This is a genomic window from Nocardia yamanashiensis (genome assembly GCF_021183565.1).
Classification (GTDB): domain Bacteria; phylum Actinomycetota; class Actinomycetes; order Mycobacteriales; family Mycobacteriaceae; genus Nocardia; species Nocardia yamanashiensis.
The window spans coordinates 1,310,997-1,426,339 of sequence record NZ_CP089226.1; the positions used below are offsets into that span (position 1 = coordinate 1,310,997).

Sequence of the window (115,343 nt, forward strand, 5' to 3'; positions counted from 1 at the left end):
TTCGCCAGCTCGGCACCTTCTCCGCGGGTGGCGGCTCCTCCTCCGGAAGCTAGCCCGTCCGCGAGCCCGATCTAGCGCGGAGCCATCCGGATCGCGCCGTCGAGACGGATGGTCTCGCCGTTCAGCATCGGGTTCTCCACGATGTGGCGGACCAGGGCGCCGTACTCGGACGGATCGCCGAGACGGGCCGGGTGCGGAACCTGCTTGCCCAGCGCCGCGATGGCCTCGTCCGGCAGGGTCGCGAACAGCGGCGTGTGGAACAGGCCGGGCGCGATGGTGCAGACGCGAATCTTGAACGACGCCAGGTCGCGGGCCACCGGCAGGGTCAGGCCCACGATGCCGCCCTTGGAGGCGGAGTAGGCGGCCTGGCCGATCTGACCGTCGAACGCCGCCACCGAGGCGGTGTTGACGATGACGCCGCGCTCGCCGTCGGCCTCCTCGGTCTGGGCGATGCGCTCGGCCGCCAGCCGGATCACGTTGAACGTGCCCACCAAGTTAACGTTGATGATCTTGGTGAACGCGTCCAGCGGGAATGCGCCGGTCTTGCCGACGGTCTTGATCGCATTGCCGATGCCCGCGCAGTTCACCGCGATCCGCAGCGTGCCCAGGGCCTGGGCGGCGTCCAGCGCGGCGGTGACGTCCGCTTCGCTGGTCACGTCGCCGGGCGAGAACACCACGCGCTCACCGAGTTCCTCGGCGATGGCCTTGCCGTCGGACGAGGGCAGGTCGATGATGACGACCTTCGCGCCGGCCGAGTGCAGTTCGCGCACCGTGGCCAGGCCGAGTCCCGAGGCGCCGCCGGTAACCACCGCGACGATGTCTGCTGTCTTCACGAAACCTCCAAATGCTTGGTCTTGTTAATGTAGATTCTGCGCAGATCGGACGAAAAGGCACCCCCCGGCGTGGCGTGCACAGGGCGCTGACCGGGCTGCTATCGCGCGCACGCGCGGATTATTAGGAGAGCCTTCCGGCGCGTCGAGTCGTTGGAATCCTGCTTATGCGAGAGAATTTCCGATCGGGACCGTTCTGCTCACGGCGCACCCGGTGACGGTGGCGACGGCTCCCGGCTCGAACCGCAGACGACCTGACCGTCCGACACAACCGACCGCCGAGAGGGTCCGCACCATGCAGCGCGATGTGCCTGGGGACACGGGTTCCGGAGGAATGTTGAAGTCGTACAAAAAAGTCTCGCGCTGGTATCCGGCCCTGGATCCCGCGGCCGAGCCGGCCGCATCCGGTGCGGTCGAGACCGATACCGGTTCCGGCGACGCCGAATTCGGCGCCGACACCGGCCCGGCCCGCTATCCGCACTACATCCAGGACGACGAACCCGAGCTCGACATCCCGCCCGTGCCGGAGTCGCTGCTGCGCCGCAATCAGCACTTCAGCGGGGCGTGGTCGGACTGGATGACCGGCCGTGAAACCGACTCGTACGCACCGCGAGTGCGCTACCGCGGCGCCACGGTCGTGGAATTCCCCAGTGACACCGGCGAATCCGCCGAACTCACCGCACCTGCCGAACCCGCCGGGGATCGCGCGTCGGCACTGCTGGACGCCGTCGACGACGACCCGGTCCCGCCGCCCGGGAACGCCCGGGGCAGACGGCTTCTCGTGCTCGCCTTCCTGATCTTCGCTGTGCTGTTGCTAGCCGTCGTCGGGGGAGTTGCTCTATATGTGCTGAACTCCCACGGCGGCACCGCGCAATCCATCGGCACCGTCGCGGGGGATGCGCGTTTCGACTCGAGCCACGCCGGAGCGGCGTACAACGAAATGACGGCCACGATGAAGATCGGCGACCATATTCCTGCCGCGCGCATCCCGGCCGGATAAGAGGAGAGCTGAGACGATGGATCAGGACTGGAGCCGCTGGCTCGACGAAGTGCCCGAATCGGGTGAATCGTCGAGTCCCGCCGCGCGTTCCAAGGCTCCGGTGGTACGACTGCGCAAACGCCGCGGCGACTCCGGCGACACCGCGCCGGCGCAACGGCCGATCCTGGTGGTGGGCGGGTGCGGCGGCGCCGGCACCACCACCACCGCGCTGGGCCTGGCGGGCGAGATCGCCGCGGCCGGTATCCAAACGGTTGCCGTGGACGGCACTTTCGCGGGCAGCGACCTCGCGTTGCGCGGCGCGGACGAGCATTTGAGCCCGATCAGCCTGCAATCGTGGCTCTACGGGCGTGGTGACGGCGAACCCGCGCCGCTCAAGGAATGTCTCTCCCGCGCCACCTCCGGCATCGGGTTGTTGTGGCGCGATCCGGCGCCGTTGCGTCGTCGCGCAACCTACCTCACGATCGCGCGCGCCATCGACGAATCCGGATACACGGCCGTGTACGACGGCGGCAACCCGATCGCGAGCCGCCATCTGCGCCCGCTGCTGGAGGACTCCGATATCGCACTGGTGCTGTCGATCCCGGCCCGCGCCGACGCCGCCAACCGGCTGCGCGTCACCCTCGAGTGGCTCGACGACCAGTTCGGCGGGCAGGGCGAGGGTCAGGGCGGCGGAATTGTCGGCGACACCACGATCGTCGTCTCACACCAGTTGCCGGGCAATGATTCTCGGGTCGCTGACCATTTGCGGGAGCACCTCGACGGCTGGGTGGCCGACATTCGCGAGATCCCCTACGACCCGCACCTCGCGCGCGGAGAACTGGTGCGGCACAGCAACCTCGCGGCCGAGACACGCCGCGCGTATCGCCGCCTGCTTGCTGGAGTGGCATCATGACCGCAGCCATGAACGACCACCAGACCAGCAAGGCCGCAACCGCCATGGCGGCCGGAGTCGTGCCGCCCCCCGAAACCCGCCGCGCACCCATCTGGGACCGGCCCGTACCCGGCGGTGGCCGCGCACCCCTGGTGTGGCTGCTCGGCGTGCACGGCGGCGCGGGCGCGACCACCCTCGCGCACGTCCTCGCCCCCGCCGCCGACGCCTACCGGCGCTGGCCGGGCGTCTTCGAACGTGAATCACCCTTCGTAGTCCTGGTCGCCCGCGAGACCATCGCCGGACTGACCCGCGCCCACGACCTGCTGCGCCAGCATCACGCCGGCCTCGCGGGACCGTGCGAGGTGCTGGGCCTGGTGACGGTCGCGGCGCGCCCGGGCCGGATTCCCGCCGAGATCCGCCGCTATCGCGATGTGGTCGGGTCATTGGCGGGTCAGGTGTGGCAGGTCGAGTGGCACGAGGAGTGGACGCTGGTCGAAGCCGACCAGTTGCCCGTCTGGTCGCCCGGCGACGCCGTACCGCAGCAGCGCAAGCGGAAAACCGATGCGCTGGCCGAGATCACCCCGGATATGCGCGAACTGGGCGCGGGCATCGTGGCCGCCGTCCAGGACGCGCTCGACGCGCCCCGGCTCGACGAGCCGGGCCGTCAGGAGTGATCATGTATCCAACTGGAATGCTCTGTGCGCGAACAAGTTCCCGGGTTCCGGGACCGGAAGGACCTTTACCTCTAGGAGTTGTCGGAGCCGGTCGGCCGGTGACCGGCGAATTTGTTACTAGCAGTTCGCTTTTGGAGAAGGACAGACAATGAGCATGCTCCTCGCCGCCGCACACGACGTGTACGGCACCATCCTCGCGCAGGGGGTGGGCAATCCGACCCCCGAAGCTCCGCCCGCATCCGAAAAACTCATGAAGCTAGTGCGCTACTTCACCTGGTTCGTATTGCTGTCGGGAATCTTGGGCATCACCTACGCGGGCGGCCGCTTCGCGTGGGAGAAGTGGACAGGAGGCGGTTTGGAATCCCCGAAGATGGTGGCCGGAGCCATGATCGGTGGGATCGTGGCGACCAGTGCGGGAACCATCATGAATGCCGTGATCACCTAATGCCACCCGCCGTGGTGCTACTCGCCTACAAACAGATGCCGGCCGACGTGCTGCGGCCCATCATGCAGCTGATCGACTGGCTGCTGTGGTGCGTACTGCTGCTGTGCATGGCCTGGATGATCGTGTCGGCCGGGCGGATGTGGTACACGTTCCGCAATGCCGAGTGGGCCGAGAACGACGCAACGCACGGGGTGGTGATGAGCCTGCTGGGCGCGATCATGGCGTCGTCGGCCAGCGGCATCGCGCTCGCCCTGCTGCCCACCTGAGGCGCGGTCGCCGCCCTTGACCCCGGAAGCCCCGTTTTCCGACATGCACATCGAATTTCCTGCTGACACAACACCCTTGGAGGCGCTGCGATGAGCGAGAAGGAGTCGCCCGAGCGCGACCGCGTCTCGTTCGGCGTCATCGCCTCGGCGGCCGTGGTGGTGCTCATCATCATCGTGGGCGTCGTGATGTACATCGGGCGTGACGACAGTAAACCCAAAGCACAGGGCGAAGGGTCGGTTTCGGTATCCGCGGATCCCGGCGCCACCGGATTCGCCTCGCCCGAGGTGGACCTGTTCGGCCGTCGCGTCGATGTTCCCAACAACACCGCCGGGCAGCCGCTGCCACAGGATCCGTCCAGACAGCGCAAGCCGTCCGACGCCGACTGGCTCACCGCCGCCCCCGCCGGGACGACGGACGCGCACGGCTGGCAGCGGGTCTACGGGGCGTCGGTGCCCTTCTCCACCTCCGACGGTCCCACCCGGCTGGAAAACGGTCTGGCCGTGGGCTATTCGCACACCCCGCAGGGGGCGGTGCTGGCCTCGGCGCAGATCACCTACCGGCTCAATGCCAGGCCCGCCGACCGTGAACTGTACGTGCGGCAGGTCCGGGTGTCGGCCCAGCAGGTCACCGCCTACGACCAGGCGCTGGCCGAATCCCGGCTGCCGAAGCAGCAACCCGAGAAGGTGACCCGATACCTGGTGGCCCCGGATGCCTTCCAGGTCGAGAACTACGCCGACGACATGGCCATCGTGCGGCTCGCCGCGCGCGGGCCCGTGGTGGAGAACCGTCAGCTGTGGGCGGCGGTCCGGCTGATCATGGTGTGGGACGCCGGCGATTGGCGGCTCAAGCCCTCGACCTCCAAGTCCTCCCAGACCGACTACGTGGATTCGCTTGCGGGGTGGACGAAATGGTGACAACCGTGATCCGGCGCAACGCAAACCTGAATAACGTGGCATTGCGACCCATCGAGAGGTGGATTTCATGCTGAGGCGCATACTCACGATCTTCGCGGTCGTGTTCACCGTCATGCTCGCTACTCCGACGGTGGCCTACGCGCAGTACGGCTTCGACTCGGCCTGCAACGAATTACACGACTCGCTCGACGGTCTCGGCATCCCGGGCATCTCGCTCGGCGACGCCGCTTCGGCCGCGTGCAAGGCCGGCAATGTGGCCACCCATCCGGGTGACGCCGCGGCCACCGTGCGCGACAAGGCGTGGGACTCCACCTTCGGCAAGGTGGTGGACTCGCTGATGAGCGGTCTGGGCGAGGCGCTGATCCTCGCGCTGACCTTCTGGATGAAGGTGCCCAACGAGAGAATCAGCGATACCGGGGCGCTATTCACCAAGATCAACGACTACACCTATCAAGCGCAGATATTGCTCTTGATGGTGTCGGTCATCATCTCCGGAGCCCGGCTCGCCGAAGCCAGACGCGGCGCCGCGGTCAGTGAGGCCGCCGAATCCTTCCGCATGTTCGCGCGCGTCATCTTCAGCTCCTGGATGCTGGGCGCGGTGGTGGTGGCGGGCACCCAGGCCTCGGACAAGTTCTCCGAATGGGTGATCAACGACGCCACCGACGGCAATGCCAAGGACCTGGCCGAGCTGATGGTGAAAACCTCCAGCCTGCAAGCGTTCTCGCCGGGCCTGGTGCTGATCATCGCCATCGTCGGCCTGCTCGGGGCGCTGGCGCAGATCGTGCTGGCCATCGTGCGGCAGGGGCTGCTGGTCGTCGCGGCGGGCGTATTGCCCTTGGCGGCGGCGGCTTCGGGCACGGCCACCGGTAAACAGTCCTATCCCAAGCTGATCAGCTGGATCATCGCGTTCATGCTGTGGAAGCCGGTGGCGGCCATCGTGTACATGATCGCCTTCACCACCGCCGGGCACGTGGACGACCTGACCACGGCGGGCACGCTGCCCGACGCGGATCAGGCGCAGCGGATGCTGGTGGCGCTGGTGCTGCTGTGCAGCGTGGCGTTCGTGCTGCCCGCGCTCATGCGACTGGCCACCCCCGCGGTCGCCATCGTGGGTAGCGGCGGTTCCGGTTTGACCGCCACCACCGGCACATTGGTGGGTATCGCGGCGCTCGGCGCGGTCGGTACGCGTGCGGTCGCGCCGCGCGCCACGGCCGGAAACGCCGGCTACGTGGGTGGTCCGGGCCGGCGCGGACCCGGCGGGCCCGGCGCTCCCGGACCGCGCGGCGGCGGCGGACGGCCGGTGCCCCCGCCCCGCCCGGGTGGCGGCGGCGGAGGCGCGGGTGCGACACCCGCCGGGAATCCCTCCGGCGGCGGAGGCGGCGCAGTACCGTCGGGCGCGGCGCGCGCGGCGAATCGCGTCGCACAGGTCCGGGCCGCGACCGCGAGCCTGAACCGCGCCGACGAACGCATGGGCGATATCGCCGGAGACCGCTGGGCCAACCGTTCACCCGACCTCGGTAGGAGCACCATCCCGCGATGACCATGACCGACACCTACGAGCGGCGCTCGTACGGCCTGTGGCAGAAGCCCCGCAGCGCAGGACTTTTCGGCCTGCGCTGGGGTGAGACCGTGGTCGGGTTCGCGGTGGTGATCACCGCGCTGCTCACGGCGCTGGTGGCGGGGCCGAAACCGGCCCTGTTCGTCGCGGGCTTCGGTCTGGTCGTGATGGTTCCACTGGTGTGGCGGACCGGGGGACGCTCCGGCTACGAGACGGGATTGATGATGTTCCATTGGTTGCGCGGACGGAACAAGGGCGAGCACGTCTATCGAGGCGGGCGGTTCTCCCGGATTCCCGGCGGCGTCACGCGGCTGCCCGGATTGATGGCGCCGTCGCGGCTGTACGAAGGCGTGGATGCCGGCGGGTATCAGTTCGGCATGATCCATCTGCCCCAATTCGGGCAGTACACCGTGGTTTTGCGGGCCTGGCCGCAGGGGCACGAGGCCGTCGATCAGCCGGTCATCGATCGCTGGGTCGGGGCGTGGGGCAACTTCCTGGCCTCGCTGGGGCAGACCTCCGACATCGTGGCGGTGGTGCCGGTGATCGACACCGTGCCCGAGACCGGCAACCGGTTGCTCACCGAGGTCGCCACCATCACCCGGCCGGAAGCGCCGGATCTGGCGCAGCAGGTCATGTACGAGCTGGCCACCGAATTGCCGCAGGAGCGGGTGCAATTGCTGCCGCGGGTGGCCATCACGTTCAAGGCGACCACGGCCGAGCGGCGCAAGAATCCCGCCGAGGAAGCGGTCGAGATCGGGCGCCGGTTGCCCGGCATCTGCGCCGCTCTCGCCGAGGCCGGTGTGCGGTGCCAGCCGATGTCGGCCGAGGACGTGATCTCGTTCATTCGCCGCAGTTACGATCCGGCGGCGCAGGCCGATCTCGAGGTCGCGGCGGGGGAGCCCGGCGGGCACGGGCTGGATTGGGCCGACGCGGGGCCGGTTTCGCACGAGGAGCGCTGGGACCACTTCATTCACGACGGTGGCCGGTCGGTCACCTGGGAGATGGATACCGCGCCGGAAGGCGCGGTGGACGAGCGCGTGCTGCAGCGTCTGCTGGCGCCGAATCCCGAAGTGCCGCGCAAGCGCATCGCCATCGTCTACCGGCCGCACTCGGCCGGTGACGCCGCGCAGATCGTGGACGACGACTACAAGAACGCTTTGGTGGCACAGCAATCCGAGCGCGGCGTGGTGTCCGCGGCCGCGACCCTCCGGGTCGGCGCCACCCAGCAGGCCCGTGAGGAGCAGGCGCGCGGCCACGGCGTCACCCGTTTCGGCGCCCTGGTGACCATCACCGAGCCGTTGCGCGGCGACCTGCCGCGCATCGAGGCCATCACCCGCGACCTGTCCACCCAGGCGCGCCTGAAGATCCGGCGCTGCTACCGCTACCAGGGCGCGGCCTTCGCCGCCTCCCTCGGCTGCGGCGTCATCCTCCCCGAACACGCCACGATCCCGAAAGCCCTCGCAGGGTGATCCGCCATGCCACGTGACCCCGAACCCCCGGTGCGCGAACGCGATTCGGCCCCGCCGGCCCGCCGCAGCGCCCGCCGCGACATCCCCCCGATCGAGCCCGTCGACCGGTTCCCCGGCGACCCCGAACCCGACCGCCCGGCCCCCTCCCGCCTGGTCCGCGACGAACACCGCCCCCGCAAAGGCACCCTCCCCGACCGCCGCATGCTCCGCCGCGACCCCCTCCCCGAACCGGAGCCGGACCCGGCGGAGCCGGCCGCCCCCGATGCCGCCGGCGCGGCGAAAACCGGTGCCGGCGACACCGATTCGCGTTCGCCGTCCCGCGACCGCGGCCCCTGCACCCCCGGCGACGACTGCGCCCGCCACGGCCACGACGCACCCACCGACGCCGCTCCCGCGGACCGGCCCGGGACCACCCAGCGCGCCTCCGGCGACCGCGCCCGGCAGCGCCCCGGCACGGGTGCCGTCCAGCGCACATCCCGCCCGGAGCCCGCGCTCCCCTACGAGCGCACCCGCTCCCAGTCGGAAGCGTCACCAGCTCAATCGGATCAGACCGCGGTCTCCCGCCCGGCCCGTCGCCCCAGCCTGCCCTCCCTCCCGCCGATACTCCCCGACCCGGCGGTCACCCCGAGCCCCACCGAATCCACCGGAACCGGCTCCATCACAGACGATTCACGTCGGAGCACGCGTCGCCCGGGCGACGACACCGGTCGAGCCGCCACGCGTCGAGCCCAGGCTCCCGAAGCCACCCCACCCGCGGAAATCCGGCGCGGCACCTCCCCGGTGGATGGCCCCGGATCCCTTCGCGAGCGGTCCGTAGAAGCCGCCCGCCGCTCCGAACGCGCCCGCTCGGCAGCAGTCGGCCACCCGGAAACCGACTCCCCGCCCGACAGATTCGCGCCGCGCCCCCCTTCGCTGGAGGCGGCGCGCCCGTCCGTGCGGTTCGTCACGCCGGACTCGACGGCGCCCGAGGGTCCTTCCGACAACGTCACGGATTCGCCGGACGACCCAGCGCCACATCGAGATCCGGCCCGTCGCATGCCCGAACGGCCGCGCGTAGCCGAGGCGTATGAGGCTGGGCCCGGTGACGCAGCACCCACCGTGGAGCCGGTTCAGTCGTCCGGACGTTCTCGCATTCCGGGTTCGCCCGGGCACGATGCTGTGGGAACCGCGCAGCAAGCGGTCGCACAGCGGGCCGTCGCCCCGGACACCACGTCCGGCAATGCCGCCCGGCGTGACTCGGCGACCGATGCGCAAGACGCGGCCGGGCGCACGAGCAGGGAAACGGCAGACGCAACCTCGGATTCGGTGGACGAACGTCGCAACTCGTCGGAGCCGGTAGGTACCCGGCGGCCATCCGCTGGAGCGGATGACGACCCCCGCGACCGGGCGGCCGGACCGACCCGGAATGCCACTGCGGCGGGGGCAGCCGCCCCGACACGCCCGTCCGGCCAGTTCGACTCGTCGGATTCTGCGGCTGAGGGCCCTTCCCGCAAAGTCACGGATTTGCCGGACGACCCAGCGCCACCTCGAGATCAGGCCCGCGGCCTGCCCCAAGGCGCGCATGCCGCAGAGGAACAAGCGGCTGTGCCCGGTGACGCGACATCCACCGTGGAACCGGCTCAGTCGTCCGGACGGTCTCGCATCCCGGACGCGGCCGTGGACGAGGCTGCGGTGTCGGCGCGGCTGCGGAATCCGGACACTCCGGGAGCGGAACAGGCGCGGTCGGCCGGCGTGAGCACGGTGGGCGATGGAAATACATCCGCGGATCAGGCGCAGACGCGGCGTCCGGGTTCCGGGCGCGTGGACGAGAGTTCGCTGTCGGGTGACGGAGCCGAGGCCGAACGGGCTTCGCGGTCGATGAGTGTGGCGGCTGAAGCGCTGGCGGCGCTGGTTGATTCGGCCACGGAAGCTGGGTTGCAGCAGGACGAATCGGAGGAACGCGCGGCGGAACTCTTTGCCGGTGCTCCCGAATCCGAGGTTCAGTCTGTCGAACTGAGTGCCGGCCAGTCGGCTTCGGTGGTGGCGGGTAGGAATTTGGAGCAGCGCGCCGAGCCGGGATCGCCGGAGGCGTCGGTGCAGGACGCGCGAGATCGTGGCGAGCCACGGGCCGGTGGTGACATTGCCGATCACCGGATAGCGCAGGCTCCGGAGGATATGTCGGAAACCGATGCGTCAGTATCGGATTCGGCCGTCGCGGAGCGTGACCACGGTGTGCGGGTAGATGCCGCGCGGGATGCTGAGGTGCTCGACCGGGGTTCGGAGGTTGCCGGCCGGGTGGGTGTGGTCGGTGCGGGTGAATCGGAGCGCGGACTCGCGCGCCGTGTGGAGTCTGGTGGTGACGGGACTTCGCGCGGGTCGGAACTGGCCGAGGGGGATCGGATGGACCGGGAGCTAGGGCGTGGGTCGGATGCTGTGACGGCCGGGCGTGAGCCGGAAGGCGCCGGGGCGGAACGGCGTCGGGCCGGGACTGCCGAGAGTGGTGAGCGGCGGGCCGGGCGGGATCGGGCGCGTTCGGATGACGGCGGTGAAAACGGTGTGGAGGGTCGTGGTGGGCGTGAGCTCGCGCGGCGGACCGCGCCGGGTGAAATCGCTACGCGCGGTGGGGAATCGGGGGTGCGTGGGCGACGGGACGAGCCGGGGGATCGGGTGCGGCGTACGGAGTCGGCGGCTGGGCGGGGGGACGGCGCGGCTTCCGAGACCGACCGGTCGCGACGGGTTGATGACCGTGGGGCACGTGGACGGCGCGCGGAGGAAGTGGGTGCGCGGACCGGTGTGGTGAATCGCGATGGCGCTGACACGACTTCCGTTCGTGACGGACGCGGTGCGGATGGGGCTTCTGTTCGCGATGGACGCGGTGCCGGTGGAGCCTCTGTTCGCGACGGATTTGGTGCGGGTGGGGCTTCTGGTCGTGGCGGGCGCGGTGGCGATGCGGCTTCCGGGCGTGAGGGTGAGGCGGGGCGGGAGCGGCGGCGTGAGGAGCCGGGTGGGCGGGGGACGCGGCGTGGGGACGGCGAGGGCCGGGCTCGGCGGGCGGATTATCAGTCGGAAGGGCGGACGCCGGGGGAGCATGGCGTGCGTGGGCGGGGGGAGCGGACCGGTGGCGTCGAGGGGGAGGTCGGCGGAGAGGGGCAGCGGGGCAGGGGAACCGGGCGCGGGCGGCCGACGGATGCCGACCCGGTGCATTTGGGGGTGCGCGCTGCGCCGGGGCGGACTCGGCGGTCTCGGACCGAGGAGGAGGCGAACGAGGCGGGGCGGAGCCGGGCCGGGCGCAGCGAGCGGAGCGGCCCGGAGGAACGGGCTCGGCGTGCGGATGAGCGCGGGCGGGGCGGGGCGCGAAAGAGCAAGGGGGAGCAGGCTCGGATCGCGAAGGAGCAGGTAGCCGAGGATCGGGCGGCGAAGAAGGCGGCGGCTCAGAAAGCCGCGGCGCGGCGGAAGGCCGAGCGCAAGAAGCAGTCCGGGCCGAAGCTGCTGGACGACGCTACGCGGGCGAAGCTGGAGGTCACGGCGCGGGAGGGGAGCGGGCTCAAGGCGGCTTGGGCTACGTTCCGGATTCATACCGACGACCTGCGGCGCCGGAACTTCGCGGCGCGGGCCGAGCGGCTCGAGTACGGCAGCTTCGACGAATTCGACCGGACCACAGCGCAACTCACCGATCGCGGATACACCGGGGCCGGCGGCGGACGGATGAACGTGGTGGGGCGGCCGGTGGAGTACCGGGCCACCACCGCTCAGGTGGCCGGACTGTGGCCCTGGTCGGTGGGCGCCGGTGCGCCGCTGATCGGTACACCGCTGGGCTCGCACCTGCATACGGGCGCGCCGGTCTGCTTCGACCCGATGAACTGGTTCATGCGCGGCAGCTTCATCACCGCGCCGAGCCTTTTCGTCCTGGGCCTCAACGGTTTCGGCAAGTCCTCGCTGGTGCGCCGCATCGTGCTCGGCGGTGTGGCACAAGGGATCACCCCGCTGGTGCTGGCCGACGTCAAACCCGACTACCGCAAACTGGTGGAGCTGGTCGGCGGCCAGGTCATCGACCTGGGTTACGGCTACGGCAAATTGAATCCGCTGGCCGCCGGCGTGCTCGGCTCCATCGTCCCGCTGCTGGGCGACCACCCGGAACTGCGCACCCAGGTCATGCAGGAACTGCGTGCTCGGCAGGTGACCCTGGTCGCCGGCCTGGTGGAACTGGTGCGCGGGGCGCGCGTGCGCGACTTCGAGGAAACCCTGGTCTCGACCGGCCTGCGCATCCTCTACCGGGACGGCAGCCGGTTCACCCCGGAACACCCGCCCATCCTGGAAGACCTCCTGGAGGTCATCGTGGCGGGCGGCGACGAACTGCAGCTCGACGCCGGCGCCGACAACCCGGACGAATACCAGAACGCCATCAAGGGCCTGCGCCGCTCGCTGCGCGCCCTCACCCAGGGCCCGTTCGGCGCGATCTTCAACGGTCACACCACGACTCCCATCGACACCAATTCGACCGCGGTCTGCATCGACGTCTCGCACATCCCGAACGGCGACAAGAAACTCAAGGCCGCCGTCATGCTGGCCTGCTGGGCCGACGGTTTCGCCTCGGTGGAAGCCGCGCACGTGCTCGCCGACGCCGAACTCGGCCCGCAGCGCTACTTCCAGGTGGTGATGGACGAGCTGTGGCAGGTGCTCGGCCTCGGCGACTTCATGGTCGATCGCGTGGACGAGCTGACCCGTCTGCAGCGCGGTATCGGCACCGCGCTCATCATGATCAGCCACACCATCAAGGACCTCCAGGCCCTGGGCAGCGAAGCCGCCATCGCCAAGGCGCTCGGCTTCCTGGAACGCGCCCGCGCCAAGATCTTCGGCGCGCTCCCGGCCGAGGAGATCTCCCGCTTGGATTCCACGGTTCCCTTCACCAGCGCCGAGGAGGATATGGTGACCAGCTGGTCCGCGCCGCAGGCGCTCACCGGTGAAGCGCTCAAACCCGGCCAGACCCGCCCGCCCGCTCCGGGCACCGGCAAATTCCTGCTCAAGATCGGTGAGGATCGCCGCCCGGGCATCCCGTTCCACATGGAGTTCACGCTCTCGGAGAAGGAGAGCGGAATCCACGACACCAACTCGCGTTTCAGCGAATTCGGCGGTACCGGCGAACCGGAGTACGCCGGCGACGGCGCGGACGAGGGGAGTGGCGCATGATGCCGCATCGGTCCTACCGAAGAGTCTCGCCGGAGGTCCGGCAGGCCGCGGTCGAACAGGTGATCGCGCTGACCGGGAAACTCCGCTCGGAATCGGAGGCATGCCGGGTGGTCGCCGACCAGATCGGCGTGCACACCAATTCGGTGCGCAACTGGGTCCGCGCCGCCGAGAGCCCCGGCCTGGAACGCATGGACGCGATCGCCTTGCGCCGCAAGGTGGCCCTGCTGCAACAGCAGCTCGCGGCCGCCGCGGAAATGAACCGCAGCCTGGTGGAAACCATCAACGAAGCCAGTCGCGGCACATGACCCGACCCGATCGAAACGGACACGCCGACGGGGGAAACCCGCTGGTATGGCCCGGGTGTCGGTCCGGACGACTAGCCTGGAAGGGTGGTCCGGCCGCGCGCCCGGAGCATTCGGGACCGGAGCGACGGCGCGTGCCGGGCGGAGTGAATCCGGCGGTGCAACGCACGAACCTGGTGGTGATGCTGGTGGTGACCCTCGCGGTACTGATCACCGCGTGCGGTGGCGGTGGCAGCGATTCGCCGTCTTCGAAATCGGGTGGCGGGCAGGATGTTCCGACCACCACCCGGTTGCTGGAGAATGCCCCCGCGCCCGATCCGGCCTCCGCCGAAGGCGTCGCGGTGGCGGCCCTGCGCGAGATCTACACCTGGAATCCGCCCACCGAAACCCAGAGCTCGTCGCTGGCGCGGGCGCGGAAATGGCTGGGTCCCACGCTGATCCGTACACTGGATACACCACCCACCGGCGCGGAAACGCCGAAGCCCACCCTGCAGTGGTCCAATTGGAGCAAAGCGGGCGCACACATCGAGGCTTTCGCGTTCGCGTCCGGGGAGAAAGCGCCGGCCGGCGCGGATCCGAACCGCCAGCAGTACAAGATCGGTATCGAGCAGACGGTCGTATACCCCGACGGACGGCGCGAAACCCTGCCGCCGGCCACGGTCGTCGCCACCGTCGTACGCACCACCACCGGCGGCTGGCTGCTGGACGAATTCCGTTGAGTGGCAATGACACCGAGCGGCACTGACACACAGGTCATCCCAGGAGGCTAGAGATGGCGAAGAAGAAGGTGACGGATCCGGCTGATCCCGGTCCCGACACCCAACTCCACATGATCTACGCGGGTTTCGCGATTTTCGGAACCCTGTGGTTCGCCCTGCAAGTGGGCAACCTGTTGTCGACTCCGCGCCAGAAGTTCCCGATCAACCCGATCGCCATCGGCGTGGATCTCGCCAAGGGCAAACTGCACTGGCCGATGGCCTCCACCGTCATCGTGGTGCTGGTGATCCTGGCCGCCGTGACCTGGCGGGTGGTCAAGAAGAAGCAGGCCGCGCGCAAGTCCAAGGGGCGACTGCCGGTCGACGACAAGGCCGACTACATGGGCTCCGGCGGCGCGATCAAGGCGCTGACCGAGGAGGGCGTGCGCCAGAAGGCCAAGGATCTGGGCATGCGGCTGGGCCGCGAGGACAATCCGGGCGTACCGATCGGTATCTCGGTGGCCGACGGCATCCAGCTCTACGGCTCGTACGAGGACCTGCAGATCGATATCTGGGGCCCCGCCAGGGCAAGACCACCTCGCGGGTGATCCCGGCGGTGCTCTCGGCCATCGGCCCGGTGATCGTCACCTCCAACAAGCGGGACGTCGTCGACGCCACCCGGGACGTGCGGGCCAAGAAAGGCAGTCCCATCTACGTCTTCGACCCGCAGGGCGTGGCGGTGGACTCGCACGATCTGATCCAGCAGGAGGAACCCAGCTGGTACTGGGATCCGATGGCCTGGATCGACCCGCATCGCCCCGGCTACGAACTGCGCGCGATGAAACTGGCCGGTCACTTCTCCGATGCCGAGGACGGTCCCGGCGGTGGCGGCCAGGGCAGTGACAGCTACTTCGATCCCGAGGCCGAGGACCTGCTGGCCGGTCTGTTCCTGGCCGCCGCGGCCGGCGGGCGGCCCATCACCCAGGTCTGGGAATGGGTCAACAACTGGCAGGACACCGAACCGGTGGAATTGCTACGCCAGGCCGGAATGCATTACATGGCACCGGGTCTCGCGCAGCAGTACAACCTCGACGAACGCACCCGCAGCGGTATCTTCGGCACCGCCAAGGCCATGGTGCGCTGCCTGAAGATGTCCAATATCCATCCGTGGATCACGCCGGGCAACAATCGCAAACCGCTCGACGAACTCGAATTCATCGAGCGCAACGGCACTTTGTACAGCCTCTCCCTGGAGGGCCGCGGTTCGGCCTCGCCGCTGGTGAGCGCGCTCACCGAAGCGGTGGTCGAGGTGGCCATGCGCAAGGCGTCCCGCTCACCCGGTGGGCGCCTGGCGATTCCGCTGCTCGCGGTGCTGGACGAGGCCGCGAACGTGGTGCGCTGGAAGGATCTGCCCAAGCAGTACAGCCACTTCGGCTCGCGCGGCATCGTGGTCATGACGGTGCTGCAGTCCTGGGCGCAGGGTGCGCGCTGCTGGGGTATGGACGGGATGGACGCGCTCTGGGGCGCGGCCAATATCAAGGTGCTGGGTCCCGGCGTGGACGAGGCCAAGTTCCTGCAGGAGCGGTCCGAGGCCATCGGCGAATACGAGAGCATCTCCTCGTCGGTGTCGGAATCCAAAGGCGGCAAGAGCTATTCGCGTTCGCTCGGCTCGTCCAAGACCTTCAACCTGCACGGCCTGGCGACGCTGCCGCACGGCCGCGCCATCGTGTTCTCCTCCGGCGCGCCCGCGGTGCTGATCCGCACCGTGCCGTGGTGGGAGGGCGAATACGCCGAAGAAGTGAAACAGTCGATCATCAACCATGATCCGTCGCCGCGTCAGAAGACGGAGTTCGTCGATCTCCTCAATGAACGGCAGGCGCTGATCCAGGCCGAACCGGCGCAAGTTGCCGCGACAATCGAGGAGGTCCGGCCGCTGTGAACGAGCAGCAGCAACAACCCATGGTCTACGCGAGCGTGGTCGAGTTCGTGGAGAACTACCTGAGCCTGGTGTACCGGCGGCAGGTGACCGACATCAGCGATACCGTGTGGTGCCCCGAGTGGTGGAAGCATGCCGAGGCGGTTGCGCGGCTCGATGCCATGTGGCGGGCGTGGGAGCACTACCGCCTGGACGGCAAAACCGGCCTGTCCGTTTGGTTTTTGGATCACGCCGACCCGCACATGGCGAAGCTCTTCGATCCGAAGGGGCCGTTCAAATACTGCTCGGTCCGTAACGGGCACAAGGACATGCTGACCCCGTTGCCGCTGAAGTCGCCGCAGCAAGGACTCTTCAGTGATCCTACGGTGGGGGACTTCCGCATCTGAGTGCGGTGGTGGAGAAAGATTTCTGCCCGCGAGCCGGCGCTCGCGGGCAGTTCTTTTCAGTTCGGGGTGCGAACCCGTTCGCGCGCACGGGCTTCCATTTCACGCGCGCGCCGCTGGGCGACCGCCGCTTCCTGTTCGCGAGCTCGTACCGCGTCCTGCGCCGACTGAGCCTGCCCGACTTCCAGCAGCATTCGCACGGCCGCGAGTTCGGGGGAGATGCCCATCCGCGAAAGATGCTGGGCCAGTGCGGCCCGGCGCTCCACCGAGTCGTAGCGTACGAGTGACTTGTTGATCGCGGCCTGGGTGGCCGCCATGCGTCCGGCCTCGGCTTGCGCGGCGAACTTGTCCTTCTCGAGCGACAGACCCTTTTCCAGAGGCGGCTTTTCGAGAATACGCGTGAGCTCGAGATTGCGCGGATCCTTGGCCTTGGCATCCGCGGCCTCGCGCAGCTGACGCTCGCGAGCCTCTTTCTGCCGGGTCTCGGTGACCTTGACGCGGGCTTCCGCTTCCTTCTGGCCACGTTCCCGGGTGCGCAGCGCGACAAGTGTCGCGAGCTGCAACATCTGCCTCATCATCGCCGCGGTTTCGCGGCCGATGTCATCGATATCCTCGGCCATTGCCTGCTCCCCGATGTGCTGCAGTGATCACTATGGATGATTGTGGTGCTTCGTCGTGAACATCGCTATGCGAACGGTGGTTCGGATAGCCCTGTCCCGCCTGCAAACGTGGACACCGGGAGTAGTGGAGGCGTCTGAGCGGGCCCGGTGGGGGTCACCCGTTGGGCTTTACTACGCCGCTTCGTACTCCGTTCTACGAGGTTACCAGCGAAAACTCGGATACCGCCGTACGCGCGCGTCGCGATCCAGCATATATCGCACAATTCCGGCATGGGGTCGAAAACTTCGGATTTTCTTTGGTTAGGAAAGCCTTACACCGGACGTTCACGGGTGGTCTGGACAAGCGTCCGCCGGAAAAGGAACGGGCCCGGCGCAACCGACGCGCCGGGCCCGAAAAACCGTACCGCTCAGTTGATTCCGACCGACTCGATGTTCACAACCGCGTTCGGCGAGCCGTCCGGCGCGCCGCCCCGCGCGCCCTGGCCCGCCACCTTGTCGAGGGTGGCCAGGCCGGCATCGTCGATAGTGCCGAAGATGGTGTACTGCGGCGGCAATTGGGAATCGCCGTAGACCAGGAAGAACTGGCTGCCGTTGGTGCCCTTGCCGTCGATGCCGGTGGAGCCGACGCCGTAGTTGGCGTTCGCCATGGCGATCACGCCGCGCTTGTAGGCGACCGGGGTCTGCATGGCCGGATCCTGCGCCGAGTACTGGTCGGTCGGGTACTCATTGTCGAATTCGTAACCGGGACCGCCGTTTCCGGTGCCCGTCGGGTCCCCGCACTGCAGCACCTTCAGGCCCTCGCCGGTGGTCAGGCGATGGCAGGAGGTGCCGTCGAAGAACTTCTCCTTGGCCAGGGTCTCGAAGCTGTTCACCGTGCACGGCGACGCGGCGGCGTCCATGGTCAGGCCGATGGCGCCCTGGCTGGTCTGCAGGGTGACGTGCTGCGGCTGCGCGGTGGTCGAGACGTTCTCCCCGTTCGGCTTGGCGACCGGCCGGTCCGCGGGCTGCTGGGAGTCGCGGTAACCGCAGTTCACCGCCGCGGGCTTGGCCTTGGCCTTGGGCGGGGCGGAGGCCAGCGAGGCCTCGGGGGTGTCCTTGGCCGCCGTCGTCGAGTTGTCGTCGCTCTTCGCCCAGAAGTAGATGCCGACACCGGCCGCTACGGCGACCACGACGCCCAGTGTGGACGCGGCGATGGTGAGTTGCTTACGCTTGCGCGCCCGCTGGGCCCGGTTGGCCAGTTGACGCTCCAGCTTCCGTTTCGCCGCAGCGCGTCGCTGTTCATTGCTCGGCACTAGCCATTCCCTCCGTATCGGTTGCTTCCGGGGTAAGAGTGTGCCATCACTTCCTGAGACGTTGCCTTATAACCGGCGGTCAATACCGGTTGGACTTGCGGGGCGGGCATCGTGGAAACTGGTTCATCGTGACCAAGACCAGCAGCTTCAGCGCCCCGAGAGGTGTCCCGGACTATCTTCCGCCGACCTCCGCCGAGTTCGTCGCCGTGCGCGACGCGCTCGTACAGACCGCCCGTCTGGCCGGTTACGGGCATGTCGAGCTGCCGGTTTTCGAAGAGACCGCGCTGTTCGCGCGCGGTGTGGGCGAGTCCACCGACGTGGTCTCCAAGGAGATGTGGACCTTCGCGGACCGCAATGGGGAGAGCTTCACGCTGCGGCCCGAGGGCACGGCCGGGGTGATGCGGGCGGTCATCCAGCACGGGCTCGATCGCGGGCAGCTGCCCGTCAAGCTCTGCTACGCCGGACCCTTCTTCCGCTACGAGCGCCCGCAGAAGGGCCGCTACCGGCAGCTGCAGCAGGTCGGCGTGGAGGCCATCGGCATCGATGATCCGGCGCTGGACGCCGAGGTGATCGCCATCGCCGACGCCGGGTTCCGCTCGCTCGGACTGGACGGTTTCCGCCTGGAGATCACCTCGCTCGGCGACGAGACCTGCCGCCCGCAGTATCGAGAACTGTTGCAGGACTTCCTGTTCAAGCTGCCGCTCGACGAGGAGACCCGCCGCCGCGCCGAGATCAATCCGCTGCGCGTGCTCGACGACAAGCGGCCCGAGGTCAAGGAGATGACCGCCGGCGCGCCGCTCATGATCGACCACCTGTCCGAATCCGCCAAGGCGCACTTCGACCTGGTGCTCGGCTACCTCGACGCCCTCGGCGTGCCGTACGTGGTGAATCCGCGCATGGTCCGCGGGCTCGACTACTACACCAAGACCACCTTCGAATTCGTGCACGACGGGCTGGGCGCGCAGTCCGGCATCGGCGGCGGCGGCCGCTACGACGGGCTGATGGCCGAACTCGGCGGGCAGCCGCTGTCGGGCATCGGCTTCGGTATCGGCGTCGACCGCACCGTGCTGGCCCTGGAAGCCGAAGGCAAGTCCGCCACCGACGGCACCCGCGTCGACGTGTTCGGCGTGCCGCTGGGCGATGTCGCCAAGCAGCGCCTGGTCGCGATCTCCGCCGAACTGCGCGCGGCGGGCATTCGCACCGACCTGGCCTACGGCGGGCGCGGCATGAAGGGCGCGATGAAGGCGGCCGACAAGTCCGGGGCGCGCTTCGCGCTCGTGCTCGGCGATCGTGAAGTGGCCGACGGCGAGATCGGTCTCAAGGACCTGAGCAACGGCGAACAGCGCCAGCTGCCCCTGGACGGCATCGTCGCCGAGGTCGCGGCCGCCCTCGCGGGCGAATAGCGAGCGGTCCGGCCCGGGCCGCCGGGTGTGACGGCCCGGACCGAGCCGCTTGCCGGTCGCGAAATCGGTTGCGCGGCAAGCGCTCCGAAAGACCGGACGATCTTCGTGCGGAGATCCTGGTAGCGTCCCCGGCGGTTTGTGGGCCGGTGGTCCACACTGGACTTGCAGCATGCCGACCTGGACGAATGTGTGGCCGTGACTGAACAAGGCAAATCCGAGCCCGTCGCCGAGGTCGGGCTCGACCTGATCGCTCCGGAGATGTACGCGCCCGCGCTGCGGCGGCTGGCGCTGGCCTCGATCGGGGTGGGCATCGGCGTCGGGTTGCTGCTGGCGCTGGTGGTGAGCTGGCCGGTCGCCATCGCGGCCGGTCTCGTGCTCGGGGCGCCGACCGCCCTGTACGCGGTGACGGTGCAGCGGCGGCGAATCCGCTTGGCGGGCACCGAGATCCGGGCGCGCACCTGGAGCGGCGAGCATCGCCTGGATCTGGCGGCGGCGACCGGGATCGAGATCCTGGTGTACCCGGGGCGCCTGAGCCGCGTGGTGCTGCGCGCCACCGCCGGGCCCGATACCCGCATCGTCCCGCTCGCCATGTACACCGATTCCGGCAGCGGTCGCGAACTGCACATCCTCGGCTTGCGCAAACTCGCCGACGCCCTGTCCGCGTGCGCGCTGGTGTCCGCGCTGGCGGTCTCGGAGCTGCTGGTGCGGCAATTGCGGGCGGAAGCGCGGGACGCCGTCGCGGAGGAACGGCCGCTGTATCGGGCAGCGCGGTTGGTGCGGTCGCGCGATGCGGTCTCCTCGGTGGTGCTGAGCGATGCCGATATCGCGGAACTCGTTCGCTAGCGGTGTCTCGTTGCTCACGACGGCTGGGATGCGGCGGTGAGCGGTCGTTAGGGTGGTTGACGGAGTGTTCGACCATCGCCCGACCGCGAGGAGTTCATCGTGAGCAGTGCCGCTCGTCCCGTGACCGTCACCGTGACCGGCGGCGCCGGCCAGATCGCCTACGGACTGCTGTTCCGGATCGCGTCCGGTGCGCTGCTCGGACCCGACACTCCCGTGAAACTGCGGCTGCTCGAAATCCCGGCCGCGGTGTCCTCGCTCGAAGGCGTCGCCATGGAGCTCGAGGACGGGGCCTTCCCGCTGCTGGCGGGAATCGACATCTCCGATGACCCGTGGGTGGGATTCGACGGGGCGAATGTGGCGCTGCTGGTCGGCGCGCGGCCGCGGACGGCGGGGATGGAACGCGCGGACCTGCTGGCCGCCAACGGGCCGATCTTCACCGATCAGGGCGCGGCCATCAACGCCAATGCCGCCGACGACGTCAAGGTGCTCGTGGTGGGCAATCCGGCGAACACCAACGCCTACATCGCCATGAGCAACGCTCCCGACGTGCCCGCCGCGCGCTTCACGGCGCTGACCCGGCTCGACCACAACCGCGCGATCGCGCAGCTGGCCAAGCGAACCGGGGCCGCGGCGGCCGATATCCACCGGATCGCGATCTGGGGCAATCACTCCGCGACGCAGTACCCCGACATCTTCCACGCGACCGTGGCCGGCAAGCCCGCGCTGGACCTGACCGGCGATCGCGCTTGGCTGACAGACGATTTCATTCCGACCGTGCAACAGCGCGGCACCGCCATCATCAAGGCGCGGGGCGCGTCCTCGGCGGCCAGCGCGGCGAGCGCGGCCATCGACCACATTCACGACTGGGTGCTCGGCACCGCGCCGGGGGACTGGGTGTCGATGGCGGTGCCGTCGGACGGGTCCTACGGGGTGCCCGAGGGCATCATCAGCTCGTTCCCGGTCACCTGCGCGAACGGTGAGTACACCATCGTGCCGGAGCTCGAGATCGACGAATTCTCCCGGGCGCGTATCGATCTCAGCGTGGCCGAGCTGGCGGCCGAGCGCGATGCGGTGATCGAGCTCGGCTTCGCCAAGAAGGTCTAGCTCAGCTTGGCGATCACGTTGTCGCCGTACCACTTGATCTTGGTGAGCTTGTCCTCGAGGGATTCGGTGTCCTGCTCCTTGGCGTAGGAGTTGCGGAAACCGACGATGGCGTCGGTGATGCCCTTGTCCTCGAGGCGCTTCACCCCGTCCGGGGTGTAGGCGTCCAGGGAAACCGCGTGGATCTCGAACTCGCCCGGATTGTCGCGCTCGCTGCGCAATTCGTTGATCCGGGCCAGGTACTTCTCCAGATCGTCGGCATTGCCGCCGGCGTGCATCCAGCCGTCGCACAGCCGTACCGCGCGCTTGAGCGCGGCATCGCTGTGCCCGCCGATCAGGATGGGCAGCGGCTCGGTCGGCGCCGGGGTCATCTTGATCTTCGGGATGTCGTAGAACTCGCCGTGGTACTCGAAGTACTCGCCGGTGGAGAGCCCGCGCACGATCTCGATGCACTCGTCCAAGCGCTTGCCGCGCCGTTCGAACGGCACGCCCATGATCTGGAAGTCCTCCGGCCACGGGCTGATGCCCACGCCGAGGGCGAAACGGTTGTTGCTCAGGCGCGCAAGCGAACTCGCCTGCTTGGCCACCAGCACCGGCGGGCGGATGGGCAGCTTGAGCACGAACGGGGTGAGCCGCAGGGTGGTGGTGGCCGCCGCGATGGCCGCCGACAGCACGAAGGTCTCGATGAACGGCTTGCCGTCCAGGAATTCGCGATTGCCGTCGCCGTTGTACGGGTACTTGGAATCCGATTCGGCCGGATAGGCGATGCTGTCGGCGATGGTGATGCTGTGGAACCCGGCGGCCTCGGCAGCCTGAGCCAGCGGAACGTAATAGTCCGGATTGGTCATCGCCTCGGCGTAGGTGAAGCGCATCGATCGTCCTCTCGACAGTGAGCAGTGCGAAAACTAGAACAGATTCTAGTTGTGTTGTCGATGCTAACCCGAGGCTCGCCGACCGGCAGCGGAACCCGGCATCCCGCCGGTGACGACCGCGAACGCACTGCGCTACCCCGACAGTCGTACCGCACACCGAGACTGCCCGGTTGTAACCGTCTCGGTGGCCGAGACCGGCCCGGCCGGGGGTTGCTTCGCGATTCTGGATCTTGTTCCATGTCCTCATGACGATTGCCATCACGGGCTCCGCCTCCGGTATCGGTGCCGCCACCGCCGCCGCCCTGCGCGCCGCGGGACACGACATCGTCGGCATCGATCTGCGCGATGCCGACGTGACCGGTGACCTCACCGACCCCGCCGTGCGCGCGGCCGCCGTCGAAGCGATCCTGGAGAAGTCGGGCGGCGTGCTCGATGGCCTGGTGCTGTGCGCCGGCGTCGGCCCCCAGGTGCCGGACCCGAACTTCGTCGTGGAGATCAACTACCGGGCCACCGTCGCCCTGCTCGACGCCCTGCTGCCCGCCCTGCGGAAGGGCGAAAACCCGGCCGCCGTGGTGGTTTCGTCGGTCGCCTCCACCCACATCAAATGGGAGGAGAACCCGATCGCGCAGGGCACCGAGGCCGAAGCCTTCGCCGCCGCGGGCGATTACGCGGGCTCCTACGCCTACGCCGCCTCCAAGAACGCCGTCACCGTCGCGGTCCGCCAGCGCGCCGTCGAATGGGGTGCGGCGGGCGTGCGCCTGAACACCGTGGCACCGGGTTCGGTCGATACCCCGCTGCTGCGAGCCGGTTTGGACGATCCGCGCTACGGCGAGGCCATCCGCAACTTCACCTCGCCGATCGGCCGCAACGGCGAACCGGCCGAAATCGCTTCGCTCATCACGTATCTGCTCGGCCCCCAGTCCGGTTTCATCCACGGCGCGCAGTTCGTCATCGACGGCGGCACCGACGCCCAGGCCCGCCCGACTGCCGTCTGACCGAAACATTTGCTACAACTGAAGACACAGAGATTCGGCGAGCCCGGCACAACCGGGCCCACGAACGGTGGTCGGTAGCCCGCGGGGTGTACATCCGTCTAGCGACCCCACCCGATGCCGCGGCGGCGGAGCAGCTACTCCGCCCGCCGCGGCATCACTCTTTCCGGGGCACAGCGCTTTTCGCGGGCGGCCGTGCCGCGGTGCGGGACGTCAGGCTTGGCCGGAATCGTAATCGCCGGTGGATTCCTCGTCGGCCTGGCCGATCACGCCCGGGGCCGCCGCACCGAGATTGCCGGTGAGTTCGCTTTCGCCGGAGACGTTCTGGTACGGCTGCACCGAACGCGAGTGTTCGGCGTCGGAGCCGCCGCCGCGGCCCGCGCCCGCCGCGGCGGGGGAGCCCATGAAACCCGAGCCGGCCGCGGCGCCGGCGGCGGCCATGCCGGGCAGGCCCGAGCCGAACGGATTGGCCGGGCCCGCAGCGGCTTTGCCGCCGGGGATGGAGGAGCCGGGGCCGCCGGTGCCTGCCGAGAGGCCGCCGATGCCGCCGCCGAGACCCCCGCCTGCGCCGCCGCCACCCGCGCCGCCGCCTCCGCCGAGGCCCGCGGCCTTGGTGTCGGGGTCGCCGCCGGCGGGTTTGCCGTCGGCGGCGCCGGTTCCGGTTCCGGCGGCGGACTGGAGGCCGGATTCCAGGAGGCCCTTGGCCTGTTCCAGGATGGGCTGGCCGACGTTCTCGGCGAGGGACTTCGCGACCTCGGCCGGATTCGCGCCACCGGATTGGCCCATGAGCTGGCCGATGATGCCGTTGAGTTGCGCGGTGGGAGCCGCGAGTTCGCCGCGGGTGGTGTTCACGACGGTGATGGCCGAGGCCAGATGTTCGGTGGCCGAGGCGATCAGCGCGGTCTGCGCGGGCGGGGTCAGGATGACCGGGGCGAGGGCGGTGGCCTGCGCGACGAACGACTGCGCGATCGCGGTGAGCTCGATATTGCCGCGCTGCACGATGGCGGCGGCCTGCTCGGTGAGGGCGGAGAGGTCGAAACCGCGCTGGGTGGTTTCCTCGCCGTGGCGCTGCGCCTGCTGACCGGCGGACTGGGCGCTCTGCGAGGCCTGGCCCTGCCAGAGGCTTTCGACGGTTTTGAGCGCGCCGGTGCCCACCGACACCGCGGACTCGATGAATTTGGAACCCTGACCGAGCAGGGTCGCCGGGTTGAACGAACCCAGCACGCCGGTGCCGAAGCTGTTGAGCAGCTGCTGGAACGGCTGGAACAGCACGTCCATCCCGGGGATGGCGGGGAGGGCGAGGCCCTTCATGAGGTCGCCGACCGGATCGGCGGGCAGGGCCGGGAGCGCGGGCAGGCTCGCGGCGGCCTGGGTGAGCGCCGTCTGTGCGGCGGCGAGGGCGGCGGGTGCGTTGCCGAGCGCGGACTGGGCGTCGTTCAGCGCCGAGTGCGCGCCGCCGAGCACCCCTTGGGCATCGGTGAGCGCCTGCTGGGCTCCGGTGAGCACGCCGTGCGCGCCATCGAACGCGGGGGAGAGGTCAGCGGAAACCGAGGCCGCGACGGTCTCTTCGCCGCGGCCGCCGCCGGGCAGGCCGTGCGGAATGCCGCCGGAGAGCGGGGCGTGCTGCTCGAATTCCTTGCGGGACAAGGCGAAAGCGGGCGGTTCGAACGCCGCCACGTCATCGGGGAGCTGGCCCAGGGGCAGGTTCGGGAACAGACCCGGGGCATCGAGGACGAGGGTCTGCGCGGGGGCGGGCACGGTCGCCGCCGGGGCCGCGCCGATCACGCCGGAGTCGCCGAGGCTCATGCGAACTCCCCGAGTCCGCCCGCCGCGGCGCCGAGCCCGGCCGCGAAATCGCCGTCGGTGCTCTCGTAGGCCCCGGCCGAGCCGAACGCCGCCTGCCCGATCTTGGCGAAGCGGCCGGAGAGCGCGTTGATGTCCTTGTCGTGCAGCAGCTCGGCCACCGCGAAACTGGCCAGGAAGTCCGCGCCGATCAAACCGAAGACCGGGGTCATGGCCGCCACGTGCGATACCGTGTCCAGGCCGCCCGCGCCCGCGATATCCGCGGCCACGCCGTCCTGTGCGGCGGCGAAGGTGCGGACCGCCGTGGTGTCGACCGACAGATCGGCCATGAGTGCCCCCCAAATCGTCGTGGACATGCGAACAGCGAATATATCCCACTGGGCGTCTACGACGGCGTGCCGAGTGCACCACACTCCGTGGCCGGACCGTTCTTGCAAATTAGAACAAGTTCTATATTCTTCATCACATGAAGGTCGCAGTCACCGGCGCCGCCGGCTTCCTTGGCACCAATTTGCTTCGCCTGCTTACCGATCGGGGCCACGAGGTCACCGCCATCGATCGCGTGCAGGGCGCGGCGCAGCCCGGTGTCACCTGGGTCAGCGGCGATGTGCTGGACCCGCAGTCCATGCGCAAGACCCTGGACGGCGCCGAGGTGGTCTACCACCTGGTCGCGCTGATCACCCTGGCCCACAAGAACGATCTGGCCTGGCGGGTGAACGCCGAGGGCGTGCGCGTGGTCGCCGAGGCCGCCAAGGCGGTCGGCGTACGGCGCATGGTGCACACCAGCTCGATTCACGCGTTCAACCAGTACAGCTGCGGCGGCCGGATCAACGAGCGCTCGCCGCGCTCCATCGATCCGGATCTGCCGGTGTACGACCGTTCCAAGTGGCAGGGCGAGATCGAGCTGCGCAAGGTCATCGAGACCGGACTGGATGCGGTGATCTGCAACCCGACCGGTGTGTACGGACCGGTCGACAACACCGACTCGCGCATCAATGTCACCCTGCGCGACGCCGGTCGCGGCCGGGTGCCGGTCATGATCTCCGGCGGCTTCGACCTGGTCGACGTGCGCGATGTGGCCCAGGGCCTGGTGCTGGCCGGTGAGCGCGGCAAGACCGGCGAGAACTACCTGCTGGGCGGGCATTTCACCGAGATGCTGGCGGCCACCCGCCTGGCCGCGACCATCAACGGCAAGCTCAAGCCCGCCTTCGCGATTCCGGCCAAGGTCATCGACGCGCTCATGCCGGTGCTCGAGCCCGCGGCCAAGGCGCTGGGTTCGGACCGCATCTCCAAGGCGTCCATGGGCGCGCTGCTGTCCGCGCCGATCGTCGAACACGACAAGGCCACCGCCGAACTCGGCTACCGGCCGCGCCCGGCCGAGGAGACCATCCGCGACCTGATGGCCTTCTACAACGGTGCGACCATCACGCCCGACACGCAGAAGATCGCTTGACAGTTCGATAGAACAAATGTTCGACTTGGGCGGTGCGATGGCAAAGCCAGACCCTGGACGCCGATGACGGCGCGCTGCCCGGGCTCGAACGTGCCGGCTTCGTACGCAGCGTACAGACGCCCGAATTCGAGGGCATCACCTTTCACGAGGTGTTGTGCAAGAGCGCGCTGAACAAGATGCCCGACGGGGGTTCACTGCCGTTCAACTGGACCGTGAACCCCATGCGGGGTTGTTCGCACGCCTGCCGCTACTGCTTCGCCCGCCCCTCGCACGAGTATCTGGATCTCGACGCGGGCGCCGACTTCGACTCGCAGATCGTGGTCAAGACCAATGTGGTGCCGATTCTGCGCAAGGAACTGCACAAGCGCTCCTGGCGGCGGGAAACCGTTGCGCTGGGCACGAATACCGATCCCTATCAGCGCGCCGAGGGCCGCTACCGGCTGATGCCGGGGATCATCAGCGCCCTCGCCGAATCCGGCACCGGCTTCTCCATTCTCACCAAGGGCACGCTCATGCGGCGGGACCTCCCGCTGCTCACCCAGGCCGCCCGGCAGGTGCCGGTGCATCTGGCCGTCTCGCTCGCCATGCTCGACCCGGAACTGCAGCGCAGTCTCGAGCCCGGGACGCCGTCGCCGCGCGCTCGCCTGGAGATGATCCGCGCGCTCGCCGACGCCGGTTTCGCGGTGAATGTCATGGTGGCTCCGGTCATTCCGCTGCTCACCGATTCCAGCTCGCAGCTCGACGAACTCTTCGGGGCCATCGCCGAGGCCGGGGCCGCGAGCGTGGTCGCTTTTCCCATGCACCTGCGCGGTTCCACCCGCGGCTGGTTCCTCGATTGGCTCGCCGAAGCCCACCCGGCGCTGCTGCGCCGCTACCGGCAACTGTATGGTCGGGGAACTTCGGTCACCCCGGAGTATTCTGCGTGGCTACGCGGCCGGATCGAGCCGCTGCTGGAGAAACACCGCTTGAACCGCGAACGGCCGAACGAGCCCGAGGTTCGTTCCGCCACATCGCACCCTGACGACCGGCAGCTGGCGCTTTTCGCCTGAAACCGGCCGAGATTCCTGCTCCACCCGCTAACTTCGCAGGCGTGTCGCGAATAAGGCGGAGTAGTTTGGCGTTGGTACCTCACACTGACGAGGAAGTGATGCAGGCGCATGGTTTCGCAGCGTGACCACTCGGTGGCGGCCCACGAAAACGGCGGCCCCACCGAGAAATTGGAAAGGGTCGTAATTCGCTTTGCGGGGGATTCCGGTGACGGCATGCAGCTCACCGGTGACCGCTTCACCCACGAGGCCGCCGCATTCGGCAACGATCTTGCCACCCAACCGAATTTCCCCGCCGAGATCCGAGCGCCCCAGGGCACCCTGCCGGGCGTCTCGTCGTTCCAGATCCAGATCGCCGACTACGACATCCTCACCGCCGGTGACCAGCCCGATGTGCTGGTGGCGATGAATCCCGCGGCGCTCAAGGCGAATCTGGAGGATCTGGCGCGCGGGGCCATGGTGATCGTGAATACCGACGAATTCACCAAACGCAATCTGGCCAAGGTCGGCTATGCCGGTGATCCGCTCACCGATGAGACGCTGACCGATTTCGTGGTGCACCGGGTGCCCATGACCTCGCTGACCCTCGGGGCAACCGAACCGACCGGTGTGGGCAAAAAGGACGGGCAGCGCGCCAAGAATATGTTCGCGCTGGGATTGCTGTCCTGGATGTACGGGCGGCCGATCGGCGGCACCGAACAGTTCATGCGGGAAAAATTCGCCTCGAAACCAGATGTCGCCGAAGCGAATATCCTCGCATTCCGGGCGGGATGGAATTACGGCGAAACCACCGAGGCATTCGCCACCACCTACGAGATCGCGCCGGCGACGCTGCCCGCGGGCACCTATCGGCAGATCACCGGTAATACCGCGCTGGCCTACGGCATTGTGACTGCGGGTCAATTGTCCGGATTGCCGGTCTTTTTGGGGACGTATCCGATCACGCCCGCCTCCGACATCCTGCACGAGCTGAGCAAACACAAGAACTTCGGCGTCACCACCTTCCAGGCCGAGGACGAGATCGCCGGCATCGGCGCGGCGCTGGGCGCTGCGCTGGGCGGTGCGCTCGGCGTGACCAGCACCTCGGGTCCGGGGCTGGCGCTCAAGAGCGAAACCATCGGCCTGGCGGTGATGACCGAACTGCCGCTGCTCATCGTGGACGTGCAGCGCGGCGGCCCGTCCACCGGGCTGCCCACCAAGACCGAACAGGCCGATCTGCTGCAGGCGCTCTACGGGCGCAATGGCGAATCGCCGGTGGCGGTGCTCGCGCCGCGTTCGCCCGCCGACTGTTTCGACACCGCGGTGGAGGCGGCGCGCATCGCGCTCACCTACCGCACCCCGGTGCTGCTGCTGTCGGACGGCTCCATCGCCAATGGTTCGGAGCCGTGGGCGATTCCGCAGGTCGCCGACCTCGCCCCGATCGACCCGGCCTTCGAACCCGATGGCGCGGACACCGATTCGTTCCAGCCCTACGCCCGCGACCCGGAAACCCTGGCCCGGCCGCTCGCCGTACCCGGCACCAAGGGCCGCGCGCACCGCATCGGCGGGCTCGAAAAGGCTGACGGCAGCGGCAATATCTCCTACGAACCGGCCAATCACGAACTCATGGTGCGGCTGCGGCAAGCCAAGATCGACGGCATCGCGGTGCCGGATCTCGAGGTCGAGGATCCGGACGGGCGCGCCGAACTGCTGCTCATCGGGTGGGGCAGCTCCTACGGGCCGATCGGCGAGGCCTGCCGGCGGGCGCGGCGGCGCGGCGTTCCCGTCGCGCAGGCGCACCTGCGGCATCTGAACCCGTTCCCGCCCAATCTCGGTGAGATCCTGGGCCGCTATCGCACCATCGTCTGTCCCGAGATGAACGGCGGCCAGCTCGCCATGCTGCTGCGCGCCCGCTACCTGGTGGACGTGCAGCCGTGGACCAAGGTCGCCGGCACCGCCTTCTCCGCCCAGGAACTGGTCGGCGTCATCGACGCCGCCCTGGACGGCGATATCGCGGAGATGGAACAGACCAAAGCCTTCACCGCTCGTGCGCGGGCCACCTACCGCACCTCAGGGGGTAAGCAGCCATGACCATTCTCGAAAACCCGCTCGTGGGCACCGATCTCGGGCTGACCGGGCTGTCCGGCGTGCCCACCGCCGACCGGCCGCAGAAAGCCAAGGACTACACCTCCGATCAGGAGGTGCGCTGGTGCCCCGGATGCGGTGACTACGTCATTCTCGCCACCGTGCGCGGATTCCTCGCCGAACTCGGCCTGGCCCGCGAGAACCTCATGTTCGTCTCCGGCATCGGATGCTCGAGCCGGTTCCCGTACTACCTGGAGGCGTACGGGATCCACTCGATCCACGGGCGCGCGCCGGCCATCGCGACCGGAATGGCGGTGACGCGACCGGACCTGTCGGTATGGGTGGTGACCGGGGACGGCGACGCGCTGTCCATCGGCGGCAACCACCTCATCCACGCGCTGCGCCGCAATGTGAACATGACGATCCTGTTGTTCAACAACCGGATCTACGGGCTCACCAAGGGCCAGTACTCGCCGACCTCGGAAACCGGCAAGGTCACCAAGTCCACGCCCATGGGTTCGGTGGACCATCCGTTCAATACGCTCTCGATCGCGCTCGGGGCCGAGGCCACCTTCGCGGGGCGCGCCCTGGATTCCGATCGGGCGGGCCTGACCGAGGTGCTGCGCGCCGCCGCCGAACATCGCGGCACCTCGTTCGTGGAGATCCTGCAGGACTGCCCGATCTTCAACGACGGCTCCTTCGACGCGCTGCGCCGCGAGAACGCCGAATCGCATCTCATCCGGCTGCGGCACGGACAGCCCATCCGGTTCGGCGCCGAGCACGAATTCGCGGTGGTGCGCAACGGTTTCGGGCTGCGGGTGGCCCGCGCCGACAGCGTCGCGGACGCCGATATCGTCGTCCACGACGCCTACAGCGACGATCCGGAATACGCCTACGCGCTGTCCCGGCTCTCCGATCAGGACCTCTCGCACGTGGTGACCGGCGTGTTCCGCAGCGTCAGCCGGCCCACCTACGACGACGGCGTACGCGGGCAGCTGGAGGCGGCGGCGGCAGCGAAACCGGTGCACGGGAACTCGCTGCAGGACCTGCTCACCGGCAGCGAAACCTGGACGGTCGGCTGAGTTTTCGGGTTCAGCCGCGGACGAAGGCGTTCACCAGGCGGTCGTAGAGCGCGGTGAAACGCTGGCGGGACGCCTTCTGCCCCTCGGTCAGGCCCTCCGACAGCGCGGGATCGTACATGATCACGTGCACGTCCTCGTCCGGCGGCGCGGGCATGAAATCGATGATCATATTGCCCGCTTCGCCGCTGTTCGGCGTGCCCAGATCCTCCAGCACCAGGGCCCGCACCTCGGTGGCGGCGGCGCTGAGCACGTCGGCGGGGACGGTGCCGCTGAACTCGGTGCCCTCCGGGGTGCGTTTCACCGCCTTGCCGTCGGCCGTCACCTCGAGCACGGGGCGCAGATCGGTGCGGGTCTGCCAGCCGGTGGGCATGGTGGTGAGCGTGAACAGCGTGGTCGCCACGGCGGCGTCGATCGGCGCGGCCCGCACCGGGGCGGGCGCCGGAGCCGGATCGTCGGCGGCGGCGAAACCGCCTGTGCCGGTGAGTATCACGGCCGTCGCCAGCAGTGCCGTGGTGGCGCGGCGCGCCCTGCCGAATCCCGTTGTCCCGCCCAGCTTCAGCATTGCTTCCCTCCGAATCCCTGTGGGGCGTCTGCCCGCCAGGGATTCTGCCCCGAGCCCCTCCGGAGATCACGGGCGGCGCGCCGAACGGGCGGAGGCGGCGCCGGCGATCACGAGCAGGAACACGCCGCACACCGCGACCAGCAGCCAGACCGGATGAGTGGCGCTGGTCAGGCCGGCGGGTGCGGTCCCGGCGACCAGGCCACCGGCGATGGCGATGCCCAATGCCGCGCCGAACTGGCGTGCGGTGGAGGTGACGGCCCCGGCCACGCCCGCCCGAGCCGCTGGGAGCGCGCCCACCGCGGTATTGGTGATGGGCGCGTTGGCGAAACCGACGCCGATACCGAGGGCGAGGTAGGCCAACAGCAGCAGGGCGAAACTGGAATCGGCGTCCAGGGTGATCAGGCACGCACCGCCGAGGGTCAGGAAAATCCCCGCGGCGGTGAGCGGTAGCCGCGGCCCGTGCCGCCCGACCAGGATGCCGGACAGCGGTGCGCAGACCGTCGCGCCCACTGCCATCGGCAGGACCGCGAACCCGGCGGCCAGCGGCGTCAGGCCCCGAACCTGTTGCAGATACAGCGTATTCGCCAGCAGCGCCGCGTTCAGTGCGACGAATACCGCGATCGCGCCCAGCACCGCGCCAGCGAACACGGGACTGCGGAACAGGCGCGGATCCATCAGCGGCTCGGGCCGATTCGTCTCGACGCGCACGAATCCCGCCCCGGCCGCGACGATTCCGGCATATCCGGCGAGCATCCAGGCGGAGGTCCAGCCGGCGTGCGGTCCCTCGATGAGCACGCCCACCGCGAGCCCGGCCGCCACCGTCAGCAGCGCCTGCCCCGGCAGGTCCAGCCGCTGCGGCCGATCCGCCCGCGACTCCGGTACGAACAGCACGCTCAGCGCCAGCGTGACCAGGATGATCGGGACGTTCACCCAGAACAGCGCCCGCCAGTCCGAGACCGCCAGCAGGGCGCCGCCGATCACCGGGCCCGCCGCCATGCTCACCCCGAACACCGCGGCCCACACCCCGATGGCGCGCGCCCGCTGCGCCGGATCCGGTATCGCGTTCACCACGATCGCCAAGGCCACCGGGCTCAGCATCGAAGCGCCCACGCCCTGAAACGCGCGCGCCGCCACCAGCAGCTGCAAGGTCGGCGCCAGCGCGCACAGCAGCGAGGCCGCGCCGAACACCGTCAATCCGATCCGGAAGACCCGCCGCCGCCCGAACCGGTCCGCGAGCGCGCCCGAGGAGATCAGCAGGCTCGCGAACACCAGCGTGTACGCGTCGATCGTCCATTCCAGCCCGCGTGCCCCGGTGCCCAGCCCGGCGCCGATCGCGGGCAATCCCACATTCACGATCGTGGTGTCCAGGCCGACCACGAACATGCTCAGGCAGCACACCCCGAGCACGATCGCGCGCCCGCGCCCGCTCGAGTCCGTCCGAGCCGTCGCCACCGTCTCGCTCATCGACTCCACCTCTCTCCGAAATCCGTTCGAACGAGCGAATTCTCGGAGCCGTGCCGTGCCGGTAGACAGCGAATTTGCGGAAACCGCAAAATGGACCCGTGGACGACGACATCGACGAGATCCTCGGCACCATCGGCCCGCGGCTGCGCGCACTGCGCCGGGATCGCGCCCTGACCCTCGAATCGCTCTCCGCCGCCACGGGAATCTCGGTCAGCACGCTGTCCCGGCTGGAGTCCGGGCTCCGCCGCCCGACCCTCGAACTGCTCATTCCCCTGGCCCGGGCGCATCGCGTGGCCCTCGATCAGCTCATCGCCGCCCCGGCCACCGGCGATCCGCGCGTCCACCTGGAACCCCTGCGCAAACGGCGGGGCAGCGTCTTGATCCCGCTGACCCAGTACCCCGGTCGTGTCCAGGTCTTCAAAGAGGTGCTGTCGCCCCGCACTCCGCAGCTGGTCTCGCATGCCGGTTACGAGTGGCTCTACGTGCTCGCGGGCGAACTGCGCCTGCTGCTCGGGGAGACCGAATTCCATTTGGGCCCGGGCGAAGTCGCCGAATTCGACACCAACGAGCCGCACTGGTTCGGGCCCGCGGGCAAGGCCGGCGTGGAAATCCTGCACATGTTCGGCCCGCGCGGTGAACGCGCCGTCGTTCGCACGCAGGCGGGCCCGGTGGCGGCCGCGAAGTGACTGAACCGGACCGGTCGTTCGGTCACGGTCGCCGGTCGCGGCGCACACTGGAAGCATGGATCCGGTCGTAGCCCTGCGTGAGATCGCGTTCTACAAAGATCGTGCCCGGGAGGAGGCGCGGCGAGTGATGGCCTATCGCAATGCCGCCGATATCGTGGAGCGGCTCGATCCGGCCGAGCGGGAGCGGCTCGGGGCATCGAACGGCTGGCAGTCGCTGCGCGGGATCGGGCCCAAGACCGCGGAGGTCATCGCACAGGCGTGGGCGGGACGGGAACCCGATGTGCTGGTGCAGTTGCGGGCCGCCGCCGGGGACCTGGGCGGCGGGGGCTTGCGGTCGGCGCTGAAGGGCGATCTGCACGTCCATTCGAACTGGTCGGACGGTTCCGCTCCTATTGCCGAGATGATGGGGGCGGCCCGGGAACTGGGGCACGAGTACTGCGCGCTGACCGATCATTCGCCGCGCTTGACCGTCGCCAACGGCTTGTCGCCGGACCGGTTGCGCGAACAGCTCGCGGTCATCGACGGGCTGCGGGAACAGTTCGCGCCCATGCGCATTCTCACCGGCATCGAGGTGGACATCCTCGACGACGGGTCACTCGATCAGGAGCCGGAGCTGCTCGAGCGGCTGGACATCGTGGTGGCCAGCGTGCACTCGAAGCTGAAGATGGATGCGGCGGCCATGACCCGGCGGATGGTCGCGGCGGTATCGAACCCGCAGGTGGATGTGCTCGGGCACTGCACCGGGCGGCTGGTGGAGGGGAACCGCGGAACCCGGCCGGAGTCGCAGTTCGACGCCGAGCAGGTGTTCACCGCCTGCCGCGAGTACGGAACCGCGGTGGAGATCAATTCGCGGCCGGAGCGGCGGGATCCGCCGGCGCGCTTGCTGAAGCTGGCCCTGGAGATCGGGTGCGACTTCGCCATCGACACCGACGCGCACGCTCCCGGCCAGCTCGACTTCCTCGGTTACGGTGCGCAGCGCGCCCTCGACAACGGCGTGCCCGCCGACCGCATCGTCAATACCTGGCCCGTGGACGAGCTGCTGGCCTGGACCATGTCCTGACCGGGATCGCCCGGGCGGCAACGGTTTCCGGCTAGCCGATCGCCTTGGGCAGCAGCCCGATGGTCACCAGGATGCCCGCGATGACGACGGCCCCGTAGTGCCCCGTCGTGCGCGAGTAGTCGAACACCGCGGCGACGACCAGCACCGTGATGACCAGGAACAGCAGGTGCTTGATGGGATAACCCTTGACCACCTACCGATTCTAGATCACCGATTCCCCTGTGCCACAGTCGAACTCGGCCTGTGGCAGGGGAGAGCCGACGGAAGGGCAGGCCAAGGGCCGCGGGGTCAGGAGCGCGGTTTCGGCCGGGCGAAACGGCGCATGATGGGCAGGTCCACCCAGTGATAGAGCGCCGCCGCGATGGCCGTGGCCACGACCAGGCTCAGCGCGGCGAATCCGGCCCAGCCGAGGATGCCGAACTGCCTGCCGCCGATCAGATATCGCGTGATCACCACCATGACCGGGAACTGGATCAGGTAGAAGGCGAAGGACACATTGCCCAGCCACACCATGCGCGGATGCGAATTGAGACCACGGATTCCGGCCAGGTCGCGGGCCGCGAGGGTCGCCACCACCGCCGTCATCGGGACCAGCAGCAGCACCGACATCTTGTAATTGACCGGCACCACCCAGGTCCCCGCGTACGCCAGCACCAGCGCCAGCAGCGGCCAGGCCATATTGGTATTGCGCCAGCGCCCTTCGAGCACCATGCGCGCGGCCAGCACGCCCAGGAAGAACTCCGGCAGCCGCGACAGCGGGAAGGTGTAGCTGAGCCAATACGACAGCGAGACCGGGATATTCGGCTGCACGAACCAGGCCGGGGAGGCGTGCAGTTCGTAGTAGGGCGAGTTGTCGCCCGGAACCAGCCGCGGCGCAAAGGCATTCGCGATGCCCTTCGGGCCGTCCACCCACAGGAAGTACGAGGTGTGCAGGGCGATGATGCCGAGCATGAGCACGCCCATGGCCAGCAGCAGGCGGCGGGTCGGAATCCGCATGACCAGTGGCAGCACCAGCGGGAAGCTCAGGTAGAACAGCATTTCCGCGGCCAGCGACCACGCGGGCACGTTGAGCCCGCCGACCGTCGTGGACTTCGGCCACCAGGTGTGCACCAGCAGCAGGTTCGGCACCCACACCACCAGCCGCGACAGCGGCACGCTCGCCACCACGATGAACGCGGCGGCGGCCAGCAGATGCGTCGGATAGATCTTCAGCACCCGGCGGCGGTAGAAACCGCGCACCGACATGCCCGGCCGGAACGACCAGTAGATGATGAACCCGGACAGCACGAAGAAGAAGGTGACGCCGGCCGCCCCGAGCTGCATCGGAATCCATTGGTGGATATGGCGGAACAGCTCCGACTTCTGGAACGGATACACCGGCAGGAACACCAGGGCGTGCAGCACGAACACCGCGAACGCCGCCCACCAGCGGGCCCCGGTCAGCGACGGCAGCGCCGGGCGGCTCGCGCCGAGCGCGGGAGCGGACGGCTGCGGCGTGGCCGAGCCGATAACGGGGGCGGCCGGAGCGGCCACCTCGGGTGTGAAGGTCATCGGCCGTACCGTTCGTTCAGAGCTTTCGCGATCACCGCGTCACCCGCGGGAGAGGGGTGGAAGGGCAGGCCGTCGATCTTGCCGCCCGGCGAGAACACCCCGTTCACCCACGGTTCCGCGGTGCACAGTCCGTGCCCGGCGGTCAGGGCGCGGGCATCGAGGAATTCGAGGCTCAGGCGCTGCGCCGCGTCGCGCTGCGCGGCGTCGATCCGGTTCAAAGCATCGACGATGGTCCGCCCGCGCGGCTGCACGAACGGGACGAAACCGAAGAAGTCCAGGCACACCGAGTCCGCGTTGGCCGGCACCACCTCGGGGTAGCCGACCAGCACGATGCGCGCATTGGGCGCGTAGTACCGGATGTAGGTCACCACATTGCGGATCCGGTCGGCGTACGCGGCGCCGGAGATGGCGACCGAATCCGGCATGCGCCCGGCGCTGACCGCCTCGACGCCGCACCCGTCCTCCAGGTCGAACACGCAGTCCCGCATGGCATCCCAGAGCCGGATCTGGCTGCCGCCCCAATGGTCGTTGAGCCCGAACTGAATGGTCACCAGTTTGGTGCGCGGCCCGAACGCGCCCGCCTGATCGGCCTCGCGGGCCTCCATGGCGAGGGTGTAACCGGGGCCGGTGTCGATCGACGCGCCCACGCAGGAGCGGTCGGTGACCTGGTCGGTGCCCTGGATGCCCATCAGCCTGCTCAATTGGGCGGGCCAGGCGGTGTCGCCGCGCAGACAGGTCTGCTCGGCGGCCAGCGGATTCCAGTCGTTGGCGGTGAACGAATCACCCAGCACGACAAGTTCTTTGCCCGCGGCGGGATCGGCCGCCGCGCTGACGCCCCCGGACATGCCCCCGGACATGGTGGCCGCGACCGCGACCGCCGCGGCGGCGACGCCGAGCGCCCGTCCGCCTCGGGTGTGGAGCCTCATCTAACCTCGAATCGAATATTGAACGGCGAGCGTTTCACTTCGCGGGGAGTGTACATAGCGCGCACCGGGCGCGGGGGCGGTTCCGCGCAAGCCGCCAATATTCGGGTTTCGGGCGAATCGGGGCCGAAAAAGCAACGGCCCCGATCCGATCGGACCGGGGCCTTGCGGGGTCTGCGGCTCAGCGCAGCGCGGGCGGATTGTTCAGATCGCGCGCATTGTAGGTATCGCAGGATTTGACCTGACCGGTCTTGTATCCGGTGAGGAACCATTTCTGCCGCTGCTCGGACGAACCGTGGGTCCAGCCTTCCGGATTCACCCGCCCGGTCGCCGCCTTCTGGATGCGATCGTCGCCGACCGCCGAGGCCGCGGAGAGGGCATCGCGAATATCGCTCTCCGACAAGGGTTTCAGGAACGGGGTATTGCTGCCCGGGGCCGGGAGCTTGTCCGCGTAGGAGGCCCACACCCCGGCATAGCAATCGGCCTGCAACTCGGTGCGCACCGCGCCGGACTCCGGACCCTGCGGATCCCGCTGGGCGCGATTGATATCGCCGAGCAGATTCTGGATGTGATGGCCGAACTCGTGCGCCACCACGTACTCCTGGGCCAGGGGGCCGCCGCTCGCGCCGAACCGGTCCTTGAGCTCCTGGAAGAAGCTGGTGTCGAAGTAGGCGGTCTGGTCCGCGGGGCAGTAGAACGGCCCCACCGCCGAGGTGGCCCGGCCGCACCCGGTGCTCACCGCGCCGGAGAACAGCACCACCTTCGGGTCCACGTATTTGCGATTGGTCTGCTTGGGCAGCTCGGTCGCCCAGACATTGTCGAGGCTCTGCACGGTCAGGATGACCCGGCAGTCCACGTACTTGTTGGCGTCCGCGCCGGTCTTGCAATGGTCGGGGGTCGTCGTGCCCTGCTGCGACGAATCGCCGTCCGCGCCGGTGAACTGGCCGAGAATCGAACCGGGGTCGCCGCCGAGCAGCAGGGAGACCACGAGTGCCACCAGGCCGAGCGCACCGCCTCCGAGTACCAACCCGCCGCCCATACCCGGTCCGCCGCTGCCGCCACTGACCCGGTCCGGGTCGATCTGCAGGCCCTCGTTGAAGGTCATGGGTACCACTCTGACATGGGGGAGTGGATATCGGTTTCCACTCGGGGAACGTGTCTCACTACGATGGGTTCCGCATCCGCAATCCATCGAAAGGAATACCGTGCTGCGCACCCACTTGGCTGGTTCGCTGCGAAGCGAGCACGCCGGTCAGACCGTCACCCTCACCGGCTGGGTGGCTCGTCGGCGAGACCACGGTGGCGTCATCTTCATCGATTTGCGTGATGCGTCCGGTGTTTCGCAGGCCGTTTTCCGTGAGGGCGTCCCCGCCGAGCAGGCGCACAAGCTGCGCAACGAGTTCGTCGTGAAGGTCACCGGCGTGGTGGAGAACCGCCCGGCCGGTTCCGAGAACCCGAACCTGCCGACCGGCGCCATCGAGGTCAATGTGACCGAGCTCGAGGTGCTCAACGAGGCCGCGCCGCTGCCGTTCCAGCTCGACGACGAGCCGGGTGAGGAAGCGCGCCTGAAGTACCGCTACCTGGACCTGCGCCGCGAGGGCCCCGCGCACGCCATCCGGCTGCGGTCCAAGGTCAACGCCGCCGCCCGCGAGGTGCTGGCCAAGCATGCGTTCGTCGAGGTCGAGACCCCGACCATGACCCGCTCCACCCCGGAAGGCGCGCGCGACTTCCTGGTGCCGGCGCGTCTGCAGCCGGGCAAGTTCTACGCGCTGCCGCAGTCGCCGCAGCTGTTCAAGCAGCTTTTGATGGTCGGCGGCATCGAGCGCTACTACCAGATCGCGCGCTGCTACCGCGACGAGGACTTCCGCGCCGACCGCCAGCCCGAGTTCACCCAGCTCGACATCGAGATGAGCTTCGTCGAGCAGGAAGACGTCATCCTGCTGGCCGAGGACATCCTGGCCGCGCTGTGGAAGCTGGTCGGATACGAGATCTCGACGCCGATCCCGCACATGACCTACGCCGATGCCATGCGGCGCTTCGGTTCCGACAAGCCGGACCTGCGGTTCGGGGTCGAGATCACCGAAATGGCCGAGTACTTCAAGGACACCCCGTTCCGGGTGTTCCAGTCGCCGTACGTCGGCGCGGTAGTCATGCCCGGCGGTGCCTCGCAGCCGCGCCGCCAGCTCGATGCCTGGCAGGAGTGGGCCAAGCAGCGCGGGTCGAAGGGCCTCGCCTACGTCCTCGTGCAGGAGGACGGCACCCTCGGCGGTCCGGTCGCCAAGAACCTGACCGATGCCGAGCGCGACGGACTGGCCAAGTTCGTCGGCGCCGAGCCGGGCGACTGTATCTTCTTCGCCGCCGGTGACGTGAAGTCCAGCCGGGCCATCCTGGGCGCGGCGCGCGGCGAGATCGCCCGCAAGTGCGGCCTCATCGACGAGAACGACTGGGCCTTCGTCTGGATCGTGGACGCGCCCATGTTCGAACCGGCCGCCGACGCCACCGCCAGCGGCGATGTGGCGCTGGGCCATTCGGCCTGGACCGCGGTGCACCACGCGTTCACCTCGCCCAAACCCGAACACCTGGACGACTTCGACACCGATCCGGGCTCGGCGCTGGCCTACGCCTACGACATCGTGTGCAACGGCAATGAGATCGGCGGCGGTTCCATCCGTATCCATCGCCGGGACGTGCAGGAACGCGTGTTCAAGGTGATGGGCATCGGCGAGGAAGAGGCGCAGGACAAGTTCGGCTTCCTGCTCGACGCCTTCTCCTTCGGCGCTCCGCCCATGGGCGGCATCGCCTTCGGCTGGGACCGCATCACCGCGCTGCTGGCCGGAGTGGATTCCATCCGCGAGGTCATCGCCTTCCCGAAGTCCGGCGGCGGCGTCGACCCGCTCACCGACGCGCCCACCCCGATCACCCCGCAGCAGCGCACCGAGGCCGGCCTGAACGCCAAGCTGGACGAGAACGGCGTGCCTCTGCCGGTGGAAAAGAAGTAGCCCGAGCGGTTTTCGACGCGCCCGGTCGCCGCGCTCTCCGGAGTGCCGGTGGCCGGGCGCGTTTCGCGCATCGCGGCGACGCGCAGGCGCCGCGCGCGGATACCGGTCGTCCGGCTCCGCGCGGTTAGGCTGCACCCCGCCGCCGTCGATCGGCAGCGGCGGACCGCCGAGCGCGAGGGGCACAGGTGCTGCACATTCGGGTGATCTGCCCGTCCGATTCGACCGACGCCGTGCTCGCGGCGCTGCGCGCCGAGGCCGGGGCGACGCTGGTGACGGTGCAGCGCGGGGCGGCCGTGGAACCGGCGGGGGATCTCATCGAGGCCGAGATCGCGCGCGAATCCGGCAATGACGTGCTGCGAATGCTCAAGCGCCACAATGTGGAACGCACCGGCGGCATCGTGATCGAACCGCCGGGCACCGTCTTGTCGGCCGCAGCGCAACGCGCGGTGGAGGCCGCGCCCGGCGATCCCTCCGACGCGGTGGTGTGGGAGGGCCTGGTCGCGCAGACGCACGAGGAATCGACGCTCAATCCGACATTCCTGGCGTTCATCACCATCGCGTGCCTGCTGGCCGTGGTCGGCGTGGCCACCGACTCGCCGGTCACCATCGTCGGCGCGATGGTGGTGGGCCCGGAGTTCGGGCCGCTGGCCGCCATCGCGGTCGCCTTGGTACGCAGGAACTTCCGCCTGGTCCGGCGATCCGCGCTGGCGCTGCTGGTGGGCTTCCCCTTCGCCATGGCCGTCGCCGCGCTGGCCTCGCTGCTGTTCGAACGCCTCGGGTGGATCACCGTGAACAGCATCGACGACATCCACAATGTGGATTTCATCTACGAGGTCGGGCCGTTCTCGCTGGTGGTCGCGCTGCTCGCCGGAGCGGCGGGCATGCTGTCGCTGGTCACCGCCAAATCGGCGGCGCTGGTGGGCGTTTTCATCTCCGTGACCACCATTCCCGCGGCCGGGTTCGCGGCGGTGGCGGCCACCATCGGCGAATGGCACAAGGCGTTCATGTCCATCGGGCAGCTGGGGGTGAACATGGCCGGGATCGTGGTCGCGGGCATCATCGTGCTGCAACTGCGGCCCCGGCACGGGAGCGAGGGCGGGCCGCTGATGCGCTTGCGGCGCTGGTGGGTCGACGCCAACGAGTGAGCGCCGCAAGCGGTTCCGTCAGTAGTGCGCGACCAGGCCGCCGGTGAGGGTGCGGTAGGCGTAGGTGATGGCCATGGCCGTCACCGGGCCGGCGACCAGCAGGCCGAGGCCGCACAGTAGCGCGCCGATCGCGGTGATCACCATGACGGCCAGCGCCAGCAGCGCGATCTGGGCCGGATTGCGGATGACCAGCTGTGCGCTGGACTTGATGGCGGTGAGCGGATCCTGGTCCTGATCGATCACGAAATGCAGTGCGAACATGCACAATACGCCGACGATCACCACCGGGAACACGCAAAGCAGCGAGGCGATCAGCGCCGCCACGAAGACGATGAGCGCGGTGATCAGCACATTGCCGGCGTTCACGAAACCGAAGAAGGCCGGAAAATCCGGTGGGGTGCCGTCGGTTTCGTAGAGCGCGCCGCGGATCATGGCGGCCTGCAACAGCCACACCACCAGCGAGGCCACCGCGAACAGCAGCAGCACCGCCGACAGCGACTCCACCTGCACCAGGTTCACCAGCAGCGTGACCACCAGCCAGGCGATCAGGCCGATGAGCACCATGCCGACCCAGGGCAGCGGATTCAGGCGGAAGCGGTTCCAGCCGTAGTAGATCGCGTGACCGACATCGAGGCTGGGGCGTTGCTGGACCGGTGCCGGCGGTGGGGTCGTACCGGGTGCGCCGGGTTGATAACCACCCTGCTGCGGTATGTCCGATTGGTCCGATCCAATCGGGACGGTCGCGGGCGGAACCGTGCCCTGGCCGCCGTATCCGGGCGGCGCCGCACCCGGCGAATGCGAACCGGATGGTTGCTGGGAAACGGGATAACCACCGCTCGCCGCGCCCGAATGCGGGGGCATGGACGGCGGCGGTTCCACCTGCTCGCTGCCGTACTGCGCCGCGCCCGGACCTTCGAACTGCGGGTATCCGGCCAGGCCGGGCATTTCGTGCCGGCCGTGCCCGGGGCCTTGCGCGCCGGCGCCGGAATGCGGTGCGGGCTCGGGGTTTTGGTGCTGCCCCGGAGCGCCCGGATACTGCCTGCCACCGCGCTCTGCGGGCGGTTCGCCGGAGGGATCCCGTGGTGCTGAGGGCGGCGTGCCAGTCATGGTCACAAGCCTTTCACATTTCCCGGTTTACGGTGTGGCGCACGGCAGTTGAAGATGAGACAACTAGACGGTCCTGGTTGTGTCAAGCAACCAGCGCCGCGTGGGCAAACCCTTCACAAAGACACGCCGGACGACGCGCGAAAGGTTGCGCAACCGCTCGCTGAAAGTGACCTGATGCGAGTAACTTGGGATCCGATGACCGCACTATTGGCCGAACGCGCCGCCGAAGTCGTGTCCGCGGCACAACAGTTGCTCACAAAGCGAATGGGTGCTCCGGTAAAGCTGAGCGATCCGATGGAACTCAGCGGCAGTGGTAGGACGACGGTGCTACGCGTCCGCGTTGCAGAGAATGCCTTTTCACTTCCACGCACCTTGATAGTCAAGCAGGTGCGCGGCGCTGCGAAGGATCGACGCACCGGAGGCATGGCACCCGGAGTCGCCAGCATCGACTCCGCTTTCCTCCGGGAAGCGGTGTCCTACCAATTCACCACCGCACTGGGACGTGACCATCGACCCGGCGCCTACCTATTGGGCTACAGCCTGCCCGAACGCCTGCTCATCCTGAGCGACCTCGGTGAGAACACCTCACTCACCGCGGTGCTGCAGGCTGGGATCGAGCCCGCCGGGCGCAATGCCCTGATGGCATTCGCGCAGGCGCTGGGCCGCATGCACGCCGCCACCGTCGGCCGCGAAGCCGACTTCGTCGCCCTGCTACGCCGGGTCGATGTGGTGCACCGCGTCGACGGCATCGCCCAGCAGGCCGAATCCGCCGTGGCCGAAGTGCCGATCATGCTGCAGCGGGAAATGGGCATCGAGGTGCCCGGGGAGATCGCCGAGCGCATCGTGCGCGGCAACCGGCTGTTCTCGGCCGGCCGCTACCGCGCGTTCAGTCCGTCCGACCTGTGCCCCGACAATGTCATCCTCAACGAGGAGGGCGCGCGGTTCCTCGATTACGAGTGGGGCGGCTTCCGGGACGCCACCCTCGATATCGCCTACGCGCTGGTGTCCTTCCCCGGCTGCCTCTGCGATTTCGAGCTCTCCCGCGAACGCGCCCGGCAGATGGTCGAAGCCTGGCGCTCGGAAGTGGTGGCGGTCTGGCCCGCGCTCGCCGACGACGAGGTGCTGGCCGAACGCATTCTGGAAGCCCGGCTCATCTGGGTGTGGCTGTCCACCTTCTGGTTCCTGCCCGCCGATCACACGCGCATCGCCGCGGCTCGCGAACACGGACTGTCGATTCCGCGCTCGGCCGCGCTGATCAATCGCTGGGCCGCGCTCGCCGAGGACGCCCGCTGCACCGGTGACGACACCCTGGGCGATTTCGCCGAGCACGTGTCGGCCACCCTGGAGGAGCACTGGGAGGAGTGATTCCCGCCGCCGGAGTCGTGACCACCGGCGATCGAGACGACGAAGGCCGGGACCACCGCAGCGGTCCCGGCCTTCTTCCATGTTCGATGGTTCAGACCATCGGCGCGGTGCGCGGCTCGATACGGCCGCCGCGCCGGACCGCGAACGAAGCGGCGTGGCGCACACCGGTATTCGGATCGGCGACATCGGTGAGGTAGTACCAGTCCATCTGCGCCTGCTCGGCATCGACGTGCAGCACGCCGTAGCCGTGCGAATCCAGTTCGGCGTAGCGGATGTGGCGATTCACGCCGGTGATGGCGGTTTCCGCGGCCACCGCGCCGGTGCGTGGCGGCACCTTCATCATGTCGCCCATGGACTGCGAGGTCACCGACGGCACCACGAACTCCACGCCCGCGGTCTGCCCGGCCGGATAGACGCCGGCGTCCACCGGCACGTCCGAGGCCCAGGAGGTGTGGATGTCACCGGTCAGGAAGACCACGTCCGCGACATTCGAATCGGTGATGGCGCGCAACAATTTCCGGCGATCGGCGGCGTATCCGTCCCATTGATCGGCATTGGCGATGATGCCCTCGCGCGGCAGCCCCAGCAGCTGGGTCAGCGCCGCGGAAGCGTCCGGATCCAGCGGCGGGAACTCCAGCGGCGCGATCATGACCGGATTGCCGACCAGCTTCCAGGTCACCGGGGCCGAGGTCAAACCGGCGGTGAGCCAATTCATCTGGTCGACGCCGGTAATGGTGCGATCCGGATTGTCGACCTGCGGCCAGCCCGGGCCCGCCTTCACTTCCTGGCTGCGGTAGCTGCGCAGGTCCAGCATCGACAGCTCGGCCAGGGTGCCGAACCGCAGTCGCCGGTAGATGCGCTTGTCCGCGCCCGCGCGGATCGGCATCCACTCCATATAGGCCTGGAGTGCGGCGGCCTTGCGGGTCTGCCAATCGCCCTCGGTGGCGGGCTGATGGTTGTTCGCGCCACCCGACCAGGCGTTATCGGCGGTTTCGTGGTCGTCCCAGGTGCAGATGAAGGGCAGCCGGGTGTGCAGGTCGGCCAGATCCGGGTCGGTCTTGTACTGCGCGTGCCGGATTCGGTAATCGGCGAGGGACACGATTTCGTGCTCGGGTTCGTGCCAGCGCACCGCGCCGTTGCGGCCGCCGTATTCGCCGCGCGGGTATTCGTAGAGGTAGTCGCCCAGATGCACGATGGCGTCCAGATCGCCGCGCGCTGCCAGATGGCGATAGGCGCTGAAGTAACCGGCCTCCCAGTTCGCGCAGGACACCACGCCGAGGCGGACGCGTTCGGGAGTCGCGGAATCGGCGGGCGCGGTATGAGTGCGGCCCACGGGCGAGGTCTGCCCGGCCGCGGTGAATCGGTACCAGTAGTCGGTCCCGGCGCGCAGGCCGGACACGTCCACCTTGACGGTGTGGTCGGAATCGGCGGCGGCCGTGACATTGCCGGAGGCCGCGATATTCGCGAAGGATTCGTCGGCCGCGACCTCCCAGCGCACCGGCACCGCCGCGCCCTGGCCCGAACCCGGCGCGGCGTCCTCCGACGGCGTGACGCGGGTCCAGATGATCACGCTGCCCGGGAGTGGATCGCCCGAGGCGATGCCGTGCCGGAAGACCGGTGGGTTCTCGGCCGCGGCCCGGCCGGAAGTGCTGATCAGGGTCGCTGCGGCAGCCGCGGTTCCGCCTTTGAGGACGGTGCGGCGCGAGGTGACGATCTCACGGAATGGCACGACGACGATCTCAGCCCATCGGCACCCGGTAGGCAAACTGGACAGATGAACAGTTGATAACAAGGCGTGTCGGTGTAAACACGCGGGCGCGGTACGGCGATCTTGGTCATGTGTACGGCTATCGGGAGATGTGCGACCGGTTCGAACGCAGTCACCTCGGGTTGCCCCCGATCCCGGAGCGCTTCGTGCCCGAGCTGCGCCGGCTCGGTGAATGGGCATACGCGACACGGGATATCGACCCGGTGAGCATGTACATGTTCGGGACGTATCTCGACGAGGCGGTCACGGACCGGCCGGGCGACTATGTCGCGGTGTCGCATGCCGGGCACGGCAGCAATTCCTATGCCATCACCTATCAGGCCGTGCTCGGGTCGGTCGCGCTGTACGCGCAGGCCGGATACGGCGGTATCCACAGCAATCCGGTGGGTGACGCTTTCCGGGTGCGCCGCATGTTCAATGCCTGCGCGCAGCTCGTCGACGCGGCCGAAGCCGCGCCGGTCTGTCCCCGATATCGGCTGATCGTCTGTTTCAGCGACTTCCGTGGCCACAGCTGCGAATGGCGGACCGTGCCCGGCGGCGCCGACTGCCCGGCCGTGCCCGCCGCCGACGTGCTCCCGCCTGGCTGGTCGGCGCCCGAAGTCGATCCGATGGTGGTGCTCGGCGCGGCCGCCCGCGCCCTGCGCGCACACCGTCCGTGCGCCGGGAGCGGCCGCGACACCGAATCTGTCGTGCCCGGACGGTAGCGTCGCCCGGGTGAGTGACGGTTTGTTCGATGCACCGGGCGCGGAGGCGGTGCCCGAGGAGTTCGCGGCGAGTGTGCCGAGGGGTGACGACCGGTTCGCGCCGTTGGCGGTGCGCATGCGGCCGCGCACCCTCGACGAAGTGGTCGGCCAGCAGCATCTGCTCGGCCCGACCTCGCCGCTACGCCGTTTGATCGAAGGTTCGGGCGCGGCGTCGGTGCTGCTGTTCGGCCCGCCCGGCACCGGCAAAACCACTCTCGCCTCGCTGCTCTCGCAGGCGACCGGCCGCCGTTTCGAAGCGCTGTCCGCACTCTCGGCCGGCGTGAAAGAGGTGCGCGCGGTCATCGACATCGCGCGTCGCCGCCTCACCCACGGCGAGCAGACCGTGCTGTTCATCGACGAGGTGCACCGCTTCTCCAAGACCCAGCAGGACGCCCTGCTCGCCGCGGTCGAGAACCGCATCGTGCTGCTGGTGGCCGCCACCACCGAGAACCCGTCCTTCTCGGTGGTCTCCCCGCTGCTCTCGCGTTCCCTTGTGCTGCAACTACAGTCGCTCACCGAGTCCGACATCCGCACCGTCCTGACCCGCGCCGCCGCCGACCCGCGCGGCCTGGGCGGCGATTACGAGATCACCGACGAGGCCTACGACCACATCATCCGCATCGCCGGCGGCGACGCCCGCCGCGCCCTCACCGCCCTGGAAGCCTCCGCCGAATCCTCCCTGGACGGCAAGGTCGGCGTCGAGGTCGTCGAGGCCAGCGTCGACAAGGCCGCGGTCCGCTACGACCGCGCCGGCGACCAGCACTACGACGTCATCAGCGCCTTCATCAAATCCCTCCGCGGCTCCGACGTCGACGCCGCCGTCCACTACCTCGCCCGCATGCTCAGCGCCGGCGAAGACCCCCGATTCATCGCCCGCCGCTTGATGATCCAAGCCAGCGAAGAAGTAGGCATGGCCGACCCCATGGCCCTGCAAACCGCCGTAGCCGCCGCCCAAGTAGTCCAACTGGTCGGCCTCCCCGAAGCCCAACTGGCCCTCACCCAAGCCACCATCCACATCGCCACCGCCCCCAAATCCGGCGCGGTAGTCAAAGCCATCGGCGCCGCCACGTCCGACATCTCCGCCGGCAAAGCAGGCGCCGTCCCCCCACACCTCCGCGACGGCCACTACCAAGGCGCCGCCGCCCTCGGTAACGCCCAGGGCTACAAATACCCCCACGACCACCCCGACGGCGTCCTCACCCAGCAATACCCACCCGACGAACTAGTCGGCACCGACTACTACCACCCCACCGACCACGGCTACGAACGCGAAGTAGGCCCCCGAGTCACCAAGCTGCGACGCATCGTTCGCGGTAAGTGACCGCGTTCGCGTGCCGAGCCGGACTCCTCTCGCGGAAGGAACGGACTGCCGGCTCGCGGCCGCGGAGCCGACGAATTCGAGCCTAGGTTCGCGGTGCGGTGAATGTCCGGTTATCTGCGGAGACGGGAGAGGAGTTCGGTGTGCCGCCGCGCGGGTGTTCCCGTTCAGGCGGTGAACAGGCCGTGCTCGCGGGCGATCTTTTCGATCTCGGCTGGGGTGCCGGCCATGATGGCGCGCACGTGTTCGGTGACCAATTCGACTGGCCAGTTCCACCAGGCGGCGGCCAGCAGGCGGGCGATGTCCTCGTCGGAGTAGCGCTGTTTCACCGGGTGGGCCGGGTTGCCGCCGACGATGGTGTAGGGCGGGACGTCGGTGGTGACCACCGCGCCGGTGGCGATGATCGCGCCGTCGCCGATCCGCACGCCGGGCATGATCAGGGTGTTGTAGCCGAACCAGACGTCGTTGCCGATCACGGTGTCGCCCTTGGAGGGGATCGAGGTGATGATGTCCATGGTTTCCTCGGCCCAGGTGCCGCCGAAGATGGTGAAGGGGAAGGTGGAGACGCCGGCGGTGGGGTGGTTGGCGCCGGCCATGATGAAGCGGGTGCCGGTGGCGATCGCGCAGTATTTGCCGATGATCAGCTTCTCGGGGCCGAAGGCGTAGAGGACGTTGTTGGTCTCGAACTCGGTCGGAGCCACCGGGTCGTCGAAGTAGGTGTAGTCGCCGACTTCGATATTCGGCGAGGTGACGTGCGGTTTCAGGAAGACGGTGCGGTGGGCGTGGGGGAGCGGGAAGGGCGCCAGTGGGTCCGGGATCACAGTCACCCCGGCGATGGTAGCCATCGCCCGGTGGTGGGTGGAAAGTCCCTGCACCGGGACCGGTAGGCTGGATACCTGTGCAGACCCACGAGATTCGACGGCGCTTCCTGGAGCATTTCGTACGAGCCGGACACACCGAGGTACCGAGTGCTTCGCTGATCCTGGCCGACCCCAACCTGCTGTTCGTCAATGCGGGCATGGTCCAGTTCGTGCCGTACTTCCTCGGTCAGCAGACCCCGCCCTTCGCGACCGCGACCAGCGTCCAGAAGTGCGTGCGCACCGGCGATATCGAGAATGTCGGCGTCACCACCCGCCACAACACCTTCTTCCAGATGGCGGGCAACTTCAGCTTCGGCGACTACTTCAAGCAGGGCGCCATCGAGCGCGCCTGGTCGTTGCTCACCAATAGCGTCGAGGACGGCGGCTACGGCTTCGACCCCGAACGCCTGTGGGTCACCGTCTACCTGGACGACGACGAGGCCGAGCAGATCTGGCTGAAGCTGGGCGTGCCGCCCGAGCGCATCCAGCGCCGCGGCATGGCCGACAACTACTGGTCCATGGGCATCCCCGGACCGTGCGGCCCCTGCTCGGAGATCTATTTCGACCGCGGCCCGGCCTACGGCAAGGAAGGCGGCCCGGAGGCCGACGAGGACCGCTACCTCGAAATCTGGAACCTCGTGTTCATGCAGAACGAGCGCGGCGAGGGCCGGGGCAAGGACGACTTCGAGATCCTGGGCCCGCTGCCCAAGAAGAACATCGACACCGGCATGGGCGTCGAGCGCGTCGCGTTCCTGCTGCAGGGCGTCGACAACGTGTACGAGACCGACCTGCTGCGCCCCATCATCAGCAAGGCCGAGGAATTGACCGGCCGCAGCTACGGCGTCGAGCACGCCGACGACGTGCGCTTCCGGGTCATCGCCGACCACGCCCGCACCGGCGCGATGCTGATCGCCGACGGCGTGAACCCCGGCAACGACGGCCGCGGCTACGTGCTGCGCCGCCTGCTGCGCCGCATCGTGCGCTCGGCCCGCCTGCTCGGCGCGGACAAGCCGGTCATGGGCGAGTTCATGAAGGTCGTCAGCGATCTCATGGCCCCCTCGTACCCGGAACTGGCCACCGATTTCAAGCGCATCGAAACCGTCGCCGTCGGCGAGGAGAGCGCGTTCCTGCGCACCCTGGCCACCGGTTCCAAGCTGTTCGACGATGCCGTCAACGAGGTGAAGGCGCACGGCGGCAAGACCATCGGCGGCACCGAGGCGTTCGCGCTGCACGACACCTACGGCTTCCCCATCGACCTGACCCTGGAGATGGCCGCCGAAGCGGGCCTCGAGGTCGACGAGTCCGGCTTCCGCGCGCTCATGGCCGAGCAGCGCAGCCGCGCCAAGGAGGACGCGCACGCCCGCAAGCACGCGCACGCCGACCTGACCGTCTACAAGGAATTCGTCGATCGCGGCGCCACCGAGTTCACCGGTTTCGACGAACTGTCCACCGAGGCAACGGTTCTCGCGCTCATCAAGGACGGTGTGCGGGTCCCGGTCGCCGAGGCCGGCACCGATGTCGAGGTCATCCTGGACCGCACCCCGCTCTACGCGGAGTCCGGCGGCCAGATCGCCGACCGCGGCGCCATCACCTCCTCGCACGGCGCGAAACTGCGCGTCAACGACGTGCAGAAGATCGCCAAGACGGTGTGGGTGCACAAGACCACCGTCGAGGCCGGTCAGCTCACCGAGGGCGACACCGTGCTGGCGGGCGTGGATCCGGGCTGGCGTCGCGGCGCCACCCAGGGCCACTCCGGCACCCACATGGTGCACGCCGCGCTGCGACAGGTGCTGGGGCCCAACGCCGTTCAGGCCGGTTCGCTCAACAAGCCCGGCTACCTGCGCTTCGACTTCAACTGGCAGGGCGCGCTCAGCGAGACCCAGAAGAACGAGATCGAAGCCATCTCCAACGACGCGGTGGCCGACGACTTCCAGGTCAACACCTTCATCACCGACCTGCCGTCCGCCAAGAAGATGGGCGCGATGGCCCTGTTCGGCGAGAACTACGGCGACGAGGTCCGCGTGGTGGAGATCGGCGGCCCGTTCTCGATGGAACTCTGCGGCGGCACCCACGTGCAGCACTCCTCGCAGATCGGCCCGATCACCCTGCTGGGCGAATCCTCGGTCGGTTCCGGCATCCGCCGCGTCGAGGCGTTCGTGGGCCTGGACTCCTACAAGTACCTCGCCAAGGAGCGCGCGCTGCTGGCCGGCGTCGCCTCCTCGCTGAAGGTGCCGAGCGAGGACGTCCCGGCGCGGGTCGAGCAACTCGTCGAACGCCTGAAGGTTGCCGAAAAAGAGCTGGAGCGCACCAAGATGGCCGCCGTGCTGTCGAGCGCGGGCACTTTCGTGGAGAACGCGCAGCGCGTCGGCAAGGTGCTGCTGGTCGCCGCCGCCGCGCCGGAGGGCGTGGGCGCGGGCGATCTGCGCACCCTGGTCATGGATATCAAGGGCCGCTTCGGTTCCGAACCCGCCGTGGTGGTGCTGCTCGGCAATGCCGACGGCAAGGTGCCGTTCGTGGTGTCGGTGTCCAAGGCCGCGCAGGATCTCGGCTTCAAGGCCGGTGACCTGGTGGGCGCGTTCGGTCCGTCGATCGCGGGCCGCGGCGGCGGCAAGCCGGAGCTGGCGCAGGGCGCGGGCTCCGATCCGTCGGGCATCGAAGCCGGTCTAGCGGCCGTGCGGGCGCGGGTGGCCGAGCTCGCCGGGTGATGAACCCTTCCGAACCATCGGACAGCGCGGGCGTTTTCGAAGGCGCCCGCAAACCCGCCGAGCCGGACGCGCGGTTCGTCACCGATCGTCCGTCGCCGGCCGAGGATCCCGGTCGCGGCCGGCGCCTCGGCATCGATGTGGGCACCGTGCGCGTCGGTGTCGCCTCCAGTGATCCGGACGGCGTGCTCGCCACCCCGGTGGAGACGGTGCCGCGCGCCAAAAAGGTCGCACCGGGCACTCTCGCGCCCGATTTGGCCCGCATCGCCGACTTGGTACGCGAATATGAGGCCGTGGAAGTGATCGTCGGCCTGCCGCGCACATTGCGCGGAGAGAGCGGCTCTTCGGCTAAGCTGGCGGCCACCTTCGCGGGACGTTTGCGGGCATTGATCGATCCGGTGCCGGTGCGACTTTCCGACGAACGTTTGACTACGGTGTCTGCTGCACGTGCATTGCGAGACAGCGGAGTTCGCGCTCGCGGGCAGCGGCAGGTCATCGATCAGGCGGCCGCCGTGTCGATCCTGCAAGGATGGTTGGACGAACGGAGTGCGCAATTGAAGCCGCGCGGTGATGGTGATAGTGCATGACCGATCGCTGGACCCGAGCCGAGGAACGCTACCGTCAGAACGCTGAACGGCGTTACCGCCGTGACGATCTGGACTGGTCCGAGGCCGACGACTACGAGGACGACACCACCGTCATCCCTCGCTACGAGGACGATGACGAGGAGGACTTCCACGGCTACGACGACGAGCACGGCTACGTCGACGAACCACCCCTGGAACCGGAACCGCGCCGCCGGGCCGCGCCGCAACGCGCCGACGCCGGTCGCCGTCCGGCCACGCGCGGCAGTGGCGGGCGGGGCGGCTCGTCGCGCTCGGGCGGCTCGCGCAAGCGTTCCCGGGTGGCCTCGCGCAAGGCGGCCGAACGCAAACGGCGGCGGCGCAATCTGTGGATCATCTCCGGCGTCTTCGCCGTGATGTTCCTGGGCGCGGCCGGTTTCGCGGCGTGGAAGTTCATCGGCGGGTTCGCCCCCGCCGCCGACTACGACGCCGGTTCGGCCGGTCCGATCGCGGTGATCCAGGTGAAGTCCGGCGACACCGCCACCGAGATCTCCAAGACCATGGCCGACAAGGGCATCGTGGCCAGCAGCGCCGCGTTCTACGAAGCGGCCGTGCGGAATTCGAACATGAACTCCGTCCAGCCCGGCTATTACGCGATTCCCAGCCACAGCCCGGCCGCCGAAGCCGTCACCGCCTTGGTGGGCAAGGGTTCCCGGGTCGGCAATGTGGTCATCTCCGAGGGCCGGCAGCTGCACGACTCCAGCGATGTGCACACCGGGGCGCGCAAGGACGGCATCTACCGCAAGATCGCCGAAGCCAGTTGCGTCGGCGCCGGTACCGCCGCCAAATGCGTGACCTACGAGCAGCTGGACGCGGCCGGCACCAATACCGATCCGGTGGCCCTGGGCGTGCCGTCCTGGGCGCTCGACCGGGTGAAGGCGGTGCCGGATCGCAGCCGTCAGCTCGAGGGCCTGATCCGCGCGGGCACCCTGGATTTCGATCCCAGCGGCAATGCCGAGCAGATCCTCAAGCAGCTGGTCACCGACAGCGCCGCAAGCTACGAGGCCACCGGCCTGGTGCAATCCGGCGGCGCCAACGGCCTCAAGCCCTACGACACGCTGATCGGCGCGTCGCTGGTGGAGCGGGAAGCCCTGCCGCAGGACATGTCCAAGGTGGCGCGGGTGATCGTGAACCGGCTCGCGGTCGATCAGCCGCTGCAGTTCGACTCCACCGTCAACTACACCCTCGACAAGACCGAGGTCGCCACCACCGACGCCGACCGGGCGCGCAAGACCCCGTGGAACACCTACGCCATGGCCGGTCTGCCCGCCACACCCATCTCCGCGCCGTCGCTGGATGCCTTGCGCGCCATGGAGAATCCCCTGGCCGGTCCGTGGCTGTACTTCGTGACCATCGATAAGCAGGGCACCACGTTGTTCACCGAGGACTACAACGAGCACCTGCGCAATATCAAGAAGGCCGAGCAGAGTGGAATTCTCGACAGTGGGCGGTGAGGTGCGCCGGGCCGCCGTGCTGGGCAGCCCGATCTCGCATTCCCGATCGCCGCAGCTGCATCTGGCGGCGTATCGGGCGCTGGGCCTGGACTGGACCTACGAGCGCATCGAATGCACCGGCGAGCAACTGCCCGGACTGGTCGACGGTCTCGGCCCGGAATGGGTCGGGCTGTCGGTGACCATGCCCGGCAAGGTCGCCGCGCTCGCCTATGCCGACGAGCGCACCGACCGGGCCGAACTGGTGGAATCGGCGAATACGCTGGTGCGCACCGATTCCGGATGGCGCGCCGACTGCACCGATGTGGACGGGGTGCGCGGCGCGTTGCAGGGCGCGGGCGTCGAGGAGATCGAACGCGCCATGGTGCTGGGCGCGGGCGGGACGGCGCGTCCGGCGCTGCTGGCGCTGGCCGAACTCGGCGCGCACACCGTGACCATCGTGGCGCGGGACAAGGGGCGGGCCGCCGACACCCTGGAATTGGCTGAGCGCCTTGGTCTTTCGGCCGAGGTCATCGACTTCGATCCCGACGGCCTGACCTTCGTGTGCAGTGAGGTGGACGCGGTGGTCAGCACCGTTCCCGCCGAAGCCGCTGCGGCCGTGGCGGATTCGATCGCGCTGGCGCCGGTGGTGCTCGACGCCATCTACAATCCGTGGCCCACGCCGCTCGCGGAAGCCGTTGCGCGCGCCGGACATACCGTGGTCAGCGGCTTGCAGATGCTGTTGAACCAGGCGTACGGCCAGGTCGAACAGTTCACCGGCAAACCCGCGCCGCGCGCGGAAATGGCTGCCGCACTGGCGGAATAGTCTCACCATCGAAAGCCGGGGCGGGTCCAACCTGTCCCGGCTTCTTCGTGTCTCAGGACACCGGTTGCGGCTGGAAGGTATTGCGGAAGGTGAACGCCTCGGGCGCAGGGCCGTTCTCGCGCAAGCGATTCCAGCGCTCCATACCCTCCTCGACGGTGGGGATGTGCCCGGCGGGCACCCACCACAGCACCGCGTTCGGCCCGCTGCCCGGCAGGAACCATTCGCGGCGCCGGCGCAGGAAATCCATGTGGCCGCTGCGGTACACGTAGTCGAACAGCGCTTCGCGCGACTCCCACACGCTCAGGGTCACCACCAGATCGGCATGCGCCGGATCGGGGCGGATCGACATGGCATTGTTCGCTTCGCCGTCGGTGAGCCGCCAGACGAAACCGGGGGAGCGGTCGGCCAGGCCGTTCATCTCGTCGAGCGCGTCGAAGAACTCGGCGACGCGCGGATCGCCTTCCGGTGCGATCAGGCGGGCGACATTGAGCTGTGCGAGGTGCATGTCAGGACTATAACTAATTATCGTTGTTTTTAGAAAAGCTGACGCAACAACGCCCCGGGGCGGCATCCATGTGCGCCTGCCAGCCCGCCTCGGCCGCCGGACCGGTCAGCAGGGCGAGGTTCATGCCGCACACCAGCGGCGGGAAGTCCTCGGCCAGGCGATGAAAAGGGCAGTTGCGCAGGCGGATCACCGCGCCGTCGGCATACGGTTCGTAGCCGCGCTCGCGCAGCACCTCGAGGAGATCGCGGCCCGCGAGCGACGGGCTCTGCGCGGCAGCGGCTTTCGCGATCGCCGCGTCCATGCCCGCGTGCTCGACGGCCTCGGCGAGGACCGACGCCACGGTGGCGTAATCCCGGGCGGGGAGGGTGACGGCGAATTCCGCGGCGGCGCGCCGATAGAACTTGGCGGGTCGCCCGGCCCCCGGCCCGGTCTTGCCCTCCGGTCGCCGGAAGACCGCGTCGAGGAGCCCGGCCTCGGCCAATTTGTCCAGATGGAAGGCCGCCAGGGGTCGTTTGATCTCCGCCGCTGCGGCCGCCTCGTCCCGGCTGACCTCGTGATCGGCGGCGGCCACGTAGTCGTAGAGACGCCGGCGGATCGGATCCTGCAGCAGCGCGACGGCTTCGATGCTCACCGCCTATTTCTACCTGCGTAGGAAGCGCCCGCACGAAACGGATACAGTTCTGGAACGGGTTTCAGTTCGACCGCGCGGCCGCGCAGGTTAAGGTGATCAACATGAATGCGTGGGTATTGCGCGCCGTAGCTCTGGGGGCGCTGACCATTGTGCTGCGAACCGTGCTCGGTTTCGCCATGGTGTACTGGCCGACCTCAGGTTCCTGGATGCGGATGCTGGGCCTGATCGTGCTGGTCGGGGCCGTGCTCGCCTGGGGCGTGCTGGACGGCCGCGCCGATCGGCGAGCCAATCCGGATCCGGAGCGCGGCGCCGATCTGACCATGCGCTGGCTCAAGGCCGCCGTGGCCGGCGGGCTGGGCGCCGGGCTGGTGGCGTGGCTGCTGGACTTCGTGCCCAAGTTCGATCTCGGCGATCAGGGGCTGTTGTTCGAGCTCACCTCGTCGGCGTCGTTCATCATCCTGCTGATCTTCGTGCCCGCCATGATCGGCGTGGCGCTGGGTCGTTTCCTGGTCGGCCGCGAGAGCAAGAACGCGCCCGGGAAGCCGGACGCCGAGGTCAGCCTGAACAAGGAACCGGCCGGAGTCTGAGCCGCCCTCGAACGGCGAAGCGCCCGTGACCGGTTCGGTCACGGGCGCTTCCTTTGTCATGTGTCAGAGCAGGATTCCGGTGCCGCCCGGGCTCTGCTCGCGCGCGATGGTCGAATAGGCGGCGGCCAGCAGCGACGGATCCGGGCCTTCGAGCCGGCCGGGCTTGGCCAGGCCGTCCAGCACCACGAACCGCACCACGCCGGAGCGGGTCTTCTTGTCGGTCTGCATGGATTCCAGCAGCTGCGGCAGTGCGTCGGCATCGTAAGTGGTGGGCAGCCCGATGCTTTCGAGCACGGTCCGGTGCCGTTCGGCGGTGGCGTCGTCGAGGCGTCCGGCGAGCCGGCCGAGTTCGGCCGCGAACACCAGGCCGACCGATACGGCCGCACCGTGCCGCCACCGGTACCGCTCCCGCCGTTCGATGGCATGGCCGAGGGTGTGCCCGTAGTTCAGGATCTCCCGCAGATCCGATTCCTTCAGATCCGCCGCCACCACATCGGCCTTGACCTGGATGGCCCGCCGGATCAACTCCGGCAGCACCTCTCCTGCCGGGTCCAGGGCGGCCTGCGGATCCTGCTCCACCAGGTCCAGGATCACCGGATCGGCGATGAATCCCGCCTTGATGATCTCGGCCATCCCCGCCACGATCTCGTTGCGCGGCACCGTCTCGAGGGTCGCCAGGTCCACCATCACCGCGGCCGGCTCATGGAAGCAGCCGACCAGGTTCTTCCCCGCCTCGGTATTGATCCCGGTCTTCCCGCCGACGGCGGCATCCACCATGGCCAGCAGCGTGGTCGGCACATGAATGATGCTCACCCCGCGCATCCAGGTGGCCGCGACGAACCCGGCCAGGTCGGTGGCCGCGCCACCACCGAGGCTGATGATCACATCCTTCCGGGTGAGCCCGATCCGCCCGAGCACCTCCCAGCAGAACCCCGCGACCTGCAGATCCTTACCGGCCTCCGCATCCGGAATCTCCACCCGATGCGCATCGATCCCCTGCTCGACCAGCGCCTTCCGCACCACCTCGGCGGTCTCCGCCAACGGCGGCTGATAAAAAATCGCCACCGTCCGCACCCCGGACCGCCCGGTCACCTCACCGACCAGATCCCCCAGCAGCCCGCGCCCGATGATCACCGGATACGGATCGGCCGTCCGAACCTCGATACGAGTCGGCTCACTCATCAGCTCTCCTCCAAGGATGGTCCCGCACCCGAGCGGGACAGTCGAACACGTTGTATGCCAGCGAATTCCGGACCACCACCGGGCCTGGAACCATCACGCGGCCGGTCGTCGTCTCGCTTCAAACGCCCGATCGGATCACCGAACGCGGCTCGATCCGAGTGATCAGCCGGCGCGGTCTCGTGACGAGCCGGCCGGTCGGCCCCGAAGCGTCGCACGTTCGTGGGCATCGCCGGATCGACATGGCTACCGTCGCTGCGGCGTCGGGACCGGATGCACACCGCCGCCCTGGCGGCAGCTCCGACCGGATCACCCGGCTCGCGGGCGGCGATCATGCTGGACCTTCGCCAGGGCCGGGGCCGGGGCCGGGTGCGGCTACGGGCGCCTCCGGGAGTTCAGTGCCTTCGGGCTGTTGACGGGCGCGGGCGCGGGCGCGGCGGGCGCGGGCCCGGCGGGATCGGCCTGCGCCGGGGGCGGCTGCAGCGCCAGGGCCGGAATGGGCTTGGGCGGCATCGGAATCGCGGCCGCCGGAATCGCGAGTGCCGGCCGGGGTGTTGGTGCCGGGATTCGTGGCGGAGGGGTGTTCGGGAGTCTTCGCGGCGCTTTCGCCGGCTGCTCGGATGTCGGCGGGGGCTCCGGCGGCGCGGGCGGCGCGGCGGCGGCGAGCCGAGCGGCCGCCGCCGGTCGAGCGTGCTCGGTCGCCCGTGTCACCGGTCGGCGCGGTACCGCCGGACGGCGTGGCGGTCGGCGACGCATCGGACGGTGTGGCGGCGGGCGAGGTATCGGAACGTACTGTCGCCGAGCCGAAGTCGGTACCGGTTGCCGGCTTCGTTGTGCCCGAGTCCGATCCGGTGGTGCCGAGGCCCGTGGTCACTGCGGGCGCGTCGGAATTCCGGCGGCCGCGACGGCGGGAGCGGCGGCTGCGGCGGGAGCGCTTGGCTCCGTCGGCGGCGGGGATCTCGGCGTTGTCGTCGGTGGCTTCGGCGGCGGAGTCCGGATTCGATACCGCCGCGGTCGAATTCGCGGGGGCGGGCTGGTCGCCGCGGCCACGTCCGCGGCGGCGCCGGCGGCGGGAGCGGGAACCGGCGGAGCCGTTGGGGATGGGGGCGGGTTCGGTGGCTGGGTCGTCCAGGCGGACGGTGGGTTCGACGCCGAGTTTGGCCAGGATCATGCGGACCACGCGGCCGGGGCTGCGGCCGTCGGTGCGGACCCGGATCGACGCCACCTCGCGGTAGAGCGGGCGGCGGATCTTCATGAGTTCGCGGTACTTCCTCGCCGGGTCGTCGCCATTGAGCAGGGGGCGGTTGGTGCTGGCACCGGTGCGGCGAAGTCCTTCGCCCACACTGATTTCCAGGTAGATGACGGTGCGCCCGCGCAGCACTTCGCGGGTGGCGGCGGACAGCACGGAACCGCCGCCGAGCGAGATGACGCCCTGACGGTTCAGCACCGCCGCGCGCACGACTTCTTCCTCGATCCGGCGGAACTCCGGTTCCCCGTCCTCGGCGAAGATCTCGGGGATGGTGCGCCCGGTCTCCTCTTCGATACCCGCGTCGGTGTCATAAAGGTCGAGCCCGAGTTCCCGCGCGAGCTTGCGCCCGATGGTGGACTTGCCCGCACCGGGCGGGCCGACCAGCACCACGCTCGACGGCAGTCCTTCACGAGGCACGTGACCCGCGCCGGACGCCTCGTCCTGAGTGCGCGCGGAGTCGGCTGTCGCGGGATCGGTAGCGCCCACCGCGCTCTCGGCGTCCCTCGATAGCGCGGCGTCGTCGGATTGACCCGATTCGGCGTCGGTGGCCGGGGCCGGCTGCGCGGTCTCGGCGCGCTGATCGGTTCCGGGCGAACGCCGTTCGGCGTCGCCCGGATTCGGGTCGTTCTCGGGACTCACCGTGACGCGGTGCCCGACGGAACGTGCGGGCGCGCGTTGATTCGCTTCAGGTAGGCGTTGATGTTGTCGACGGTCTCGGGCAGCGAATCGCCGCCGAACTTCTCCAGCACCGCCTGCGCCACGACCAGCGCCACCATGGCCTCGGCGACCACACCGGCGGCCGGCACCGCGCACACATCGGAACGCTGGTGAATGGCGACGGCCTCGTCACCGGTGGACATGTCGACGGTGGCCAGCGCGCGCGGCACCGTCGAGATCGGCTTCATGGCCGCGCGCACGCGCAGCGCCTCGCCATTGGTCATGCCGCCTTCCAGCCCGCCCGCGCGGTTGGTGGAACGCAGCACGCCGTCCGGACCCGGCTTCATCTCGTCGTGCGCCTGGCTGCCGCGGCGGCGCGCGGTCTCGAACCCGTCGCCCACCTCGACGCCCTTGATGGCCTGAATGCCCATGAGCGCCGCCGCGAGCCGCGAATCCAGCCGTGCCTCACCGGAAGTGAACGAACCCAGCCCGATCGGCAGGCCCTCGATCACGACCTCGACCACGCCGCCGAGGGTGTCGCCGTCCTTCTTGGCCGCCTCGATCTCGGCGATCATGGCCGCTTCGCCGTCCTTGTCGAAACAGCGCACCGGCGACTCGTCGATGGCGGCCAGATCGCCCGCGCTCGGCACCACGCCGGAGGTGTTGGCGGCCGTGCCGATCGACACCACATGCGAGATGACCTCGGCGCCCAGCGCCTGCTTCAGGAAGTTCTTGGCGACGGTGCCCGCCGCGACCCGCGCCGCGGTCTCGCGCGCACTGGCCCGCTCGAGCACATTGCGCGCATCGTCGAAGCCGTACTTGAGCATGCCCGAGTAATCGGCATGGCCGGGGCGCGGCCGCGTCAGCGGAGCGTTGCGCGCCAGATCCGCCAGTTCGGCCTCGTCGACCGGATCGGCCGACATGACCTGAGTCCACTTGGGCCACTCGGAGTTCGCCACCTCGATGGCGACCGGTCCGCCCATGGTGCGCCCGTGCCGCACGCCACCCACCAGGGTGACCACATCGGCCTCGAACTTCATCCGGGCGCCACGCCCGTATCCGAGCCGGCGGCGCGCCAGCTGCTCGGCGACATCGGCAGAGGTCACCTCGACACCGGCCACCATCCCCTCGAGGATGGTGACGAGAGCAGGGCCATGGGATTCACCGGCAGTTATCCAACGCAACACGGGTTACATCTTTCCATGTAGATGAGGCCACTCGGACACGTGGTCCGGCGCATGCGGCTGTCACGGCGCCAGCGCCAGCGCCAGCAGACTCGCCACACACATCCCCGGACCGTGCGGAAGGGTACCCCCGCGGTGCCCGCCGGCACCGGAACCGGGAGGTCGCGACGTGCTCGGGACCCCCGAATTCGTCTCCGCACCCGCACATACGCGCACTCCGCCACCCGGGTTCACTCCCGCGTCCCTGGCCGACCCCGTCCGCGTCACCGAAATCACGTCCTGCAACCACCCGGCACGGTGCGTGTCCCGTGATAGCGAGGAATTATCGGAGGCCCGCACACACCGCACCACCAGCACGACCACACCCCCGATCGCGGTGAGCGCCGGAGCCCCGAGCGCCGCCCGCACCCAGCACTGCGCGCCGCCGAGCGCCGTCACCGCACCGAGCCCCATCGCGAGCTTGACGTCCCCCGCCCCGAGCGCACCCGGCGCGGCCAGATGCACCACCAAATAGGGCAAGGCCAGTAGGAGCGCGCCTACGAGCGCGACGCCGAGTCGCCCGGACCCCGTCGCGTACGCCAGCACGACCACGGCGCCAGGAATGGTGAGCGCGTTGGGAAGTCGCCGTTCACACAGGTCGGCACGGATCAGCACCACACACCACACGATGGCCGCCACGCTGGGTCCGAGCGTTGTCAACATGCTGCCAACCGCCGGGGAGAGCTGGCCGAGCAGGGTGGCGGAGTCGCCGACGGCTGTGGCTGGGTTGCCCAGCGTGGTGGTGAGGCTGGAGAGTTCCGCGGCCGGGCCGAGTGCGGCGCGGAGATCAGGGGTGGAGGTGGCCGGGGGCATGCCATTCACGGTGTCGTAGTTCGGCATTCGACATGCCGGTCGCAATCGATTTGTGGATAGCCGCATCGGTTGTGGACAACCACTGTTCCGGCGGGCGCGTCGGCATGCTCGGTGTCGGTGTTGTGGCGTGTCGGCGGTAGCTTTGACGCATGGCTGATCACGAGTCGGTGCCCCCGCGTCCGGACTACGCGCTGCGGCGGGCCGCGTTGCGGAACCTGCTGGTGGAGAACCGGGTCGATGCGCTGCTGGTCACGGACCTGATCAATATCCGGTACCTGACCGGTTTCACCGGGTCCAATGCCGCGCTGCTGGTGTACGCCTGGGACTCCAGCGAGGACCGCACCATCATCTGCACCGACGGCCGCTACATCACCCAGGTCGGCGAGCAGGTCCCCGACCTGCGCGCCGAGATCAACCGCGCCAGCGCCCGCCGGGTGATGGAGATCGCCGGCGAATGGCAGACCGGCCGCGTCGGCTTCGAGAGCCATATCGTCACCGTCGAACAGCATCAGGGCTTGCGGGCCCTGGGCACCGGCCTGGACCTGGTCCCGATCTCCGGCCTGGTCGAACAGCTGCGCATGGTCAAGGACGCCTACGAGGTCGGCCGCCTGGCCGCCGCCTGCGCTGCCGCCGACGCCGCCCTGGCCACCCTGCTGGAACGCGGCGGCATCCGCCCCGGCCGCACCGAACGCCAGGTGGCCCGGGAGCTGGAATGGCTCATGTTCGAGCACGGCGCGGACGCCGTCTCCTTCGAGACCATCGTGGCCGCCGGCCCGAATTCGGCTGTCCCGCATCACCGCCCGACCGGCGCGGTGCTCGCCCAGGGCGATTTCGTGAAGCTGGACTTCGGCGCCACCGTCGACGGCTACCACTCCGATATGACCCGCACCTATGTGCTCGGCGAGCCCTCGGACTGGCAGCGCGAGGTATACGACCTGGTCTACGCGGCGCAGCGGGCCGGGCGCGAAGCGCTGGCCCCCGGCGTATCGACCAGGGCGGTGGACGCCGCGTCCCGCTCGGTCATCGAGGCCGCGGGCCACGGCGAGTTGTTCGTGCACGGTCTGGGACATGGCGTCGGCCTGCAGATCCACGAAGCGCCCGGAATCGCCAAAACCGGCACGGGTACACTGCTGGATGGCGTGGCGGTGACCGTCGAGCCAGGTGTGTATTTCCCCGGCCGCGGCGGAGTCCGGATCGAGGATACGCTCGTGGTTCGCAAGGGGGGCCCGGAACTGCTCACCCGCACCAGCAAAGACCTGACCGTCGTCGACTGACGCGCGGTCGACCGACTAGAGGAGATCCGAGGACAGTGGCGGACACCAGCGACTTCAAGAACGGCCTCGTGCTGAAGATCGACAATCAGCTCCAGCAGATCGTCGAGTTCCAGCACGTGAAGCCGGGTAAGGGTCCCGCCTTTGTGCGCACCAAGCTGAAGAACGTGGTCTCGGGCAAGGTGGTCGACAAGACCTTCAACGCCGGCGTCAAGGTGGAGACCGCGACCGTCGACCGCCGGGACATGACGTACCTCTACCACGACGGTGAGGACTTCATCTTCATGGACGGCGACACCTACGACCAGGTGCACCTGAGCGAGCAGCTGCTCGGCCGTAATGCCGGCTTCCTGCTGGAGAACATGGGCGTGCAGATCGCCATGCACGAGGGCGAGGCGCTGTTCGTCGAGCTCCCGGTCGCCATCGACGTCATCGTCACCCACACCGAGCCGGGCCTGCAGGGCGACCGCTCCTCGGCCGGCACCAAGCCCGCCACCGTGGAGACCGGCGCCGAGGTTCAGGTGCCGCTGTTCATCAACCAGGGTGACAAGCTGCGCATCGACACCCGCGACGGCTCCTACATCAGCCGCGTCAACTCCTGACGCGCGGATAATGGTGACCGTGGCAGACCAGCCAGTGGACAAGAAGTCGAGTTTCAAGAAACTCGGTGCGCGGCACAAGGCGCGTCGCCGGGCCGTGGACCTGCTCTTCGAGGCCGAGGCCCGCGATATCGACCCCGCGGACCTGCTCTCCGAACGCGTCGCGCTGGCCGTGAACGACGATTCGGTGGCCCCGGTCAACCCCTACACCCGGGTCCTGGTCGAAGGCGTGGCCGACGATCTGGACCGGGTGGACGCCACCATCGAGGGATACCTGCAGGATTGGGCCCTGTCCCGGCTGCCCGCCGTGGACCGCGCCATTCTGCGGGTGGCGGTGTGGGAGTTGTTCCACGCCGGTGACGTCCCGCCCGTGGTGGCCGTCGACGAGGCGGTGGAGCTCGCCAAGGAGCTGTCCACCGACGATTCGCCGTCGTTCATCAACGGTGTGCTGGGTCAGGTCGTGCAGGTGGCGCCGCAGGTGCGCGCCGCCGCCGCGGCCACCCGCGCCACGCCGTCTGCGGACGACAAGTAAGAAGGAGCAGCGCAGGGTGCGCAAGTACCTGGTAATGGCCATGCGCACCCCGCGCTTCGACTCCGCCGTCGTCACTCCGCACAAGGAGTGGCTGGAGCAGGTCCGTTCGCGCGGACAGCTGGTGGAGACCGGCAAATTCACCGACGGCACCGGCGGGGCGTATGTGATCACCGCCGAATCCCTCGATGCCGCACGCGAACTCGTGCACACCGACCCGATCCACACCACGGGCGCGTCGGAACTCACCGTCTACGAGTGGGAAATCACCGGCTGACAGCCGCCGCGAGCGGGTGACGCCGCAGGTCGGCAACGGCCCTGACGCAGAGATGCCCGACTGCCGGGCGGAATGTCGTTCTTCGCCGGTTATCGAGTCCCGGCTTCCAATTCCGCCAGGCGATGCGCGATTCCGGCGCGTCCGGTGAGGCCCAGCTTGCGCAGAATCCGGCCGAGGTGGTCCTCGACCGTGCGCGGGCTCAAGAAGAGCCGCCCCGCGATGTCCTTGTTGCTGAAGCCGCGCGCGGCGAGTTCGGCGACTTCGCGTTCCCGTTCGGTGAGCGCCGCGTCCCCGCTGACCGAGCGGCGTCCCGCCAGACGGCGTTGCGCGGCAGTCGCTTCCGCCAGCAACTCGTGCGCACCCGCCGCGACCAGTTCGGCCCGGGCGGCCGCGATCCGGGCGGTGGCCAGGCCGAAATCTCCCTGCTGCCCGGACAATTGCGCGGCCAGAAGTAGCGCCTGCGCGCGCTGCACCGGCATTTCCGCCACCCCGTAGCCGTCGATGGCCGTGCGCGCCGCCGCCAACGCGAGGTCGAAATCGCCTCGCGCCGACGCGTATTCGGCCCGCGCGTGGGCGGCGGCGGCCAGCTGTGCGGGCAGCCCCGAGCCACGCGCCGCGTCTTCTGCCCGCTCCACCAGCCCGCTCGCCTCCTCGGTCCGGCCCTGCGCGATCGCCTCCCGCGCCCGCACCGCCAGCTCGGTGGGCCGCATCGGATGCTGGGTATCTGGCTGCGCCCCAATCGGATTCGGCGCCTCGCATCCGGTCTTGTCGGCATACTCGTCGAGCGCGGCCTCGACCACCCCGCGCCACCACCGCATGACCGGTCGCGGCATGGCATCGATCGCCCGCCACCGCTCCAGCAGCGCCTCCCGCGGCGCGGTATGCGCCAGCACCCGCAGCTCCAGTGCTCCCGCCAGCGGCGGAATATCGTGATACCCGAACAGTTCGGCCGTCTCGGCGGCGTCCTCGGCCGCAGCCAGCGCCTCCGCGAACCGTCCCAGCTTGGCCAGCGAATAAGCCTGCACGGTAAGCAATTCCGGCAGAATGAAATTGCACCCCCGCCGCCGGCTCACCTGAACAGCTCGCTCGATATGCGCCAGCCCGGTCCGCTGATCATCGAGAAAGTAGCTCATCCACCCCAGCGCCGCCGCCGCATGCACCGCATCGAGCAACTCCGTCTCCGACAGCCGCCCGAATTCCCGCTCCGCCACCTGATATTCGGCCTGCGCCGCCGCCATGTCCCCGCCGGTGAGCAGTCCCATGCTCCGCAAAGTCGTAGCCGCCGCCCGAATCGCCGGATCCCGCACCGCCCCCGACTCGAACAGCGCCGCCACTCGGGCAGCGCCCTCGGCCTCCCGATTGTCCTGCATCTCCAGAATCGCCAACTCCAGATGCACCCCCGCACTGTGCGCCCCGAATGCCCCCGTCGTAGCGACCGCCGAATCGTCTTCGGCGCCGCGGAGTTCGGAGGATCCGTCCGGTCGACCGGTCTTATCGCACGTGGGCACGTTGAGAGGCGCGGCCACGGCGGCGAGCAGAGCGCGTGCTCGGTCCGCGCGGCCGAGGACCCGTTCGCAACGTGCTTGCAGCAGTATCGCTTCGAGCTGGTTCGGACCCGCCCGGGTTGCGAGGGCTTCGAGGATTTCGCGTGCGTCCGCCGCGGATCCCGACAGCAGCAGCGCGCGCCCGAGGAGTAGTTGCGCCGCGCCGTCGCTGCTCTCGGGCGGGTCGGAGGCGGCGCGGAGGGCTGCCGCGGCCCAGCGGGCGCTGGTGGCGGGGACGGTGGCGAGGGTCTGTTCGGCGGCGTGGAGGAGTTCAGCGGCGGCGTGGAGGAGTTCAGCGGCGGCGAGATCGTCACGGCCGCACAGGGAATGCTCCAGGTGGCGGGCGCGGTCGAGAAGCGGGGCGTCGGCGGTGCGCAGGAAATCGGCGGCGCGGCGGTGGGCTTCGGCGCGGGCGGCGGGGCCGGTGAGGCCGTAGGCGGCGGTGCGGATCAAGGGATGGCGGAAGGTGATCCGGCGATCTCCGAGAGTGAGCCAGCCGCGGCGGACCAGTTCGTCGATGGCGGCGGTCACGGTGTGGCGGTCGGATTCGGCAGTGGCGCAGAGCAATTCGATATCCGAGGTGGGGCCGCAGACGGCGGCAGCCTGGATTGCTCGTCGTTCGGCTTCGGGGAGCTGTGTCAGTTCCGCCCGGATGGTCCGGTCCAGGGCCGCGGGTTCGGCGGCGAGGTCGACCGAATCGGCGTCGTGCGCAAGGGCATCGAGCTCGGCGGGGGAGTGGTCCGCGAGGAGTTGCAGGTAGAGCGGATTTCCGTGCGATGCGATGAGCAATCGCCGACGCCGGACCACGCCCAGCTCGGGAAGCAGCTCGGCCGTATCGGCATCCGACAGCGGCGGTACGACGAGATGGGTGGCCGCGCGCCCACCGGATCGCAACGCGGGACCGAGCGCCGCCGGGAACTGGCCCTCACGGTAGGCCAGTACCAACCGGGCGGACACCGAATCCTGTTGCCGGATGAGCGCCGCCAGCACGCGCAGCGACGCGGCGTCGGCCCAGTGCGCATCATCGACGATCAGAACTGTCGGTTCCGTCTCCAGCCGAGCGCGCACCATCCGCGCGATCGCCCGTGGATCGCCATCCCGCGCGAAAGGGGGTGTCGCGAGCGGCGATTCCCACCTCGACTCCGCCCGCACTCCGGTGGCGCTCGGCCCGGGCGTCTCCCCGCCGGCCGGACCGGCGAAGTGCTCCGGCCGTACGCCGGTGGCGCTCGGCCCGTGCGCTTTCCCGCCGGCTGCACCGGCGAAGTGCTCCGGCCGCACTCCGGTGGCGTCCGGTCGGTGCGCTTTCCCGCCGACTGGACCGTCCAACCGCTCGAGCAAATCCTCGACCAGCCCCAACGGCGCACCCTGCTCGAACTCGGTCGCCGCGACGGTGACGACCCGCCGCGTCGCACACCTGCGCGCGAATTCCGCCAGCAGCCGCGTCTTCCCGATCCCCGCGGGCCCTTCGACGAGCACCACCCCGCCCCCGGACCCGGTGCACGCCGCATCGAGGCTGGTGAGCTGATGGTCGCGGCCGACGAACGCCTCGATCGCGCACTCCTTTCCGTGCGGACGGTCGCTCGGGAGCATATCGGTGCCCCTTTCGCCCGGTATTCGGGGATATCCCGTGGTTTCCCGGATGCTCCCCACGCCCCGGCACGGTTTGGTGGTGAGGCATTTCAGACCGAAGACTGCGAAAGGGAGTTTTGTGACATCGATGCAGGTGAAGGCGGACCGCCCCAGGAAGTTCCGCCGGCTGCTGCCCGTGCTCGCCGCCACGGCGCTCGCCCTGGCCGGCTGCTCGGCCATCGAGAAGGGCACGCAGGCGGTCAAGGACGCGAGCAAGTCCGACACCGGCCGCGCCAAGGTCGGCGACTGCATCAATGTCATCAAGGGCTCGATGTTCGACTCCAAGACCGAACCCGTCGACTGCGGTTCCCCGAAGGCCGTCTACCAGGTGGCGAAGGTCTTCGACAGCAAGGCCGACTGCGCCGCCGACTACACCTCCTACGAGGAGACCCTCAACGGCGGCACCACCGCATTCCTCTGCCTGGCCCCGAACTTCAAGCAGGACAGCTGCTATCACGAGTCCATGCTCACCGGCTACCAGTTCGCCGAATGCGCCTCCAGTGAGGCCAGCTTCCGCGTCCTCACCCGCGTGGACGGTCAGGCCGACGAAAACCTCTGCGGCCCCGACACCGACAGCGTGATCACCCTCGCCGACCGCCCCACCACCTTCTGCCTGGGCAAACCGCAAGCCTGACGCACCGGCCGGACGTCGTCTCGACGGCGTCCGGCCCCGGTGCCTAGGGACGCAGCACGATGGTGCCCAGCGCCGCCCGCTCGTCCAGCCGGCGATGCGCCTCGGCCGCCTGCTCGAGCGGCAGTCGCAGGTCGGACAGCACGGTGAGCCCGCCGGTCGCCGCCCGCTCCAGCACCGCGGCCCGCGCCGCCGCGACCCCCGCGAGCCAGGCCGGTCCGGCGCAGCCCACCAGCGTCAGGCCGCGGCCGATCACATCCATGGCGCTGATCTGCGCGGGCGCCCCCGACAGCCAGCCGTAGCTGAGCATGCGCCCGCGCAGGGGCGTCACGAGATCCAGTAGCGCCGAGGCGGATTCGCCGCCGATCGAATCGAACACCACATCCACGGTCGTGCCCGCCAGAACTTCGGCCAGCCGCTGCGGCCAGTCGGCGGCGCGGTGGTCGATCACCTCGTCGGCCCCCAATTCCCTTGCCCGGTCGCCCTTTTCCTGCCCGCCCGCGGTGGCGATGACCCGCGCGGCCCCGAACTCCTTGGCCAGCTGCACCAGGTATCCGCCGATCCCGGTCGCCCCGGCTTCGACGAGCACGGTTTCGGTGCCGGTCAGCGCGGCGCGTTCGAGCAATGGCAGCGCCACCGAGCCGCTCATGCTCACCGCGGCGGCATCCTCGGGCGAAAGCGCCTGCGGCACCGCGACGATACCGTCCACCGGCACGCACACCAGTTCGGCATACGTCCCGAAGGCGTTGCTGCCCAGCATGACTCGCTGCCCGATCCACGCCGAATCCACACCCGCACCGATTTCGGCCACGATGCCCACCGCCTGGGTGCCGAACACGAATGGCTTGTCCAAGGGAATCGGAAACGCCCCGGATCGCAGCATCGTCTCGGGATACAACACCGGAATCGCCTCGCTGCGAACCAGCACCTCACCGGCTCCCGGCCGCGGCGCGGGCACCTCGCCGGGCACCAGCACATCGGGCCCACCGGTCGCGGTCAATAGGATTGCACGCATAGAAACCTCATAAGTTGACTAACGGTCAAGTTGCGCTCGCCAACATATTGACCGCCGGTCATGTTGTCAATGAAAGTGGTGCCATGGACCGCCCCAAGGAACGCGCCGACGCGGCCCGCAATCGCCAGGCAATCCTGCTGGCAACCCGCGCCCTGCTCGTCGAACACGGCGCCGAGGCGGTAACCATGGACCGCATCGCCGCCGCCGCGGGAGTCGCGAAGGGCACCCTGTTCAGCCGCTTCGGCAGCCGCGCCGGCCTCCTGCACGAACTCATCGCCGAAGGCGCCTTCGGCCTGATGGCCGCCATCGAATCCGGCCCACCCCCACTCGGCCCCGGCGCCCCCGCCGCCGACCGCCTACTCGCCTACTTCGACGCCATGACCCGCCTGATCGCCGACGACGTCGAACTGGTCGCCGCCTATCAGGCCATCCCCCCACACCCCCGCCGCGACGAACTCCACGCCTTCTGGGCCACCCACATCAGCACCCTCCTCCGCGAAGCCCGGCCGGACCTCGACGCGGACACGGTCGGAGCGCTGCTGCTCGCACCCCTGGGCGGTGAACTGGTGCCGCGCATGGTGCGGGCTGGGCGGAGAGAGGAGTTGCTCGCGGGCGTGCGCGAACTGGTGGAATCGGTACTGCGGCAACCGGAATAGCCCGGCGATCAGCGCGAACGGCGGCAGGCCGGTCTGGAATCGGAATGTCCGGACCGCTACGACCGCCGGTGTACGCCTGATCGACCTGGTCAACACCATGGACCCCAAGCTTGTCGCGGCCGCCTTCGGCATGACCGCCGAGGCCACCATGATCTATCTAGCCGAGTTCGTCGATCCGACGAGACTCTCAAGCTGGCCCGATTAAGGAATGTCTGGCGCGGGAGGCTCAGGCGTATCAGCCGGTAGCCAGAGTTGATCGCCAGGTTGAAGATCCCCGCTGCGAATGCCCAGATCAGCTCGCGCGCACGTATAGAAATCATTACGGCACTGGCTCATTGATTGATAGTGCTGCCGGTACTCCTGATGACCTGTGCCGTGCCCCTGTGCCACGTTGCCGAGTTCCCACCCGGCCTTCTGCCACCGCCGCGCCGCAGACACCGCCGCCGGCGACCCCAACAGCACGACCGTCTCCCACTTGACGCTGCGCTCGGTGTCGGCAGCAGCCAACAGGCGCAAGCCTTCGTCAATATCGATCGGCTGGATCGTGGCAGGGTATCCACGTGCGGCCGAAATCCGATGCGCCAAAGCGATATAGGACTTGAGAGCGTTGGCATAGTCGCTGTAGGCCGCGAGCCTCTTGTCATCCCAACGAGTATCTTGGCTCCGCCGCCACTTGGCGCGTTCGGTCAGCGAAGACGCCGTGAACGTCGCAGAAGCCCCGACAAGTACCCCGACCAGGGTCAATAGTTGCTGAGTAGCCGCCCCCACAAGCGAATCGTACGTGGATCTCCCTGAATGTGCCCGCAGCTCAAGAGATCCGACACCCTGTCCGCCATCAACTGAACCCGTGGCGATTCGGCGACGCTAGGCATATCTTCGCGCGAACATGTGCGCTTTGCCGTAGGGCTTGTTGCTGGTCACGATCAAACTCGCCCGCTCATATCGGCTCGAAACGAGCTGGAAGAACAGGTTGGCGGCCTCGGACTCGAACGGGATATAGCCGACCTCATCGACCACCAGGAGCGGAATCCGGCCCAGCTTGATCAGCTCTGCCTGCAGTTTTCCGGCCTGATGGGGACTCGGCCAGCCGCGCCCACCCATTCCGCCGCGGTCGAGAACGCCACCCGATGCCCCGCTTGGCAGGTCCGGATCGACAACCCGATCGACAGATGGGTCTTTCCGGTCCCGCCCGTTATCCGCCGGATATCGAGCGACCGCCTGTATTCGCCCTGATAGCTACGTGATTGCGATTGCAACAGCAAGCGAAACAGGCGGTGCGCCTTCATTCGTTGACCGAGGAGCTAACGCTCCTTCTCCAGTGGCTCGACGTCCAGAGCATCGACCGCGCAGCCTCGACGCAACGCCGGAACGTTGTCAGAGTATTCGAGGTGGAGCGGCAATGGATCACCAAGGGACAGTGCAGTTCTCGGTCGAGTTTGGCCGCCGGCAACGATGTAGGTAGCGGTCGGTGAGCTATATGCTCCGCGCAGTCGCCAGGCCGCGACTGGATGTCCGGAATAGACGGCGACAACGCGATCGCAAGTGGCAGCCTTGGCCGCGGAGATCGGCCATGCCTCGAAAACCCATTTTTCGAGGTCAGTGAGAGAAAATGTCGGGTCGTAGGATTGCTGGACCGACACGAACAGAACGTTCTGAGACATAGGTGTCCCTTTCCGAGCCTTGCGCTCTGGTTGCTGACCGCCTTCTGCGGTCCGCGTCGTGCAGAATAGCACTGGCTGTGCCCATAATGGGCTGTATTTGGTTGCGTAGGACTAGGTTTCATCGGTCCGAAGTCCGCTGCGAGTGATCTGCCGTCGGAGTTGGGACTGCCCCTGACAATGTTGGTGTGTGCTTAGTGCCCGCTCCCGCTGTCAGGCGGCGCAGATGTGACGGCGGTAAACAGGCCATGCTGCACGCGGATTTGTCGTTGCTGCAGGTGGGGCGCGGTCAGCGGCGCTAGGTCGCGACGGTGGTTGCCCAGCCGTCCTGCCACACGGCGCCAACATCTATCTGACCGTTGTGCCGGCGGATCTAGCCTCGCACCGCGCGGGTAACCCGGATCAAAAATTCGAACGAACGCCGGGTCTGTTCGTCGGTCAGCTTCAAGTTGTCGACATCGATATCCATTGTCCCGATCCACCGCCCAACCTGGACACGGAACTGATCATCGGGTGCCAGCCATGCCTTTTCTTCCATGCCAGCCTGCGGCTGAAAACCTGGCTCCTCCGGTTCAATGGTGTCCGCCACCAAGGATCGGGACATAACGAGTTGTGCGATACGGCCACCGCCAGGGCGGGCCTGCACGCACCCGCCCGAGTACCCGATCGGCTTGTCGAGCTCGTCCCGAATGAACTGGTCAGCGTCCAGGGAGAGATCGTTCTTCAGGAACGCAGCGAAGTCAGAGCACAGCTGTTTCTCGCTGTAATGGCTGACTTCGGAATCGCCGCTGCTTGGAGTTTGTGTGACATTACCTCCCCTCAGGAAGCCGCAGCCTCCCAGCAAGACAAGTGTCGGCACCAGCAATGCAGCGAAATGCGACTTCGGTGATTTCATAGTCTCAACCTCAAGCTTGCCACTCCCGTTCGGTGAATCATATGGTTTTATCCACTAATAGGCGAGGCCATTGATTGGTCGAGGAAAATCCCGCTTGGGCTTTTGTTAGATACTCAAGTCGGTTGTTCGCGCCCGAAACGCTCGTCAGCGTGGTGACAATATTTCCTAGCGCATCTGTCATCGTCTTCGCAGCATCAGATATTGCGTTGACATAGGCGTTGATGAAATCCATGCTGAAGAGCTTCCCCCAGAATTCCTTGACCGCGTTTACAAGAGCGACCACTGTTTTCTGAAGTTCCGTGTAATACTTGGAGACATCTTTTGAGATGTCTTCCAATTCCTTGGCAATCTGCTCAGCTACGCCGATCATTGCAATAAACGCGGGATCCTGCTCCTTCATGCGCATTGATTCATATGCTGTTCCCGCGCCCGTCCATGTTGCGCCGAGAGATATTGTTTCGCGCTCGAAAGCCTGGGCGGTGATTACAGCCTCTTTAATCGCTCGCCACTCGGCTGCTTTCTTGAGCAGATCGACCGGCAAATCCATGCCGGGTCTGAACTTGTCGAAAGATACACCAGTGGTGTCCCCAGAAGCGCCGTACAGGACGGTTTTGACGATCGTTTTGCACTCTTGGCGTTTTTTCTCTACCCAGTCGCTATCGCCGGGTGGCTCGTAGCCGAAGACAATGGTGTTCAGCCAGTCGGGTCCGAGATCGATACCGTTACCTGTCAGCGTATCGAATTTGGAATCGATCTCGTCCAATAATCCTGCCATATCGGCTTGACGAGAACGCATATCGGCGATGCAATCTTCAAGATCCGTCACGATCGACTACCGCCCTCCACCGAGAGCATCGGAATTATCCTGTTCCATCTTGTCGTAGATCGATGCGGCGGTCTCAAGCTTCGCGCTAATGCTTCCACACACGGCAACCCCCTCGGATAGTCGATCGAAAACAAACGGCGATAAGCGCTTGTAGTTCGCATAGAACTCGTGGAAGATCCCCACCTTGGAATCGTCCAAATTCACCTTGAGTTGCGCCATCACAGAGGCGGTGAGCAGTCTTTCCCCTGCTGAGGTCCACTTACCGGCAGCGATTCGTAGTTCCTTGGGTACTGCGGCAACAGTTTGCCCGGGTTCCGGCGCCATCTCAGATCACACTGTTCTCTAGTAGGTCTCGGCGATGATAATCGTTCATTTCAGACAGTTCCGCATCGGTGTAGCGTCCCCAATCCCTTCGAGAAGAGAAAACTGGTTGAAGCGCACGGACCTGCCGGGCGCAATCGAGCAGTTCCCCCTCGATTGCGTAAGGGTCGGCACACCCCCACCACTGAGGCCACACGCGTATGGAGTGAATCTGTTCCCGGTTTCCCACCACAGTCATCACAGGCTCGCCACCGTCGATCGAGGGTCCTGAAACCTGATAACTGCCTAGCCCGAACAGACTGCTCTGAAGCTGGCTGTAGCGATCCCAGGTGTCGGCCTCCAGCAACATGACCAATCGTTGTCTAGGGGAAAGGAAGTGACTGTGAGGAAAAGGTGTCGACGGCTCGATGCCAGGCTGCGTACGAAAGGCGATCATGTGCTGAACCATCGCGCTCTTGTATGCCTTCAGCAGTTCACGGCCGACCTCGTGTGCCGCCACGTGGTGCCGCCAATTGGTCGAGAATTGGAACCGAACTGGAAGCAGCCCCCTGTCCAGCTCCATTGCCACCGCCGACGACCCTGGCAGCCCTCTGGATTGTGTTGAGGCGGTCCGCACCGGGATCGTCTGCGGTGGTTGCTTCGATGGTCGGGGTGGCGAGTACACCGGGTCATCGTCGTCGTAGTCAAAATTCCCAAAGTTCGTATGATTGATCACCATTGCGGTGAATGACCCCCTGCGCCGCTTTGGATTTTCAGTTTCGCGGAACCTACCAGTGTCCGATGCCTGGCGCAACTTTGACACACGCAACCAGCGTGCCGAATATGCTCTGCACCAAGATGATTCGGCAACGTCGGCAACCTCGACGGCACTGCTACTACCTGCGAAGATCCCGGGAATTGAGGAATGGGGTCCACTGCAGCGTGGACGCAGATCCAGGGAAGTCGCCGCACAACACGATGCTCCCAGTTCGCGTTCGCCCTGCATATCGGGAACATCAACGAGTATCCGGGATAGGTAGCGGCACCGCCGAAGCGACAAAACCGTCCCTCCAGTCACAATGCCGCAATCGCAGCGCAGGTACGCAAACAGCAGGATTTAAGTACCGGACTAACCTCGGGCGGGCTATCGGACAACGTAGATATCCTCGACCCCATTCCCGCTGGGGGGTGAGCCAGGCTTGTCGCCGTGTGGTGGCGAGTCACGCTTGGGGGCAACATGTTTGGGTTGCGGTGTCGGTGTAGCGTGTCGAGTTGAGGTGAGGACGGGGTGGTCATGGAGATCGAGTTGGCCAAGGCAGTCGCGGCGGTCCGCGACGAGTTGCTGCAGGCAGCCGCAGAGGGCGCCGAGGAAGATCTGCGATTTGTGGTGGGCCCGATCGAGCTGTCGTTCGAGGTGGAGCTGCGCGCGGACGCGAAAGCCAAAACCGGGTTCAAAGCCTGGGTGGTCGCCGGCGATGTCGAAGCTGGTGGCTCACGTGGGCGCAAGCACCGGGTGACGGTGACCTTGGCCCCGAAAAGGCGCGGAGGTGGCGATGTCCTCGTCGGCGGCCAGAACCGCGAGCGCGGCGTCGGCGAAGACGGGCACGTCGGCCGCTGAGCGGGGTAGCGGCGTCGGTCTCCCGGGGAGGGCTTCACGGTGGATGTACAGCGGGTGGTCGGGGTGTCGGGTGCGCTGTCGGGATCTGGATATCTGGTCGGTCCACGGCTGGTCTTGACCTCGGCGCACGTAGTGGGCAGCGATCCGCCGGGGGTGACCGTGTACCGGCCGGGACGGCAAGGCGAGTTCGCGGCCTCGGTGCTCTGGTGCGGCGGTCCCGGCGGGCGCGTCGATGCAGCGCTCGTGTACGTGACTGCCACGGACTGGGCGCAGAGTACGCCGGATCCGGTGCGCTGGGGACGCACGGTCACGTACCAGCCGGGCATCCGATGTGTGACTTGGGGCCTGCCTCAGTTCGCTCGACGGGGCGACGGCGGCGAGGAGTTGGAACAGCCGACCGGCACGCTGAATCCCGGCGACGGATATGTCGGGGACCGGTACGTCGTGAAACTCGACGGATATCCGCCCGACGATGGCACTGATTCGCCGTGGCGCGGGATTTCCGGCGCGGCGGTGTTCTGCGGGGATCTACTCACCGGTGTCGTTGCTGCGGATCCGGAGGTCCGCGGTCATTCGGCGCTGGGCGCCGTCCCTGCCTATCTGCTCCTCAACGATGCGGGGTTCCGGGCCGCTGTCGCCGCGCATGCTGGCGGAAGCGTGGGGCTTGGGTGCGAATCCATCGAGCTGCAGGCGCTGACCGATCGTTCCTCGATCGCCACTCCGATAGCAGTCACACCGTCGAGCCTGCTCGCACCCCACCGCGCGGTCGCGGCCTTCCGAGGTCGCGACCAGCTGCTCACACAGCTACACACCTGGGCGAGCGAGCCTGGCGCGCTTGTATGGGCAATACACGGTCGAGGCGGACAGGGCAAGACTCGTCTGGCACAGCATCTGGGCCACCAGTTGGCCGATCAAGGATGGGCGGTGCTATGGCTAGCTCGCGAAGCCGACGTTGCCGCGCTGAGCATCCTGGCCCGGGTGACAGTGTCGCTGCTGGTCATCGTGGACTACGCCGAAACCCGCGTCGAACAGCTGGCACGACTATTCGAGACGCTCGCTGCCCGCTCAACGACTGCGAGGGTGAAAGTGCTCGTGCTGGCGCGAGCTATGGGCAACTGGTGGCAAGAGACCGCTGCGGGCAGCGACAGGGCGGCCGACGTGGTCGAACTGGCACAGCTCATCAGTTTGCCGCCCCTGGACCCTGCACCGCAGGCGCGGCTCGCCACCTATCACGCTGCACTCCAGGCGTTTACAGACGCGCTCGCGCACCTGCCGGGCCGACATAGCGAGGCCGACTGGAGGTCGATCGCGACGCGCACCGCCGCGCGAGATCACCCCGACTTCGGACCCGATACGACCGTGCTCGCCGTGCAGATGGCGGCGTTGGTTGCCCTGCTGAACGAGGTCTCCCCACTTTCACCGGCCCCAGTACGCAGCCTTGAAGATCGGGTGTTGATCCACGAACGCCGCTATTGGGACGCCAGCGCCGCCGCCCACGGGCTCGCCGCACTCGGATCGATGACATTGCACGACATAGTCGCGGCTACGGTCGTCATGGCACCGACCACGCTCACCGACCTCGGCCGGCTGCTCACCCGGATCCCGCAACTGCACGATCAGCCTGTTCTCGTACGTAGCCGGATCCTGGACTGGCTGGTGGCCCTTTACCCTGGTCACGATGGCGGCGACTTCGGGGGTCTGACACCGGACCGGGTCGCCGAGCAACTGATCGCGCGCGCGATGCTCGACGAAACCCGGCCGTGCGTCGTAGAGATCCTCGCCGGCGACGACAGCCTCACCCCCGCGGAGGCCGAGCGCCTGCTCACTGTCTGCGCCCGCGCGGTCGCCCACCCGAGCGCGACCGCAGCGGCGCCGCGGCTCACCCAGTGGTGCGTCGAACGTCCAGACTTATTGATCTCGGCAGCGATCCGCATTGCGCGCCGGGTCGAGCAGCCTGCGCCGCTGCTGGCCGCGGTAACCGCGTTGGCCGAAGATCCCGCAACCGACATCGCCCTGCTAAGACGCATGAACAAAGGGTTTCCCCACCACAGCAACGTTCTGATCGACGCCGCGCTGGCGGTTGTCACCGCACTCGTGCACCGTTACCGAGATCGGGCAAACACCGGAGCAGCAGAACAGAATCGGCTCGCGCATCTTCTCGGTATACTTTCGATCCGGTTGGCCCAGGCCGGTGAGCGCGACAAAAGTCTGGCGGCGGCCGTCGAATCGGTCGAGCTTTACAGGGAGCTGGCCGCATACCATCCGCATACATATCGCCCCGCAATCGGGGCCGCCATCCACAACCTCGCGGTCCGGCTGGCCGACCTCGGCCACCATGAGCGAGCGCTCCGCGCCGCTGCTGAAGCCACCGACCGCTTCCGGTTCCTCGCAACAACCGATCCCGACCTGTACCTGCCGACGGTCGTCTCGTCCCTAAACAACCTCGCTGTCGACTTGGGGGTACTGGGCCGCGATGAGGAGAGCCTGGAAGCGGCTACCGAATCGGTCGAGCTCGCAAGGCAACTCGTGTCAGACCATCCGGACGGATTTGACTCGGCCCTCGCCATGAGCCTGAACACCCTGGCCATCCGACTCAGCGCGATGGGCCACTGGCAGCAAGGACTGATCGCAGCAGCCGAATCTGTCGACATGTACCGCGGCCTCGCCGCCGAACATCCCGATGTCCATCTCCCCAATCTCGCCGACGCCATCAGCACTCACGCGATATTGCTCCGTGAAGCCGGCCGCCGGGCAGAAGTGTTGGCTGCGGATTCGGAAGCGGCCTCGCTTCGCCGGCAGCTCGTCGCGCGTCATCGGAAACGGTTTCTCGCGGATCTGGCGACCAGTGTGACCAACCTTGCGCTCGAACTGAACGCCACCGGGCGCCGAGTCGAAGGGCATGCTGCAGCCACCGAAGCCGTCGAGCTGTACCGAGAACTGGCCGCGGACCACCCCGGGGTCTTCCGCCTGGATCTGGCCAGGAGCATCAACAACCTCTCGATTGCACACGCCGACGCCGGTCGCGGGCAGGAAGCGCTCGACACGGCGTACGAGGCTGTCGCGATCTATCGCGATCTCACCGCGGCACACCCCGACAGGTTCCTGCCCGAACTCGCCGCAACCGTAGACAACCTCTCCACCCGACTCAGCCAAGTCGGCGATCATCATGACGGGCTTCAGACAGCGCTGGAAGCTGTGCAGATCCGGCGAAGTCTCGTCGCCGGTGATGCCCACAAGCACCGGCCCGACCTGGCGACCAGCCTGAACAATCTCGGCACCCGCTTAACTGAGCTGCGACGCTTCGACGAGGCATTGCAGGCAACGACCGAGGCCGTCGCGCTCTACCGGGATCTCGCAGCCGGACACCCGGACAGACACCTTCCAAACCTCGCGAAGTGCCTGAGCAATCTCGCCGACCGCTACCGCGAGACAGGAAACCACGAGCAGCGCGTTCTCGCACAGAAGGAGGCCACCCACGTGCTGCGCACGCTGGCCACTGCCGATCCAGCGAAATCCACGCCGGAACTCGCGTCCAGTGTCATGCGCCTCGCGGCCGCACTCGGAACTGCCGGACGCTGGGAACAGTGCCTACACGAGGTCACCGAAGCCGTCGGGATCTACCGACAGCTCGACTCAAGCCAACCCCATACCTACCGCCCTAAGCTGGACCTCGCCCAAGAACTGGCGGACTACGCACGCGAGCAGGTCGAACGCCGAAACGACCGCGCCGGTGCCGGTGCCAACAGACGTCTGTAGCGACCCATTCGCGGACTACCCGGCCAGCCTCAAACGAACTCAGCCTCAACTTAGTCTTATACGTCGCTCAAGGGACTTCCATGTGCGGGCGACGGGACGGTTCCCCACTCGAACGCAGTACTCACGCGATATGACGTTGAGCCGCAAAGATTCCCGTCGCCCAGGTCCGCGATCACTGCCACTGCACGATCTGCCAGGATCAGGGCGTGAGTGATGCCGGAAACACCGCTATCAATCCTGATGTCGAGATCAGGTCTGCGGCCCAAGACCGCCTCGACCGTGCAGGGTTCGCACGGCGAGTCGCTGCCCGCATCCGCGACGCTGCTGCGGGACCCAGCGTCGTGTTCGGGCTAGCGGGCCCGTGGGGGTCGGGCAAATCCTCCGTGCTGAACATGATCAGCGAAGTTCTCACTGTCGAATACGTCGACACCTGGGCGGTAGTCTCCTTCACGCCGTGGTCGGCGTCGGACCCGCTTACGCTGACCGAGGAGTTCTATCAGGCCATAGCCTCGGCGATGCCCGATACAAGCGCTGGGCGTACCGCACGCGGGTTGCTCACTGCGGCAGTCCCTGTGGGGACTGCCGTCGGCAAAGCTGCACTGTTCTCGGTCATCGACAAGGTCCTCGGGGAGGGCGCGAGCAAGGAGATGGCCACCGCAGGTACTGAAGCGCTTGCCACGCAGGTGGGCCAGACGAGCTTCGAACGCCAACCCGACCCGTTCGCTGCACGGTTCACCAAGATCTCGGACGCGATTACCGAGGCCGGGAGAAACATTCTGGTGATCGTCGACGACGTGGACCGGCTGCACGCCGACGAACTGCTGGCCGTGATGAAAGCGGTGCGGCTGCTGGGGCGATTCGATCGGGTGCACTATCTGCTGTCCTACGATGAGCAAACCCTTATCGACGTACTCATCGAAACCGATATCGCCCGCGGCAACGACCGTCGGGCTAGCCGATACCTGGAAAAAATCGTTCAATATCCGTTCCAACTGCCGCCCATCCAGCAACTACACCTTGCCGCCGAATTCGCCGGACAACTCCACGAGGTCATGGCCCGCCACGGCCTAACGACCGATCCGCGAGCCCAGGACGGTTCAGACAGCGGAATCGCAAACTGTGACAGCGGAATTGCAGACAGTGTGTTCGCTCTGCTTCCTACGCGGCGGCTCACTCTGCGCGCGACCAACCGCCTGTGCAACCAGCTCGACATGATGCTGGCACTCGTCGGTGCCTACGAAGTCGATCTCCTTGACGCCATCCTAATGACCTGGCTGCGCCTGGAGTACCGAGACCTGTATGCCGCACTACCCCAATGGCGACGAGAGCTGACCCGCGCACCGGAGCTCATTCGGCATGACCCCAACGACGTGCCGAAGTGGATTCAGCGGATTGCCGATGTTGTCGAGGCCAGTGCTGATGCCACCGAGATCGAATCGGTGCATCGGATCTTGATGACGCTGTTCCCCAACCTGCCCCAACTCACCGGCTTCTACTCCGAAACACGCAACGCGCCCCGGCGGGTCAGGGACAGCACCTACTTCCCACGGTATTTCGCTTTCCGCCTTCCGATCGGTGACATCAGTGACTCGCAAGTCAGAACGGAACTGACGGTGCTCACCGGAACCGGCAGGTGGCCGACACCGTCGCTGATCCGGCAGTGCCTCGCCGACGACAACCGCCGAGGATTGTTACGCGCCAAGACAATCCACCACCTCGATATCCTCGCCGACGCGCAACCCCAGCACACCGCTCACGCCGCGCACCTGATCGCGGCGATGCTGCCAAACGGTAATCGCGACTTGGCGTTCGGTGGCTGGTCTCATGTTCTCTATGCCCTGCTCGGGCATGCCATAAGCCGCACAGCGCACGACCGAGCATCGCAGCTTGCCACCGAATTTCGTGTCGCCTTCGGCTTGTCCACCGTCGTAGATGTCCTAGCCCACCCCCTCGAATTGCCCACGATCGACACAGACCGGGTCACCGCCGCCACCGAGCAGATCGTTCGGGAAGTCATCGAGTGCTGCTTCCTGGACCTGACCACTGACCTCGTCAGCGCCGGTGCCGCCGAGCACACTGTGCTCGGTTTCGCACACTTCCTCACAGACGAGCACTGGACGCTGCTGCAAGCTCGCATCGCTCCGCTGCTGGCGGACGGCACGACAACCCTGATCGACCTCGCCGCACGGTTCGTCTCGATGTCTCGCGCCACCAACCCCCAGACCGGCGAAACAACTCCTGAATATGTGTTCCATCGGTTCAACCAGGATGTGTTCGCACGACTGATCCCCGCCGCGGACTGGTCGATCGAGCAGGTCCCCGATCCAGGAACCGAAACCCTCGACACTATTGACATCTCGCTAGCCAATCGGCGGCTCTACGCCACCATCGCACTGAGAAATCTCCTCGCCGACGATTCCCAGTAGTCCAGAGATCATTCGCCAATCCAGCCATACGATCTCGCCCGGCCGCGCGAGCGGCCGGTGGTCATCCGACGGTCACAGCTTCTGTGGCGAGCTGGTCGAGAGCGTATAGAGCGCCGAGCCGGACCTGCAGATTCGAGTCCCTGTTGCCGAGAAGTTCGACGGCTTTGGTGTCGCGGTCGGCGGCCAGCTAGGTCCTGAAGACTGGAGAGCTCGAACTAATGATGGTTGGATTTCTTTGTCCGGCAACGAGATTGGCCACTGAAAGGCCTGCGCTGTTCCGTCCCGACCGGCAGGCGGTGCACACCGTGCCACTATTCGCTGTTGCACCCAAACGGCTGCCGGCATCGGCGAACAATCCAACGTGCGTGAAATGACCGCGCCAACAGATCTTGCTGACCGCCGACCACCATCGGTTCCGGACCAACCATCAGCAGGTCACAACTTGATAGCGAAGACGAGCCTTAGTCCAGAAAAGATTCCGCGGTAGCCCGTGCGTGCTGCCGGGTCAGTCGTCGGCAGCGGATTCGTCATAGGCCAGGCGCGCCGAAAGCACTTCCTCGATATGGGTTTCCGCCCAGCCCTTGATGGCCTGCATCACCGGCAACAGGCTCCGGCCCAATGGCGTCAGTTCGTAATCCACGCGAACCGGCACGGTGGCGGTGACGGTCCGGGTGAGGAGGCCGTCGCGTTCGAGACTGCGCAGGGTCTGCGTGAGCATCTTCTGACTGACGCCCGCGATGCGCCGGGACAGATCCCCGTAGCGCTGTGGCCCATCGGCGAGGGCGTTGAGCAGCAAGCTGACCCATTTGTCGCTGATCCGGTCGAGCAGGTGCCGGGCCGGGCACTCGCGGAGGTACGCGTCGTAGGCCTGCCGGGCGTCGCGGCGCTGCTGGGCGGCGGTCTGGGTGGCCATGGCTCTCCTCGCCGTGCGATACGCACTCCGAAGTGCGTACTTCCCGCAGGAGAGTAGCACTCCCTAGGTTCGTTCCAGTATTCGAAAGAACCCGTCGCGGAGGAGAATTCACGTGCGCGCAGTCATCGTCCGAACTTTCGGGGGCCCCGAGGTGCTTGAGATCGCCGAACTCCCGGTTCCCGATCCCGGCCCGGGTCAGCTCCGGATTCGGGTCACCGCCGCCACCGTCAATCCCGTTGACCTGCACACTCGTTCCGGTGGGTTGACCGCCGCCGGTCTGCTCCCGGCGCGCGAGGTGATCGGCATCGGCTGGGATGTGGCGGGCGTCGTCGACGCGATCGGCCCGGAGCCGGCCAGCGGTACCGGATTCGCGGTCGGCGACGCGGTGATCGGCCTGTCGGATCGCCTCGATGTGCCGCTCGGCGCGCAAGCCGACTTCGTCGTGCTGGATGCCGTCGCCGTCGCCCGGGCGCCGCGGTCGATCACCGCGCAGCAGGCCGCGACCATTCCGCTCAATGCTCTCACCGCCGCCCAGTCGCTGGACTTGCTCGCCCTCGGCCCCGGTCAGTCGGTCTTGGTCACCGGCGCGGCGGGCGCGGTCGGCGGGTTCGCGGTCGAACTGGCGAAGGCACGCGGGCTACGCGTGGTCGCGACCGCCGGGGCGGCGGACGCGGAGTCGGTGCGGTCGCTCGGGGCCGAGTTCTTCGTGCCCCTGGGCGCGCGATTGGGTGAGGCGGTGCGCGCGCTGGTGCCCGGCGGGGTGGACGGAGCCGTGGATGCCGCGGTGCTGGGTGCCGAAGCACTCGACGCGGTGCGCAATCGCGGTGCGTTCGCGGCGGTGGTCGGTGGCGCGGAACCGGTGGGATTGCGCGGAATCCGGGTGGCGAACACCTGGATTCGCGCCGACGCCGCCCAGCTCGCCGACCTCGTCCACCTGGTCGACACCGGCGCACTCACGCCGCGCGTCGCCGATATCCTGCCTTTGGCCCGGGTCGCCGACGCGCACAAGCGCCTCGCGGAGGGCGGGGTGCGCGGCCGGATCGTGCTCGTGCCGTGAACGAATGTGAAACCGGGAAACCAGCCCAGCCGATTCCCGGTTTCAGCTGTCCGGGCCGGATGCCGGTGGGGTGAAGGCCCAGACCGCGGCGGGACGTCCGGTCGCCTTGACGCGCAGGCGGTCCCCGGTGCGATCCAGGCCGGGGATGGCGGCGAGGGTGCGATTCAGATTGCCCGGGTCGGGCCGGGCGCCGTGCAGGGCGGTGCTGAGTTCCACCGCGCGGGTCGCCGGGAATTGGTCGCCGATGAGCGGCCGGGTGAAACCGAGGTCCTTCCAGAGCATTTCGGCCAGGCGGGTGCGGGCCGCGGTGACGATCTGATTGTGGTCGAACGCCAGGCGGGGAAGCTGCTCGAAGGGGATCCAGGTGGCGTCGCCGGGCTGGGTCACCACCGCCCACATGGCGATGGACAGGGTGGGGCCGCGCGGGTCGCGGTGCGGTTCGTCGAAGGTGGCGACCTGACCGACGGCGGCGATGGCGTCGGCGGGCACGCCGAGCTTGGTGTGCACGGCGCGCCGGGCGGCGGCGGCGAGGCGTTCGCCGCGATGGAGCAGGACGCCGGGCAGGGCGAGGTCGCCGGCGAACGGCTCCCATTGCCGGGGGGCGATGCCGACGGTGACGGTCGGGTCGTCGCCCCCGTAGCGCAGGGCGATCACATCGATGGACACGGCGGATTGTTGCTCCACAAGTAGTCGATCATGCCGTAGCCCGGGTCCGGATGGTGCGATCGGCCCGGTCCGGGCCGTGTCCGGTGAGCACTACCGGCGCCCCCAGCTCGGCTTCCAGGTAGGCCGCAACATCGTCCGGGAGATCGGCCAGCACCGGCGTCGCACCGGCCAGCATGCCGGTGAGGCGCGCCTGGTGTTCCAGATCCCGCCATGGCCCGCACGCCAGCCGGTCCAGATAGCCGTCGGCGGTGAGATAGCCGACGGCCGTGCGGATTTCGCCGTGCGCAGCGGCATGCCCGATAACGCGGTCGCCGGATACCTCTCGGCCGGAGCGATTTCCGCGGCAGCCGGTCCGTGCCGGACTCGTGTTCGCCGCTCCCGTACCGACCTGGTCGAGGTGATTGACGACCAGCCCGTCGATCCCGCCGCACGCCTCGATCGCATAGCGCAGCAGGATCGGGTCCAGGTGGCCCACCCGGAACGCACCCTGGTATTCGCCGGTTCCATTGTGCCGCTCGGGAATTGCGAGCGCGGCGTCCTCGGTCGGGAACGGTCCGGCTCCGTGGCGGGTGAAATAGGCCCGGGTGACGCCGAGCACGTAACCGGGTGCGTCGATCCGCGCCAGCATGGCGCGCGCATTGCGCGGTTCGACCGTCGACCAGGTGGTGTACGGGTGCAGGCCGCGCCATTCGTCCAGGAGCGCCCCCTGCGCGCCCTCGAACACCAGCCGGCCGTCGGTCGCGATCCGCCCGAGCTGATCGCCGGGCAGGATCGCGACCGCCCGTGCGAACTCGGTGTACACCTCGACCAGATCATCGATCGGATCGTGCCGGTGCCCACTGCCCGCGAGCAGTGGCCGATAGTGCTCGGCGAGCGCGATCAGCTTGCGCCGCAGCACATCCGGGCGTCGGCAGTCGGCGACCCGCGGCGCGTCGTGTTCGAGTGCGTAGCTGGCCGTCTCCCCGATCCCGATACCGCACGAACCGTGCCGGGAAGCACCCCTCGCGTCCTCCCGGCAACGGTTGGCGGCCCCGTGAATGGGGGTGGTCAGCAGCGCCCGCTCGTCCACGGACAACAGGGACAGCGGATCGGCGACGCCGAGCGCCGCCAGGGCGCGCGCCTCGGCGGCCAGGGCGATGGGCTCGACCAGCATGTGCCGCGACAGCAGCGTCGGCACCCCGGAGAACGTCCCGGACCCGAACTGCCGGAAGGTGTGATGCCGCCCGCCCGCGACCACATTGTGGGCCGCCTGCGCGCCGCCGTTGAATCGCACCACCGCGGCCACGTCCAGGCCCGCTTCGGGTGAGCACAACCAATCCACGGTCGCGCCCTTGCCCGCATCGCCGAAGCCCAGATCCACCACGACGAGGTGGCGGTCGCCGAACTCGTTATCGCCGAACATGCTGTATCCCTTCAAGTTTCGCGCAGGGGAGCGGCTGCCGACCGCGTACCTAGTTCCCGAAATCGACGTCGTCGTCCACGTCCGCGGCGGCGGGCAACGCACCGGTGCTGCGGGTCCGCCGCGCCGCCCCGATGGGTGCGAGCGCCTTGCCGACCGCATCGGCTTCACTGGTGGACCCGATATCGCGCAGATCCGCCAGCCCGGCCCCGAGATCGATCCGGTCCTCCCCGATACCGATGGTCAGCGCGATGAGCTCGCACACCGCCGCCGGATCGTCGAGCCGCAGGAACCGTTCCCCGAGCAGCCCCTGCCAGTGCTCGGCGATCTCCGGATCCCCGTAGTAACTGGACTGATTGGGCAGGATGTAGTGCACGTGCCAGCGGTCGCCCAGTTCCCGGTACACCGAGTCGACCGAAACATCCTGGCGCACATCGTCACCGATGACGTCACGAATGTGCCGCGCGCTCAGCCGCGGCTTGTTCAGTTCGTCGCCGACCAGGAACAGATATCCCTTGCGGCCACGCTTGTCCCAGGCATCGGTGGCGGTGTGCCGCGCCATGAAATACGCGGCCAGTTCATAACTTTCGGACTTCTGCCCGCCCCCGCCGCCTTCCAGGAGGATCAGCCGCAGCTGCTCGTCCATCCGATTGTCGGATTCGAACTGCCCGACCTGCAACGGCACCCGGTCGCTGTCGGCGTCGCCGATACCGCCGAACAGGATCTGCGGATCGTCGGCATATCCCTTGCGCCGCAACAGCCCGTGCAGCTTGCCCAGCTTCTCCTGCATGATCCGCGGCACCGCGCCCATCGACCCGGTGACGTCGAACAACACCGCAATGGGCAGTGAGTTCCCGTGGTCGTCGGAGTCGCGCGATTCCCGCATCGTCACCCCCTTGGGGTCGAGCGAGGGGTGCGCCTTCCACTTCTCCCACGGCACCGATCGCATATCGGCGGTGTAGCCGAAATCGTCGAGTCCGCGGGCGGCGCGGAAGGTGCGGGCGGCGTCGTAGGCGCTGTCGTCCCAATTGCCGTAACCCATTGCTATCACTGTCCTTTCGGGAGCTCGAAGGGCCGGAAGCGGCGCTGTCCGTAGAGCCGGTCGAGCAGGTCGTCGAATTCACCGAGCAGGTCCGCGGCCTCGGGCCGCAGGCTCGGATCGGATTGGGTGCAGCCCGCCGCGAAGGTGCGCATGGCGGCGGGCGCGCGGTCGCCGAGCATGGTGAGCAGCAGGCGATGCGCCTGGTACACGTCGGTGGCGGGCGAGACCGCGGTGCGGATCTCCGGTGGATAGTCGAGGGAGCCGAGCGTGGCGGCGGCAGGCCGGCCGGGGCGGGTCGCGAATGACCAGCCGGCCAGGACGACACCGTGCAGGCGCGGATGGATCAGCACGTTGGCCGGGCTGACGGCGGTGTGCACCCACCCCGCGAGCTGGGCTCCGGCGAGGCAGCGCAGCAGGCGGCGATGCATCCAGGCGTAGTCGCGCGGGTCCAGGCCATCGGGGTAGGCGGCCCGGATCTGCTCCAGGGTCACGAATTCCGTGGTGAGCGCGCCCAGCACATTGACCGTGCGCGGTTCGCCCGAATCCGCGTCGTGGTGATCGACGGTGTCCACCAGTTCGGGGAAGTAGGGCAGCAGCCAGGCGTGCTCCCGGCCGACTTCCGCGATGTCCCGCAGGGCATTTCGCTCCCCGGCCAGCAGCCGGTTGACCGCCGCCCGGCGCGGGATCTTGACGATCAGCCCGGTCCCGCTGCGGTACAGATCCGCGACGGACCCGCGGGCGTGCAGCCCGCCGACCGGATAGACCCCGCGAGCGCCGGTCACCCGCAGCGCGCCGCTCTCGGCCCGCGTCCACTGCCGGTACAGCTCGGCGAGCCGCGCGAACGCCGTCCGCGCCAGCTCCGCTTCGTCCGCGCCCACCCGATCCGGATGCACCACCGCCGCGAGCCGGTGATAGCGCCGCCGTCCGCGCTGCTGGGTCTCGGAATCGCTTGCGGCAGTGCCGAAGAGGTCTTCGGGGCGCCGGGCTTCCCGGATCGCTCGTGCCGTGTCTCGTACCGCCGTCATGAGTTTTAGGCTAAACGACTAAAAGCATCGCGGCTAGAGGTTTCGGCCTACTTTTTGTTTTTGTGACGAAAACGTCCGGACGGCTCCGGACCGGCTCGCGGTGTTGCATGCACCGGGCTAGTGTGAGAGAAATCTTGCCGTTCACTCTCAACAAGGAGGTCGGGATGGTGGCAGGCGAGCCGCGCACGGACAACGGGCAGCACTTGCGAGAACTGCTGGCGCAGGGCTGCACCCCGGAGCAGGCCTGGGAGTTCTACGATGCCCTCCCGCCGGCGCGAGTCGAGGACATCACCACCGGGCGCTGGCGCGGCGACGAACTCGACACCGGCCACCCCTGGAAGGGCGTACTCGTCGAATCCGGCTGGTACGGCAAGCAATTCGACGATGCCGACAGCGTGCAGCCGTTGCTCTTCGAAGGCCCGGACGGCCGGGTGTTCCCCGTCGATCCGCGCCGGGTGCCGCTGTTCCTGGCGGGCAAGGTGCCGGTATCGGCCCTCCGCCCGGTTCGCCGCTCGCTCGGCGCGCTGCGCCCGCTGCTGGCGACCCGCACCCCGCGCGCCCGGCTGCGGAATCTGGAGTTCCGTGGAAAGTCCAGCGCCGCAATGATCTACGACCACCTGCCGATCATCGATATCTTCCGGGCGGTCGACGCCGACACGCTGCTGGGCGTGATGGATATGCGCGGCCTGCCCGATCCGTACTTCTTCGTGCTCTACCGAGACCGCTAGGTCTTCCCTGCGAACTCGGCTCGGGGACACCGGATTCGGCCTACCATCGATACGGACGGCGGTAGTCGATTCCGGGAGGGATCCGATGGAACGCACGACCTGTCTCGTCGCCGGGGGTGGTCCGGCCGGCATGATCGCGGGATTACTGCTCGCCCGTGCCGGAGTGGACGTCACGGTGCTGGAGAAACACGGCGACTTCCTGCGGGACTTCCGCGGTGACACCGTGCACCCCACCACCCTGGAACTACTCGACGAACTCGGCCTGACCGAGGACTTCGCGAAACTGCCACAGCGGCGGCTCGATACGGTGCAGCTGCCGATCGGCGGGCGCATGCAGACCCTCGCCACCTTCGACCACATACCCGGCCGGTACCGGTACGTCGCCCTGGTCCCGCAATGGGATCTGCTCGACCTGCTGGTCCGCGCCGCCGACGCCGAACCGGGCTTCCGGCTCCGCATGCACACCGAGGCTGTGGACCTGCTGCGCGAGGAAGGCCGGGTGACCGGCGTCCGGTACCGCACCGAGGACGGCCGCTCCGGTGAGATCCACGCCGACCTCACCCTGGCCTGCGACGGCCGCGGTTCCGTGCTGCGCCAGGCCGCGGGCCTGGGTTCGCGGCACTGGGCCACCCCCTTCGACGTGTGGTGGTTCCGCATCCCGCGCCACGACACCGACCCGGCGGGCGCCGTCCCGGTCCTCACCGCCGGCCGGTTCGCCGTCATGCTCGATCGCGGCGACTACTGGCAGTGCGCGACCCTGCTCGCCAAAGGCGCCGATGCCGCGCTGCGGCAAGGCCGTCCGGTCGGCGAGATCGTGTCCGGCATGGCCGAGGTGGCCCCCTGGCTGGCCGATCGCGTCGATGCCGTGCGCGGCTGGGACGAGGTCAAACTCCTCGACGTCAAACTCGACCGCCTCGATCGCTGGTACACCGACGGCCTGCTCTGCCTCGGCGACGCCGCCCACGCCATGTCCCCGGTCGGCGGCGTCGGCATCAACCTGGCCGTGCAGGACGCCGTGGCCGCCGCCCGCCTGCTGGCCCCGAAACTCCTGGCGCGCAATGTCACTCCCGCCGACCTGGCCAGGGTGCAGCGCCGCCGTACCCCGCCCACCGCGGTCATTCAGGGCCTGCAGCGCTTCGCGCACGCCCGCGTCATCGCCCCCGCGCTGGCCGGCCGGCTCGATGTGTCCAACGCGCCGGGGACCCCGCTACCCATCCGGGTCTTCCGGCGCATCCCGCTGCTCCGCAGCCTGCCGCCGTTCCTCGTCGCCCGCGGCATCCGCCCCGAACACGCCCCGGATTTCGCCCGCCGCCCGGCCGGCCCACCGGCGGTCCGCAACCCCTGACGGCCAACCGGCGGCGCGGCGTTCGAACCCCTCGTCAGCGAACGCCGCGTGGCCGGAACTGGATGCTGATGCGCGGACCCACCGCTCGGCGCGTTTTCGGCACCGCGTGCTCCCAGGTGCGCTGGCAGGACCCGCCCATCACGATGAGATCGCCATGGCCCAAAGCGAATCGGATACTCGCGCCCCCGCCGCGCGGCCGCAGCAGCAGGGACCGTGCGGCGCCCACCGAGACGATCGCGACCATCGTGTCCTCGGTCCCGCCCCGGCCGAAATTGTCGCCGTGCCAGGCCACGCTGTCGTTGCCGTCGCGGTAGTAGCACAGGCCGGCCGTCGTGAACGGCTCGCCCAACTCCTCGAAGTAGTGCTCGCTCAATGCTTCTCGCGCCTGAGTCAGCACCTGATCCGGCAATTCCCGCCCCTGCTCGTAGAAACACAGCAGCCGCGGCACATCCACCACCCGGTCGTACATGGCCCGTCGATCCGCGCGCCACGGCACCTCCGCCGCCAGCCGCTCGAACAGCACATCGGCCCCGCTCAACCAGCCGGGCAGCACATCGATCCAGGCCCCGTCTCCGAGCACCGTGCGCCGCAACCCGTCCAGCGGGCCCAGCTCGACCTCTCCGAACCCATCGAGCAACGATCCCTGCAATGGTGTCGACATGCCGGCGAATCTACCACGCTATCGAACAGGTGTTCGTATATCGGTGGGCTGCGCGGTGCTGCCGGGCCCACCGCGCGCGAGTCGGCGACTGTTGCGTGCAATGAGGTGATATGGGCGTACCATCAATCCTTTCCCGTTCGCCGACGACGCAGGAGTGGCCGGTCATATGCCCCGTTTGGTCGATCACGAGCAGCGCCGTCGCGAGATCACGACGGTCGCGCGGCGAGTCATCGCCGGTGGCGGATTGGATGCCGCGACCTTCCAGTACGTCGCCGCCGAGGCCGGGATCTCGGTGCGGCTCATTCAGTACTACTTCGGCAACAAGCGCGAACTCATGCTGGCCACCTTGCAGGCGGTGGTGGTGGACGCGGGGCAGCGTTTCGAACAGCGCATCGCGGCGCTGGGCCCGGAGTCGGATCCGCGTGCGGTGATTCGCGCCTTCGCCTCGGTGCTGCTGCCGATGGACGATCAGGCCCGCGAGGACGCGCTGGTGCTGTCGGCTTTCCATGCCGCCGCGCTGTACGGCTCGACGGTCGGCACGGAAGACACGGCGGGACCGGGGATTTGGCTGATGGGTGCGTTCGCGGACCAGCTGAAGCGGCATCGCGTCAACCGCGAAGACGATGAATCTCCGCGCGCGGACGTGGATTCCGATGCCGAACTGCTGGTGTTCTCGCTCTCGGGCATCACCCAGGCGGTGCTGACCCGGCACAAGACGCCCGAACAGGCGGCCGAACTGTTCGACCACCTGCTCGATCGGCTGCTCTGAACCTCAGCGCGCGTGCGCGCGGACGAAATCGACCACCACATCGGTGAATTCGTCATTGGCGTCGCTGGCCGCGGTGTGCGCGGCCGCGCCGATCTCGGCGTATTCGGCGTGCGGCGCGAGGGCGCGGAAGGCATCGACGCCCTCCTGGCTGACCACATCGGAGAGCGCGCCGCGCACCAGCAGCGTCGGAATGCTCAGGTCGCGCGCGGCATCTTCGAGCGGCTGGGTGTGCAGATCCAGGGCCTCGCCTTCGCCCTTGCTCGAGCCCGACAGCATGGCCGGATCCCAGTGCCAGTACCAGCGGCCGTCCTCGCGCAGCCGCAGATTGCGTTGCAGCCCTTCGGGATTGCGCGGCCGGCGGCGATGCGGCAGGTAGGCGGCCACGGCGTCGGCGGCTTCCTCGAGGCTGGCGAAGCCCTCGGCATTGCTGCCCAGGAAATTGATCACCCGTTCCACGCCGGCGTGCTCCGGCCGCGGCACCACGTCGACCAGCACCAGCCCGGTCATGAGCGCGTGCTTGGGGTGCGCGCTGGCGAGCAGCCCGGTGAGCCCGCCCATGCTGGCCCCCACCACGATTCCGGGCTTGCCGAGCTGTTCCAGCACCGCGATCAGATCCTCGACCATGGCCGCCCGGGTGTAGTCCCCGCTCGGCGCCCAGTCGCTGTCACCGTGCCCGCGCGCATCCAGGAGCACCGCGTGCATCCCGGCCTTGGCCAGCGCCAGGCCGGAATCCTTCCAGGAATGGCGGGTCTGGCCGCCGCCGTGCAGGAACACCACCAGCGGCCCGTCCTGGGGTCCCCAGCTGTCGCCCGCGATGGTGATGTCGCCATAGCCGCGGAAGGTGACGCGGGCTGGCTCGGTGAAGTCGGCTTCGTTGCTCACCCCTCGAGCATCGCACATTGCGATTTACGGTGTATGAAACCCTGCCGCCAAGTGGGATTCGAACCCGCCGGCGCCCGCGAATTCCAGGGTCCGCACCGGGTAGGGGATCGCGATGCCTTCCTCGCGATAACGCCGGTGCAGGCTCTTGATGAATTCGCTGACCAGCAGATATTGGTCCTCGTAATGCCGGGTGCGGAGCACGACGCGGAACTGGATGCCCGAATCGCCGAAGGTATGGAAGCGCACCCGCGGATCCGCGCCGGCGAAACCCACATCGAGTTCCTTCATCACCCGCCGGGCCACGTCCATGGTGACCTGCTCGACGTAATCGAGGTCGCTGGTGTATCCGGTACTCACCTCCACCACGACCGCCATGTCCTGATCGGGCCGGTGGAAGTTGGTGAGAATCGATTCGGCGAATTTGCGATTCGGCACGATGATGAAATTGCCCGGAATGTCCTGGATCGTGGTGGTTCGCCAGTTCACATCGCTGACCCAACCCGTCTCGCCGCCTTCGAGTTTCACGAAGTCACCGGGCTGCACGGTCTTCGAGGCCAGGATGTGCACGCCCGCGAAGAGATTGGCGAGGGTGCCCTCCAGGGCGAGGGCGATGGCGAGCGCGCCGATACCCAGCGCGCCCAGCAGCGGCGTGATCTCCACGCCCACCGTGTCCAGTGTGATCAGCAGCCCGAGCACGAACACGATCACCTTGGTGATGGTGGAGAACAGGCTCACCGATCCGGAGATGCCGGTGACCCGGTTGGCCACCGAGCTGACGATCTCCGCCGCCAGCCGCGCCACCGCATAGGTGATGGCCAGCAACAGCGCGGCTTCCAGGATCTGCTTGACCGTGATCGGGGAGAACGGCAACCCGGTCGGCAAAGCCAGCGCGAGGGTCAGCCCGGCCAGCGACGCGACCGGGACGGCCAAGTCGCGGGCCAGGCCGAAGCCCATGCGGTGCACCGAGCGCTCGTTGCCCGCGGTCTTGGCGGCGATCCGATCGACGAGCCGGCGGGCGAATAATCCGGCCATCGGCCCGATCACGACGAGTGCGGCGGCTATGGCCCAGACCAGCGGTTTGCTCATGGCGACGACTCCCAGCCTCGGAGGGCGGTGGATCCGGACAATCCAAGACAAAGCAATCGGACCGGATCATAACCGCATGTTTGCTGAGTGTTTGCCTGGGCTGTCGCTCAGGCGGTCGGCGCAGGTTCGGGTTCGGCGAACCGCTCGTGAATCTCCTTGGGGCCGAACGGCCAGGTCTTCTCCACCCGCGCCCAGATCAGGAACGACACCAGGCCGATGCCGACCCACGCGAGCGACCATTCGATCGGGTGCACACCGGGATTGGCCTTGTCCGCGTACCCGTAGATGACCGCCCAGCCGATGGCCGCGACCACCGCGGGCAGCGGATACAGCAGCATCTTGTACGGCCGCGCCAGGTTCGGTTGCCGCCGCCGCAGCACCACCAGCGCCGCGATCTGCGCGAAGGCCTGCACGATCACCATGACCGTGGTCAGCAGTGAGATGAGCACCGCCAGCGGCGGATGGGTAGCGGAGGTGCCGATGTGCCGGGCGAAGACGAACCCGGCCGCGGTCACCACGCCCATCACGATCAGTCCGAGCACCGGGAACTCGTGCTTGGGATGCAATCGCCCGAAGGACCGGAAGAACACGCCGTCGCGCGCCGCGTCGAACGGCACCCGCGACCCGCCCAGCAGTCCGGCGAACACCGAGGCGAACGCGGTCACCAGGATCAGTACGGTGACGACCTGCGCGGCCCCCTTGCCGATGGTCGTCTCGAGCACCGCCGAGGCCACCGACTGCGAGGCCACATTGCCCGGATCGAGGAGGTCGTGCCAGTCGATCACACCCAGCACGCCGATCTGCATGCACAGGTAGATGCCCATGACCGCGACGATCGCCGTCACGATGGAGCGCGGCAGCACCCGGCCCGGATCCTTCAGTTCCGCACCGAGATACGCGGAGGTGTTGTACCCGAGGTAGTCGTAGATGCCGATGGTCAGCCCGGAGGCGAAGCCCAGCCAGAAGGTATTGCTGCCCAGATCGATGGCGTTCGAAGGCCAGTCGAAGGCCATGCCCGCGTCGAAGTGGGTGAAGGCCGCCAGGATGACCGCCGCCACCGAAATGATCATGACCGCCCACATGACGACGGTGATCCGCCCGATGCTCTCGACCTTGCGCCACAACAGCAGCACCACCAGCGCCACCACCGCGAGCCCGACGATATCGCCCTGCCCGGTGGTCATGGACGGCCACAGATAGGTCAGGTACTGCACCAGGCCCTGCACCCCGGTCGACATGATCAGCGGAATGAAAAGTATTGCGGTCCAGACGAAAAGGAACGGCATCAGCCGCCCGCTGCGGTACTGGAACGCCTCGCGCAGGTACACGTAGGTGCCGCCCGCCCCGGGCATGGCTGCCCCGAGTTCGGCCCAGATGAGCCCGTCGGCGAGCGCGAGGATGGCGCCGGCGACGAAGCCGAGCACGGCGTGCGGTCCGCCGAACGCGGCGACCATGAGGGGAATCGTGACGAACGGCCCGATGCCGACCATCTGACTCATATTGATGGTGGTGGCCTGGAACAGGCCGATCTTCCTGGGGAGCGTGCTGGGGCCGGTCATGGCTTCCTCCGGTGGCGCAATGGGGGAGGGCGTATGGGTTTTGTAAAGTTAAATTCCTTTACTATTCCAGTCAAGGGGTCGGGCCGATTGTTTACAGTCGGCTCGACAGTGGAACGGGATCGGAGGGTCGTGGACGAAGTGCCTTGGAACAGGCAGCGTTTGCGCAGCAACAATGAATGGCTGCTGCTCGAACAGCTGCGCGCGGGCGGACCGGCATCCCGTGCGCAACTCGCGCGCGACACCGGCCTGTCCAAGCCGACCGTGTCCAGTGCACTGGCGGCCCTGGAGGAACACGGCCTGGTCCGGGAGATGGGTACCGTCGCGCCCGAACGCGGGCGCACCGCCGTGCTCTACGAACCCGATCCCACCGCCGGCTATGTGCTCGGCATCGACGTCGGCCGGGCGCGCCTGCGTGCCGCCGTCGCCGACATGTCGGGAAAAGTGCTGTCCCGCACAGACGTTCCCAATCGTGCCCGCAATGCCACCGCCCTCGCCCAGGTCGCCGTCGAGGCCGCCCGCGCAACCCTCGGCGACGCGGGCATTCCCGTCGATCGCGTCGTGCACGCCGCCCTGGGCAGCCCCGGCGTCTTCGATCCGCAGGACGGCCGCGTCCACTACGCCGTCAACCTCCCCGGCTGGGGCCGCGCCGGGGTGCTCGACGAGATCCGCGACCGCCTCGGCGGCCCCGACCTCTCCATCCACAACGACGCCAACCTGGCAGCGCTGGGGGAGTACGCCTTCGGCGGCGGCCAGGGCAGCCGCCTGTTCGTCTACGTCCTCATCGGCACCGGCCTCGGCGTCGGAATCGTCTCGCGCGGAGAGCTTTTCACCGGCGCCCACGGCGCGGCGGGCGAAGTCGGCTTCCTCCCCGCCGCTTTCGGCGACACCGACGCGGTCGCGCCCCGCCGGGGCGCACTCGAGGAAGCCGTCTCCGCCGACGCCGTGGTCCGTGCCGCCCGTGACCGCGGCATGACCGGACGCCTCACCGCCAAGGCCGTCTTCGATGCGGCCCGCCGCGGCGATCCGATCGCGACGGAAGTGGTCCGCGCGGAAGGCGAACGGATCGCCCTGGTCGTCGCCGCGGTCACCGCGGTCCTCGATCCGGACCTGATCATCGTCGGCGGCGGCGTCGGCCGCAGCGCCGACCTCCTCCTCGATCAAGTCCGCGCGACCCTGCAACGCACTACGCCGCTCCGCCCGACCGTCGCCGCCAGCCACCTCGGCGACGACGCGGTCCTGCTCGGTGCGGTCGCCACCGCCCTCAAGATCGCCCGGCCCCTGGTCTTCGACCGCCGGACCCCGAACGGCCAGTGACCGCCGGCCCCCTGACGGTCGCGTTGCCAGGCGGTCGGACCCTCGACGTGCTAGCCGGTGTCGGGTGGGGTGGCTGCGGGCGTGAACCTGGCCACAGCCCCGGCCCCTTCGCATAGCTGCCGGGTAGCCGGTTACCGCCGGTAGGGCGGATTCCTGCTGGTCGCGGCGGCGGTGCGGGTGCGGCGGCGGGCCGGTTGCGGAGGGGGTGCGGCGGCGGGGCGGTGTGGCGGCGCTGCTAGGGTGACCACTCGAAAGACATCCTTTAACGGACCGTCCAGTGAGGCGGGGAAGGAGGTCGGCATGGCTGTGCCCGAAGACCGGGCTGCCAAGTCGAGCGCTGCCGAGCATTCGCAGCGGCACGATCCCGAGCAGATCAACGCCGGGCGTGAGCTGCTGTCGGATCCGGATGTCGGCCGCACCATCGCCCGCATGGCGCATCAGATCATCGAGAAGACCGCCGTCGATTCCGCGGATCCGGCCGTCCCGCGCGTCGTGCTCATCGGAATCCCCACGCGTGGAACGACTCTCGCCAATCGATTGGCGCTCAAGATCGAGGAATTCGCCGGGGTGCGCCCCGCCGTCGGCTCCCTCGACATCACTCTTTACCGCGATGACCTGCGCAGCAAGCCGCATCGCCCGCTCGAGCGCACCTCGGTGCCCGAGGGCGGGATCGAGGACGCGCTGGTGGTGCTGGTCGACGATGTGCTGTTCTCCGGCCGCACGGTCCGCTCCGCCCTCGACGGGCTGCGCGACCTGGGCCGCCCCCGCGCCGTGCAGCTCGCGGTGCTCATCGATCGCGGGCACCGGGAACTGCCGATCCGCGCGGATTACGTAGGCAAGAACGTGCCCACCTCGCGCACCGAGGACATCTCGGTGCTGCTGCGCGAGCACGACGGTCGTGATGGTGTGTATCTGCGTCAGGAGGGCGAACTGTGAGGCATCTGCTGTCGGTCACCGATCTGGACCGCGACACTGCCACCGGTTTGCTGGACGACGCCGAACGGTTCGAGCAGGCGCTGCTCGGCCGCGAAGTCAAGAAGCTGCCGACGTTGCGCGGGCGCACCGTCATGACGGTGTTCTTCGAGAACTCCACCCGCACCCGGGTCTCCTTCGAGGTCGCCGGTAAGTGGATGAGCGCCGACGTCATCAATGTGAGCGCGTCGAGTTCCTCTGTCTCCAAGGGCGAGTCGCTGCGCGATACCGCGCTCACCCTGCACGCGGCCGGCGCGGACGCGCTCATCGTGCGGCACCCGGCTTCCGGTGCGGCGCACCAGATCGCGCGCTGGTTCCACGAGATGAACGACGGCGCGAGCGGTTACGCGGGCCCGGGCCCGGCCATCATCAATGCCGGTGACGGCATGCACGAGCACCCGACCCAGGCGCTCCTGGACTCGCTGACCCTGCGCCAGCGCCTCGGCGACCTGGATGGCAAGCGGGTCGTGCTGGTCGGCGACATCCTGCACAGCCGCGTCGCGCGCTCGAATGCCTTCCTGCTCAGCACGCTTGGTGCGGAAGTAGTGCTGGTCGCCCCGCGCACGCTACTGCCGGTCGGTGTCGAAGCCTGGCCGGTGCGGGTCTCGAACTCCCTCGATGCCGAACTGCCGGGCGCCGACGCGGTCATGATGCTGCGCGTGCAGGCCGAGCGCATGAACGGCGGCTTCTTCCCGTCGGCGCGCGAGTACTCGATCAACTACGGCCTGAACGAGCGTCGCCTGAAGATGCTCGACGAGCACGCGGTGGTGCTGCACCCCGGCCCCATGCTGCGCGGAATGGAGATCGCCCCGGCGGTCGCCGATTCGCCCAAAGCCGCTGTGCTGCAACAGGTCAACAATGGCGTCCACATGCGCATGGCGGTGCTCTTCCGCCTGCTGGCCGGAACCGACGAGGTGGTGGCATGAGCAAGATCCTGATTCAGAACGTTCGTTTGTACGGCGAGGGCGACCCGGTCGACGTGCTGCTGGCCGACGGTGAGATCCGCGAGATCGGCAGCGGTATCGCCGCGACCGACGCGGAGGTCGTCGATGCCACCGGCCAGGTGCTGCTGCCGGGCTTCATCGACCTGCACACGCATCTGCGCGAGCCGGGCCGCGAGGACACCGAGACCATCGAAACCGGTTCCGCCGCAGCTGCTCTCGGCGGCTACACCGGCGTGTTCGCCATGGCCAACACCAACCCGGTCGCCGACTCGGTGGTCGTCACCGATCACGTGTGGCGGCGCGGCCAGGAGGTCGGCCTGGTCGACGTGTACCCGGTCGGTGCGGTCACCGTGGGCCTCGAAGGCAAGCAGCTCGCCGAAATGGGCACCATGGCAGCGGGCGTCGGCAATGTGCGCATGTTCTCCGACGACGGCATGTGCGTCTATGACCCGCTGATCATGCGCCGCGCCCTGGAGTACGCGAACACCCTGGGCGTGCTCATCGCCCAGCACGCCGAGGAACCGCGCCTCACCAAGGGCGCTGTGGCGCACGAGGGTCCGAACGCCGCCCGCCTGGGCCTGGCCGGCTGGCCGCGCGCCGCCGAGGAATCCATCGTGGCCCGCGACGCCCTGCTGGCTCGGGACGCCGGTGCGCGCGTGCACATCTGCCACGCCTCCACCGCCGGCACCGTCGAACTCCTGAAATGGGCCAAGTCCCAGGGGATTTCGATCACCGCCGAGGTGACCCCGCACCACCTGCTCCTCGACGATTCGCGCCTGGAGACCTACGACGCGGTCAACCGCGTCAACCCGCCGCTGCGCGAGACCTCCGACGTGGCCGCCCTGCGCCAGGCCCTGGCCGAAGGCGTCATCGACTGTGTCGCCACCGACCACGCCCCGCATGCCGAACAAGACAAGTGCTGCGAATTCGCGGCCGCCCGCCCCGGCATGCTCGGCCTGGAGACCGCGCTCTCGATCATCGTCGAGACCATGGTCAACCCGGGTCTGCTCGACTGGCGCGGCGTCGCCCGCGTGATGAGCGAGAATCCCGCGCGCATCGTCGGACTCGACGATCAGGGCCGGCCCCTGCAGGTGGGCGAACCCGCCAACCTGACGCTGGTCGATCCGAATGCCGAGTGGACGGTCGAGGCGAAGAACCTCGCGTCGATCTCCACCAACACCCCCTTCCAGTCGATGACCCTGCCCGCGAAGGTGACCACCACCTTCCTGCGCGGCCGGATCACCGCCCGGGACGGGGTGGCCGCCGCGCCACGCGGGGGCGATGAGGTCTTCGCCGGTGGAGACCGGCGGGTGGGGAACCGAGGAGGTCCGTAATGGAGCGCACGCTGTGGGTGGTCGGGATGTTCGCGCTGTTCGCGCTGAGCATCTGGGGCATGTACCGGGCCTGGACCGGACGCGCCCGACGCCAGGCTTCCGCGATCGGTGAACTGCCCGCGGTGCCCGGCGATTGCGGGGCGCAGCTGCTGGAGCCGACCACCGGGATGTATCTCGGCAGCACCCTGGCCCCCAGCTGGATTCAGCGAATCACGGTGGGCGACCTGGGTTTCCGGGCCACAGCGGAACTCACCCGCTTCGAGCGCGGCATTCTGCTCGAGCGGGACGGGACGGGGCCGATCTGGATTCCGGAGGAATCCATTACGGCGGTCCGCGCCGAGCGCGGGCATGCGGGCAAGGTGATGACGGCAGAAGGCGTGCTGGTCATTCGCTGGAAATTGCCGACGGGAACCGAGGTGGATACCGGTTTCCGCGGAGACGACAAGACGGTGTACCCGGCCTGGACGGGTGCGATGACGGGAGACGAGGCAGAGGCATGAGCGGCGATACCGCAGTGATGGTGCTCGAGGACGGCCGGGTTTTCCGCGGTTCGACCTTCGGCGCCGTCGGACAGACATTGGGTGAAGCGGTTTTCTGCACGGCCATGACCGGCTACCAGGAAACCCTCACCGATCCGAGTTACGACCGGCAGATCGTGGTGGCCACGGCCCCGCAGATCGGCAATACCGGCTGGAACGACGAGGACGACGAGTCCTCGAAGATCTGGGTCGCCGGATACGCCGTGCGCGACCCCTCGCGCCGCGTGTCCAACTGGCGCGCCAACCGCAGCCTGCAGGACGAGCTGGAGAACCAGAGCGTCGTCGGCATCGCGGGCATCGACACTCGCGCGCTGGTGCGGCACCTGCGCAACTACGGCTCCATGAAGGCGGGCATCTTCTCCGGCGAGGCCCTCGCCGACTACGAGGAGCTGCTGGGCCGGGTCACCGGCCAGCCCTCCATGCTGGGCGCGGACCTCGCGGGTGAGGTCTCCACGGACGAGATGTACACCATCGAACCCGTAGGTGAGCACCGCTTCACGGTCGTCGCGGTGGACCTGGGCATCAAGTCCAACACTCCGCGCATGTTCGCCCAGCGCGGCATGCGGGTGCACGTGGTGCCCTCGAACGTGACCCTGGACCAGATCAAGGAACTGAGCCCCAACGGCGTGTTCCTGTCCAACGGCCCGGGCGACCCGGCCACCGCCGACGCGCAGGTGGCGTTGACCCAGGGCATCCTGGGCGAGAACCTGCCGCTGTTCGGCATCTGCTTCGGCAACCAGATCCTGGGCCGGGCGCTCGGGCGCGGCACCTACAAGATGAAGTTCGGCCACCGCGGCATCAATGTGCCGGTCATCGAACATCATTCGGGCCGCATCTCCATCACCGCGCAGAACCACGGCTTCGCCCTCGAGGGCGAGCGCGGCGAGGTGTTCGACACCCCCTTCGGCAAGGCCGAGGTCAGCCATGTCTGCGCCAACGACGGTGTCGTCGAGGGCGTGCAGCTGGTGAGCGGCCGCGCCTTCTCCGTGCAGTACCACCCCGAGGCCGCGGCCGGCCCCCACGACGCCGCGTACCTGTTCGATCGCTTTGCCATGCTGATGGAAGGAGCCTGATGCCACGCCGTACCGACCTCAATCACATCCTGGTGATCGGCTCGGGCCCGATCGTCATCGGCCAGGCTTGTGAGTTCGACTACTCGGGAACCCAGGCGTGTCGCGTCCTGCGGTCGGAGGGCCTGCGCGTGTCGCTGGTCAACTCCAACCCGGCCACCATCATGACCGACCCGGAGTTCGCGGACTCGACCTATGTCGAGCCCATCACCCCGGAATTCGTGGAGAAGGTCATCGCCAAGGAGCGCCCGGACGCCATCCTGGCGACCCTGGGCGGTCAGACCGCGCTCAATACCGCTGTCGCACTGCACGAGAACGGTGTGCTGGAGAAGTACAACGTCGAGCTGATCGGCGCCGACTTCGAAGCCATCCAGCGCGGTGAGGACCGGCAGAAGTTCAAGGACATCGTCGCCAAGGTCGGCGGCGAGTCGGCGCGCTCCAAGGTCTGCTACACCATGGCCGAAGTGCGGGAAACCGTTGCGGAACTGGGCTTCCCGGTCGTCGTGCGGCCCTCGTTCACCATGGGCGGCCTGGGTTCGGGCATGGCCTACAACCACGAGGATCTCGATCGCATCGCCGGCGGCGGCCTCGCGGCCTCGCCGACCGCGAACGTGCTCATCGAGGAATCCATCCTGGGCTGGAAGGAATTCGAGCTCGAGCTCATGCGCGACGGCAAGGACAATGTCGTCATCGTCTGCTCGATCGAGAACGTGGACCCGATGGGCGTGCACACCGGTGACTCGGTCACCGTCGCCCCGGCCATGACCCTCACCGACCGCGAATACCAGAAGATGCGCGATCTCGGCATCGCCATCCTGCGCGAGGTCGGCGTCGACACCGGCGGCTGCAATATCCAGTTCGCGGTGGACCCCAAGGACGGTCGCCTGATCGTCATCGAGATGAACCCGCGCGTGTCACGGTCCTCGGCATTGGCTTCCAAGGCAACGGGTTTCCCGATCGCCAAGATCGCCGCCAAGCTGGCCATCGGCTACACCCTCGACGAGATCGTCAACGACATCACCGGCGAGACCCCGGCCTGCTTCGAGCCCACCCTCGACTACGTCGTGGTCAAGGCTCCGCGCTTCGCCTTCGAGAAGTTCCCGGGCGCCGACACCACGCTGACCACCACCATGAAGTCGGTCGGCGAGGCGATGTCCATGGGCCGCAACTTCTCCGAGGCTCTCGGCAAGGTGCTGCGCTCGCTCGAGACCAAGGCGACCGGTTTCTGGACGCTGCCCGACGGCGAGTGGACCGACGTGCAGGCCATCCTGGACGATCTGAAGGTGCCCACCGAAGGCCGCATCTACCAGGTGGAGCGGGCGCTGCGCCTGGGCGCGAGCATCGAGGACACCGCCGCCGCCTCGGGTATCGACCCGTGGTTCGTGGCCGAGGTCGCCGGCCTGGTGCAGCTGCGCCAGGAGATCATCGACGCGCCGGTGCTGGACGAGTCGCTGCTGCGCACCGCCAAGCACTACGGCCTCTCCGATCGCCAGATCGCTTCGCTGCGACCGGAACTCGCGGGCGAGGGCGGCGTGCGGGAGCTGCGCCACCGGCTCGGCATCCGCCCGGTGTTCAAGACCGTCGACACCTGCGCCGCCGAATTCGAGGCCAAGACCCCGTACCACTACTCGGCCTACGAGCTGGATCCCGCCGCGGAATCCGAAGTGGCGCCGCAGCGCGAGCGCGAGAAGGTCATCATCCTGGGCTCCGGCCCGAACCGCATCGGCCAGGGCATCGAGTTCGACTACTCGTGTGTGCATGCGGCGCAGACGCTTTCGGCCGCCGGGTTCGAGACCATCATGGTCAACTGCAACCCGGAGACCGTGTCGACCGACTACGACACCGCCGATCGCCTCTACTTCGAGCCGCTCACCTTCGAGGACGTGCTCGAGGTGTACCACGCCGAAACCGAGTCCGGCACCGTCGCGGGCGTCATCTGCCAGCTCGGCGGCCAGACCCCGCTCGGTTTGGCGCAGCGCCTGACCGATGCGGGCGTGCCCGTGGTCGGCACCTCGGCGGCGGCCATCGACCTGGCCGAGGATCGCGGCGAATTCGGCGATGTGCTTGTCGCGGCGGGTCTTCCGGCGCCCAAGTACGGCACCGCCACCACCTTCCCGCAGGCCAAGAAGATCGCCAACGAGATCGGCTACCCGGTCCTGGTGCGGCCTTCCTACGTGCTCGGCGGGCGCGGCATGGAGATCGTCTACGACGAGCAGTCCCTCGAGGACTACATCTCCCGCGCCACCGAGATCACCCCGGACCACCCGGTGCTGGTGGACCGGTTCCTGGAAGACGCCATCGAGATCGACGTCGACGCGCTCTGCGACGGCGAAGAGGTGTACCTGGGCGGCGTCATGGAACATATCGAGGAAGCCGGTATCCACTCCGGCGACTCGGCGTGCGCCCTGCCCCCGATCACCCTGGGCCGCAGCGATATCGAGGCCGTGCGCCGCTCCACCGCCGCGCTCGCCAAGGGCATCGGCGTCAAGGGGCTGCTGAACGTGCAGTACGCGCTCAAGGACGATGTGCTCTACGTCCTCGAGGCCAACCCGCGCGCCAGTCGCACCGTGCCGTTCGTGTCCAAGGCCACCGCGGTGTCCCTGGCCAAGGCGGCCGCGCGCATCGCGCTGGGCGCCACCATCGCCGAACTCCGCAAGGAGGGCCTGCTGCTGGCCGAGGGCGACGGCGGCTACGCCCCGTTCGACGCGCCGGTCGCGGTCAAGGAAGCGGTGCTGCCCTTCCACCGCTTCCGCCGTCCGGACGGCAGCGGCATCGACTCGCTGCTCTCGCCGGAGATGAAGTCCACCGGCGAGGTCATGGGCATCGACGCCGATTTCGGTACCGCCTTCGCCAAGAGCCAGGCCGCCGCCTACGGTTCGCTGCCGACCGAGGGCACCGCCTTCGTCTCGATCGCCAACCGCGACAAACGCGCCATGGTCTTCCCGGTCAAGCGCCTGCACGACCTGGGCTTCCGCATCCTGGCCACCGACGGCACGGCGGAGATGCTGCGCCGCAACGGCATTCCGTGCGAGCGGGTGCGCAAGCACTCCGAGGACGGCGCCACCGCGGATCAGCCGAGCATCGTGGACATGATCAAGGACGGCGACGTCGACATCGTGTTCAACACCCCGTACGGCAATAACGGCCCGCGCGTGGACGGTTACGAGATCCGCACCGCCGCGGTGGGCGCGAACATCCCGTGCATCACCACCGTGCAGGGCGCGGCGGCGGCGGTGCAGGGCATCGAGGCCACCATCAACGGCGGCATCGGCGTGCGGTCCCTGCAGGAACTCCACGCCACCCTGCGAGGCTGAGCATGACGAGTTTCGGTGTGCGGCTGCGGGATGCGATGCGTGCGCACGGTCCGCTGTGCGTGGGCATCGACCCGCATCCGCCGCTGCTGCGGGCCTGGGGACTGTCGCCGGACGTGACCGGGCTCAAGGCATTCGCCGACGCCTGCGTCGAAGCCTTCGCCGGCCGCGTCGCCCTGGTCAAGCCGCAGGTCGCGTTCTTCGAGACCTACGGCTCCGGCGGGCTGATGGTTCTGGAGGAGGCCATCGGCGAGCTGCGGGAGGCGGGCACCCTGGTGCTCGCCGACGCCAAGCGCGGCGATATCGGCTCCACCATGGACGCCTACGCCCACGCCTGGCTCGGTGACGGCCCGCTCGGCTCCGACGCGGTGACGGTGTCGCCGTACCTCGGATTCGGTTCCCTCGCACCGGCGCTGGACCTGGCGAAGGCCAATGGCCGGGGCGTGTTCGTGCTGGCCGCCACCTCCAATCCGGAAGCGGCGGAACTACAGCGCATCACCGGTCCCGACGGCCGCAGCATCGCCCAGCGCATGGTGGACGACGCCGCGGCGGCCAACGCGGGAGCCGAATTCGGTTCCGTCGGCGTGGTAGTCGGCGCCACCCTCACCGAGGCCCCGGACCTGTCCGCCCTCAACGGCCCGATCCTCATGCCGGGCGTCGGCGCACAGGGCGGGGGAGCGGACGACATCCGAAAATTGGTCCCGGCGAGCGATCTCGGCGCGGTGCTGCCGAACGTCTCCCGCGAGGTGCTCAAGGCCGGACCGTCGGTTACCGCCCTCCAGGAGAAGGTGGCCGAACTGGCCGCCGAATTCGCCTTCCTACAGGGCTGAATCGGTGCCGGCGGTATCGAATACGGCCGCCCGCCACCGCAGACGATCGCGCGGCAACGCCGCCGCGCACAGTGGAACCGCCTCGGACGCTCGGGGCGGTTCCCGGGCGGTCGTGGCCGGGGCCCGCGCGAAATGCCCGCCCCGGCGCTGAATCTCGCTAGGGCGGCCTGGGGTGCGGGCGGCTCCGATACAGTGGCGGCATGTCTACCGCGCTGCCGCCCAATGGAATCCGTCACGCACTGGTTCTCGGAGGGGGTGGCGCGGTCGGCCTGAGCTGGATGGCCGGGCTGGTCGGCGCCCTGCGGGAGGCGGGGATCGACCTGGCCGCGGCGGACCGGATCGTCGGCACCTCCGCGGGGTCGATCATCGGGGCGATTCTCGCCGACGGCGGCGATATCGGCCGGGTGCTGCAACCGCCGTCGGCGGACAGCCCGAAGATCAACTTCAGTATGGCCGCGTTCTCCGAGGTGCTCGGGATTCTCATGACGCCGGGGATCGGCGCGTCGGAAGCCTGGCGGCGGGCCGGTGCGCGCGCCCTGGAAATGGGCCTGGGCGATCCGGAGGAGCACGTCGCCCGGATGGCCGGGCTGATCGGCACCACCGAATGGCCGGACAAGGACCTCGTCGTCACCGTGATCGACGTGACCGAGGGCAAATTCCGCGCCGCCACCAAGGCCGACGGCATTCCCCTCGAGCGCGCCATCGCCGCCAGCACCTGCGCGCCGGGCGTCTTCCCGCCGATCCCGATCGACGGCCACCACTACATGGACGGCGGCCTGCGCTCGCCCGTCAACGCCGACCTGGCCGCCGGCGCGGAGGTCATCGTGATCGTCGAACCCCTGGCGCACCTGTTCCCGCGCGCCCCCAAGGACACCGAACTCGGCAGCGGCACAGTGTTTTCCATCGCACCCGAGGCGGACGCCATCGGCCCCAACGTCTTCGACCCGGCCCAGCTGCTGCCCGCCTACGAAGCCGGCGTGCGCCAGGGCCACGAACTCGCCCCGCGCCTGAAGGACCTCTGGCCGGCCGCGTGACCGGTCCGGAACCCGCTACACGGCAGCGGGTCTCACCGCGCGGCTGATTACGCTGCACACCGAATCCCGGTGAAAGGTGTGACCCGATGTCCGACAACGAACTCGGCCTGCTCTCCTACGGCCAAACTCGTGTTCTGGTGGACGATTTCGCCACCAGCTTCCGCTTCTACCGCGATGTGCTCGGCCTGCCGCTCAAGGACGACCCGGCCGATGCCCCGCGCGCCGAAGACGGCCCCTACGCGTGCTTCGCGATCCAGGGCAACGACCTCGCGCTGTTCACCCGCGCCTACCAGGACGCCGCCATTGGCGCCCCGCACCGCGAGCGCGACGGCGTCGACGGCGTGGTGATCGTGCTGCGCGTCGCCGATGTCGACGCCGCCGCGAAGGCCGCCGTCGCCCGCGGGGCCGAATTGGTGAGCGAACCCGCAGATCAGCCCGCCTGGGGCATGCGCGTGGCACATCTGCGCGCCCCCGAGGGCACCCTCATCGAGCTCTGCCACTACGACGACTGACGGACTGTTCGCTCTGCGCGAAATCCGGGCCGCGCCGATTCCGGCCGCCGGGCCCGCTCAGTGCCGATTTCCGGCCGGTGGGGTCCGGTTTCGTCCAGGGAACTACACGCGTGTGTTTTCGTCGCTCCAGGAGCCTTCCAGGCGGTATTTCGCGTGGTCCAGGGGCTAGCCGTACGACCGTTTCGGTACTCGCCGGTCGCCCGCTGTGATGCGCGACACGCGGGGTCGTTTTTGCGCGACACGCCGATGAATCCAAGAAAAATCCAGGTCGCGTGATTACAGCTCGGTCACGGTTTCCGCACCGGCCGATCCGCACCTCTTCGAACCTGGGTTCGAACGTGAAAAACCCCTGGCCGCAAGGCTATTCGCGGCCCCCGGAGTAGGATCGGCGCAGCCGGTCGGAGGTGGCCCACCAGGTTGCCCGTTCGGCCGGGTCGTGCCCGGAATCACGCGCTGACCTGGGGGGTGGGTTCGCAATCGACAAGCGTCGTGGGTACGGTCGCTGAGACCACCGGGTTACCGGAGGTAGATCAAGCAATGAACGATGAGACGGAGGAACCGTGGCCCTTCCCCAGCTGACTGACGAGCAGCGCGCCGCTGCTTTGGAGAAGGCGGCTGCCGCTCGCCGCGCTCGGGCGGAGCTCAAGGAGCGCTTGAAGCGTGGCGGTACCGATCTGAAGACGGTCCTTGCCGATGCCGAGAAGGACGAAGTTCTCGGCAAGATGAAGGTGTCGGCTCTGCTCGAGGCTCTGCCGAAGGTGGGCAAGGTCAAGGCGGCCGAAATCATGAGCGAACTGGAGATCGCTCCCACTCGCCGCCTGCGCGGACTGGGTGACCGGCAGCGTAAGGCGCTGCTGGCCCGGTTCGACTTCAGCGCCGAATAATCCGAGGGTGGTCGAACACACTCGGAAGGGTCGACTGGTAGTCCTGGTCGGCCCCTCGGCCGTCGGTAAGTCCACCGTCGTGCGCTGCGTGCGCGAACGACTGCCCGAATTGGTATTCAGTGTGTCGGCCACCACCCGGGCTCCCCGGCCCGGTGAGGTCGACGGACGGGACTACCGCTTCGTCACCCGGGAGCAATTCGACGCCATGATCGAGGCGGACGAATTGCTCGAGTGGGCCGATATCCACGGTGGACTACAGCGGTCGGGCACCCCGGCCGCACCTGTGCGGGAAGCGCTCGCGTCCGGACACCCGGTCTTGATCGAGGTGGATCTGGAAGGCGCGCGCTCGATCCGCAAAGCCATGCCGGAGGGCCTGCTGGTCTTCCTGGCCCCGCCCAGCTGGGATGAGCTGGTGTCCCGCCTGACCTCACGCGGGACCGAATCGCCCGAGGTCATCGAGCGTCGACTGCAGACCGCTCGCACCGAATTAGCAGCTTGTGACGAGTTCGACATCGTCATCGTGAACGACGAGGTGACCAGCGCCTGCGAGCAGTTGGTATCGTTGTTCGTTAGCTCGAATTCGGGTTCTTGACCCGCATCCCATTCCGAACAACCCCGCAGGAGCCTTCCTAGTGAGTACGGACATCAAGACCGCGCCCGCCTACGACACTCCGGTCGGCCTCACCAACCCGCCGATCGACGAACTGCTGGAGCGGACTTCGTCCAAGTACGCGCTGGTCATCTACGCGGCCAAGCGGGCCCGGCAGATCAACGATTACTACAACCAGCTCGGCGACGGGATTCTCGAATACGTCGGTCCGCTGGTCGAGCCGGGTCTGCAGGAGAAGCCGCTGTCGGTGGCCATGCGCGAGATCCACGCCGACCTGCTCGAGCACTCCGAAGGCGAGTAGTTCCGCGGTGACCCGGATCGTCGTCGGAGTCGGCGGCGGAATCGCCGCTTACAAGAGCTGCAACCTCGTGCGCCGGTTTACCGAAACCGGGCACGAGGTTCGTGTCATTCCCACCGAGTCGGCGCTGCAATTCGTCGGCAAGGCCACCTTCGAAGCGCTTTCGGGGCATCCCGTGCACACCGGTGTCTTCGCCGATGTGCCGCAGGTGCCGCACGTGCGCCTCGGCCAGGAGGCCGATCTGGTCGTCATCGCGCCCGCCACCGCGGACCTCATGGCCCGCGCCGCGCAGGGCCGCGCCGACGACCTGCTGACCGCCACCCTGCTGACCGCGCGATGTCCCGTGCTGTTCGCCCCGGCCATGCATACCGAGATGTGGGAGCATCCGGCCACCCGGGCGAATGTCGCGACGCTGCGGGCACACGGTGCGATCGTCATGGAACCCGCGTCGGGTCGACTGACCGGTACCGACACCGGACCGGGCCGCCTGCCCGAGCCGGAGGAGATCTTCGGTCTCGCCCGCCTGCTGCTGGAACGCGCCGACGCGCTGCCGCGCGACCTCGAGGGCCGCCGCGTCGTGGTGTCGGCCGGCGGCACCCGCGAGCTTCTGGATCCCGTGCGCTTCCTGGGCAATCGCAGCTCCGGCAAGCAGGGCTACGCGCTCGCTCGCCTGGCCGCCCAGCGTGGCGCGACGGTGACGCTGATCGCGGGCAATACCGCCGGACTGGAACCGCCCGCCGCCGTCGAGGTGGTCAATGTGACCACCGCCGAACAGCTCAAGGTCGCGGTCGACAAGCACGCCCTGGGCGCGGACGCGGTCATCATGGCCGCGGCGGTGGCCGATTTCCGCCCGGTGAACGTGGCCGCGGCTAAAATCAAAAAGGGTGCGGGAGAACCGAATTCGATCGCACTCACCAAGACTCCGGACATTCTGGCCGGTCTGGTGCAAGCCCGTCGCGACGGGCAGCTACCGGGCACCGCGATCGTCGGCTTCGCCGCCGAGACCGGGGACGAGCACGCGGACGTGCTCACCCACGCCCGGGCCAAACTGGCCCGCAAAGGCTGCGACCTCTTGGTGGTCAATGCCGTCGGCGAAGGCAAAGCCTTCGAAGTCGACACCAATGATGGCTGGCTGCTCGGCGCCGACGGCACCGAGATCGCCCTGGACCACGGTTCCAAGGCATTGCTGGCCAGTCGAGTGCTCGATGCACTCGGTCCCTTGCTCCGCTGAAGCCTCGGCATCGCAGGGTTCGGACACGCCGGGAAAACCATCCCGGCAACTGTCTGAGTCACAATCTGTTCGGCACGGTGGGCGGCTCGCCCCTGTGACGAACATATTGGAATAGTCTGAGACAAAGGGTTGTGCGGTCGCGCCGAGGCGCTACTGTCGCAGGCCGATACGAGAAACCCGTTGAGGGAGAGGGAACAACTGTGCGCACGTCTGGCAGCCGCCTATTCACCAGTGAGTCCGTGACCGAGGGTCATCCGGACAAAATCTGTGATGCCATCAGCGATTCCATCCTCGACGCGTTGCTCGCGGCCGATCCGCGCAGCCGTGTCGCCGTGGAGACGCTGGTGACCACCGGTCAGGTGCACGTGGCCGGTGAGGTCACCACGTCGGCCTACGCCGATATCCCGACCATCGTCCGCGAGAAGGTCCTGGAGATCGGATACGACTCCTCGGCAAAGGGTTTCGACGGCGCTTCCTGCGGCGTGAACGTGGCCATCGGCGCGCAGTCGCCGGATATCGCTCAGGGCGTTGATCATTCGCACGAGGCCCGCGTGGGCGGCGAGGACGACGACATCGCGCGTCAGGGCGCCGGCGACCAGGGCCTGATGTTCGGTTACGCCACCGTCGAGACCCCCGAGCTGATGCCGCTGCCGATCTCCTTGGCGCACAAGCTGTCTCGCCGCCTGACCGAGGTCCGCAAGTCCGGCGTGCTGCCGTACCTGCGTCCCGACGGCAAGACCCAGGTCACCATCGAATACGACGGCTCCATCCCCAAGCGGCTGGACACCGTGGTCATCTCGACCCAGCACGCCGCCGATATCGATCTCGACAACCTGCTCACCCCGGACATCCGCGAGAAGGTCGTCGACTCGGTGCTGGCCGAGCTGAAGCTGCCGAACCCCCTGGACACCTCGAACGTGCGCCTGCTGGTCAACCCGACCGGCAAGTTCGTGCTCGGCGGGCCGATGGGTGACGCCGGCCTGACCGGTCGCAAGATCATCGTCGACACCTACGGCGGCATGGCCCGCCACGGCGGCGGCGCCTTCTCCGGCAAGGATCCGTCGAAGGTCGACCGCTCGGCCGCCTACGCCATGCGCTGGGTCGCCAAGAACGTCGTCGCCGCCGGCCTGGCCGAGCGCACCGAGGTCCAGGTCGCCTACGCCATCGGCAAGGCGGCCCCCGTCGGCCTGTTCGTCGAGACGTTCGGCACCGAGCAGATCGATCCGGCCAAGATCTCCGCCGCCATCGCCGAGGTGTTCGACCTGCGCCCCGGCGCCATCATCCGCGATCTGGATCTGCTGCGCCCCATCTACGCCCCGACCGCCGCGTACGGCCACTTCGGCCGCACCGACGTCGATCTGCCCTGGGAGCGCACCGACCGCGCGGACAAGCTGCGTGCGGCCGCCGGGCTCTAATTGACCCACACCGAATCCTCGACGGCGGGAGCGGAAACCCTCTGGGACTCCGCTCCCGCCGTCGTCGGTACGGTCACCCCCCACCCGGCGCGCCCCATCGCCCGGGTGCTGCCATTGCTCGAACCCGCCCACCTGGACCGGGATTTCGACTACTTGGTCCCCGCCGAGTTCGACGAGATCGCTCAACCCGGCGTCCGAGTGCGCATCCGTTTCTCCGGCCGCCTGGTGGACGGCTACATCCTCGAACGCCTCGAAAAGTCCCCCCACACCGGCAAACTCATCCGCCTCGACCGCGTGGTCTCCGCCGAACGCGTCCTCACCCCGGAGATCCTCCGCCTCGTCACCGCGGTGGCCGCCCGGTACGCCGGCACCCGGGCCGACGTCCTCCGCCTGGCCATCCCCCCGCGCCACGCAAAGGTCGAAGCCGAGGGCATCGACCAGCCCCCCAAGCCCGCGAAGCGCACCCGCGCCTCCAAGAAGCGCGCCTCCACGTTCGACACGCCCGCGCAGATCGATTCCGATTCCCCCGATCCGGCCGCGCCCGACCAGGATTCGCGGCTACGTGCAGCACCGGTCGATCTCGCCTCGGTCGATTCGTCCGAGAGCAGGGACGCCGGCGCCGGAGCTGAGCATGCGGCCACCGGAGCTACCGTGCTGGACGAGGCACTAGCATCCGCCGAGAGCCCCAGCACGGCAGAGGTTCGGTTGCCCATCGAATCTCAGGAGTCGACGCCGGGGCCTGAAATCGTTGTCGGCGAGCAGGATTCATCGACAGCCGTCGCGCCCGCCACCGCGTCGCAGTCCGGCTCGGACGCCGAGCGCAACGCGTCCCCTGCGTCGGTGGCGACGTCGGAACCGGTGGCATCCGGCGGGTCGGCAGGGGACGGTCAGGGCGAATCTTCGGTGGACGAGTCGGTCGGCGTGCGTGAGGCCGTTGCCGCGCAGCCTGTTTCCGAGCTGTATCCCGAGTGGGGCCGGTATCAGCACGGGCATTCGTTCCTGGAGGCGCTGGAGCGGGGGCGGGGGCCGCGGGCGGCGTGGCAGGCGTTGCCGGGGGAGGATTGGGCGCGGCGGCTGGCGGAGCTGGCGGCGGTGACGGTGCGGAGCGGGCGCAGTGTGGTGATCACGGTGCCGGATCAGCGGGATCTGGATCGGGTGCTGACGGAATGTGTTGCGCTGGTGGGGGAGTCGGCGGTTGGGCTGGCCGCCGGGCTGGGGCCTTCGGCGCGGTATCGGCGGTGGTTGTCGGTGTTGCGGGGGACGGCTCGGGTGGTGGTGGGGACGCGGAGCGCGGTGTTCGCGCCCGCGCAGCAGCTCGGGCTCATCGTCATCTGGGACGACGGGGACGACACGTTCGCCGAACCGCGCGCGCCGTATCCGCATGCGCGGGAGGTCGCCATGCTGCGGGCGCACGAGACGGGGGCGGCGTTCGTCGCGGCCGGGTTCGCGCGCACGGCGGAAGTGCAGGCGATCGTCGAATCCGGTTGGGCGCACGACCTGCTGGCCGACCGTGCCGAGTTGCGGGCCGCCACACCGCGGATCACCGCGCCCGGCGACAGTGACGCGGCTTTGGAACGCGACCCGATCGCCAAGGCGATCCGGATTCCGGGCGCGGCCTTCCTCGCGGCCCGGCAGGCGCTGAACGAAGGGCTGCCCGTACTGGTGCAGGTGCCGCGGCGCGGATACATCCCCGCGCTGGCGTGCTCCAAATGCCGGACGCCCGCCCGCTGCCGGCACTGCAACGGCCCGCTGGCCTTGCCGGACAACACGACTCAGGCCGCCGGCAGTAGATCATCCGGTCGTCGCGCCCCCGCCCGGGGCCCGGCGGAGGCCGTCCGGCGCGGCTTCGAAGAGGCGGGCAGGCGCGGCAATGCGGACCCGGCCGCCCCTGTGCTGGACGGCACCGCCGGCGTCGCGCCCGAACCCGCGGCCCCGGCCCGTGCCGAGGCGGCGGCGCAGCGCAGATCCATGGGAGTCGCCGCCGGAGTGAGCCGGGGCGCAGGGGATGTCGCGCACAGCCCCCAATGCCGCTGGTGCGGCATCACCGAGGCGGCCTTCCGCTGCGGGCACTGCGGTTCCCGAGCCCTGCGGGCCGTCGTGATCGGCGCGGCCCGCACGGCCGAAGAGCTGGGCCGCGCGTTCCCCGGCGTACCGGTGCGCGGCTCGGGCGGGTCCGCGATCCTGGACACCGTGCCGCCCGGCCCACAGGTCGTGGTGGCGACCATCGGCGCGGAACCCCCGGTGGCGGGCGGCTACTCGGTGGCCCTGCTACTGGACGGCTGGGCCCTGCTCGGCCGCGCCGACCTGCGCGCCGCCGAGGACGCCCTGCGCCGCTGGATGTCGGCCGCCGCCCTGGTGCGCCCCAAGGGCCGCGTCTTCGTCATGGCCGATGCCGGCCTGGCGACGGTACAGGCCCTGGTGCGATGGGATCCGGTGGGACACGCGCGATTCGAACTGGACGGACGAACCGAGGTGCGCTTCCCGCCCGCGGTGCGTTTCGCCGCCATCGACGGCACCACCGAATCCATCGCCGAATTGCTGGGCGAGGCAAAGCTCCCCGACTTCGTGGAAGTCCTCGGCCCCGTACCCCTCCCCCCAGGCGCCCGAAAACCCTTCTCCTCCGGCGATTCCCCCGCCGAAGTGGAGCGAATGATCCTGCGCGTCGACAAGTCCGAGGGCGCCGCCCTCTCCCGCGCCCTCACCGCCGCCCAAGCGGTCCGCAGCACCCACCGCTCCGACGCCCCCCTGCGAGTACAGATCGACCCCATCGACATCGGCTGACGATTCCGGAGATCCACGCCACCGCTCACCATCCTGACGGCACCGCGGATGTCCGGTGGACCGGGTGGAGCCGGCCGCGCCGAAAGCTGTCAGGAGCCGGTGATTTCCGCGCGGGGGAGGGCGGAGAGGGTTTGCAGGGCTGCGAGGAATCCGGCGCGGTCGGTTGCCGGGAGGCGGCTCAGCAGGCGTTCCTCCTGGGCGTGGATGTCGGCGCGGACGGCCTTGCGGAGGCGGGCGCCGGCCGGGGTGAGGGTGAGCAGGCGGGCGCGGCGGTCGGCGGGGTCGGGGCGGCGTTCGATGAGTCCGCGCTGCTGGAGGTCGTCGAGGACGGCGATGATGCGGGTTTTGTCGGCGCCGATCTCCTGGGCGAGGGTGCCTTGGCCGCGGGTGCTGCTCTCGCCGAGGGCCAGCAGGACGATGTAGGCCCACATGGTGAGACCGTGCGCTTCCAGGATGGGCTGTTCGGCTGCCACCAGGGCCCGGCCGAGCGGGACGATCATCGCCGCCAGGTCCGGCCGCTGTGCTGTCATGGGGTCAACGATATGCGGTGGGGCGGTGGGGTTGCTCGATGGTGTCGCGGGCGTGGGTCAATGCTTCGGTGGGGTCGAAGTATTCGGCACTCCAGGCGTGGAAACCCACGCTGATGCGGCCGCGCCAGTCGCGCATGATCTTGGCGTGGGTGGGCCAGCGCACGAAGCGGTGCATATCGGATTCGTTCTCCCACACCGAGATCGAGCCGCCCCGGAATTCGGCGGGGCGGCCCCACAGCCAGAGGCCGACCGCGCCCTGCATGACGGGCCAGGTTTCGCCGAGCATCAGGCCCAGTTCGTAGACCTGGCGACCGTCGGCTTCGGATCGGGATCGGAAATCGGTGATCCCGATGTAGACCGGTCCCGAGATGTCGTGGCGCGGACCGGGTTTCCAGGGCATGAGCACGGTGTCGGACGTGAACAAATCAGTAAGCATGTGCAGATAATAGGCACATGCTTACTGATGTTTCAATGGGCAGGCGGCGGCGCGTATTTCAGCGGAAGGCGCCGATGACGCGCTGTGCCCATTCGGCGTAGCTGGTCGCCGGTCGTCCCAGTACCCGTTCGATATCGCCGCTGACCTGCTGCTCTTCCGTGGTGGGCGCGCCGAGGATGTCGAGGGTGTGGTCCGCGACCGACTCGGGCATGAAGCGGAGCATGTTGCCGCGTGCCTGTTCGCGGGTCAGGTCGAGGAAGCGGAGGGGTTCGCCGAGTGCGGCTTGCAGGGCGGCCGCCTGTTCGCGCGGGGTGATCACGGCGGGGCCGGTGAGGGTGTAGATCTGTTCGTCGTGTCCGTCCTCGCGCAGGGCGGTCGCGGCGACGGCGGCGATATCGGCGGGATCGACGAGCGGCAGGCCGGTGTCGCCGAACGGTGCGGCGATCATGCGGTCGGCGCGGACGGGTTCGATCCAGGCGAAGGAATTGGAGAAGAAGCCGCCCGGCCGCACCACTGTCCATTCCAGATCCGAAGCCGCCAGGGCCTTTTCGAACTCCAGGGTGCGGGCGTACCCGTCGCTGCCGGCCCGGGTCACCGCGCCCTGCGAGGAAACGAACACCACGCGCCGAACCCCTGCCTGCGCAACGGTTTCCAGCAACTCCGCCGGGGCCGGCCCGGCGACCAGTTGCGGTCCGGTGATCAGCAGGAAGAGCGCATCCGCTCCCGCTACCGCCGCGCCGAGGCTGTCCAGATCGCCGATATCGCCGCGGCGGTGCTCGACGCCTGCGGGCAGATCCACCGGCTTCTCGCCCCGCGACACCGCGACCACTTTCTCACCCGCCGCGGCGAGGTCCCGCACCAGCGCGCTGCCGATATTGCCGGTCGCACCCGTTACCACGATCATCTGTCTCACTCCTGAGTTAGTTGGCTGACTAAGAAGAACCATAGAGCCCTCGACCGCGCGTTGTCTATAGTGAGTCGTATGACTAACTCAGGCTCTGGCGTGGCGACCCCGAAAGCTGGTAAACGCGAGCGCCTGGCCGCAGCGGCCGCGCAGGTGTTCTACGAACGGGGAGTGGAGAAGACGACCATCGCCGATATCGCCCGCGTGGCGGACGTGCCGGTCGGCAATGTCTACTACTACTTCAAGACCAAGGACCAGCTGATCCAGGCCGCCATCGGCGCGCACGCGCGCACCCTGGAAGAGATCATCGCCACCCTCGAACAGGTGGACTCGCCGGCGGAGCGGCTCAAGGCGCTGGTGCGCGGCTGGGTCGATCAGCGCGATCAAGCCGCCCAATTCGGCTGCCCCTCGGGCACTTTGGCCACCGAACTGGACAAGCGCGACGACGGCCTGGAACAGGAACTGGCCATCGTGATGCGCGGCCTGGTCGACTGGGTGCAGACCCAATTCGCCGCCATGGGCCGCGCGGACGCCCGCGAACTGGCGGTCGCACTGGTGGCGTCGTATCAGGGAAT

Annotated in this window: 104 protein-coding genes and 2 pseudogenes (2 of these 106 cut by a window edge); 65 read left to right on the top strand and 41 right to left on the bottom strand. The window is 68.3% G+C overall.

All coding sequences use genetic code 11. The annotated features are described in order from the left end of the window. Positions 1 to 53, top strand: the final stretch of a protein-coding gene (locus LTV02_RS06260; protein ID WP_233038934.1) for a hypothetical protein. The gene continues 193 nt to the left of window position 1, outside the view; only the last 53 of its 246 coding nucleotides appear in the window; its start codon lies off the left edge, out of view; its stop codon occupies positions 51 to 53. Between the two features lie 18 nt (positions 54 to 71). On the opposite strand, the gene LTV02_RS06265 is transcribed toward LTV02_RS06260, so the two are convergent. Further along, on the bottom strand, positions 72 to 833 hold the full coding sequence (locus LTV02_RS06265; protein ID WP_067722628.1) for a 3-hydroxyacyl-CoA dehydrogenase: 762 nt from the start codon (positions 831 to 833) through the stop codon (positions 72 to 74). A gap of 334 nt (positions 834 to 1,167) precedes the next feature. Between LTV02_RS06265 and LTV02_RS06270 the strand changes: the two genes are divergently transcribed. The 14 genes from LTV02_RS06270 (at position 1,168) to LTV02_RS06335 (ending at position 16,513) form a co-directional block, all read left to right on the top strand. Beyond that, positions 1,168 to 1,830 (top strand): hypothetical protein, encoded by a 663-nt coding sequence (locus LTV02_RS06270; protein ID WP_233038935.1) that lies wholly within the window; start codon positions 1,168 to 1,170, stop codon positions 1,828 to 1,830. A 16-nt stretch (positions 1,831 to 1,846) separates the two neighbouring features. Further along, positions 1,847 to 2,722, top strand: coding sequence for a MinD/ParA family ATP-binding protein (locus LTV02_RS06275; RefSeq protein WP_233038936.1), 876 nt, complete (start codon positions 1,847 to 1,849; stop codon positions 2,720 to 2,722). After that, the gene (locus tag LTV02_RS06280; RefSeq protein WP_067722622.1) at positions 2,719 to 3,375 is read left to right on the top strand and encodes a hypothetical protein; all 657 of its coding nucleotides are present in this window, start codon (positions 2,719 to 2,721) and stop codon (positions 3,373 to 3,375) included. Before LTV02_RS06275 ends, LTV02_RS06280 begins: the two co-directional genes overlap by 4 nt. A gap of 148 nt (positions 3,376 to 3,523) precedes the next feature. Then, on the top strand, positions 3,524 to 3,820 hold the full coding sequence (locus LTV02_RS06285) for a hypothetical protein (protein WP_067722620.1): 297 nt from the start codon (positions 3,524 to 3,526) through the stop codon (positions 3,818 to 3,820). After that, positions 3,820 to 4,086: a hypothetical protein gene (locus LTV02_RS06290; protein WP_067722618.1), complete on the top strand. Its 267-nt coding sequence runs from the start codon at positions 3,820 to 3,822 to the stop codon at positions 4,084 to 4,086. The genes LTV02_RS06285 and LTV02_RS06290 overlap by 1 nt, the downstream gene beginning before the upstream one ends. Before the next feature lie 90 nt (positions 4,087 to 4,176). Next, a complete protein-coding gene (locus LTV02_RS06295) occupies positions 4,177 to 5,001 on the top strand; it encodes a hypothetical protein (protein ID WP_233038937.1) in 825 nt (274 codons plus the stop codon). Positions 5,002 to 5,068: 67 nt separating this feature from the next. Further along, positions 5,069 to 6,541, top strand: coding sequence for a hypothetical protein (locus LTV02_RS06300; RefSeq protein ID WP_233038938.1), 1,473 nt, complete (start codon positions 5,069 to 5,071; stop codon positions 6,539 to 6,541). Continuing rightward, complete coding sequence (locus LTV02_RS06305; protein WP_067723529.1) at positions 6,538 to 8,028, top strand: SCO6880 family protein; 1,491 nt, start codon at positions 6,538 to 6,540, stop codon at positions 8,026 to 8,028. The genes LTV02_RS06300 and LTV02_RS06305 overlap by 4 nt, the downstream gene beginning before the upstream one ends. 3,072 nt (positions 8,029 to 11,100) lie before the next feature. Further along, the gene (locus LTV02_RS06310; RefSeq protein ID WP_233038939.1) at positions 11,101 to 13,194 is read left to right on the top strand and encodes a hypothetical protein; all 2,094 of its coding nucleotides are present in this window, start codon (positions 11,101 to 11,103) and stop codon (positions 13,192 to 13,194) included. Next, a complete protein-coding gene (locus LTV02_RS06315) occupies positions 13,191 to 13,499 on the top strand; it encodes a transposase (protein ID WP_067723525.1) in 309 nt (102 codons plus the stop codon). Before LTV02_RS06310 ends, LTV02_RS06315 begins: the two co-directional genes overlap by 4 nt. Before the next feature lie 155 nt (positions 13,500 to 13,654). Beyond that, positions 13,655 to 14,215 (top strand): hypothetical protein, encoded by a 561-nt coding sequence (locus tag LTV02_RS06320; RefSeq protein WP_233038940.1) that lies wholly within the window; start codon positions 13,655 to 13,657, stop codon positions 14,213 to 14,215. 53 nt (positions 14,216 to 14,268) lie between these two features. Continuing rightward, entirely contained in the window at positions 14,269 to 14,799 is a 531-nt protein-coding gene (locus tag LTV02_RS06325; protein WP_233038941.1) for a hypothetical protein, read from the top strand. After that, complete coding sequence (locus tag LTV02_RS06330; protein ID WP_233038942.1) at positions 14,796 to 16,130, top strand: type IV secretory system conjugative DNA transfer family protein; 1,335 nt, start codon at positions 14,796 to 14,798, stop codon at positions 16,128 to 16,130. The genes LTV02_RS06325 and LTV02_RS06330 overlap by 4 nt, the downstream gene beginning before the upstream one ends. After that, entirely contained in the window at positions 16,127 to 16,513 is a 387-nt protein-coding gene (locus LTV02_RS06335) for a DUF4913 domain-containing protein (protein ID WP_233038943.1), read from the top strand. Before LTV02_RS06330 ends, LTV02_RS06335 begins: the two co-directional genes overlap by 4 nt. 56 nt (positions 16,514 to 16,569) lie before the next feature. Here the strand turns inward: LTV02_RS06335 and LTV02_RS06340 are convergent, their stop codons facing one another. Together LTV02_RS06340 and LTV02_RS06345 are read right to left on the bottom strand one after the other, a co-directional pair. Then, positions 16,570 to 17,130, bottom strand: a complete 561-nt coding sequence (locus LTV02_RS06340; RefSeq protein WP_067723522.1) for a hypothetical protein — start codon at positions 17,128 to 17,130, stop codon at positions 16,570 to 16,572. Between the two features lie 407 nt (positions 17,131 to 17,537). Continuing rightward, positions 17,538 to 18,422 carry a peptidylprolyl isomerase gene (locus tag LTV02_RS06345; RefSeq protein ID WP_233038944.1) on the bottom strand — a complete coding sequence of 295 codons (885 nt, stop codon included), beginning with the start codon at positions 18,420 to 18,422 and terminating at the stop codon, positions 17,538 to 17,540. Positions 18,423 to 18,550: 128 nt separating this feature from the next. Here LTV02_RS06345 and hisS point away from each other — a divergent pair, with 128 nt between their 5' ends. The 3 genes from hisS to LTV02_RS06360 all read left to right on the top strand — a co-directional run bounded on the left by hisS (position 18,551) and on the right by LTV02_RS06360 (position 21,772). Then, entirely contained in the window at positions 18,551 to 19,825 is a 1,275-nt protein-coding gene (gene hisS, locus LTV02_RS06350) for a histidine--tRNA ligase (protein ID WP_233038945.1), read from the top strand. A 195-nt stretch (positions 19,826 to 20,020) separates the two neighbouring features. Further along, complete coding sequence (locus LTV02_RS06355; RefSeq protein WP_233038946.1) at positions 20,021 to 20,668, top strand: hypothetical protein; 648 nt, start codon at positions 20,021 to 20,023, stop codon at positions 20,666 to 20,668. Between the two features lie 99 nt (positions 20,669 to 20,767). Beyond that, on the top strand, positions 20,768 to 21,772 hold the full coding sequence (locus LTV02_RS06360) for a malate dehydrogenase (RefSeq protein ID WP_233038947.1): 1,005 nt from the start codon (positions 20,768 to 20,770) through the stop codon (positions 21,770 to 21,772). On the opposite strand, the gene LTV02_RS06365 is transcribed toward LTV02_RS06360, so the two are convergent. Continuing rightward, entirely contained in the window at positions 21,769 to 22,641 is an 873-nt protein-coding gene (locus LTV02_RS06365; protein ID WP_067723514.1) for a TIGR03619 family F420-dependent LLM class oxidoreductase, read from the bottom strand. The genes LTV02_RS06360 and LTV02_RS06365 overlap by 4 nt on opposite strands. A 245-nt stretch (positions 22,642 to 22,886) precedes the next feature. Here LTV02_RS06365 and LTV02_RS06370 point away from each other — a divergent pair, with 245 nt between their 5' ends. Beyond that, positions 22,887 to 23,636 (top strand): SDR family oxidoreductase, encoded by a 750-nt coding sequence (locus tag LTV02_RS06370; protein ID WP_233038948.1) that lies wholly within the window; start codon positions 22,887 to 22,889, stop codon positions 23,634 to 23,636. A gap of 210 nt (positions 23,637 to 23,846) precedes the next feature. Here LTV02_RS06370 and LTV02_RS06375 read toward each other — a convergent pair whose 3' ends face one another. Both LTV02_RS06375 and LTV02_RS06380 read right to left on the bottom strand, forming a co-directional pair. Then, positions 23,847 to 25,439, bottom strand: coding sequence for a hypothetical protein (locus LTV02_RS06375; protein WP_233038949.1), 1,593 nt, complete (start codon positions 25,437 to 25,439; stop codon positions 23,847 to 23,849). Next, the gene (locus tag LTV02_RS06380) at positions 25,436 to 25,792 is read right to left on the bottom strand and encodes a type VII secretion target (protein ID WP_233038950.1); all 357 of its coding nucleotides are present in this window, start codon (positions 25,790 to 25,792) and stop codon (positions 25,436 to 25,438) included. The genes LTV02_RS06375 and LTV02_RS06380 overlap by 4 nt, the downstream gene beginning before the upstream one ends. Positions 25,793 to 25,902: 110 nt before the next feature. On the opposite strand from LTV02_RS06380, the gene LTV02_RS06385 reads away from it, so the two are divergent. The 4 genes from LTV02_RS06385 (at position 25,903) to LTV02_RS06400 (ending at position 31,081) form a co-directional block, all read left to right on the top strand. Beyond that, positions 25,903 to 26,889, top strand: coding sequence for an NAD-dependent epimerase/dehydratase family protein (locus LTV02_RS06385; RefSeq protein ID WP_233038951.1), 987 nt, complete (start codon positions 25,903 to 25,905; stop codon positions 26,887 to 26,889). Between the two features lie 32 nt (positions 26,890 to 26,921). Further along, positions 26,922 to 27,938 carry an Rv2578c family radical SAM protein gene (locus LTV02_RS06390; RefSeq protein WP_233038952.1) on the top strand — a complete coding sequence of 339 codons (1,017 nt, stop codon included), beginning with the start codon at positions 26,922 to 26,924 and terminating at the stop codon, positions 27,936 to 27,938. Between the two features lie 108 nt (positions 27,939 to 28,046). Continuing rightward, the gene (locus LTV02_RS06395) at positions 28,047 to 30,005 is read left to right on the top strand and encodes a 2-oxoacid:acceptor oxidoreductase subunit alpha (protein WP_233038953.1); all 1,959 of its coding nucleotides are present in this window, start codon (positions 28,047 to 28,049) and stop codon (positions 30,003 to 30,005) included. After that, positions 30,002 to 31,081, top strand: a complete 1,080-nt coding sequence (locus tag LTV02_RS06400) for a 2-oxoacid:ferredoxin oxidoreductase subunit beta (RefSeq protein ID WP_233038954.1) — start codon at positions 30,002 to 30,004, stop codon at positions 31,079 to 31,081. The genes LTV02_RS06395 and LTV02_RS06400 overlap by 4 nt, the downstream gene beginning before the upstream one ends. Positions 31,082 to 31,091: 10 nt before the next feature. Here LTV02_RS06400 and LTV02_RS06405 read toward each other — a convergent pair whose 3' ends face one another. Then, positions 31,092 to 31,643 carry a hypothetical protein gene (locus LTV02_RS06405; protein ID WP_233038955.1) on the bottom strand — a complete coding sequence of 184 codons (552 nt, stop codon included), beginning with the start codon at positions 31,641 to 31,643 and terminating at the stop codon, positions 31,092 to 31,094. A 66-nt stretch (positions 31,644 to 31,709) separates the two neighbouring features. Next, a complete protein-coding gene (locus LTV02_RS06410) occupies positions 31,710 to 33,107 on the bottom strand; it encodes a DHA2 family efflux MFS transporter permease subunit (RefSeq protein ID WP_233038956.1) in 1,398 nt (465 codons plus the stop codon). Between the two features lie 98 nt (positions 33,108 to 33,205). Between LTV02_RS06410 and LTV02_RS06415 the strand changes: the two genes are divergently transcribed. Then, positions 33,206 to 33,793 (top strand): XRE family transcriptional regulator, encoded by a 588-nt coding sequence (locus LTV02_RS06415; RefSeq protein ID WP_233038957.1) that lies wholly within the window; start codon positions 33,206 to 33,208, stop codon positions 33,791 to 33,793. A gap of 55 nt (positions 33,794 to 33,848) precedes the next feature. Further along, the gene (locus tag LTV02_RS06420) at positions 33,849 to 34,853 is read left to right on the top strand and encodes a PHP domain-containing protein (protein WP_233038958.1); all 1,005 of its coding nucleotides are present in this window, start codon (positions 33,849 to 33,851) and stop codon (positions 34,851 to 34,853) included. 31 nt (positions 34,854 to 34,884) lie between these two features. On the opposite strand, the gene LTV02_RS06425 is transcribed toward LTV02_RS06420, so the two are convergent. The 4 genes from LTV02_RS06425 to ypfJ all read right to left on the bottom strand — a co-directional run bounded on the left by LTV02_RS06425 (position 34,885) and on the right by ypfJ (position 38,432). Beyond that, entirely contained in the window at positions 34,885 to 35,046 is a 162-nt protein-coding gene (locus LTV02_RS06425) for a hypothetical protein (RefSeq protein WP_157762271.1), read from the bottom strand. A 95-nt stretch (positions 35,047 to 35,141) separates the two neighbouring features. After that, entirely contained in the window at positions 35,142 to 36,404 is a 1,263-nt protein-coding gene (locus LTV02_RS06430) for an acyltransferase family protein (RefSeq protein WP_233038959.1), read from the bottom strand. Continuing rightward, the gene (locus LTV02_RS06435) at positions 36,401 to 37,330 is read right to left on the bottom strand and encodes an SGNH/GDSL hydrolase family protein (RefSeq protein ID WP_233038960.1); all 930 of its coding nucleotides are present in this window, start codon (positions 37,328 to 37,330) and stop codon (positions 36,401 to 36,403) included. Before LTV02_RS06435 ends, LTV02_RS06430 begins: the two co-directional genes overlap by 4 nt. A 178-nt stretch (positions 37,331 to 37,508) precedes the next feature. Next, positions 37,509 to 38,432 carry a KPN_02809 family neutral zinc metallopeptidase gene (gene ypfJ, locus LTV02_RS06440; protein ID WP_233038961.1) on the bottom strand — a complete coding sequence of 308 codons (924 nt, stop codon included), beginning with the start codon at positions 38,430 to 38,432 and terminating at the stop codon, positions 37,509 to 37,511. Between the two features lie 100 nt (positions 38,433 to 38,532). Between ypfJ and aspS the strand changes: the two genes are divergently transcribed. After that, complete coding sequence (gene aspS, locus LTV02_RS06445; RefSeq protein ID WP_233038962.1) at positions 38,533 to 40,326, top strand: aspartate--tRNA ligase; 1,794 nt, start codon at positions 38,533 to 38,535, stop codon at positions 40,324 to 40,326. A 185-nt stretch (positions 40,327 to 40,511) separates the two neighbouring features. Then, positions 40,512 to 41,471: a DUF389 domain-containing protein gene (locus tag LTV02_RS06450; RefSeq protein WP_233038963.1), complete on the top strand. Its 960-nt coding sequence runs from the start codon at positions 40,512 to 40,514 to the stop codon at positions 41,469 to 41,471. 18 nt (positions 41,472 to 41,489) lie between these two features. On the opposite strand, the gene LTV02_RS06455 is transcribed toward LTV02_RS06450, so the two are convergent. Next, positions 41,490 to 42,578: a DUF2189 domain-containing protein gene (locus LTV02_RS06455; RefSeq protein ID WP_233038964.1), complete on the bottom strand. Its 1,089-nt coding sequence runs from the start codon at positions 42,576 to 42,578 to the stop codon at positions 41,490 to 41,492. Between the two features lie 195 nt (positions 42,579 to 42,773). Between LTV02_RS06455 and LTV02_RS06460 the strand changes: the two genes are divergently transcribed. Continuing rightward, the gene (locus tag LTV02_RS06460; RefSeq protein ID WP_233038965.1) at positions 42,774 to 43,943 is read left to right on the top strand and encodes a phosphotransferase family protein; all 1,170 of its coding nucleotides are present in this window, start codon (positions 42,774 to 42,776) and stop codon (positions 43,941 to 43,943) included. A gap of 91 nt (positions 43,944 to 44,034) precedes the next feature. Here the strand turns inward: LTV02_RS06460 and LTV02_RS06465 are convergent, their stop codons facing one another. After that, complete coding sequence (locus LTV02_RS06465) at positions 44,035 to 45,681, bottom strand: alkaline phosphatase D family protein (RefSeq protein ID WP_408639391.1); 1,647 nt, start codon at positions 45,679 to 45,681, stop codon at positions 44,035 to 44,037. 176 nt (positions 45,682 to 45,857) lie between these two features. On the opposite strand from LTV02_RS06465, the gene LTV02_RS06470 reads away from it, so the two are divergent. Together LTV02_RS06470 and LTV02_RS06475 are read left to right on the top strand one after the other, a co-directional pair. Then, positions 45,858 to 46,415 carry a hypothetical protein gene (locus LTV02_RS06470; protein ID WP_233038968.1) on the top strand — a complete coding sequence of 186 codons (558 nt, stop codon included), beginning with the start codon at positions 45,858 to 45,860 and terminating at the stop codon, positions 46,413 to 46,415. A 10-nt stretch (positions 46,416 to 46,425) separates the two neighbouring features. Continuing rightward, entirely contained in the window at positions 46,426 to 47,775 is a 1,350-nt protein-coding gene (locus LTV02_RS06475) for a replication-associated recombination protein A (RefSeq protein ID WP_408639338.1), read from the top strand. 164 nt (positions 47,776 to 47,939) lie between these two features. On the opposite strand, the gene LTV02_RS06480 is transcribed toward LTV02_RS06475, so the two are convergent. Next, positions 47,940 to 48,617 carry a CatB-related O-acetyltransferase gene (locus LTV02_RS06480; RefSeq protein ID WP_408639339.1) on the bottom strand — a complete coding sequence of 226 codons (678 nt, stop codon included), beginning with the start codon at positions 48,615 to 48,617 and terminating at the stop codon, positions 47,940 to 47,942. A 53-nt stretch (positions 48,618 to 48,670) separates the two neighbouring features. On the opposite strand from LTV02_RS06480, the gene alaS reads away from it, so the two are divergent. The 4 genes from alaS to LTV02_RS06500 are packed head-to-tail and all read left to right on the top strand — an operon-like array spanning position 48,671 to position 54,213. Further along, entirely contained in the window at positions 48,671 to 51,337 is a 2,667-nt protein-coding gene (gene alaS / locus LTV02_RS06485) for an alanine--tRNA ligase (RefSeq protein WP_233038972.1), read from the top strand. Continuing rightward, positions 51,337 to 51,921, top strand: a complete 585-nt coding sequence (ruvX, locus tag LTV02_RS06490) for a Holliday junction resolvase RuvX (protein ID WP_067713439.1) — start codon at positions 51,337 to 51,339, stop codon at positions 51,919 to 51,921. Before alaS ends, ruvX begins: the two co-directional genes overlap by 1 nt. After that, positions 51,918 to 53,411, top strand: a complete 1,494-nt coding sequence (locus LTV02_RS06495) for an endolytic transglycosylase MltG (protein WP_233038974.1) — start codon at positions 51,918 to 51,920, stop codon at positions 53,409 to 53,411. The genes ruvX and LTV02_RS06495 overlap by 4 nt, the downstream gene beginning before the upstream one ends. Next, positions 53,386 to 54,213 (top strand): shikimate dehydrogenase, encoded by an 828-nt coding sequence (locus LTV02_RS06500; RefSeq protein WP_233038976.1) that lies wholly within the window; start codon positions 53,386 to 53,388, stop codon positions 54,211 to 54,213. Before LTV02_RS06495 ends, LTV02_RS06500 begins: the two co-directional genes overlap by 26 nt. Before the next feature lie 52 nt (positions 54,214 to 54,265). On the opposite strand, the gene LTV02_RS06505 is transcribed toward LTV02_RS06500, so the two are convergent. Next, the gene (locus LTV02_RS06505; RefSeq protein WP_233038981.1) at positions 54,266 to 54,718 is read right to left on the bottom strand and encodes a DUF3291 domain-containing protein; all 453 of its coding nucleotides are present in this window, start codon (positions 54,716 to 54,718) and stop codon (positions 54,266 to 54,268) included. Positions 54,719 to 54,731: 13 nt separating this feature from the next. Next, positions 54,732 to 55,349, bottom strand: a complete 618-nt coding sequence (locus tag LTV02_RS06510; protein ID WP_233038983.1) for a helix-turn-helix transcriptional regulator — start codon at positions 55,347 to 55,349, stop codon at positions 54,732 to 54,734. A gap of 101 nt (positions 55,350 to 55,450) precedes the next feature. Between LTV02_RS06510 and LTV02_RS06515 the strand changes: the two genes are divergently transcribed. Continuing rightward, positions 55,451 to 55,936, top strand: coding sequence for a B-4DMT family transporter (locus LTV02_RS06515; protein WP_233038987.1), 486 nt, complete (start codon positions 55,451 to 55,453; stop codon positions 55,934 to 55,936). A gap of 63 nt (positions 55,937 to 55,999) precedes the next feature. On the opposite strand, the gene aroB is transcribed toward LTV02_RS06515, so the two are convergent. The 4 genes and pseudogenes from aroB to LTV02_RS06540 all read right to left on the bottom strand — a co-directional run bounded on the left by aroB (position 56,000) and on the right by LTV02_RS06540 (position 61,057). Further along, positions 56,000 to 57,118 (bottom strand): 3-dehydroquinate synthase, encoded by a 1,119-nt coding sequence (gene aroB / locus LTV02_RS06520; protein WP_067713424.1) that lies wholly within the window; start codon positions 57,116 to 57,118, stop codon positions 56,000 to 56,002. 1,150 nt (positions 57,119 to 58,268) lie between these two features. Beyond that, positions 58,269 to 58,766, bottom strand: a pseudogene (locus LTV02_RS06530) (shikimate kinase); the annotation flags it as partial. A 233-nt stretch (positions 58,767 to 58,999) separates the two neighbouring features. Further along, positions 59,000 to 60,208 (bottom strand): chorismate synthase, encoded by a 1,209-nt coding sequence (aroC, locus tag LTV02_RS06535; protein ID WP_233038988.1) that lies wholly within the window; start codon positions 60,206 to 60,208, stop codon positions 59,000 to 59,002. Positions 60,209 to 60,268: 60 nt separating this feature from the next. Further along, positions 60,269 to 61,057 carry an A24 family peptidase gene (locus LTV02_RS06540; protein WP_233038989.1) on the bottom strand — a complete coding sequence of 263 codons (789 nt, stop codon included), beginning with the start codon at positions 61,055 to 61,057 and terminating at the stop codon, positions 60,269 to 60,271. Positions 61,058 to 61,206: 149 nt separating this feature from the next. Between LTV02_RS06540 and LTV02_RS06545 the strand changes: the two genes are divergently transcribed. The 4 genes from LTV02_RS06545 to LTV02_RS06560 are packed head-to-tail and all read left to right on the top strand — an operon-like array spanning position 61,207 to position 63,733. Next, positions 61,207 to 62,331, top strand: coding sequence for a M24 family metallopeptidase (locus LTV02_RS06545; protein WP_233038990.1), 1,125 nt, complete (start codon positions 61,207 to 61,209; stop codon positions 62,329 to 62,331). 35 nt (positions 62,332 to 62,366) lie between these two features. Next, complete coding sequence (gene efp, locus LTV02_RS06550) at positions 62,367 to 62,930, top strand: elongation factor P (protein WP_233038992.1); 564 nt, start codon at positions 62,367 to 62,369, stop codon at positions 62,928 to 62,930. Between the two features lie 19 nt (positions 62,931 to 62,949). Next, positions 62,950 to 63,459 carry a transcription antitermination factor NusB gene (gene nusB / locus LTV02_RS06555; RefSeq protein WP_233038994.1) on the top strand — a complete coding sequence of 170 codons (510 nt, stop codon included), beginning with the start codon at positions 62,950 to 62,952 and terminating at the stop codon, positions 63,457 to 63,459. Positions 63,460 to 63,475: 16 nt separating this feature from the next. Then, entirely contained in the window at positions 63,476 to 63,733 is a 258-nt protein-coding gene (locus LTV02_RS06560) for a YciI family protein (protein WP_233038997.1), read from the top strand. 89 nt (positions 63,734 to 63,822) lie between these two features. Here LTV02_RS06560 and LTV02_RS06565 read toward each other — a convergent pair whose 3' ends face one another. Then, positions 63,823 to 66,867 (bottom strand): helix-turn-helix transcriptional regulator, encoded by a 3,045-nt coding sequence (locus LTV02_RS06565; protein ID WP_233038998.1) that lies wholly within the window; start codon positions 66,865 to 66,867, stop codon positions 63,823 to 63,825. 127 nt (positions 66,868 to 66,994) lie between these two features. Between LTV02_RS06565 and LTV02_RS06570 the strand changes: the two genes are divergently transcribed. Beyond that, the gene (locus LTV02_RS06570) at positions 66,995 to 67,540 is read left to right on the top strand and encodes an LppU/SCO3897 family protein (protein ID WP_233041509.1); all 546 of its coding nucleotides are present in this window, start codon (positions 66,995 to 66,997) and stop codon (positions 67,538 to 67,540) included. 43 nt (positions 67,541 to 67,583) lie between these two features. On the opposite strand, the gene LTV02_RS06575 is transcribed toward LTV02_RS06570, so the two are convergent. Then, positions 67,584 to 68,552 (bottom strand): quinone oxidoreductase family protein, encoded by a 969-nt coding sequence (locus LTV02_RS06575; RefSeq protein ID WP_233038999.1) that lies wholly within the window; start codon positions 68,550 to 68,552, stop codon positions 67,584 to 67,586. A gap of 83 nt (positions 68,553 to 68,635) precedes the next feature. Between LTV02_RS06575 and LTV02_RS06580 the strand changes: the two genes are divergently transcribed. Further along, on the top strand, positions 68,636 to 69,208 hold the full coding sequence (locus LTV02_RS06580; RefSeq protein ID WP_233039000.1) for a TetR/AcrR family transcriptional regulator: 573 nt from the start codon (positions 68,636 to 68,638) through the stop codon (positions 69,206 to 69,208). Between the two features lie 201 nt (positions 69,209 to 69,409). Here the strand turns inward: LTV02_RS06580 and LTV02_RS06585 are convergent, their stop codons facing one another. The 6 genes and pseudogenes from LTV02_RS06585 to LTV02_RS06610 form a co-directional block, all read right to left on the bottom strand. Next, a complete protein-coding gene (locus LTV02_RS06585; RefSeq protein WP_233039001.1) occupies positions 69,410 to 69,976 on the bottom strand; it encodes a hypothetical protein in 567 nt (188 codons plus the stop codon). A gap of 126 nt (positions 69,977 to 70,102) precedes the next feature. Next, positions 70,103 to 70,377 (bottom strand): annotated as a pseudogene (locus LTV02_RS06590) (ATP-binding protein); the annotation flags it as partial. Positions 70,378 to 71,239: 862 nt separating this feature from the next. Continuing rightward, positions 71,240 to 71,761 (bottom strand): hypothetical protein, encoded by a 522-nt coding sequence (locus LTV02_RS06595; RefSeq protein WP_233039002.1) that lies wholly within the window; start codon positions 71,759 to 71,761, stop codon positions 71,240 to 71,242. A 37-nt stretch (positions 71,762 to 71,798) separates the two neighbouring features. Beyond that, positions 71,799 to 72,587: a hypothetical protein gene (locus LTV02_RS06600; RefSeq protein ID WP_233039003.1), complete on the bottom strand. Its 789-nt coding sequence runs from the start codon at positions 72,585 to 72,587 to the stop codon at positions 71,799 to 71,801. Between the two features lie 6 nt (positions 72,588 to 72,593). Beyond that, the gene (locus LTV02_RS06605; protein ID WP_233039005.1) at positions 72,594 to 72,911 is read right to left on the bottom strand and encodes a hypothetical protein; all 318 of its coding nucleotides are present in this window, start codon (positions 72,909 to 72,911) and stop codon (positions 72,594 to 72,596) included. A 1-nt stretch (position 72,912) separates the two neighbouring features. Then, positions 72,913 to 73,626, bottom strand: a complete 714-nt coding sequence (locus LTV02_RS06610; RefSeq protein ID WP_233039006.1) for a hypothetical protein — start codon at positions 73,624 to 73,626, stop codon at positions 72,913 to 72,915. A gap of 555 nt (positions 73,627 to 74,181) precedes the next feature. Between LTV02_RS06610 and LTV02_RS06615 the strand changes: the two genes are divergently transcribed. From LTV02_RS06615 to LTV02_RS06625, 3 genes are all read left to right on the top strand, one after another. Further along, positions 74,182 to 74,505: a trypco2 family protein gene (locus LTV02_RS06615; RefSeq protein WP_233039008.1), complete on the top strand. Its 324-nt coding sequence runs from the start codon at positions 74,182 to 74,184 to the stop codon at positions 74,503 to 74,505. Between the two features lie 39 nt (positions 74,506 to 74,544). After that, entirely contained in the window at positions 74,545 to 78,261 is a 3,717-nt protein-coding gene (locus LTV02_RS06620) for a tetratricopeptide repeat protein (RefSeq protein ID WP_233039009.1), read from the top strand. A gap of 206 nt (positions 78,262 to 78,467) precedes the next feature. Next, positions 78,468 to 80,687 carry a KAP family P-loop NTPase fold protein gene (locus LTV02_RS06625; RefSeq protein ID WP_233039012.1) on the top strand — a complete coding sequence of 740 codons (2,220 nt, stop codon included), beginning with the start codon at positions 78,468 to 78,470 and terminating at the stop codon, positions 80,685 to 80,687. 505 nt (positions 80,688 to 81,192) lie between these two features. On the opposite strand, the gene LTV02_RS06630 is transcribed toward LTV02_RS06625, so the two are convergent. Then, positions 81,193 to 81,600, bottom strand: coding sequence for a winged helix-turn-helix transcriptional regulator (locus tag LTV02_RS06630; protein WP_233039014.1), 408 nt, complete (start codon positions 81,598 to 81,600; stop codon positions 81,193 to 81,195). 112 nt (positions 81,601 to 81,712) lie between these two features. On the opposite strand from LTV02_RS06630, the gene LTV02_RS06635 reads away from it, so the two are divergent. Further along, positions 81,713 to 82,657 (top strand): NADP-dependent oxidoreductase, encoded by a 945-nt coding sequence (locus tag LTV02_RS06635; RefSeq protein ID WP_233039017.1) that lies wholly within the window; start codon positions 81,713 to 81,715, stop codon positions 82,655 to 82,657. Between the two features lie 42 nt (positions 82,658 to 82,699). On the opposite strand, the gene LTV02_RS06640 is transcribed toward LTV02_RS06635, so the two are convergent. The 4 genes from LTV02_RS06640 to LTV02_RS06655 are packed head-to-tail and all read right to left on the bottom strand — an operon-like array spanning position 82,700 to position 86,789. Next, positions 82,700 to 83,323: an NUDIX domain-containing protein gene (locus tag LTV02_RS06640; protein WP_233039019.1), complete on the bottom strand. Its 624-nt coding sequence runs from the start codon at positions 83,321 to 83,323 to the stop codon at positions 82,700 to 82,702. A 28-nt stretch (positions 83,324 to 83,351) separates the two neighbouring features. Next, positions 83,352 to 84,725 (bottom strand): adenylosuccinate synthetase, encoded by a 1,374-nt coding sequence (locus tag LTV02_RS06645; RefSeq protein ID WP_233039024.1) that lies wholly within the window; start codon positions 84,723 to 84,725, stop codon positions 83,352 to 83,354. A gap of 49 nt (positions 84,726 to 84,774) precedes the next feature. Then, positions 84,775 to 85,764, bottom strand: coding sequence for a hypothetical protein (locus LTV02_RS06650; protein ID WP_233039026.1), 990 nt, complete (start codon positions 85,762 to 85,764; stop codon positions 84,775 to 84,777). 5 nt (positions 85,765 to 85,769) lie between these two features. Continuing rightward, positions 85,770 to 86,789 carry a hypothetical protein gene (locus LTV02_RS06655; protein WP_233039028.1) on the bottom strand — a complete coding sequence of 340 codons (1,020 nt, stop codon included), beginning with the start codon at positions 86,787 to 86,789 and terminating at the stop codon, positions 85,770 to 85,772. Between the two features lie 164 nt (positions 86,790 to 86,953). Here LTV02_RS06655 and LTV02_RS06660 point away from each other — a divergent pair, with 164 nt between their 5' ends. Both LTV02_RS06660 and LTV02_RS06665 read left to right on the top strand, forming a co-directional pair. Continuing rightward, on the top strand, positions 86,954 to 87,517 hold the full coding sequence (locus tag LTV02_RS06660) for a DUF4334 domain-containing protein (protein ID WP_233039030.1): 564 nt from the start codon (positions 86,954 to 86,956) through the stop codon (positions 87,515 to 87,517). An 85-nt stretch (positions 87,518 to 87,602) separates the two neighbouring features. Further along, positions 87,603 to 88,862, top strand: a complete 1,260-nt coding sequence (locus LTV02_RS06665; protein ID WP_233039031.1) for an FAD-dependent oxidoreductase — start codon at positions 87,603 to 87,605, stop codon at positions 88,860 to 88,862. A 34-nt stretch (positions 88,863 to 88,896) separates the two neighbouring features. Here LTV02_RS06665 and LTV02_RS06670 read toward each other — a convergent pair whose 3' ends face one another. Then, positions 88,897 to 89,523 (bottom strand): alpha-ketoglutarate-dependent dioxygenase AlkB, encoded by a 627-nt coding sequence (locus LTV02_RS06670; protein ID WP_233039032.1) that lies wholly within the window; start codon positions 89,521 to 89,523, stop codon positions 88,897 to 88,899. Positions 89,524 to 89,689: 166 nt separating this feature from the next. On the opposite strand from LTV02_RS06670, the gene LTV02_RS06675 reads away from it, so the two are divergent. Further along, positions 89,690 to 90,292: a TetR/AcrR family transcriptional regulator gene (locus LTV02_RS06675; RefSeq protein WP_233039034.1), complete on the top strand. Its 603-nt coding sequence runs from the start codon at positions 89,690 to 89,692 to the stop codon at positions 90,290 to 90,292. A 3-nt stretch (positions 90,293 to 90,295) separates the two neighbouring features. On the opposite strand, the gene LTV02_RS06680 is transcribed toward LTV02_RS06675, so the two are convergent. The 3 genes from LTV02_RS06680 to LTV02_RS06690 all read right to left on the bottom strand — a co-directional run bounded on the left by LTV02_RS06680 (position 90,296) and on the right by LTV02_RS06690 (position 93,819). Further along, positions 90,296 to 91,174 (bottom strand): alpha/beta fold hydrolase, encoded by an 879-nt coding sequence (locus tag LTV02_RS06680; RefSeq protein ID WP_233039035.1) that lies wholly within the window; start codon positions 91,172 to 91,174, stop codon positions 90,296 to 90,298. A gap of 24 nt (positions 91,175 to 91,198) precedes the next feature. After that, positions 91,199 to 92,260 (bottom strand): mechanosensitive ion channel family protein, encoded by a 1,062-nt coding sequence (locus tag LTV02_RS06685; protein ID WP_233039036.1) that lies wholly within the window; start codon positions 92,258 to 92,260, stop codon positions 91,199 to 91,201. 107 nt (positions 92,261 to 92,367) lie between these two features. Next, on the bottom strand, positions 92,368 to 93,819 hold the full coding sequence (locus LTV02_RS06690) for an APC family permease (protein ID WP_233039037.1): 1,452 nt from the start codon (positions 93,817 to 93,819) through the stop codon (positions 92,368 to 92,370). Positions 93,820 to 93,948: 129 nt separating this feature from the next. On the opposite strand from LTV02_RS06690, the gene LTV02_RS06695 reads away from it, so the two are divergent. From LTV02_RS06695 to LTV02_RS06770, 16 genes are all read left to right on the top strand, one after another. Further along, on the top strand, positions 93,949 to 95,133 hold the full coding sequence (locus LTV02_RS06695; RefSeq protein ID WP_233039038.1) for an ROK family transcriptional regulator: 1,185 nt from the start codon (positions 93,949 to 93,951) through the stop codon (positions 95,131 to 95,133). Between the two features lie 300 nt (positions 95,134 to 95,433). After that, positions 95,434 to 96,069: a bifunctional pyr operon transcriptional regulator/uracil phosphoribosyltransferase PyrR gene (pyrR, locus tag LTV02_RS06700; protein WP_233039039.1), complete on the top strand. Its 636-nt coding sequence runs from the start codon at positions 95,434 to 95,436 to the stop codon at positions 96,067 to 96,069. Next, entirely contained in the window at positions 96,066 to 97,031 is a 966-nt protein-coding gene (locus LTV02_RS06705; protein ID WP_233039040.1) for an aspartate carbamoyltransferase catalytic subunit, read from the top strand. Before pyrR ends, LTV02_RS06705 begins: the two co-directional genes overlap by 4 nt. Further along, entirely contained in the window at positions 97,028 to 98,383 is a 1,356-nt protein-coding gene (locus LTV02_RS06710) for a dihydroorotase (protein ID WP_233039041.1), read from the top strand. Before LTV02_RS06705 ends, LTV02_RS06710 begins: the two co-directional genes overlap by 4 nt. Continuing rightward, positions 98,383 to 98,883 carry a PH-like domain-containing protein gene (locus LTV02_RS06715; RefSeq protein ID WP_233039042.1) on the top strand — a complete coding sequence of 167 codons (501 nt, stop codon included), beginning with the start codon at positions 98,383 to 98,385 and terminating at the stop codon, positions 98,881 to 98,883. Before LTV02_RS06710 ends, LTV02_RS06715 begins: the two co-directional genes overlap by 1 nt. After that, the gene (gene carA, locus LTV02_RS06720; RefSeq protein ID WP_233039043.1) at positions 98,880 to 99,995 is read left to right on the top strand and encodes a glutamine-hydrolyzing carbamoyl-phosphate synthase small subunit; all 1,116 of its coding nucleotides are present in this window, start codon (positions 98,880 to 98,882) and stop codon (positions 99,993 to 99,995) included. The genes LTV02_RS06715 and carA overlap by 4 nt, the downstream gene beginning before the upstream one ends. Continuing rightward, on the top strand, positions 99,995 to 103,306 hold the full coding sequence (carB, locus tag LTV02_RS06725; RefSeq protein WP_233039045.1) for a carbamoyl-phosphate synthase large subunit: 3,312 nt from the start codon (positions 99,995 to 99,997) through the stop codon (positions 103,304 to 103,306). The genes carA and carB overlap by 1 nt, the downstream gene beginning before the upstream one ends. 2 nt (positions 103,307 to 103,308) lie before the next feature. Then, the gene (gene pyrF / locus LTV02_RS06730; RefSeq protein WP_233039047.1) at positions 103,309 to 104,133 is read left to right on the top strand and encodes an orotidine-5'-phosphate decarboxylase; all 825 of its coding nucleotides are present in this window, start codon (positions 103,309 to 103,311) and stop codon (positions 104,131 to 104,133) included. Between the two features lie 200 nt (positions 104,134 to 104,333). Beyond that, a complete protein-coding gene (locus LTV02_RS06735) occupies positions 104,334 to 105,167 on the top strand; it encodes a patatin-like phospholipase family protein (RefSeq protein ID WP_233039049.1) in 834 nt (277 codons plus the stop codon). Between the two features lie 86 nt (positions 105,168 to 105,253). After that, on the top strand, positions 105,254 to 105,679 hold the full coding sequence (locus tag LTV02_RS06740; RefSeq protein WP_233039055.1) for a VOC family protein: 426 nt from the start codon (positions 105,254 to 105,256) through the stop codon (positions 105,677 to 105,679). Between the two features lie 560 nt (positions 105,680 to 106,239). Further along, the gene (mihF, locus tag LTV02_RS06745; protein ID WP_033086940.1) at positions 106,240 to 106,563 is read left to right on the top strand and encodes an integration host factor, actinobacterial type; all 324 of its coding nucleotides are present in this window, start codon (positions 106,240 to 106,242) and stop codon (positions 106,561 to 106,563) included. A 7-nt stretch (positions 106,564 to 106,570) separates the two neighbouring features. Next, positions 106,571 to 107,155 carry a guanylate kinase gene (gmk, locus tag LTV02_RS06750; RefSeq protein WP_233039057.1) on the top strand — a complete coding sequence of 195 codons (585 nt, stop codon included), beginning with the start codon at positions 106,571 to 106,573 and terminating at the stop codon, positions 107,153 to 107,155. A 40-nt stretch (positions 107,156 to 107,195) separates the two neighbouring features. Further along, complete coding sequence (gene rpoZ / locus LTV02_RS06755) at positions 107,196 to 107,474, top strand: DNA-directed RNA polymerase subunit omega (RefSeq protein WP_067713345.1); 279 nt, start codon at positions 107,196 to 107,198, stop codon at positions 107,472 to 107,474. Positions 107,475 to 107,481: 7 nt separating this feature from the next. Continuing rightward, positions 107,482 to 108,702: a bifunctional phosphopantothenoylcysteine decarboxylase/phosphopantothenate--cysteine ligase CoaBC gene (gene coaBC, locus LTV02_RS06760; protein ID WP_233039058.1), complete on the top strand. Its 1,221-nt coding sequence runs from the start codon at positions 107,482 to 107,484 to the stop codon at positions 108,700 to 108,702. Between the two features lie 200 nt (positions 108,703 to 108,902). Continuing rightward, a complete protein-coding gene (gene metK / locus LTV02_RS06765; RefSeq protein ID WP_067713341.1) occupies positions 108,903 to 110,117 on the top strand; it encodes a methionine adenosyltransferase in 1,215 nt (404 codons plus the stop codon). Positions 110,118 to 110,222: 105 nt separating this feature from the next. Further along, complete coding sequence (locus tag LTV02_RS06770) at positions 110,223 to 112,898, top strand: primosomal protein N' (protein ID WP_233041511.1); 2,676 nt, start codon at positions 110,223 to 110,225, stop codon at positions 112,896 to 112,898. 89 nt (positions 112,899 to 112,987) lie between these two features. Here the strand turns inward: LTV02_RS06770 and LTV02_RS06775 are convergent, their stop codons facing one another. Genes LTV02_RS06775 through LTV02_RS06785 form a run of 3 tightly spaced genes read right to left on the bottom strand, consistent with a single transcriptional unit; the run spans position 112,988 to position 114,768 of the window. After that, positions 112,988 to 113,428, bottom strand: a complete 441-nt coding sequence (locus LTV02_RS06775) for a MarR family winged helix-turn-helix transcriptional regulator (protein WP_233039059.1) — start codon at positions 113,426 to 113,428, stop codon at positions 112,988 to 112,990. Between the two features lie 4 nt (positions 113,429 to 113,432). Continuing rightward, complete coding sequence (locus tag LTV02_RS06780; protein ID WP_233039063.1) at positions 113,433 to 113,864, bottom strand: hypothetical protein; 432 nt, start codon at positions 113,862 to 113,864, stop codon at positions 113,433 to 113,435. A gap of 58 nt (positions 113,865 to 113,922) precedes the next feature. Further along, positions 113,923 to 114,768, bottom strand: a complete 846-nt coding sequence (locus tag LTV02_RS06785) for an SDR family oxidoreductase (protein WP_233039065.1) — start codon at positions 114,766 to 114,768, stop codon at positions 113,923 to 113,925. Positions 114,769 to 114,846: 78 nt separating this feature from the next. On the opposite strand from LTV02_RS06785, the gene LTV02_RS06790 reads away from it, so the two are divergent. Then, positions 114,847 to 115,343, top strand: the 5' portion of a protein-coding gene (locus LTV02_RS06790) for a TetR/AcrR family transcriptional regulator (protein ID WP_233039067.1). 88 nt of this gene lie beyond the right edge of the window; 497 of the gene's 585 nt are visible here — the first part of the coding sequence; the start codon lies at positions 114,847 to 114,849; its stop codon lies beyond the right edge, outside the window.

Bases quoted from the DNA above. Each gene is read 5' to 3' on its own strand.
- LTV02_RS06275 (WP_233038936.1), top strand. From the start codon at position 1,847: ATGGATCAGGACTGGAGCCGCTGGCTCGACGAAGTGCCCGAATCGGGT.
- LTV02_RS06280 (WP_067722622.1), top strand. From the start codon at position 2,719: ATGACCGCAGCCATGAACGACCACCAGACCAGCAAGGCCGCAACCGCC.
- LTV02_RS06285 (WP_067722620.1), top strand. From the start codon at position 3,524: ATGAGCATGCTCCTCGCCGCCGCACACGACGTGTACGGCACCATCCTC.
- LTV02_RS06290 (WP_067722618.1), top strand. From the start codon at position 3,820: ATGCCACCCGCCGTGGTGCTACTCGCCTACAAACAGATGCCGGCCGAC.
- LTV02_RS06295 (WP_233038937.1), top strand. From the start codon at position 4,177: ATGAGCGAGAAGGAGTCGCCCGAGCGCGACCGCGTCTCGTTCGGCGTC.
- LTV02_RS06300 (WP_233038938.1), top strand. From the start codon at position 5,069: ATGCTGAGGCGCATACTCACGATCTTCGCGGTCGTGTTCACCGTCATG.
- LTV02_RS06305 (WP_067723529.1), top strand. From the start codon at position 6,538: ATGACCATGACCGACACCTACGAGCGGCGCTCGTACGGCCTGTGGCAG.
- LTV02_RS06315 (WP_067723525.1), top strand. From the start codon at position 13,191: ATGATGCCGCATCGGTCCTACCGAAGAGTCTCGCCGGAGGTCCGGCAG.
- LTV02_RS06325 (WP_233038941.1), top strand. From the start codon at position 14,269: ATGGCGAAGAAGAAGGTGACGGATCCGGCTGATCCCGGTCCCGACACC.
- LTV02_RS06340 (WP_067723522.1), bottom strand. From the start codon at position 17,130: ATGGCCGAGGATATCGATGACATCGGCCGCGAAACCGCGGCGATGATG.
- LTV02_RS06365 (WP_067723514.1), bottom strand. From the start codon at position 22,641: ATGCGCTTCACCTACGCCGAGGCGATGACCAATCCGGACTATTACGTT.
- LTV02_RS06370 (WP_233038948.1), top strand. From the start codon at position 22,887: ATGACGATTGCCATCACGGGCTCCGCCTCCGGTATCGGTGCCGCCACC.
- LTV02_RS06375 (WP_233038949.1), bottom strand. From the start codon at position 25,439: ATGAGCCTCGGCGACTCCGGCGTGATCGGCGCGGCCCCGGCGGCGACC.
- LTV02_RS06380 (WP_233038950.1), bottom strand. From the start codon at position 25,792: ATGTCCACGACGATTTGGGGGGCACTCATGGCCGATCTGTCGGTCGAC.
- LTV02_RS06385 (WP_233038951.1), top strand. From the start codon at position 25,903: ATGAAGGTCGCAGTCACCGGCGCCGCCGGCTTCCTTGGCACCAATTTG.
- LTV02_RS06395 (WP_233038953.1), top strand. From the start codon at position 28,047: ATGGTTTCGCAGCGTGACCACTCGGTGGCGGCCCACGAAAACGGCGGC.
- LTV02_RS06400 (WP_233038954.1), top strand. From the start codon at position 30,002: ATGACCATTCTCGAAAACCCGCTCGTGGGCACCGATCTCGGGCTGACC.
- LTV02_RS06405 (WP_233038955.1), bottom strand. From the start codon at position 31,643: ATGCTGAAGCTGGGCGGGACAACGGGATTCGGCAGGGCGCGCCGCGCC.
- LTV02_RS06410 (WP_233038956.1), bottom strand. From the start codon at position 33,107: ATGAGCGAGACGGTGGCGACGGCTCGGACGGACTCGAGCGGGCGCGGG.
- LTV02_RS06420 (WP_233038958.1), top strand. From the start codon at position 33,849: ATGGATCCGGTCGTAGCCCTGCGTGAGATCGCGTTCTACAAAGATCGT.
- LTV02_RS06430 (WP_233038959.1), bottom strand. From the start codon at position 36,404: ATGACCTTCACACCCGAGGTGGCCGCTCCGGCCGCCCCCGTTATCGGC.
- LTV02_RS06435 (WP_233038960.1), bottom strand. From the start codon at position 37,330: ATGAGGCTCCACACCCGAGGCGGACGGGCGCTCGGCGTCGCCGCCGCG.
- ypfJ (WP_233038961.1), bottom strand. From the start codon at position 38,432: ATGACCTTCAACGAGGGCCTGCAGATCGACCCGGACCGGGTCAGTGGC.
- LTV02_RS06455 (WP_233038964.1), bottom strand. From the start codon at position 42,578: ATGACTGGCACGCCGCCCTCAGCACCACGGGATCCCTCCGGCGAACCG.
- LTV02_RS06460 (WP_233038965.1), top strand. From the start codon at position 42,774: ATGACCGCACTATTGGCCGAACGCGCCGCCGAAGTCGTGTCCGCGGCA.
- LTV02_RS06480 (WP_408639339.1), bottom strand. From the start codon at position 48,617: ATGGCTACCATCGCCGGGGTGACTGTGATCCCGGACCCACTGGCGCCC.
- ruvX (WP_067713439.1), top strand. From the start codon at position 51,337: ATGAACCCTTCCGAACCATCGGACAGCGCGGGCGTTTTCGAAGGCGCC.
- LTV02_RS06495 (WP_233038974.1), top strand. From the start codon at position 51,918: ATGACCGATCGCTGGACCCGAGCCGAGGAACGCTACCGTCAGAACGCT.
- LTV02_RS06505 (WP_233038981.1), bottom strand. From the start codon at position 54,718: ATGCACCTCGCACAGCTCAATGTCGCCCGCCTGATCGCACCGGAAGGC.
- LTV02_RS06515 (WP_233038987.1), top strand. From the start codon at position 55,451: ATGAATGCGTGGGTATTGCGCGCCGTAGCTCTGGGGGCGCTGACCATT.
- aroB (WP_067713424.1), bottom strand. From the start codon at position 57,118: ATGAGTGAGCCGACTCGTATCGAGGTTCGGACGGCCGATCCGTATCCG.
- LTV02_RS06540 (WP_233038989.1), bottom strand. From the start codon at position 61,057: ATGCCCCCGGCCACCTCCACCCCTGATCTCCGCGCCGCACTCGGCCCG.
- LTV02_RS06545 (WP_233038990.1), top strand. From the start codon at position 61,207: ATGGCTGATCACGAGTCGGTGCCCCCGCGTCCGGACTACGCGCTGCGG.
- LTV02_RS06565 (WP_233038998.1), bottom strand. From the start codon at position 66,867: ATGCTCCCGAGCGACCGTCCGCACGGAAAGGAGTGCGCGATCGAGGCG.
- LTV02_RS06570 (WP_233041509.1), top strand. From the start codon at position 66,995: ATGCAGGTGAAGGCGGACCGCCCCAGGAAGTTCCGCCGGCTGCTGCCC.
- LTV02_RS06575 (WP_233038999.1), bottom strand. From the start codon at position 68,552: ATGCGTGCAATCCTATTGACCGCGACCGGTGGGCCCGATGTGCTGGTG.
- LTV02_RS06580 (WP_233039000.1), top strand. From the start codon at position 68,636: ATGGACCGCCCCAAGGAACGCGCCGACGCGGCCCGCAATCGCCAGGCA.
- LTV02_RS06595 (WP_233039002.1), bottom strand. From the start codon at position 71,761: ATGAAATCACCGAAGTCGCATTTCGCTGCATTGCTGGTGCCGACACTT.
- LTV02_RS06605 (WP_233039005.1), bottom strand. From the start codon at position 72,911: ATGGCGCCGGAACCCGGGCAAACTGTTGCCGCAGTACCCAAGGAACTA.
- LTV02_RS06610 (WP_233039006.1), bottom strand. From the start codon at position 73,626: ATGGTGATCAATCATACGAACTTTGGGAATTTTGACTACGACGACGAT.
- LTV02_RS06615 (WP_233039008.1), top strand. From the start codon at position 74,182: ATGGAGATCGAGTTGGCCAAGGCAGTCGCGGCGGTCCGCGACGAGTTG.
- LTV02_RS06630 (WP_233039014.1), bottom strand. From the start codon at position 81,600: ATGGCCACCCAGACCGCCGCCCAGCAGCGCCGCGACGCCCGGCAGGCC.
- LTV02_RS06645 (WP_233039024.1), bottom strand. From the start codon at position 84,725: ATGTTCGGCGATAACGAGTTCGGCGACCGCCACCTCGTCGTGGTGGAT.
- LTV02_RS06650 (WP_233039026.1), bottom strand. From the start codon at position 85,764: ATGGGTTACGGCAATTGGGACGACAGCGCCTACGACGCCGCCCGCACC.
- LTV02_RS06655 (WP_233039028.1), bottom strand. From the start codon at position 86,789: ATGACGGCGGTACGAGACACGGCACGAGCGATCCGGGAAGCCCGGCGC.
- LTV02_RS06660 (WP_233039030.1), top strand. From the start codon at position 86,954: ATGGTGGCAGGCGAGCCGCGCACGGACAACGGGCAGCACTTGCGAGAA.
- LTV02_RS06665 (WP_233039031.1), top strand. From the start codon at position 87,603: ATGGAACGCACGACCTGTCTCGTCGCCGGGGGTGGTCCGGCCGGCATG.
- LTV02_RS06670 (WP_233039032.1), bottom strand. From the start codon at position 89,523: ATGTCGACACCATTGCAGGGATCGTTGCTCGATGGGTTCGGAGAGGTC.
- LTV02_RS06675 (WP_233039034.1), top strand. From the start codon at position 89,690: ATGCCCCGTTTGGTCGATCACGAGCAGCGCCGTCGCGAGATCACGACG.
- LTV02_RS06685 (WP_233039036.1), bottom strand. From the start codon at position 92,260: ATGAGCAAACCGCTGGTCTGGGCCATAGCCGCCGCACTCGTCGTGATC.
- LTV02_RS06690 (WP_233039037.1), bottom strand. From the start codon at position 93,819: ATGACCGGCCCCAGCACGCTCCCCAGGAAGATCGGCCTGTTCCAGGCC.
- pyrR (WP_233039039.1), top strand. From the start codon at position 95,434: ATGGCTGTGCCCGAAGACCGGGCTGCCAAGTCGAGCGCTGCCGAGCAT.
- LTV02_RS06710 (WP_233039041.1), top strand. From the start codon at position 97,028: ATGAGCAAGATCCTGATTCAGAACGTTCGTTTGTACGGCGAGGGCGAC.
- LTV02_RS06715 (WP_233039042.1), top strand. From the start codon at position 98,383: ATGGAGCGCACGCTGTGGGTGGTCGGGATGTTCGCGCTGTTCGCGCTG.
- carA (WP_233039043.1), top strand. From the start codon at position 98,880: ATGAGCGGCGATACCGCAGTGATGGTGCTCGAGGACGGCCGGGTTTTC.
- carB (WP_233039045.1), top strand. From the start codon at position 99,995: ATGCCACGCCGTACCGACCTCAATCACATCCTGGTGATCGGCTCGGGC.
- pyrF (WP_233039047.1), top strand. From the start codon at position 103,309: ATGACGAGTTTCGGTGTGCGGCTGCGGGATGCGATGCGTGCGCACGGT.
- LTV02_RS06735 (WP_233039049.1), top strand. From the start codon at position 104,334: ATGTCTACCGCGCTGCCGCCCAATGGAATCCGTCACGCACTGGTTCTC.
- LTV02_RS06740 (WP_233039055.1), top strand. From the start codon at position 105,254: ATGTCCGACAACGAACTCGGCCTGCTCTCCTACGGCCAAACTCGTGTT.
- LTV02_RS06775 (WP_233039059.1), bottom strand. From the start codon at position 113,428: ATGACAGCACAGCGGCCGGACCTGGCGGCGATGATCGTCCCGCTCGGC.
- LTV02_RS06780 (WP_233039063.1), bottom strand. From the start codon at position 113,864: ATGCTTACTGATTTGTTCACGTCCGACACCGTGCTCATGCCCTGGAAA.
- LTV02_RS06785 (WP_233039065.1), bottom strand. From the start codon at position 114,768: ATGATCGTGGTAACGGGTGCGACCGGCAATATCGGCAGCGCGCTGGTG.